Consider the following 115,343-nt stretch of genomic DNA (forward strand, 5'->3'; position numbering starts at 1 on the left):
TGGCGACGATGCGGCCTTCGCGGACGATGGCTACACGGTCGCAAAGGTGCACGAGTTCGGGCGTGTCGGAACTGAGCAGCACGACCGCCTTGCCGGCGGCGGCGAAATTGCGAAGCATCATGTAGATCTCACGTTTTGTTTCGACGTCGACGCCGCGCGTCGGATCGTTGAGCAGAAGCACCAGCGGGTCGTGCGGCATCCATTTCGCCAGCGCCACCTTCTGCTGGTTGCCGCCCGATAGAGCCTGCGCCGCCCGCCCGAGGTGACCCTTGATGCCGAGTTGGGCGGCAAGGCTTTTGGCCGTCTCGCGCTCTGCGCGGCGGCTGCGCAGCTTCAGCGCCGGCAGCCTGGCAAAGGCGGGCAGCATCATGTTGGTGATGATGGGATGGATCAGGTGCAGGCCCTCGCGCTTGCGATCCGCGGGCACATAGGCCAGCCCCAGCGCGTTGGCTTTCGGCACGCCGCCGGGCAGGCCGGAGGCGCCGTTGACGGTCGCCGACGCCGTCCGTGCCGGAATGGCGCCGTAGAGACCGAGCAGCAGATCTTCCTGCCCTTGCCCGACCAGGCCGCCAATGCCAAGCACTTCGCCCGTTTTGATATCCAGATCGACGTCGCGCATCAGGCCGGCCGAAAGATTTCGGACAGAGATAGCGTCGGCAGGCAAACTGGAAGGCTGCCATTGCGGAAAAAGATCACCGGGATCGCGGCCGACCATCAGCCGAACCAACCCGGCGGCGTCGGTGCCTTCCAGGGTGCGGTCGGCCGTGCAGGTGCCGTCCTTCAGAACGGTGACGTGCTGGCACAGCGCCATGACTTCGTTCAGTCGGTGCGAGATGTAGAGAATGGCGATGCCTTCGCCGCGCAACCGCTGCAGCAGATCGGTGAGGATTTTGGTTTCGGTTGCCGATAGCGACGATGTCGGTTCGTCGAGAATGAGCACGCGCGGCCGGCGGTAGAGCGCCTTGGCGATCTCCACCATTTGGCGGCGGCCGAGCGACAGATGCCCGACCGGCGTCGACAGCGGCTCGTGCAGCCCGACAAGTTCGCATGCGGTCCTCGCCCGCGCAGCGAGTTCGCGGTAGTCAATCAGGCCGAACCGTTTGGGATAGGCGCCGAGACCAATATTTTCGGCGATGGAAAGACTGGCCGTCAGGCTGAGTTCCTGCTGGACGACGGCGATGCCGGCCTGCCGCGCAACAGCCGGCGTCATGCGTGAGACCGCGCGTCCATCGACCTCGATCGTCCCGCCATCCGGTCTCAAGGCGCCGGACAAAAGGTTGATCAAGGTCGACTTTCCGGCGCCGTTCTCGCCGAGCAGCGCATGCACGCGGCCCGGCTGGAGAGCGATTGAAACGTCGCGCAGGACGGGGTTGCCGAAGAAGGACTTCGACACACCCCGCGCCGCGAGCAGCGGAGCCATGGTTGTCAACGCTACAACCCTTCAGGCTTATTTCTGAGCCAGCAGCTTCTTGAACAGCTCCTCATCGTAAGGAGAAAAGATGTAGCCGTCAGCCGGGAAGTCCTTGGCCCGGGCGAGGTATTCGTCGATGTTGGAATTGTCGATTACCGGCAGCGGAATCTTGACGAAAGCCGGCACATCCTTGCCTTCCAGCGCCTGGACGGCAGTGTAGGTGGCGAAGGCGCCGAGCCAGTTCGGCTGCATCGTCGCCCAGCTCTTCAAGCCCTTTTCTTTCCAGAGTTCCAAAAACTGCCGGGCGTTCTCACCGGTGATCGGCACCTGTTCACGGCCCTGCTTGTCGAGGGCCAGCACGGCGCCTGCCGACAGAGCGCCGCCGAGCGACAGGATGCCGTCGATCTCGGGGTTGGCGAAGAGGAGGCTGGTGACGGCTTCCTGTGCCGGCGCGACGTTGTAGGGCGTGTTGGTCTCGGCAAGCACCGTCACGTCGGGATGGGCCTTGAGCTCAGCGTCGGCGCCTTTGCGCCTGTCATCGCTGACCGAAACCCCGGCCGGGCCGTTGAGGATGAGAATCTTGCCCTTGCCGCCGATAGCGTCGATCAGGAACTTGGCCGCCTGGTCGCCCCACTGCGAAGAATCGGTATTGACCTTGGCGGTGACCTTGTCGGTATCGACGAGGCTGTCGAAGTTGATGATGGCGATGCCCTTGGCGCAGGCATCGGCCAGAACGCGTGCAGGTGCGGTCGACGAACCGGCGATCAGGATGATGGCGTCGACATCGGAATCGATCATCGACTGGATCTGCTGGATCTGGACGTTGGCATCGCCCTGAGCGTCGGTGACGACGAGCTTGTCGACCAGTCCCTGCTTCTTCAGGGTCTCGACTTCGGCTTCGATCGTGCCTTGGGTCTGCTTCATCCAGGTCGGCACGGAATAGATGTTGGCCCAGCCGATCGTGTACGGCGCCTTGCGGTCGCCCTTGATGCAGTTGGCGGCGGCATTGGCTGCCGAGCCGGCGCCAAAGCTCAGCACGAGACCGAGGCAAAGCGCGCTGGCGGATGCGAAAAACGGTGATTTCATCATGACTGTTCCCTTCAGAGGTTGTGGCCTCGACGTGCAGAACAAGGGCGAGGAAACCCGTCGGTCGCCGGATCTTGGAAACCGTGTGTCGCCTCGGGATTTGTCTGCGTCAGGCTCGTTAGTTTGTCTGGTATTTCAGACAATGTGTCTGTATATCGGACAAACTGGATGCTAGTCCGAGCCTTGACATCTTTCAAGCGCCCTGAGACGAGAACCGAAATGATTTTGGCGGAGGGTCATGAGCGAGGGCACTAACGATGCGATCGGGAAGGAAGCCGGCGCGGAGCCGCGCAACGGCGAACGACGACGCGGCATTGACCGCGTCATCATGCTGCTCGAGGCGTTGCTGCGGCACCGCGCGCCAATGCGCGTCGGCGACATCGCCAAAATGATCGGCGCGCCGCGTTCGACCACCTACGAGATCGTCAACAGCCTGCTCGACGCCGAAATGCTCGAAAACGTCGGCGGTGAAGGTTACGTCTATTTCGGACGCGCCATGCATCTGTTCGGCTGGGCCTACTCACATCACAATGCCCATTACCGTCGCATCATCGAGACCTTGGATAAGTTGGCCGCCGAGACAGGCGAGACGGTCCAGCTATGCGGCCTGCGTGGCAACAAATACGTCGTTCTTGACTGCCGAGATTCCCCAGGCCCGTTCCGGATCTCAAGCGATGTTGGGGTTGAGGTGCCGATCCCATGGACGGCATCCGGACGGCTGCTCCTCGGCCATATGAACGAGCAAGAGTTGAGGGATTTCATCCCATCTGGCGACTACAGGCTTCCCGACGGCCGCATCATTGCACCAGCCGAATTCTTTGCCGATGTTGCCTTGGCCCACCGGCAGGGTTTCAGCGAGACCACAGCCTTGGCCGACCGTTTCACCTGGTGCATGGCGGCCCCCATCCGTGACGGCCACGGCGCCATCAAAAGGACCTTGTGTTTGGTGTTACCCGTCGACACGCCGGAGCCACGGCGCGACGAACTGCTTGCGTTGCTGCGCGAGCGCGCCCGTGGACTGTCTCTGGCGGGAGGCTGACGATCAGCCGTCGTGCCCTCAGGTTGAAGCCTCTTAAAGGCACATGGATTCCGCTCTTCCCCATGGGTTCCATTTAGGTTCCGGACCTTAGTCCCACAGTCGGTGGATAAGGTCCGAACCAGGGAACACGCAACCGGAAGCCACATTAGGAGAAGACCGTCGATCAAAGTCCCTTCATCGCCGGTTGAGGATCCCGCCGCTCTTACTGTCGAGAGCGCGGCGGGATCCTTACGCGCGGAGCGAGCACATGAGATTTGTCGAAATTTTCACAGATGTGCTTACTGCCCTGCTTCTCGCTTTATTCGTGTGCGGGATATTCGCTGTTTTCGGAGGCCATCTGGTTCCTCCACGCTACGCAAAGATGGTGTTGCTGCCGGACCTCGATAAGATGACGACTGCATCATCTACACCCAGCTTGCCTGATTCCATCGACTTGCAAGTTCAAAAGCGCCCAGAGGTGCAAAGGTCTGCCGGCGTGACACAGCGCGCAGTCGGTCTGGAGCCGCCAGTGCCATCCAGCAAGCGGTAAGAATCAGCGGAGGTTTTGTGGCTCCCCAGCTATCAGAGAGCGCCGGCGATTATTGACAGACCCGGCTCTTGAAATTGGCTGAAATCGCCGCTCCACATTTCCGCATCTGTTTGAATTGTGTTTATCAACTAGTGCGAACGCTATGGCGAAGCAGGTTGAGTTGGCGGCGTTCCTGGCTGATCCCCGCCAGTGCTTGATCGCGGCGTGGGATCCTTGTCGAGCTTGGGATTTCGGTCCACCGGTTCGCCATTCACATCATCGGCCTTGGAGTTTGCAGGGTCCGTTTGGCCAGGATTTGGGCTGTAAGTATCTGGCGATGGAACCCGGCTGTTTTGTTGTGTCGCCGGTGTCTTAGCCTGCTCGCCATAGATTTCAGCGATCCCCCAAGCAACGAGCGCCAAGACAAGGCCTGCCAAGAGCACGCCAAGGACCGGTCGCCCCAAGCCACCCTGCCTGGCCCGCTTTTCCGGAATGTTTCTGCTCATGATCGCAACCTTGGGCTAAGAGGAGTGGCCCGCGCTCCAGGAGCGAAGACGCGGGCAGTCAAGAGCTCCGGATGTTGGCCATGCGGCGAACAGGGAACTCGCACATACCGAACTCGCTGGCGCTGTTGATGTTCCCACGGAATACAAACAGCGCGCCGCCGCGATCCGGACGGGCAATTTGGTTTGGAGTGGCTGGAACGAGCCAGTTCAAGGTCAACCAGCGGCGGTGTGCGTAAGCGAGCATTGCGAGCCAGACTGGAACTTTGCCGAATTTGCCGCGTCGCCGACCATGGCCGGCTACAACGAGACCACCAATCCGGTGCTGACCGGTTGCAAGGCCCGCGTTGCCACCAGGGACATCTGTTTGAAGGCTATCTGAATTTGCTCCTCGTTGTCGGCGATTCCGCCCGATGGAACATCCTGATCCGCTCGCGGTTGGGGAAGCCCGGGCCAGCGGCAGGAGCATCATCATGAACGTCGAACGTAACCCGGCCGAAGACAGAGGCGATATCCAGTCTGGGGTGACAGAGGACAAGACGCCGGGATTCGACCCGGCGGCGGCGCCTATGGAAACCGATGCCGAAGCAGCAGACACCTGCGCCGTGCCGGTTCCCGCAGCGACGGGCACGCCGGCTTTCGCTAATCAAGCAAGCTTCGCCAATGCGATGCGGCGGCCGGACGACGAGCGAGCCCCGGCCCCGAGTAAAAACGGCCCGGTGCTGGCCATTGTCGCGCTTGTCGTCGTTGCCGCCGTCGTGTTCGTTGTCGCCGCGATGCTGGCGCGATAGCAGATCCTGCGCTTGCGCCAAACCTCTGCCCTGCGAAGCGATCAGGGATGCGGTCGTGGCAGCAGGCGATCAGCGGCTGGAAAAACAAGCTGCAGGTTGCAGCGGCGCATGGCACGCCGGCCGGCACCCTGGCCGAGCAGCATTGCGGCATGGCCGAACCCGGCTCGGCCGCCAAGGGTTGAGGCCGGATGCTCGTTGGAAGCGGGAACATTTCACATCAAGCCAAGTTCGGGCTCGCAGGGCTTGTCGTCAAGGAACAGCACATGAAGGCCCTCACATGGCACGGCAAAGGCGACATACGTTGCGAACAGGTGGCCGATCCGACGATCCAGGATGAACGCGACATCGCTGCAGAAAGTTCAGAACGGCGATATCGACCCGTCATTCCATCGCGCTGGCCTCAAGGCCGGGCCCGAACTTACAAAACCTTCCGCGACAAGGAGGACGGCTGCATCAAAGTCGTGATGCGCCCGCACGGCTGACCGTTCTGTCCAATGGCCCGACTTTGTTGTCCGGCCGTCTGCATGCTGAAAAGGCGAGAGTTGAAAAATGGCCAAGGACAAACCCGTATCGACAAACCCGGCCGCGACACCTCCGGTCAGATCGCCTGAGGCCGCCGGTTTGCCACATCCCCGTCGCGATGCTGAAGACAGCGATTCCGGCGCCAAGCCGACGGCACCCAAGACCGCTGGCGCCCAGCAAGCGTCCAGATCGCCACTCGACAGCCGCATTGCAAATCGCAATGCCGGCCGTCCTCGTCAGGCAGGCACGACGCCTCGGCCGACCGACGAACCGCTGGAGTAAAATGAAACCTAAGCTGCGGCGCGGGTATCCGCACCGCGGTGTGTGTGCGCAGTCAGGGTCTTCCTGCCCTGCCGACAGGGCCATACAGGTCTTGATCTCTCGTGGATCGTCGGGATCGGCAATCAATACTTTAGCGGGAAATTCGATGGTACCGTTGGCTGGGATCGAACCAGCGACCTCCGGATCCACAATCCGGCGCTCTAACCATCTGAGCTACAACGGCACGTTCGCCTGAGCCAGATCGTGGTGAAAATTCATTCTCCGAGATCCGCTCTGTCGTTCGGCGATGCGTCCAATACGGTCTATCAGAGACTAATTCAAGGCCTTTGATAAGGCAAAGCCGGTTCTGCCAACAGGCGCCGGTTTTCTTCGGCAAAAGAAAAAGGCCGGCGGGAGGAGGTGCCGGCCTTTTCCTGTTACGAGCCAGCGGGAGGAGGTGCTGGCTGGTCACCCCGGAGAGCAGAGGGAGGAGGTTCCACTCGCCGGGTATTCATTTGGACAACTCTATCGCACACCTATTTGTCTGACGAAATGCGACGTTTTGATGCATCGCAGAGTTGTGCGCAATTATTAGGCGGCCTTGATGTCCTTCAGGGCCTTCTCGAAAGCGGTCTTGACCGGCTTGGAGACGTCTTCGGCAGCCTTCGAAGCAACAGCCTGGAAGTCCTTGGCCTGCTCGACGGTGGTCTCGACGCGCTTGCGCAGGAAGGCGGTCTGCAGTTCGACCACTTCCGACAGCGACTTGGCGCCGATGAGGGCCTCGAGATGCGAGAAGCCGGCTTCGGCATTGGCGCGCAGAGCGGCGATCGTCTTGAGCGACAGGTCGCTGGAAACGGTCTTGGCAGTCTCGAAGGTCGATTCCAGGACTTTCTGGGTCTCTTCGGCGCCGGTCTTCAGCTTGGAGTAGGCTTCCTTCGACTGCTCGACGCCCTTTTCGGCGAAAGCGCGGATCTGGTCGGTTGCCTTGGAAGCGTCGAAGCTCGGGAATTCAACGTTTTCGAAGGTCTCAGCGGTCTTGGCCTTGGTCATTTTCCATCCTTTCGGGGTAGCGGCTTTGACAAAAAGCCGTCTCGTTCATGTATGATGGCAATATAGCGGTTTTTTTGTGCGATGCAATATCTTTGTTGCAGTGCACCATAATTTCTTCCCATGCGTTACCCCAAGAGGTTACCCAACGGCATTCCGAGGGGCTGTTAACCAAGTGGCCAGAGATTCCACCTGCTTCCCGCCATGGCTTGTGGACCTTCGCCGCGCGGGCTTTTATTAACAAAGCGTTAACTGCAAATTGCCCGCCTTGTAGGTTCGCCAAGAGGGGTTCGCCAAGAGGTTTCACCGAAAGGGTCCGCCAAGCGCATGCCTTCCGAGAACTACTCTTTCCTCGATGTCGCCGTGCTTGATACGGTTCGCCAGCGCTTCGCCGCCGGCGACGCGATCGCGATTCTGTCGGCCGACCTCGAACAGGTGATCTGGGCCAACGGCCCGGGCGCTGCGGTGTTCGGCTATCCCGATATCGAGGCCATCATCGGCGCCTCGGCACAGCTGCCGCTGATCGCCAGGCGTCAGATCATGGCGACCGCGGGGTTCCCGCAGATCGGCAGCGACCGCGCCATTACGGTACGGCTGGCGACCGGCATCACCAGCCGCGCCGTCGGCTTCCTGGCCAGTGCGGTGACTATGCCGGACGGCGAAAGCGCCATTATGCTGGTGGTGCCGGCAGCGCAGGCCGGCTCGCGCAGTGCTGCCGACATTGCGGCCCGCGCGATCAGCGGCTTTACCGAAGACGGCCATTTCATCGCCTTTGTCGACGCCGCCGGCACTGTCGAGGCGGCTTCGGATGGCTTTGGCGCGCTCGCCATCCGACCTGAGACGCTGGCCGCGCTTGTCGCCGACGTGGCGAGCCAGGACGACCGCATCGTCAAGCGGCTGGTCCCCGGCGGCGCCACGTCCTATCCGGCCGGCTTCGCGCGCCTGACCGAGTCCAGGCATCTGCTGGTGGTCATCGACGAGGATCAGCTCGGTGAGGAAAATCCTGTCGGCGAGCTGGATGCCGAACCTGCTGCAGCGCAGGTCGACGATGGCCCGGCGCAAGCCGCCGCGGAGAACGCGGTAACGGTGGATGCGGTGGCTGACCACCCCACCGCAAGCGGGAATCAGGGCCCACTCGCGGCCGCACCTGATGTCGGGGAGACAGGTCCGGCTGCCACCGAGCATGATGCTTCGGCGTCCACCGATACAAAGGCGGACCATCGCGAGCAGACGACCGGCCGCGAGCAGGCGGCGAATGACAGCGCGCCGGCGCAACACGATCATTGGTACTTCCATGCCGGCGAAGAGCCGCAGGCGGGCGAGCCGGACAGCCCGGCGCAGGCCGAGCCGGACTCTGTTTCCCCGGCCGAGAGTGCGCAGTTGGACAGCAGTGCCGCTGCGCCCGCCCTGCCCTCTGACGCAGCCCCACCGGCTACGCCTCCCGCCAAACGTGAGGTCGACCGCTCGGCGCCGCCGCTGCGCTTCGTCTGGCGCACCGACGCCGACGGCAAGTTCAGCGCGCTGTCGCCGGAATTCGGCGACATTGTCGGCAAAGCCGCCGCCGACGTGATCGGCCGCCGCTTCAAGGACGTCGCGACAACTTTCGGCCTCGACGCCTCGGGCGAGATCGCGGGCCTGCTTGAACGGCGCGACACCTGGTCGGGCCGCTCGGTACTGTGGCCGATTGCCGGCTCCGACCTGAAGATGCCGGTCGATCTGGCAGCACTGCCTGTCTATGGCCGCAGCCGCGCCTTCGAAGGTTTTCGTGGTTTCGGCGTCGCCCGCGCCGGCGATGCGGTGGTCGATCCGGAAGCAATCGGCATGGCGCTGGTCCCCAATGGCGCGCCAGCAGCAGCAGCTGATCCGGCCCCGGAACAGCCCGTGGCGGAAGCTCCCAAGGCGGCCGATCCGTTCGAGGGCGAAGTGCCGGCGCTGACCATCGTGCCGAAGCAGGAACGTCGTTTTGCCGACAAGGTCATCCGGCTGGCCGAGCATCGGCAGCCCGCCAACGACAAGCAGCCGACAAGCGAGAGGGGCCTGTCGACGCTGGAGCGCAGCGCTTTCCGCGAAATCGGCGAGCGGCTGAAGAAGGACAATCCCCCGCCGGAGCAGCCGGAGACTGCCAAGCAGGCCGAACCGGCCAATCCGGATCAGGTAACGCCAGACCAGGCCAAGGCAGATGAGCTCAAGCCGGATCGTGTCGAGGCGAACCAGGCTGAAACAGCCGCGCCAGCCCGGCGGCCCGCCGAGGTCTCGAGTCCGGGCGAAGCCGGCCCGGCTGCCGTGGCTGAACCATCGGCAGCCGCACCCGAAAGCGAAACGGCTGAGGCCGAACCGCCGGAAAGCGATGCCGAGGACGAAAAGGACCTGACGCGGCTTGACGGCGAGCAGCCGGACGACGGCCTTGCGGACAGCGAAGCAGGCGAGGCGAAGGCGCCGACAGTGTCGCGCTCCCTGCTCGACTATGCCGATCCCGAACCAGGCTCCGTCACCGAAGACAGTACGGAAGCAACGTCGTCCAACGACGAACTTGCGCCGGCTTCCGAACCGGATGATACGCAAGCCCAAGAGATCGTCGAGGCCGCAGAGCCACAGCCGGTTGTTGCCGAGACGCCGGCCAATGCCGGTGAAGACGACAGCATGACGTCGGCCGACTTCCGCGATGCCGAGGACAATGAGGATTGGGCGCCGTCCGACGAGGCGACCGATTCCGCCGTGGAAGACGGGGACAAGGCCGGCGATGCGGACACAGTGCCGGCAGAACCACAGCGCCTGAAAGTGCCGCCGCTCAAGCTTGAGGGGTTCATGCCTTCGGCATTCTCGGCCGGAGATGAACACAAGGCCCCTGACACGTCGATCCTCGGCAAGCTGCCGGTGCCGCTGCTCATCCATTCGGGCGACGAGCTTCATTACGCCAATGAGGAATTCCTCGGCCTGACCGGCTATGACACGCTTGAGGACCTGAGCGACGCCGGCGGGCTCGACGCGCTGTTTGCCGATCCCTATTCAGAAATGGCCGGCGAAAGCGACCACACACTCAAACTGAAGACGCGCGAGGGCCAGGAATTTCCGATCGAAGCCATTTTGCGTTCGGTGCCGTGGCGCGCCGGCAAGGCGCTGATGCTGGTGGTGCGACGTACCGGCGACAACGAGCCGCCGATGGTTGCGCATCTCGCAGCCGACGAGCAGACGCAGCCCGATGTCTCCGAACTCAAAGCGCGCATTGCCGAGATGCGCACCATCATCGACACCGCGACCGATGGTGTGGTGTTGATCGGCCGCGACGGCGACATCCGCTCGATCAGCCGGCCGGCCGAGGCGCTGTTCGGCTTCGACAGCGACGACGTCACCGGTAAACCGTTCGCCTCGCTGTTTGCCATCGAAAGCCAGCGCGCGGCGCGCGACTATCTGAACGGCCTGTCCGAGCCCGGCGTGGCGAGTGTGATGAACGATGGCCGCGAGGTGATCGGGCGCGAGGCGCAAGGGCGCTTCATCCCGCTGTTCATGACCATCGGCAGGCTGCCCAATGACAGCGGCTTCTGCGCCGTGGTGCGCGACATCACGCAGTGGAAGCGGGCCGAAGAGGATCTGACCCAGGCGCGCGCGGTGGCCGAGCGCGCCTCCTCGCAGAAGACCGATTTCCTCGCCCGCATCAGCCACGAGATCCGCACGCCGCTCAACGCCATTATCGGCTTTTCCGAGCTGATGGTGGACGAGAAGTTCGGCCCGGTAGCCAATGACCGCTACCGCGACTATCTCAGAGACATCAACCGCTCGGGCAACCATGTGCTCGATCTCGTCAATGACCTCCTCGACATTTCGAAGATCGAGGCCGGCCAGCAGGAAATGGACTACGAGGCGGTGTCGCTCAACGATACGCTGGCCGAGACGGTGGCGATGATGCAGCCGCAGGCCAACCGCGAGCGTGTCATCATTCGCTCCAGCTTCGCCTCGCGACTGCCGGAAGTCGTCGCCGACCTCAGAAGCGTGCGCCAGATCGCGCTCAACATCCTGTCCAACGCCATTCGCTATACGCAAGCCGGCGGACAGGTGATCGTGTCGACCGCCTATGAAACCTCCGGCGACGTTGTCATGCGGGTGCGCGATACCGGCATTGGCATGAGCCATGCCGAGATCGAGCAGGCGCTGAAGCCATTCAAGCAGATCAATGCGCTGAAGCGCGGGCGTGGCGACGGCACCGGTCTCGGCCTGCCGCTGACCAAGGCGATGGTGGAAGCCAACCGCGCCCGCTTCACCATCACCTCAACGCCGGGCGAAGGGACGCTGGTCGAGGTCGCCTTCCCGTCGACGCGGGTGCTGGCCGAATAGGGCCGGCCATTCCCGGGCGAGAATCCCGGACAAAGAAAAGGCGTCCAACAGGACGCCTTAAATGGGATTTGCTGTCACAACGGGGGCTTGAGCGAATCTGATCCTCAGGGGACGAGGAACGGGATTTCTCCCTCAAGTTACGTGCGACTATCGACGCCGGGCCTTAACAACTCCTTACCGGCCGTCCAAAAAATTTACGAATGTGTACCACTCATGAAATCTAGGTAAATTCGACCGACATATCTGGTTAACCATCCCGGCCGCGTCACTCAGCCAGCTGCGGCAGGTTCCTGAACAGCTCCAGCGCCTCTGGATTGGCCAACGCTTCCTTGTTCTTGATGGCGCGGCCATGCACCACGTCGCGCACTGCAAGCTCGGTGATCTTGCCCGATTTGGTGCGCGGAATGTCGCTGACGGCGACGATCCTTGCCGGCACGTGGCGCGGGCTGGCGCCGCTGCGGATCTTGGAACGAATGCGCTTTTCCAGATCCTCGTCCAGCGTCACGCCGGCGGCCAGCCGCACGAACAGCACGACGCGCACGTCATTGTCGAAATCCTGGCCGATGCACAGCGCCTCAAGGATTTCCGGCATCTGTTCGACCTGATTGTAGATCTCCGCCGTGCCGATGCGCACACCGCCCGGATTGAGCGTCGCGTCGGAACGGCCGTGGATGATCATGCCGCCATGCGCGGTCCATTCGGCGAAGTCGCCGTGGCACCAGACATTGTCGAAGCGCTCGAAATAGGCCGCATGGTATTTCTTGCCCTCAGGATCGTTCCAGAAGCCGATCGGCATCGACGGAAACGCCTTGGTGCAAACCAGCTCACCCTTTTGCTCGCGGATCGGCTTGCCGTCATCGTCCCATACATCGACAGCAAGGCCGAGGCCGGGACCCTGGATCTCGCCGGTCCAGACCGGTTGCGTCGGTACGCCGAGCACGAAACAGGAGACGATGTCGGTGCCGCCGGAAACCGAGGCCAGATGTACGTCCTTCTTGATGCCGTCAAAGACGAAGCGGAAATCCTCCGGCGACAACGGTGAGCCGGTCGAGGAAATCGCCCGCACACTCGACAGATCATGGCTGCGGATAGGCTTGAGCCCGGCCTTGCGCACGGAATCGATGAATTTGGCCGAGGTGCCGAAAAAGGTCATCTTCTCGGCATCGGCGAAGCTGAACAGCACATTGCCGTCGGGGTGGAAGGGTGAGCCGTCATAGAGCAGCAGCGTGGCGCCCGAGGCCAGGCCCGACACCAGCCAGTTCCACATCATCCAGCCGCAGGTGGTGAAGTAGAAGAAGCGGTCGCCTTCGACGAGCCCGGCATGCAGCCGGTGTTCCTTGACGTGCTGGACCAGCGTGCCGCCGGCCGAATGGACGATGCATTTGGGAATGCCGGTGGTACCTGACGAAAACAGGATGTAGAGCGGATGCGCGAACGGCAGCCGCTCGAACGTGACCGCTTTGGCGGTAAAGGGTGACAGCGCCTCTTCGAGCGCCACGGCCTTGTCGATGATCGCTGCGATATCGCGCGAGGTACCGAGATAGTCGACGATCAGGACCTTGCGGACGGTTTCGAGCTTCGCCGCAACGGCAGCGATCTTGTCGGCTACCTCGATTGCCTTGCCATTGTACCAATAGCCGTCCGGCGCAATGAATATGACCGGCTCGATCTGGCCGAAACGGTCGAGCACGCCCTGCTCGCCGAAATCGGGGGAACAGGACGACCAGACCGCGCCTATGGAGGCGGCCGCCAGCATGGCGGCGACGGTTTCCGGCATGTTGGGCATCATCGCCGCGATGCGGTCGCCCTTTTTCACCTTGAGCGACAGGAAAAGCTGCTGAAAGCGCGAGGTCAGCTGGTGCAGTTCGCTCCACGACAGCCGCCGCTCGATCTTGTCCTCGCCGCGAAAGACAATCGCGTCGCCGGAACCGGTCTTCTTCAGCAGGTTCTCGGCGAAGTTCAGCGTCGCTTCGGGAAAGAACGATGCGCCGGGCATCTTGTCGCCATCGACGAGCACGGGCTCGCCCGCATCGGTCCCTTTGTCGCCGACAATGCCGCAAAAGTCCCACAGCAGGCTCCAGAAGCCCTCGCGATCCTCGACCGACCAGCGGTGCAGTTCGGCGTAGGAGGCGAAGGATGTGCCGCTTTTGGCCGCTGCTGCCTTCATGAACGCGGTCAGTGGTGCTGCGTCGATCTGGTCTTGCGTCGGAGTCCAGAGCGGTGCTTCGGCAGCCATGATCGATCCTCCTTGAAGCCCGTCGCGTCGCAAGATAGATATGCTTTTGTTTGATGCACGTCGTTGTCCCGGAACCGCTGCACTCTTCCGGGCGACATGCACTAGCCTCAGCTTTACAGGCGCCGCTGTCCCAAAAACGCCGCGCCTCGTAACAGGCTGAAGCTGCATCGCTTATGCCTACCACCGTGCGGCAGAGCAAGATTTTGTTCCGCTAAACTCGGCCATATGTGCGCAATTGCCATCGCCGGGCCATAAAGACTTGAAATGCCTCAGCCCTAAGTCGTAGTGACGGCTGGAAGGCGTGGTGACGACTGGCGGTTACACCCGTCAGGCGTTTATCGGAATGAAAGCAACCGGGGCAATATGCCATCACCTTTGATCCGGCGCGGAATATGGGCGATCGGCGTTGCCGTGCTCGTCATCGCGCTGGTCGTCGCCGCTCTGCCGCTGTTTGCCTCGACCCGGATCGTGCGCGATCGCATCGCCTGGGAGATGAGCGCGTGGAGCGGTTTCAGGGTCACCATCGCCGGTTCGCCGCGCATCGAGGTGTGGCCGAAGTTCCGCGCCATATTGAGCGACGTCACGCTGTCCCAGTGGACCGAGACCGACGCGCCGCCGGTGATCGAGGCCGAACGGGTCGAGGTCGACCTTTCGGCCATGGCGGCGCTGCAGGGCGATGTGGTGTTTTCGACGGCGCGGCTGGTGCGGCCGACGATCCGGGTCCAGCGCGCCGCAAACGGCATATTCCTGCCCGCCATACCAACGGGCGGACGCATCACCCGCTCCATCGACACGGCGCGCGGCGTGGTCAACGCCGATCCGACGAAGCCGGATCTGAGCAAGCTGCCCGCCGATCCGTTCGGCACCGTGGAATTCAGGGACGGCCGCATGGTCGCCTCCGTCGGCGGCAAGGACGTCGAATTGCTGACCAGCCTGTCCGGCCAGGCGAGCTGGGCAGCGATGAACAGCAACGCGACCTTGTCGGCGACCGGAATCTGGCGCGGCGAGAGCGTCACCGTCGATGCCGCCTCGCCCAAGCCGCTGGTGCTGTTTGCCGGCGGCGCCGCACCGGTCACGTTTTCGTTCAAGGCAGCGCCGGCCAGCTTCTCGTTCGACGGCACGGCCAGCATGTCGCAAAACGCCTATTTCGATGGCCAGGCGAAATTCGCCGCGCCGTCGCTGCGGCGCGTGCTGGAATGGTCGCAGGCCGGCATTGCTCCTGGTACGGCGATCGGTTCGGTCTCGATTTCGAGCAAGATCACGGCGACCGCCGGCCGCGTCAAATTCGAAAACACCGCGGTGACGCTCGACAACAACCCGGGAATGGGGGCGCTGGATTTTTCGTTCGGCGACGCCTTGCCGGTAATATCAGGCACACTCGCCTTCGATACGCTCGACCTCAGGTCGCTGTTTTCGGCCTTCACGCCGCTGGCGCCGACCGGCGAGACCGGTCCCGGCGAAATCGACACCAGCTTCGCCGACCGGATCAATCTCGATCTGAGGCTGTCAGCGGCGCATGCCTCGGCCGGCGCAATCCAGCTTGCCGACGTCGCCGCCACGGCGCAGGTGAAGAACGGGCTTGCCGTCTTCGATATCTCCGATGCGTCGGCCTTTGGCGGCAACGTGCAAAGCAGCCTGCGTTTCGACCGCAAACCGGAGGGCTCGCAGGTCGAGATCCGGCTGCTCGCCTCCGACATTGACGGCGCCGCTTTCGGCACCGCGGCCGGAATGACGCGGCTGGTGCCGGCCAGCACCGGCACTGTCTCGGTCATTCTCAAAGGGCCGGGCAAATCCTGGGACTCGATCTTCGAGAACGCGGACGGCTCGGTCTCTGCGACGTTCGGGCCTGGCGCGCTGAGCGGGCTCAATTTGCCGGCATTTCTGAAGCACACGGAACAGGGCGGCTTCTTCGCGCTCGACGACGTCTCGGACGGGACACTGCCGATGGACGGCGCCGAGCTCAAGGCCACCATCTCGAAGGGTGTGGCAAGGCTGGACAAGGCCGAGGCCAATTCGGCGAAATACAAGGTCTGGCTGTCCGGCATCGCCTCTTACGGCGGACGCGGGCTGGCGCTTTCGGGGGTGTCACCCAGGCCGACCCGGCAGCGGCACCGGTCAATGGCCAGCAGGGATCCAACCAGTCGTCATTCTTCGTCGGCGGCACCTGGAGCACGCCGTTCATCTCGCCGATCAGCCGCGGCGTCTCAGGCGAATAGGCGGACCCTTACCGGGATCGCCCTATCCCTCGTTTGACGCAATCAACCGCGCTGCGCGGCCTGTTCGTCGAGCTGGCGCTGCACCTCACGCCGCTTGTTGGCGACCGAAGCGATGATGACGCCTACCGCCACGACGGCGATCAGGATGGTGCAGGCGGCGTTGATTTCCGGCGTCACGCCGAGCCGCACCTGGCTGTAGATCTTCATCGGCAGCGTGGTGGCGCCAGGCCCGGAGGTGAAGGAGGCGATGACCAGATCGTCAAGCGACAGGGTGAAGGCCAGCATCCAGCCGGAGACGATGGCCGGCATGATGACCGGCAGCGTGATCTGAAAGAAGGTCTTTACCGGCGTTGCGCCGAGGTCCAAGGCAGCTTCTTCCAGCGAACGATCGAACGACACCAGGCGCGACTGCACGACGACAGCCACGAAGCACATGGTCAAGGTGATGTGAGCAAGCGTCACGGTCAGGAAGCCACGGTCGAGACCGACGGCAACGAACAGCAGCAACAGCGACAGGCCGGTGATGACTTCCGGCATGACCAGCGGCGCAAACACCATGCCGGAAAACAGGATGCGGCCCCTGAAGCGGGTGTAGCGGGTCAAGGTCAGCGCTGCCAGCGTGCCGAGCACGGTTGCCACCGTGGCGGAGATGACCCCCACACGCGCCGTCACCCAGGTGGCGTCCATCAGCCCCTGATTGTGGAACAGTGAGACATACCATTTGGTCGAGAAGCCGCCCCAGACGGTAACCAGCTTCGACTCGTTGAAGGAGAAGACGATGAGCAGCACGATCGGCAGATAGAGAAAGGCAAAGCCCAGCACGACCGAGGTGACGTTGAAGCGGCTCCAGGTGGCGTTCATTTGTCTTGCTCCTGGGCGCGTGCCTGAGCCTGCTGGAAGAGCATGATCGGCACGATCAGGAGCAGCAGCAGGATGACGGCGACGGCCGACGACACCGGCCAGTCACGGTTGGCGAAGAATTCATTCCACAAGGTCTTGCCGATCATCAGCGTCTGCGAGCCGCCGAGCAGATCGGGAATGACGAACTCGCCAACCGCTGGAATGAACACCAGCAGGCAGCCGGCGATGACCCCGGGCAGCGACAGCGGGAAGGTGATCTTCCAGAAGGCTGATGTCGGCGGGCAGCCGAGATCCTTTGCCGCCTCGATCAGCGAATAATCCATCTTTTCCAGCGAGGAATAGAGCGGCAGCACCATGAATGGCAGGTAGGAATAGACGATGCCGATGAAGATCGCCGTGTAAGTGTTGAGGATGATCAGTGGCTGATTGATGATGTGCAGCGACAACAGCAGCTGATTGAGCAGACCCTCGGGCTTGAGGATGCCGATCCAGGCATAGACGCGGATCAGGAACGACGTCCAGAACGGCAGGATCACCAGCATCAGCAAGGTCGGACGGATCGTCGCCGGCGCGCGGGCCATGCCGTAGGCGATCGGGAAGCCGACGAGCAAGGTCAGGATCGTCGAGACTGCAGCGATGATAACGCTGGTCACGTAGGCTTTGAAGTAGAGCGCGTCCTGCGTTAGCCAGACATAATTGTCGAAGCTGAGTTCGCGGAAGCGGACAAAGAACCCGGACATGCCGTCCCTGAAATCGAGCGCCGGCGTGTAGGGCGGCATGGCGATCGCCGACTGCGACAGCGAAATCTTGAAGACGATGATGAACGGGATGAAGAAGAAGAACAGCAGCCAGAGATAAGGCACGATGATGACGAGCCGGCTGACGAAGCCGGCGCCGAGCCGTGTCAGAAACGGTTTGGCCGCTGTCGATGGGCCGGTGCCGGTGATGGCGATGTTGGACATGGCCGCCCCCTACCGTGTCAGCACGACGCCGGCATCCGGCCGGAAGGAGACCCAGGCGCGGTCGTTCCAGGTCAGCGGGTCCTCGGTGACTCGCGCCGCGTTGAGCGCGCTTGCCCTGATGATCTGGCCGTCATCCAGCCGGATGTGGTAGACGGTCATGTCGCCGAGATAGGCAACGTCGTAGACCTCGCCCTCAAGCGCATTGACTGCGTCGGCCGGTTTCTTCGACGACACCTTGATCTTCTCCGGCCTGATGGCGAAGACGATGTCGGAACCGGCCTTTGTATCGGTGCTGTTTTCGACGACGATCTGGGCCCCTGTCGCGCCGGTAATGCGCGTGGTGTTTGCCGCACGCTCGGCGACCTTGCCTTCGAACATGTTCACATTGCCGACGAAGTGGGCAACGAAGCGTGAGCTCGGCGCCTCATAGACTTCCGCCGGCGTCGCCACCTGCATCACCTCGCCCTTGTCGATGATGGCGATGCGGTCGGCCATGGTCATCGCCTCTTCCTGGTCGTGGGTGACGACGACGAAGGTAAGGCCGAGATTTTGCTGCAGGTCCATCAGCTCGAACTGCGTTTCCTCGCGCAGCTTCTTGTCGAGCGCGCCGAGCGGCTCATCGAGCAGCAAGACTTTTGGCCGCTTGGCAACCGAGCGGGCGAGCGCGACGCGCTGGCGCTGGCCGCCCGACAATTGGTGCGGCTTGCGCTTGGCGAACTGCTCTAGCTTCACCAGCTTCAGCATCTCGGCGACGCGCTTTTCGATATCCGGTCCCGGCATGCCTTCCTGCTTGAGGCCGAAGGCAATGTTCTTTTCCACGCTCATATGCGGGAACAGCGCATAGGACTGGAACATCATGTTGACCGGGCGGCGGTAGGGCGGGATGCCGCGCAAGTCCTGGCCGTCGAGAAGGATACGGCCGGCGGTGGGCTCCTCGAAGCCGGCAAGCATCCGCAGCAACGTCGACTTTCCGCAGCCCGACGCGCCGAGCAGGGCGAAGAACTCGCGCTCGAAAATGGTCAGCGACAGATTGTTGACGGCGGTGAAGTCACCGAACTTCTTGGTGACGTTCTCGAATTGGATATATGGCTTGGCGTTCGGGTCGTTCCATGGCGCGAAATCCCTGCGGATGCTGCCAAGCGATTTCATGTCCCACTCCGTCCTATTTTTTTGCTTCTTGCCCCAGAGAAGAATGGTCCCGGCAGGTGGCTGCCGGGACCATGTCGCATTGCTTACTGGCCGGTGACGATCTTGGTCCAGCTGCGCGTGATCAGGCGCTGGGTCTTGGGATCGTAGGGCTGGACCGTATAGAGCTTTTTCAAGGTCTCGGCGTCCGGATAGACCGCCGGATCATCCAGCAGCGCCTTGTCGACGAACTGCTGCGAAGCCTTGTTGCCGTTGGCATACAGCACATAGTTGGACGACTTGGCGATCACTTCCGGCTTCATCATGTAGTTGAGAAATTCGAGTGCCTCAGCGGCATGCGGCGCATCGGCGGGAATCGCCATCTGGTCGAACCACATCTGGGCGCCTTCCTTGGGCACGGAATAGCCGATCTCGACGCCTTGCTTGGCCTCGACCCCGCGGTTGCGTGCCTGGAAGACGTCACCCGACCAGCCGACCGCCAGGCAGATGTCGCCGTTGGCGAGCGCGTTGATGTATTCGGACGAATGGAATTTGCGGATATACGGCCGCACCTTCAGCAACGTCTCCTCGGCCTTTGCGATGTCGTCAGGTGAGGTGCTGTTCGGATCGAGGCCGAGATATTTGAGCGCCGCTGGGATGATGTCGGCCGGCGAGTCCAGCACATAGACGCCGCAATCCTTCAGCTTGGCCAGGCTGTCGGGATTGAAGAAAATATCCCAGCTGTCGATCTTGTCGGTGCCGAGTGCAGCCTGCACCTTCTTGATGTTGTAGCCGATGCCGACCGTGCCCCACATGTAGTTGATCGAATATTCGTTGCCCGGATCGTATTTGGCGGTGCGCTCCGAAACCGTGTCCCACATGTTGGAAATGTTGGGCAGCTTCGACTTGTCGAGCTTCTGGAACACGCCGGCCTGGATCTGGCGGGCCAGGAAGTTGCCGCTGGGCACGACGACGTCATAGCCGCTGCCGCCGGCAAGCAGCTTGGTTTCGAGGATTTCATTGGAATCGAAGGTGTCGTAGACGACCTTGATGCCGGTCTCCTTAGTGAAGTCGTCGATGATCGAACTGTCGATGTAATCCGACCAGTTGAAGACGTTGACGACGCGATCCTCGGCATGGCCGCCAACGGCGAAAAGCGTCAGAAATGCCGAGGTTGCCGAAAGCCAGAGCGCTTTGCGGATCATGCTGTTCTCCTTTGATGAGTGTTCCTTCGCCAAGTCGTCGCTGTTCGAGCGCGATTGGGCATTTGCTTCAGAGTATTGAGCTTTCCGGGCAGCCACAAGCATGAACTGCCAGCGCCGTCCGGGCGGTTCGACGAGCGGCAGATGATGGCTCTGTGTGCCCGCATGGCGGGCGCGCTGACGCCGTCAGAGGCTTTCGCCGCGGCGCTGGCAGGGATACGACGCTGTGGTCCGGTCTTGGTCCGACCGGCGGGGACACTTGGCAAGATAAGCCTGTCTTGTTGTTGCCGTGCCCCAGCCTGCCCGTGCCGCAGCAAGGTTGTCAATGGCCCGCGCGGGGAAGCTCGGTCAATAGGGCGTGCGGCTTCGCTAATTGGGGAAAGACGGGCGTAATTAGGGAAGACGGGCTCAACCAAGGGAAAGGCGGGTCAATTAGGGGATGGCAGGCCAGTGGTCCCCGGCCGTGCAGGCCTCGCCTGGCGCTTGAATTCAAGCGCGATATGGACGAGCAGCGCGGCGACCACCACCGCGCCGCCGATGATGGTGCGCACCGAGGGCACCTCGCCATGAACGAGCCAGACCCAGATCGGTCCGAGGATCGGCTCGAACGTGCCGAGGAGTGCTGCGATCGCCGCCGGAACCAGCCTCGCGCCGGTGGCGAAGAAGGCAAGGCCCAGGCCGAGATTGATGACGCCGAAGGCAAACAGGAAAGCCATGTCGTGGGTCGACGTGGCAAACTGCGTGGCTTGCGATGCGGCGAAAGCCGCTGCCAGCATCGTGCCGAGGCACGTCGCCGGCGTCATGCGCACATGGGCGAAGCGCCGGGTGATGACGGTGGCGATCGAGAACATGACGGCGATCAGCAGCGACAGCCCGTCGCCGATGGGCGATACGGCGCCGTCGAGCGATTCCGACACCATGATGGCGACGCCGGCGATGACGGCGGCGATCGCCACCCAGGTCGCGACGGCGACGCGTTCGCGAAACAGCACCCAGGCAAGCAATGCCGCCAGCAGCGGCACACCGGCCTGCATCAACAGGATATTGGCAACGGTGGTGTAGGCGAGCGCGACAACGAAGCACGTCGACGCCGTGGCGAAACAGACGGCCACGGCAAGGCCGGGCAGGCCCATGTCGCGAAACAGCCGCAACATGCCGCGCCAGCCGTCGCGCCAGGCCATGAAGCAAATCAGGAACACAGCCGCCCACAGCGAGCGCCAGAACACCACCGTCCAACTGTCAGCGGTGTCGATGAAGCGGGCGATGGTGCCGCCAAAGCTCCACATCAGCGCCGACAGGAACACCAGCAGCAAGCCGACCCGCTCTTCGCGCGGCGAGACGATCGGCGGTGCGGCGATTGGAGAAGATGCGGTATCGGTCATGGGGTGCGACTGTCGGCTATCTCGGGGTGGCATGATGCACAATGGACGACAGAAACGTGCCGTATTCGCCTAGCGCATAGGCTACCGCCGGACGTGACCCAGCCCGGCATTCCCTTTGGCGCACCGCCAACCGGCAGCCATACGGGCAAACACCGCCGTTTCTAGGACATGCCCTTGTTGCCGCGGATAAAGCGCCAGAGACCGGCCAACGGTACCAGCAGCAGAATGCCGAACTTTTTCAGGGCGATGAGCGCGACTGCAATCAGGCCGGCCTTTGCCGCGAGTTTTCCGGCGATGAGGCCGCCAATGCCAACCGCGGCGACCGTGTCGGTGCCTGGCAGAAAATCGGTGTATTTCTTGCCGGTGTTGAAGTCCGCCACGCCCAGCACTTCGTCCAGGCTCTGCTTGATCTCCGGCAATTGTTCGACCGTAGCGATGTAGCTCATCACGAAGACGCCTTCCCGGCCGAGGAAACGGACGTCGTAATTGAGCGTGTGGACGGTATCGTCTCCGAACTGCAGTTCCTTGGCCCAGTGCAGCCGCTTGTGGACGAAATCATAGACCGGCGGCGAGGCCCAGCCGATCAGCTTGATCGGGGGAAAGCCGTCCTTCACCCGCTGATCGTTGGCCGACAATGTGTCCGCCTGCATGCTGCTCAGCAATTCGGTGTAGTCGATGGATGCGGCGTCGGCGTCATCGACATGGCCGATCTTTTCATAGCGCAATTCGATGCCCCAACCGTTGCCGGCGATGGGCTCGTACTTGGCCGGGAAGATCATGCCGATTGCTTCGGACGCGGTATCAGGCGGATTGCCCCAGGCCTCGGTCAGGACGGACGTCGCGTCCTTCTTGCCCAGAAAATAGAACTTGTCCTTGAGATCGAGATGGATGCCTTCGGGAAGGTCGACCGCGCCGGTCTTTGGATCGATTTTGTCCAGGAATGCCTTGCCGTCGTCACTATACTGTTGATAGTCCTTGAAGAATTCCGAGGATTTTTCTGCCAGAACAGGCCCCGCCAAAAGGGCAAGCGCCACGCCAAGCCACAAAGCTTTCCTGTTCATAAGCCGTCCCCCCTTGGCTGCCCTGCAGCTCACCTTCGATAGCGCAGCGCCGATGCTTAATCAATATTTGGTTCGGCGATGGTTCGGGCCGCGCTCTATTGCTTAGCGCAAACAGCTGCGGTCTTCCGCGACCTCCTGCCCGAGAAGCATCACTGGAAATCGAAGGCGCTCAGGCCCGTCGCCATCTCGTCCAGGCCCAGCGGACGGGTCACCGGCGGCTCGGCGCGGGCGAGGCAGCCGATGCGTTCGCACAGCCGGCAAGCGGGACCGACCGGCGTGGCGGCGCCCTGTCCGGCCTTTGCCAGCAGCCCGGCGCCATAGACGATCTCGTCGCGAAAGCCGATATCGCAGCCCAACAGCAGCGCGGTGCGGCGCGGACGCTCGGAGAACGAACCCTGCGGCCCTTCGAGCGTGCGTGCGATGCAGAGGAACTCGGCGCCGTCGGGCATTTCCACCGCCTCCACCAGGATTTGGCCAGGCGAAGCGAAAGCGGCATGGACCGGCAGTTTCGGGCAGCCGCCGCCAAAGCGGCTTTGCGGAAAGCCCTGGCCGCCGGCCTTGCGGAAGCGGTTGCCGGCATTGTCGACCTCGAGCATGAAGAACGGGACCCCGGACAAGCCAGGACGCTGCAGCATGGTCAGGCGGTTCGCCGCCTGTTCGAAGGAGACGCCGAAACGCGAGCGCAGCACATCGATATCGTAACGAGCCCGCACGGCGGCGGCATGAAAGGCCTGATAGGGCATCATCAAGGCATTGGCGGCGTAGCGGCCGAACTCGAAGCGGGCGAGCCGGCGGGCTTCGTCCGTACCGAGCTTCAGCGCCTGAATTTCGCCGGCGATCGCGACCGTCATGCGGATCAGGCAGGCCTCCATGGCGACTTCGCGCAACTGGTCGAACGGCGACAGCCGCTCCGATAGAAAAAGACGCTGCGAATGACGGTCATAACGGCGGCGCCAGTTCGGCATGGTGGCGACCGGCAGCACCTTGACGACGATGCCATACTCGCGCTTCAGCCACGCCTTCAGCGCGCCGAACAGATCGTCGCCGGGGTCGAGCACCGAGGTGAAGGCCTCGGCCTCTTCCTCCAGTGCTGCAAAATGGTTCGGCCGGCGCTCGAAAATCTCGTGCACTTCGTCGATCGGCAGCCGCGCACCGGACAGCGCCGTGGCGCGGCCCTCGCGCGCCAGAAGCTCGTTGAGATCGGACAGCCGCTCGGCCTGCTCGCGGTAAGCGCGAAACAGTTTTATCATCGCAGCCGATGCGTTGGGGGCTGCCTCGGCCAGTTCGATCAGTTCCTGGTCGCCCGGCAGCTCACCGGCAAGCAGCGGGTCGCCGAACACTTCCTTCAAGGCCGAGATCGACCCTCTCGCCTCACCCTGCAATTCATGCGGGTCGACCTTGTAGACAGAGGCCAGCTTCAGGATCAGTTGCACCGTCAGCGGCCGCTGGTTGCGCTCGATCAGGTTGAGATAGGACGGCGAGATGCCGAGCCCCTCGGCCATCGCCGTCTGGGTCAGGCCTCTGGCGATGCGGATGCGGCGGATGCGCGGCCCGGCGAATATCTTCTGGTCGGCCATCGGCTTTCCTTGACAGGAATTTACACGACTTGCGAGCGATGAACGGCGCACCATCTTTTACAATCATGACAGATTTACAGCGATAAGCAGTCAAACACAACACAGGTTTTCTCTTATTTTCTACCAGAAATAGCGGTTTCCCTCGCTCTCGTCGCGGCGCAATGTAAATGATGTCACACACAGACGACGCACACTATCCAGGGCGCGGCGTTTCAAGACACTGGCATCGGATTGATCTGGAGTGACCAATGACTGATTTTTACAATCTTGTCCCATCCGCACCCGAAGGCCGCTTCGACAGCATCGAACGAGCCTATTCGCCGGACGATGTGAAGCGGCTGCGCGGGTCGGTCCAGATACGCCAGAGTCTTGCCGAAATGGGCGCCAACCGGCTGTGGAAGCTCATCCACGAGGAAGACTTCGTCAATGCACTCGGCGCCATGTCGGGCAACCAGGCGATGCAGCAGGTGCGTGCCGGGCTGAAGGCAATCTATCTCTCGGGCTGGCAAGTCGCCGCCGACGCCAACACCGCGTCGGCCATGTATCCGGACCAGTCGCTCTATCCCGCCAATGCGGCGCCCGAACTGGTCAAGCGCATCAACCGCACGCTGCAGCGCGCCGATCAGATCGAGACCTCGGAAGGCAACGGCCTGTCGGTCGACACCTGGTTCGCGCCGATCGTCGCCGATGCCGAGGCCGGCTTCGGCGGACCGCTCAACGCCTTCGAGATCATGAAGGCGTTCATCGAGGCCGGCGCTGCCGGCGTCCACTATGAGGACCAGCTGGCCTCTGAGAAGAAGTGCGGCCATCTCGGCGGCAAAGTGCTGATCCCGACCGCCGCGCATATCCGCAACCTCAACGCGGCGCGTCTGGCGGCCGACGTGATGGGCACGCCGACGCTAGTCGTGGCACGCACCGATGCGGAAGCGGCAAAGCTTCTGACCTCCGACATTGACGAGCGCGACCAGCCTTTCGTCGACTACGATGCCGGCCGCACGGTTGAAGGCTTCTACCAGGTCAGGAACGGCATCGAACCGTGCATCGCGCGCGCCATTGCCTATGCGCCGCATGCCGACCTGATCTGGTGCGAAACATCCAAGCCCGATCTGGCGCAGGCCAAGAAATTCGCCGAAGGCGTGCGCAGGCATCATCCGGGCAAGCTGCTCGCCTATAATTGCTCGCCGTCGTTCAACTGGAAGAAGAACCTCGACGACGCGACGATCGCCAAGTTCCAGCGCGAGCTCGGCGCCATGGGCTACAAGTTCCAGTTCATCACATTGGCCGGGTTCCACCAGCTCAATTTCGGCATGTTCGAGCTGGCCCGCGGCTACAAGGCGCGGCAGATGGCCGCCTATTCCGAGTTGCAGGAAGCCGAGTTCGCGGCCGAAGTCCACGGCTACACCGCGACCAAGCACCAGCGCGAGGTCGGCACCGGCTATTTCGACGCCGTGTCGATGGCAATCAGCGGCGGCCAGTCGTCGACCACCGCCATGCATGAATCGACCGAGCACGTCCAGTTCAAGCCGGCAGCGGAATGAACCGATCGACATAACCAACAGAGGAAACGCCCGAAGGGCAAGGGAGAAGAAAATGGCATCCATAAGCCGCGTCAAGGAACGTGCAGAAGAGCAGTCCACAACGATGAGTGTCGACCAACAGGCGACCATCCGCATGCTGGCCAACGACCTGCACAGGCTCAATCAATCGGTGATGAAGGCAGTCGAGGCCGGCGTCTCGGTGGAACTGGTGCGCTCGGCCCGGCATCATGGCGGCGACGGCAATTGGGGCGACCTGCTGATCCCGGTGATCGTCACGCAGAAGAGTCACGGCTGATCTTCCCTTACGGAAGCTTTGTGCTTGTGGAACCTATGGGCCCCGCCGCTCACTGGCCGATTTCAACGTCACCCGCGAGTTTTCAGCGCGGGTGACTTTCGCTTTTGAGCGTGAACTTAACTACAGTTCGAAAACAGAACTTGTCTCCGGGGTTTAATATTTCCGGCTATATTTCGCAGGTCCGTCATTTCAGCTTGACATGGCGGGCGATCTCACGCCAATTGGCTCTCGGATTTCAACCCTGCATTGAAGCAGCGCCGAGTGCCCGCCCCGCCCATGTGCCCTGTGAACCGCGAGACCGACACCGCCAAACATCTGAATTCGTCAAGCAGGGACGCGAACTCCGAGATATCAACGGATTTCTCCCACGTGCTGGTCGTTGGAAAATCGCCGATCAACCGGGTGGTGGTGTCGAAGATCGTCGAGAAGTCCGGACTGAAGCCGATCTCCGAGTCGCCCGAGATGGCGGCCAAGACATTGCGAACCCTCATTCCGGGCGCCGTCGTTCTCGATGGCGGCCCCGACAACGAGGACTGCCGCGCGCTGATGGCGGCCATCGACGCCTTGCGGCGGACATCTGGGCGGTCGCTCCCCAAGGTGATCCTGCTTTCAACCAAGACCGGCACGCCCGACAGCCTGGGTCTGTCGAGCGTGGTCGATGTGGTGGTAACCAAGCCGATCACCACCGAAAGGCTGCAGCCGGTGGTCGACCGGCTGATCAGTCTCGGGCGCGGCTGATCGCAATCCGCCCGAACGCGTGTGGGGCGGTCAGCCTTCCTTGCCGATGCTCTCGATCAAAGCCGGCAGTTCGCCAAGATCGACAAGCTGACGAAAACGCGGTGCCTCGACCGGCGGCTCGACGTGTTCGAGCACCCAGGTCAGCTCGTGCGGCACATACACACCCCAGCTGCCGGCCTCGATGGCCGGCACCACGTCCGACTTGAGCGAATTGCCGACCATCATGCTGGTCTGCGGGCTGCCGTGACGGCCAAAGATCCTGGCATAGGTGGCGGCGCTCTTGTCGCTGACGATCTCGACGGCATCGAACAGGTCGCCAAGGCCGGACGCCGCCAGCTTGCGCTCCTGGTCGAACAGATCGCCCTTGGTGATCAGCACCAGATGGTAGGCGCCGGCGAGCTTTTCGACTGTCTCGCGCGCATGCGGCAGCGCCTCGACAGGATGGCCGAGCATGTAGCGGCCGGCGGCAAGGATTTCGGCGATCGTCGAGGCCGGCACACGGCCATCGGTCACTTCTATCGCCGTTTCGATCATCGACAAGGTAAAGCCCTTGATGCCGAAGCCGTAGACGGCAAGGTTGCGCTTCTCGGCCTCCAGCAGCCGTGCCGAAATGTGCTCGGCCTCGCCATGGTCGGCGAGCAGGGTTGCAAAATGCTTCTCGGTCAGGCGGAAGAACTGTTCGTTCTGCCATAGGGTATCGTCGGCGTCGAAGCCGATAGTGGTCAATTTGCCTGGCATACGGTGTCTTCTGCTGCTCGATCTGCGGGAGGTTGACCCTAATCTGCGTGGCGCGATTTTCAACCAGGAAGGCGAAGACAGGCAGCTCCCCTTCCCTTCCATCACCGGCAACGGCTATACTCCCAAATCCGCAACCCAAACTGGTGAATGATGCCGCCTGCGAAAAAGGAAGTCCGTCCGTCGACCCGCGGAGGACGCGTCCGAACGCCTGCCTTCGTGAAAAATCAACGCGGCGTGAAGAACTGGAAGGAAGTCAGCGCCTGGCTGGAATGGCGCGGCATCGAAGACATAGAATGCATCACGCCTGATCAGGCTGGCGTCGCGCGCGGCAAGATGATGCCGTCGAAGAAATTCACTTCCAACACCTCGCTGGCGCTGCCATCGGCAGTGTTCATGACGACGATTTCGGGCGGCTATCCCGAGGACGGCAACGGTTTCCACTATCCGGAGGATGATGGCGACCTGAAGCTGATGCCGGATCTGTCGACGTTGACCGTCGTGCCCTGGGAAGAAGACCCGACGGCCGCCGTCATCTGCGACCTCGTCCATCAGGATGGCCGTTCGGTCGAGTTCACGCCGCGCAACGTCCTGAAGCGCGTGGTAGCAGCCTATGACAAGCGCGGGCTGAAGCCGGTGGTGGCGCCCGAGATCGAATTCTATCTGGTGCGCAAGAACCCCGACCCGGATTATCCGCTGACCCCACCCGTCGGGCGTTCCGGACGGGCAATCGGCGGCGGCGCCGGCTATTCGATCGCCGGCGTCAACGAGTTCGACGAACTGATCGACGACATCTACCATTTCTCCGAAAGCCAGGGCCTGGAGATCGACACGCTGATCCACGAGGAAGGCGCCGGCCAGCTCGAGATCAATCTGCGTCACGGCGATCCGGTCGAGCTCGCCGATCAGGTGTTCATGTTCAAACGCACCATTCGCGAGGCAGCGCTGAAGCATGAGATCTATGCCACCTTCATGGCCAAGCCGATCCAGGGCCAGCCAGGTTCTGCCATGCACATCCACCAGTCGATCATCGACAAGAAGACCGGGCTGAATATCTTTTCGGCGAAGGACGGCTCGGAAACCGACGACTTCTTCCATTTCATCGGCGGCATGCAGAAGCATGTGCCGAACGCACTGGTGATGTTTGCTCCCTACGTCAATTCCTACCGCCGGCTGACGCAGTCGGCCTCGGCGCCGGTCAACAACAAATGGGGCTATGACAACCGCACCACGGCGTTCCGCGTGCCGCGCTCGGATCCGGCGGCGCGGCGTGTCGAAAACCGCATCCCGTCTTCCGACGCCAACCCCTATCTGGCGCTGGCGGCCTCACTTGCCTGCGGGCTGATCGGCATCACCAACAAGATCAAGGCCGAGCCTCCGGTGCTGACCACCGCAAACGCCGATGAGATCGACCTGCCACGCGGCCTGCTCGAAGCCGTCGACCTTTTCGAAGGCGACGAGGAACTATGCGCTCTTCTGGGCAAGTCCTTCGCCGCAACCTATGCAGCGATCAAGCGGGCGGAGTTCGAGACCTTCATGGAAGTGATCAGCCCGTGGGAGCGGGAGTATCTGTTGCTCAACGTGTGAGCGGCGACTTCGTCGTGTGAATGGTGAATAGTGAATGGTGAGTAGTTTCATATTGGATGGATGAGCGCAGACGTCGTGCGTCTCGCAGCCATTCACCATTCACCATTGGCTGGTGTCCCCATGCCTTACCAATCACCTATCTCCCCCGGTCGCTCCTGGTACGAAGACACAGCCGGACCACGCCCTGAGTACCCTGCCCTGGACGGCGACCGCAGCTGCGACGTCGTCGTCGTCGGCGGTGGCTTCACCGGGCTGTCGGCGGCCGCTCATTTGGCGAAGGCGGGAGCCGACGTCGTTCTGATCGAAGCGCATCGCTTCGGCGACGGCGCTTCAGGGCGCAATGGCGGCCAGCTCGGCACGGGCCAGCGCGCCTGGGCCGAAGAGATGGAGGCCGAATACGGCTTCTCCCGCGCCAAGGCGCTGTTCGACCTTGCCGAAGAGGCGAAAGCGCACCTGCTCGAATTCGCCGCCGTCAACCAGATCGACATCGACTATATGCCGGGCCAGTTGTCCGTGGCGCACAAGCCGCGTTATCTCGACGACTACAAGGCACATGCCGAGATCATGGCCGGCCGCTTCAATTATCCGCACATCGCCTTCATGGATGCCAGGGAAACGGCCGAACGGCTGGGCTCCACACGCTACTTCGGCGGCACCCGCGACACCGGCACCGGACACATCCACCCGATGAAGCTGGTGATCGGCACGGCAAAGGTCGCGGCAGCGGCCGGCGCGCACCTGTTCGAGCAGACACTATCGACCGGTGTTACCTCCAGCGGCGGTAAGGTCAGGGTGACGACTTCGAGAGGAATCATCACCGCCCAGAAATGCCTGATCGGTGTAAATGCCTATGGCGGCACGCTCGAGCCGGTGAGTGCCGCGCACATCATGCCCATCGGTTCGTTCATCGGCGCGACGGTGCCGCTGGGCGTCGATTCGAAAGTGCTGCCGGGCGGCGAGGCGGTCGACGATTCGCGTTTCGTCGTGCGTTATTTCCGCAAATCCAGGGATGGAAGGCTGCTGTTCGGCGGGCGCGAGGTCTATGGCGTCAACGATCCGAAGGACATCCATGTCCATATCCGCCGGCAGATAGCCGAGCTTTATCCGGAACTGAGCGATGTCGAGATCACCCATGGCTGGGGCGGCTATGTCGGCATCACCATGCCCAGGAAACCGTTCGTGCGCGAGGTGATGCCCAATGTGATCTCGGCCGGAGGCTATTCCGGCCACGGCGTGATGCTGTCGAACTTCTTCGGCAAGCTCTATGCCCAGACCGTCGCCGGCAACCGCGACAGACTGAAGCTGATCGAGGACCTGAACATCCCGGCTTTTCCCGGCGGCCGGCGATTTAGAACGCCATTATTGTTCTTGGCACTGAACTGGTTTGCCCTGAGGGACCGAATATAGAGAAAGTATCTCATATCGGCCGTGGCTGGTACTGAGCTGATTCTATTGAGCTGTTGGTTGCCGCAGCGAGACGTTGCAGAATCCTTAACAAGAGCGCACAATTCCCCTGAGGGCGCACTGATGCCACAATCAAGGGCAAAGGATGCCGGTTCTGGGCGATTGAACGGGGATTTCTGCGGGCCTGCCCGCTTTGTTGTTGGGACCGATGCCGATCGAATGCCGGGCTGCCGGCGCCGATCGAAAGAACACCGGCTCATCTTTTGGAGGTGGCAAGAGTGAACGAGCCCTTCAGTTTCGGCGCGCCGGAACGTCGGCGCTTCGCCATGCAATTCGGCTATGACATGCGGCCCTCCTTCTGGCAGGGGGTGCGCACGAATTCGCATCTGGTGATCGCCGCGGTCGGCACCGCAGCGCTGCTTGGCGTGGCGGGCATAGCGCTTTGGCTGGCGTTGCCGGCCAGCGACCGGCAAGCGATCGCCAGCACACAGCAGAACGTTCCGACTTTTCCGGTCAAGACGACCAAGATTGCCCCGGTCGCGGCCACGGCTGCCGCGGTAGCGGCGCCACAAGCCGCGCGCAAGGGCGATGCGGTTTCATCGACGGTCGCTGCCGGTGGGGCTGCCATGCCGCCGCTGTCGGCGAACGATCCGCGCTGGACTGCGGCGCAATCCAACAGCGACCCTGCCGCGACGCCATCCGATCAGGCGCCTGCCGAGCAGGCTGCCGCCAAACCGTCTGATGCCGCGGCATTCGAAGAACCGGCGGCGCAGAGCGACGCCACGACGCAGCTGTCAAAGGTCGCTGCTCCCGCCAATGACGACGACGCCGAGACCGCCGCCATACCGACGCCAAAACCGCAACTTCCAAACGAGCAATCTTCCGCCGCAACGGACGATACCCAGGCCAAGGCCAAGCCACAGAAGGTGGCTGCTGCCGCCGGCACCGGACGCATCCTCAGGGCGGTGACAATGCGCAGCGGTCCGCAGAAAAACGCCGCCGCCATGGGGACCGTGCCCGCCAAGTCGTCGGTGCAGGTGATGAGTTGCAAGAAATGGTGCCAGATCGTCTACAACGGCAAGCGCGGCTGGATCTACAAGAGCTACATCAAGACCGGGGATTGAGACGCAAGCCGCCAAATTCTGGTCAGCCGCCGAGCAGCCATCTGAAACGGTGTCTTCTGCGAGCAAGTTTGCGCTTCGCCAGGAAATCCCTCTGTTCCTCGAACGGCACCTCGTAGAGGCCGCACATTTGGCAGCTTTCCGACTTGCGGCATATCGGGACCCAGCATTTGACGTCGTGTGTCCAGGCGAGCGCGATCCTTTCCAGATGAAGGTTGGACGAACTTTTCAGCAGAATCAGTTCTCCTGGGACTGCCGTCCGTTTGATATGATCCGAAACTTCCTTGGCAGTGCGAAGCTCAATGAAACGGCCGCTGTCGCGGTCGGCCTGGCTGGCGCGCGAGCGATGCGCATTGTCGCCGGTATAAATGACCTCATCGGCGATTTCGCGCGCGATGTTGTAGGCGGCGCCGTATTTCCTCGACGAGCCGGCGTAGTCGGATATCTGCCCCAGCACAATGCGCTTGCGAGCACCCTTGGCCTTTGCAATCATCTCCAGAGCAATGTTGAGCGAATGCCAGGGCGCTTTGGCCGTATCGACCAGGAATTTCGGACCCGCGGATACCTCTTGCACCGTAGAGCGGTTGGGCAGTGGTGCAAACGATGCCGTTCTCGCTACGACTTGCTCTGGCGGGACGCCAAGTTCCAAGGCGGCGGCAACAGCCGCTGCAGTCGGTAGCCAGAATTGCTCGCCGGGAAAAGGCGCTTGAATATTCAGGCTGCCATCGCGCCAATGAAGGGTGAACCGCAGCAATTCCGGATACGCGGCATGCACGTCACTCACGCGGTAGTCTGCCTCGCCGGACTGGCCGAAGGTCGCAATCCGGCATTTCGCGCCAGACGCCATGCCGATCACCAGTGGGTCATCGCAATTGAGAACCGCAAGTCCATCAGGTTGGAGTGCCCCGACCAGCGCCCGCTTCTCTCCCGCCACAGCTTCCAGAGTCTTGAACTTGCCGAAATGCTCCAGACGGATCATCGTAACCACCGCCACACTCGGCTTCAGCATCTGCGCCATGGCGCTGATCGTGCCGAAGTCGGAAGCGCCGGCTTCGAAAACGACGTAATCGACTTTGCCGGCCTTCCTCAGGCGCTTGTAAAGCGTTCGGATGAGCGCAGGCATTGTATTGGCCTGGGCCTGTAGATGCACCTTGCCTTGGGCGGCCAGTATGTGTGCAAGCAGGCTGGTGGATGTGGATTTGCCGGAGCTGCCGGTGATGCCGATGAACGTCGCCTTGTTACGCGCCCGCACCCAGCGCGCCTGCAGCCGTCGCAGCGCCCAGCCCAAGTCCTTGCGAATTTTCAGCAATTCCAGTTTCACACCCCGCCAGCTTTTAGCCCAGCCTAATATGCGTCGTGCCAAGTTCCAGAGTCAAACGGGCGCTGGCGTGCTTCAGCCAAAGATTCTAGCGGCCGAGGAGCCGCAGCAGTCTGTGCTTGCGGCGCTTCGATTTTCTCTGCGCCACAAACTCACGGTGCTGCTCAAACGGCACTTCATAGAGGCCGCATTGCTCGCATCCCTCGGTCTTGCCGCATACCGAAACCCAGCACTGGACGTCGTGGGTCCAGGCAAGAGCGACACGCTCGAGGTGCAGATTGGACGAGCTCTTGAGCAGGATCAACTCGTCACGCTGCGCGGTTTGGGCGATGTAGTCCGACACTTCCCTGGCCGTGCGCAATTCGATGAAGCGGCCGCTGTCGCGATCTGCCTGGTTCGCCTTGGAGCGATGGGCATGATCGCCGGCATAAATCACCTGGTCTGCAATCTCGCGCGCGCTGCTGTAGGCTTGGGCATATCTGTTATTCGAGCCGGAAAAATCCGATAGCTGGCCAAGAACGATACGTTTTCGCCCGAATGTCGATCCGGCTACCATGTCGAAGGCAAGGCTCAGCGAATGCCAGGGCGCCTTTGCGGCATCCACGATGAAGTGGGGGCCGCCCGCGGGGACGAGCACCTGGCCGCGATTTTCCAGAGGCTGGAACGTCGCGGTTCTGTCCTTGACCATCTGCGCAGGCACGCCCAGTTCAAGAGCGGTTGCAACCGCCGCTGACGTCGGCAGCCAGAAATGCTGGCCGGGGAACGACGTCTCGATATCGAGCACACCGCCGCGCCAGTGGAGCGAGAACCGCAACGGCTTGGGATAGGCTGCCTCGATATCGCTGACGCGATAATCCGCCTGCTCCGATGTGCCGAATGTGACGGAACGGCAATAGCTCGCCGAGGCCATGCCCATCACAAGAGGGTCATCGGCATTGAGCATCGCGAAGCCGCCCGGCTCCAGCGCCGCGACTAGGGCGCTCTTTTCTCGAGCGACGTTTTCCACAGTCTTGAAACTGGCCCGATGCTCCAGCCGGACCATTGTGACAACAGCCACGTCGGGGCGAAGCAACTCGGCCATGGGCTTCATTGTATCCGGGCCGAATGCAGCAGCCTCGAAGACGACGTAGTCGGTTTTGCCGCCCTTTCCCATTCGCCTGGATAGGGTCGAGACCAACACCTTCATAGTGTTGGCCAGAACCTGTGTGTGGACCGAACCGTGGCCAGCCAGGATGTGTCCAAGCAGGCTTCCCGCCGTCGTCTTGCCGGAGCTTCCGGTAACGCCGATGAAAATTGCCTTGCTTCGCGCCCGCGCACGCGTGGCCAGGTAAAGCCGCAGCCGCCATCCCAGATCATAGCGACTTTTCTGCTGCCTGATCTTCATCACCCGCCAACACTATCCACGATCCCGTTATGCCTTTCGGGTGATCGAGAAGTCAAACTGGGGTCCGGCGTGACGACGTCAACTGTTCGTTCCTCGGCCGGCCGGCGCACCGATGCGAACTTTTGCCGACGTTGCTCTGTCTGCCGTGCATTGCGAACAGCGAGGTACTTCCCGAATTGCTCAAATGCAGCGGCCGCCGTCGACCTCCAGCGCCACGCCGGTGATGAAGGCGGCTTCGTCCGACGCAAGCCAAAGCGCAGCGTTGGCGATATCGAGCGGCGTCGACAGACGGCCGAGCGGTATCGAGGCACGGAATTTCTCGCGGATCTCGGGCGTGTCAGTGCCCATGAATTTCTCCAGCATGCCGGTCTCGCCGGCGACCGGGCAAAGGCAGTTCACGCGGATGTTCTTGGGCGCGAGTTCGACCGCCATCGACTTGGTCGCGGTGATCGCCCAGCCCTTCGAGGCATTGTACCAGGTGAGCCCCGGACGCGGCCGCAGACCGGCGGTCGAAGCCGTGGTCAGGATGACGCCGCCGCCCTGCCGCTCCATGATCGGCACCACGGCAAGTGCGGCGTGGTAGATCGCCTTCATGTTGACTGAAGTGATCAGGTCGAAGGTCGCCTCGTCGACGTCGAGCATGTCGCCATTGCGATGGGTGTAGCCGGCATTGTTGACCATGATATCGATGCGGCCGAAGGCGCTTTTTGCGGCATAGACCATCTCGTCGAATTCGGAACGCTGCGAAACGTCGGTCTGGGTCCAGATCGCGGCCTGGCCGATCTCTGCTGCAACGCGCTCCGCGCCCTTGGCGTTGAGGTCGGCGACGACGACCTTGGCGCCCTCTTCGGCAAAGCGCCTGGCCATGCCTTCGCCGAAACCTGACGCAGCACCCGTGATGACGGCAACCTTGTTTTCCAGACGCATGCTTTTTCCGCTCATTGAAGACCCACCTCGCAAGCGCATTTTTCCTTTTTGTTTGATGCGTGTCTGTCTCCCAGAACCGCTTCGCACTTCTGGGCGACACGCATTAGCTTTCGTCACATTCCCGCTTTATGTTGCAGGCGCGAAAGCCCCGGGACCATCGCTTGACGAAAAGCCTCCGGGTGGCAGCCAGTGTCAAGGCACATTTGGAGCGAATCAATATGCAGTGATTTGGCCTTGATGTGACACCATGGCACTGGATAGTTTAAATCGATTAGATTATATCCTGCCGCGTCACAGCGAGCGGCGTCAAAGCGGACAGACCATGACCAGCCAGATCATTCCCGTCGAGCCTTTCGACTTCGTCATTTTCGGCGGCACCGGCGACCTGTCGGAACGCAAGCTGCTGCCCTCGCTCTACCACCGCCAGCGCGACCACCAGTTTTCCGAGCCGACCCGCATCATCGGCACCTCGCGCTCCAAGATGAGCGACGAGGAATTCCAGGCTTTCGCCAAGCAGGCGATTTCCCAGCATGTGAAGCCGGCCGACATCGACGCCGAGGAACTCAAGACATTTCTTGCCCGGCTGTCCTACGTATCGGCCGACGCGACGACGGGTGCCGGCTTCGACAAGCTGAAAAAGGCGATCGGCGAAAGCGACCGCATCCGCGCTTTCTATCTGGCGGTGGCGCCGGCGCTGTTCGGCGACATCTCGCACCAGCTGAAAGCCCACAATCTCATCACGCCGAATTCACGCATCGTGCTGGAGAAGCCGATCGGCCGCGACCTCGATTCGGCGCGCAAGCTTAACGACGTGGTTGGAGACGACTTCCACGAAAGCCAGATCTTCCGCATCGACCACTATCTCGGAAAGGAGACGGTGCAGAATCTGATGGCGCTGCGCTTTGCCAACGCGCTCTATGAGCCGCTTTGGAATTCTGCCCATATCGACCATGTGCAGATCACGGTAGCCGAGACCGTCGGTCTTGAAGACCGCGTCACCTACTACGACAAGGCCGGCGCGCTGCGCGACATGGTGCAGAACCACATGCTGCAGCTGCTCTGTCTGGTTGCCATGGAAGCGCCATCGTCGATGGATGCCGATGCCGTGCGCGACGAGAAGCTGAAGGTGCTGCGGGCGCTGAAGCGCATCAACGGCAATGAGGCACCCAAGCACACCGTGCGCGGCCAATACCGCGCCGGCGCCTCTGCAGGCGGCGCGGTGAAAGGCTATGTCGAGGAACTTGGCAAAGACAGCTCCACCGAGACCTTCGTCGCCATCAAGGCCGAGATCGGCAATTGGCGCTGGGCCGGCGTGCCATTCTATCTCAGGACCGGCAAAAGGCTGGCGACCCGCGTTTCGGAAATCGTCATCGAGTTCAAGCCGATCCCGCATTCGATCTTCGGCGACAGCGCCGGGCCGATCTCAGCCAACCAACTGGTGATCCGGCTGCAGCCCGACGAAGGCGTCAAGCAGTTCATCATGATCAAGGATCCAGGCCCGGGCGGCATGCGGCTGCGCCAGATTCCGCTCGACATGAGCTTTGCAACATCTTTCGACGGCCGCGCGCCGGACGCCTATGAACGGCTAATCATGGATGTTATCCGCGGCAACCAGACGCTGTTCATGCGCCGCGACGAGGTCGAGGCGGCATGGAAGTGGATCGACCCGATCCAGAACGCCTGGGAAAGCGCCAGGCAGGAGGCGCAAGGCTATACGGCCGGCACATGGGGTCCCTCGGCCTCGATTGCGCTGATCGAACGCGACGGGCGGACATGGCACGAAAGCAGTTGAGCGAGCCCGTCTATAACTGGAACGGCTTTGCCGGGCGCCAGGACTTGGCGGCAGCCCTTGCCGGCAATGTCGCGGCGCGCCTGACCAAGGCCATCGACGAGCGCGGCACGGCCCTGCTTGCCGTTTCCGGCGGCACCACGCCGGCAAAGTTCTTTGCAGCACTTTCGGCCATTCCGATCGCCTGGAACAAGGTGACGGTGACGCTGGTCGACGAACGGTTCGTGCCGGCCTCCTCGCCGCGCTCGAATGCGGGGCTGGTGGCGGCCAACCTGCTCCAGAACAAGGCGGCTGCCGCGCACTTCGTGCCGCTCTACCATGAGGCGGCAAGCATCGAGACCGCCGCGGCGGCCGACGATGCGGCGCTGAAGGCTCTGCCCTGGCCCCTCGATGTCGTCGTGCTCGGCATGGGCGGCGACGGCCACACCGCCTCGTTCTTTCCCGACGCCGAGAATCTCGGCGATTTGCTCGACCCGGCCTCATCAAGGATCGTGCTGCCGGTTCACGCGGCAAGCGCCGGCGAACCCCGGTTGACGCTGCCGCTGGCGCGGATCGTCGGCGCCGGCTTCATCGCGCTGCATATAGAAGGCGAGGACAAGCGCACCGCCTTCGACGGTGCGATGGGACCGGGTGCGAAAAAGCCCATCCGCAAAGTGCTCGAAGCGGCACCCACCCCGGTAGAGGTGTTCTGGGCACCCTGATTTCACGCAAAGTAGTCCCGGCAGACGGTGGAGGACGTTCTTCCGGGGCTCGAAAGGACCGACCATGACAGCCAGACGCGACATCGAAGCCATCACGGAACGCATCCGCCAACGCTCGAAAGCCGGCCGCGAGCGCTATCTGGGCCGCATCGCCGAGGCGTCCAGCCGCACCGCCAACCGGGGCGTCCTGTCTTGCGGCAACCTCGCGCATGGCTTTGCCGTCTGCAGCCCGTCTGAAAAGCTGGCGCTCGGCGCCGACAAGGTGCCGAACCTCGGCATCATAACCTCCTACAATGACATGCTGTCGGCGCATCAGCCCTTCGAAACCTTCCCGGCGCTGATCAAGGAAGCCGCGAAGGAAGTTGGCGGCATCGCGCAAGTGGCCGGCGGCGTGCCCGCCATGTGCGACGGCGTGACCCAGGGACAGCCCGGCATGGAGCTGTCGCTGTTTTCGCGCGACGTGATCGCCATGTCGGCGGCGATCGGCCTGTCGCACAACATGTTCGACGCCGCCGTCTATCTCGGCGTCTGCGACAAGATCGTGCCGGGGCTGGTGATTGCAGCCCTCACCTTTGGCCATCTGCCGGCGGTGTTCGTGCCGGCAGGGCCGATGACGACGGGCCTCCCCAATGACGAGAAGGCCAAGGTCCGCCAGCTCTATGCCGAGGGCAAGGCCGGACGCGCAGAACTGCTCGAAGCGGAGTCCAAATCCTATCACGGGCCGGGCACCTGCACGTTCTATGGCACCGCCAATTCCAACCAGATGCTGATGGAGATCATGGGCCTGCATACGCCCGGCGCGTCCTTCGTCAATCCAGGCACGCCGCTGCGCGACGCGCTGACGCGCGAGGCGACCAGGCGAGCCCTGGCGATCACCGCGCTCGGCAACGCCTACACGCCGGTCGGCCGCATGATCGACGAGCGCTCTTTGGTCAATGGCGTCGTCGGCCTGCACGCCACCGGCGGCTCTACCAACCACACCATCCATCTCATCGCCATGGCCGCGGCGGCCGGCATCACGCTTACCTGGCAGGACATTTCCGACCTGTCGGAAGCGGTGCCGCTTCTCGCGCGCGTCTATCCGAACGGGCTTGCCGACGTGAACCATTTCCATGCCGCCGGCGGGCTCGGCTTCCTGATCCGCGAATTGCTCGACGAAGGCATCCTGCATGAGGATGTGCAGACGGTATGGGGCGAAGGCCTGAGGCCCTATGCGGTCGAGGCCCGGCTCGGCGAAGATGGCGGCGTCGTGCGTGAAGCCTCGCCGCTGCAGAGCGGTGACGAGAAGGTGCTGGCGCCGTTCAAGAAGGCCTTCCAGCCGACCGGCGGCCTGAAAGTGCTCGCCGGCAATCTCGGCCACGCCGTCATCAAGACGTCCGCCGTGAAGCCGGAACGCCGCGTCATCGAGGCGCCGGCCAAGGTGTTCGACAGCCAGCAGGGACTGAACGAAGCCTTCAAGGCCGGCACGCTGACCGGCGACTTCATTGCCGTCATCCGCTTCCAGGGCCCGAAGGCCAACGGCATGCCGGAACTGCACAAGCTGACAACCGTGCTCGGCATCCTGCAGGATCGCGGCCAGCGCGTCGCGCTGGTCACGGACGGGCGCATGTCTGGCGCTTCCGGCAAGGTGCCGGCGGCGATCCATGTAACGCCGGAAGCGGTCGAGGAAGGACCGATCGCCAGGATCCATGACGGCGACATCATCCGGCTCGACGCCGATGCCGGCACGCTGGAAGTGCTGGTGCCGGGGCCCGAGCTCGCGCTGCGCCGCACGGCCGACATCGATCTCATCGGCAACGAGTTCGGTTTCGGCCGCGAGCTGTTCGCCGGTTTCCGCCAGTTGGTCGGCCGCGCCGACCATGGCGCCAGTGCTTTCGGCACTGCCTGAGGCATCATTGCCTATTTTGTAAAAAGGGCGGCTCGAGCTCGGTTTGAGGCCGCCCTTTGGTGAGGGATGGATGGAGATTACGGCTGAACCGTAATCTCGCTCCGTTCGCCGGCCTTGACCGTCACCGGCATTTCCTTGTCATGGCCTTGATCGGACATGTGGCGGAGGACGACATAGTCGCCGGCCGGGATAGTCTGCTGCCAGGTGTCGCCATAGTTCAGGCCGAGCGCCTTGCGGTTGCCCTGGATATCCTTCTTCGACGACAGCACCTCGATCGAATAGGCGCCCGGCGCCGACATCACCAGCACGCCGGCATCGAGCGTCACCTTGACGTCCTTGACGTCGCCAACCTTGACGCTGAAAGGCTGCTCGACGGTTGCGAGCTCAAGCGAGGTGACCGCGACATAGTCGTCCGGCGGCAGCCAGAATTTGCTGTCGGGCCCATAGGAGTGGGCGACATCGTCACGCGAGCCGTCGATCTTTTTCTTGGCCTTGACGATCTGGACGCTGATGCCCGAGGAGTCGGCCTTGTCGCCGCCTGCAGTGTAGTAGGCGTTGACGGCGGCATGGCCGACGCCGACGACTATGTCTTTTTCCACAGTCTGCCCGGCGGCGAGCTGGATGTTCTCGGTCACCGAGCCGCTGCCGATCGCAACCGTCACCTTCTGCTCACCAGCCGGCACGATGATCCTGGTGTCGCCATAGTGGGTGGTGCTGCCGCCCGGGAAGGCGAAATCGACATGGGCTTCGTCACTGATCTCGGCGCCCTGGCTTGGCTTCGGATGGATGAGCATGGTGCCGGCGTTCAAGGTGAAGAGCGGCTTGTAGACCTGGCCCGCCTCGATCTTGACCTTCTGTTCCGCCCGAGCTTCGTCGGCGCGCGCGACGACGACATAGTCGCCCGGCTCGAGATTGGCCTCGTAGTTGTTGTACTGGGTGGTGACGGCCTCGCCGTGCGTGCCATCGGCCTTGGCCTTGTAGACCTCCCAGGCATTGCCGTCGGTGATCGGATCGCCGCCTTCGGCCATGACCACGCTCGGGATGAAATTGAATTCGGGCTTTGCCGGTTCAGGGGCTGGAGCTGGCGCTGGCGCCGGTGCGGGTTCAGGTGCCGGCGCGGCGACGGTTTCGATCAGTGCTTGCTGCAGCGCCTTCTCGTCCGAGGCCTGGATATATTTGCCGCCGGTGTTGTCGGCGAGGCAGGCGATCTGCTTGCCCTCGTCAGCGGTCAGGCCGAAGCCGACGACGTCGACGGTGAAATCGACGCCTGAGGCCTCCAGTTCCCCGCCCAGCGCGCACGGGTCACCTTCGCAGGTTTCAAGCCCATCGGTGATGAGAACCACGGTCGCCTTGTCCTCGGTGTATTTCAGAGCTTCGGCCGCCTGCTTGACGGCTGCGGTCAGCGGCGTCTTGCCGAGGAATTTCAGGCTGTCGGCAGCGGCCGAAATGGCGCTAGCCGAGCCGGCTTGCGGCGGCACGATCAGCTCGATGTCGTCGCAGCTGCCCTTTTCGCGGTGGCCATAGGCCATGAAGCCGATCTCGTCGTCGCCCGGGACCGACTGCAGTACGGTCCTCAGCGATTCGCGCGCGATCTCGAGCTTCGGCTTGCCGTCGATCTGGGCCCACATCGAGCCTGAAGCGTCAAGAATGATGATAACCTTGTTGGCGGCAAAGCCGAGCGAAGTCATCGACAAAAGGAGCAGCGCCGCAGCGACGCTCCGCAAAAGTCCCGCCATGGAAATCTCCTTGAGGCCGCCCTCTTATATGCGGCGGCAAGCTATTTGACGCCGCGTCCGGGCACAAGCCCCGGAGCGGGTCACGAACGGTTGCCGTGTAACAGGATCGGCGCCGGCCGAGGCCTGTTCCGAGGCCGGCTAAGCACCGCGTCAGTACGTGGTGCGCCGCTCTTCGGAAGGCGGACGGCCGAACTGCAGCCGGTAGCTCTGGGCAAAATAGGAGTGCGAGGTAAAGCCGGTGGCAATGGCCACGTCGAGGATCGGCATGTTGGTCTGGCGCAGCAGTTCGCGCGCCCGCTCAAGCCTGAGCCGCATGTAGTAACGACCGGGCGTGACGCTCAAATGGCGCAGGAACAAGCGCTCGACCTGGCGCACCGACAGGCCCGCCGATTTGGCAAGCTGCACGGCTGATAGCGGCTCGTCGAGATGGTCGGCCATCAGTTCGACGATGCGCCTTAGCTTCTCCGACTTGCCGGTCAGGTCGCGCTCCGGCCCGACGCGCTGGCGGTCGCCGGCGGAGCGGATGCGCTCATGCTGGAACTGGTTGGCAACGCCGTTGGCGAGGTTCGAGCCGAAGTCGCCACGCACGATCTCCAGCATCAGGTCGATCGAGGTCGTGCCACCGGCGCAGGTGTAGCGCTTGCGGTCGATCTCGAAGACGTTGCCGGTGCAGTTGATGTCGGGAAAGCGCTCGACGAAGCCGGCGCGGTTTTCCCAATGAATGGTGCAGCGATAACCTTCGAGCTGACCGGCTTCGGCCAGGAGGTAAGAGCCCACCGACAGCGCGCCGAGCGCATTGCCGCGCCGGCCCCAGCTGCGCAGCGCCGCCAGCACCTTGCTCTTGCCGGGGAACTCGACCGACAGGCCCACCGACACGAACAGGATATCGACGGGCGGCAAATCGGCGACGGCATAGTCGATCTTGAGCGGCAGGCCGTTGGAGGCCATGACGGGATCGCCGTCGGCCGAGACCGTCGTCCAGCCATAGAAATCGCGGCCGAGCAGGCGGTTGGCCGAGCGGAAGGTATCGATCGCCGCTGCCAGCGAAAACATCGAAAACTTGTCGACCAGCAGGAACGCGAATTGCCGGCCCCCTTGAACGGGATCATCCACGACCGGCCGTTCAGAGGGTACAGTAAGGTTCGGCAAAGAAGCTGCTTTCTGGGTCAGAAGGAAGGCCGCTTCAAGCCGGCCGCAAGGTAGGCTGAGGCTAACGTATTGGCCATCAGCATGGCAATGGTCATCGGTCCGACACCGCCGGGCACGGGGGTGATGGCGCCGGCGGCCTTGGCCGCTTCGGCATAGGCTACATCGCCCACGAGGCGGGTTTTGCCTTCGCCCTTCTCGGGTGCGGCAATGCGGTTGATCCCGACATCGATCACGGTGGCGCCGGGCTTGACCCAGTCGCCCTTGATCATTTCGGGCCGGCCGACGGCGGCAACCAGAATGTCGGCTGTGCGGGCCAGCGCCGGCAGATCCTTGGTGCGGCTGTGGGCAATGGTGACGGTGCAGTTGGCGGCAAGCAACAGATTTGCCATCGGCTTGCCGACGATGTTGGAGCGGCCGACGACGACCGCGTTGAGGCCGGAAAGATCCTTGCCGCGCACGCGTTCGATCAAAAGCATGGAGCCAGCCGGCGTGCAGGGCACGAAGGCTGTTTCGAGTTCGCCGGTGCCGAGCTTGCCGACATTGATGAAATGAAAGCCGTCGACATCCTTTTGTGGCGCGATGGCCTGGATGATCTTGCCGGCATCGATATGGGCGGGAAGCGGCAGCTGCACCAGAATGCCGTTGATGGCCGGATCGGCGTTGAGTTCGCCGATGATCTTCAGCAGTGCCGCTTCGGACGTGTCGGCCGGCAGTGTGTGCTGCAGCGAATGAAAGCCGCATTCCTTGGCGGTGCGCGACTTCGACGCGACATAGACCTGGCTTGCCGGATCCTCGCCGACGATGACCACCGCCAAGCCGGGCTGGGCCTTTCCCTTGGCGACCAGGTCCTCGGTCAAGGCCTTGACCTTCTGAACCACGTCTGCGGCGACGATCTTTCCGTCAATCACTTCGGCCATGAACCATCCTCGACATCATTCCAGCCAAGGCGCGGCGCGCGCCTTGAACGTTGCTTCGTGCATGTCGTTGTTCCAAACGTTCCGCCCATTCGGGTAAAGCCCGACGGCAGCGTTTTTTGGGCGCCATGCTGCGCGGCATTGTCACGAAATTTGGCCTAAGCAATCCCGTCAAAGCGCCGTCACATGCCGTAAACTCGAAACCGGCAGCTTTTATTCTGTGCTGACGGGCTCAGAGCGACTCATCCTTTCACGGAAAGGCTGAACCGCTCTATTTCTTGTTTTGACGCAATTCCCAAGGGAAAGCGCGCTACGCGCTTTTCCCGGGAAAACCGTTTCACACTTTTCCTGGAATTGCTCAGAAATAGCGGCGGTGCGAACGGCTTTCGGTGAGTTCGCGCACCGCTTCGCGAAATTCGCGCAGGCTGGCGCGGATATCGTCGATTTGCGCCTGCTGGTCTTCCGGCGCCGCCCCAGCGGGCTGCGGAGAAGACCACGGCCCGGACGCCGCGGGCATCGGCTGAGCCTGCGAATAGGCATAGTCAGCCGGCTGACGAGGCTGCGCGTAGCCAGGCTGCTGCGCAGGGGAATTGGCGTGCGGAACCTCGTTCCGGAAGTCCGGCTGGCGATAGCCCACAGGCTCCTGCACCGGCCTTGTATATTCGGCGGCTGGTTGGGCGCGGTAGGTCTCGACGGGTTCGCCTGACGTCCCGCTACCCGGCGCGGCTTTGCGCATCGCCGAGAACAGTCCGTCGAACAGACCTGGGCTCCGGGCGGGAGCGGCCGCGGTCGGCAACACCGGAGGTGCTGCCGGTGGCGGCGCCACAGGCAGCGGCGCGCGATAGACCTTGTCCTCGACCGGAGGGGGGCGCTCGTCCATTCTGCCGCGCGAACGCGAATTGGCAGCGCCGCGCAGGCTGGCAAAGGCGCCGCGCATGGCGCCGACACCGATGCCCGAAGCAAGCCCGAGCAGCAGGCCGGCCATCGCTATTACAGCCCGCGACGGTCCGTTGGGTTCGAGCGGCGGTTGCGCGGGGGTCATCAGATTGATGTTGGTGGTGTTGATGTTTTGCTGTTCGCCGGTCTCCTTGGCGCGCAGAAGGTACTGTTCGTAGACGGAGCGTTTGGCCGTGGCGTCACGCTCCAGTTCGCGCAGGCTGACCAGATCGCTGTTGACGTCGCCGCTCTGGACCTTTGCCTGAGCCAGGCGGGAAGCGAGATCCTGCTCAAGCTGAACCGAGCGCTTCAAATCGACCTGCAGCGACGAGGCGATGCGGCGCAGTTCGCCTGCGATGCGCTCGCGCGAGCCGTCGAGCTGGGCGTTGAGCGCCTGGTATTCGGGATGACGCGGTCCCAGACGCACGGCGGCGCGGTCGGCCTCCTGCTTCAAAACTGCATATTGCGCGCGCAGTTCGCTCATCGTGTTGGAATTGATTTCTTCCGGCAAGGTGCCGTTGATGACCGAATTGACGTCCAGCGAACGCGCCGACGCGGCCCGGGCATTGAGTTCCAGCGTACGGGCCCGGGTGACTGAGAGCTGCTCGTTGAGCTTCAGCATCTGGTCGTCGCTGATCAGATGGCCCTGCGCGTCGACGAGATCATGCGTGGCCCTGAAATCCTCGACCTTGCGCTCCGCTGTCTCGACATTCTTGCGCAGGTCATCGAGCTTGGCCGTCAGCTGGTCCGTCGCGCGCCCGGCCATCCCGAACTGGTATTGGGCCGCCTCCTGCTGGAAAACGTCCCTGGTCGTATTGGCTATCTTCGCCGATTTGTCGGCGCTTTGAGTGGTGGCGCTGATGGAAACGACAAAGCTCTTGCCGCTGCGCTCAACCGACAGGCTCTTGGCCAGATTGCCGACCGCCAGCGCCTGGCGGCGCACTTCACCGCCGCCGCCAGGGCCATCCTGGCGCGACAGTATCGAGCGAATGAGCGACAGGACGCCAAGGCCGCCAGAGCCCTGTCCGTTGAATTCCGGATCGTCGACGAGATTGAGATCGGCCACGACCTTGTCGAGGACCTTGCCGGATGTCACCATCTTGATGCGGGTTTCGACAACAGCCAGCGCCGCATCGGGCTGCCCGACCGGTTGGGTGAGATCGTTGTCGGAAAGCTTCAGGTCGCCTGGCTCGATGACCATCTGTGTGGTGGCTTCGTATTTCTTCGGTGTCGAAACGGCGACGGCGACGCCGAGCACCGTGCCCAATATCGTCGTCGAGACGATCAGCAACTTGGAACGACTAATGCCGCGGACGACCTGGAGCGGATCGATCAGCGGCTTCCATTCCTGCCCGTCATCGTCGTCGCGGTCCGGTCGCTGCTCGTGGAAAGAGCGGAGCTCATAGGCGGCGTGCTGCTGACGCCGGCCGGAAACAGGCTCCTCACGCGCGCTGGCGGCCGAAACGGGTTCGCCGTCGGCCTGGAACTGCGGCGGCTCGGGCGGTGACGTTGGCGCCGGATTCGACCGCGCCTCGCGTTGCGAGCGGGCTATGCGGTGACGCGTGGCGGCGTCCTCGCGCCATGACGGATCCACCCGGTCACCGATCGAGACCGCCGACGCATCCGCCGCCTCATCGCCGCGCACGGCTTTGCCGAGCGCCAGGAGGGAGCGCTCGCGCCTCCAGTCTTCACGGTTTTCCCTGTCGACCATTGTCTCGAAACTTTACCTTCGACGGCGCAGGAGCGGCGGTCGGCCAATCGTTAAGTCACGCTAAACAGGCATGGGAAACAAAAGGTTAATTTCCGAAGTCTGCAAGTGAAAGTTTCTCGCTTCGCCACGCATTGCCGGGATCTGTAAAATGGCGTCAGAACCGCACGTTAAGCTTTGCGGCTTACGGCTTTCCTCGATATGACGCAGGCCAGCGACATACCGCAAAGGCGGACACTCGCCCGCATCGGCACCTTCCTCGCCGAAAGACGGGGGCTGGTTCGCGACTATCTTTCAGCCATCAGCGGCGCCGGCGGGCGGCTGGTGTTCTCGCTTGCCTATTTCATCGCACTTGCCAACACGCTGTCGATTGCCGAGTTCGGCATGTTCGCCACCGCCTCGGCGGCCGGCGTCATGCTGTCGCGCATCCTCGCTTTCGGCTTCATCTCGGCGCTTTACCGCACAGCCACCATCCGCCCCAATCTGATCGGCACCTTCACCGCCGGCTTCCTTTTGCTTGGCGCCGTGTCCTTACCACTGCTGGCGGCGGCCTCCTGGGGCGTCTACCTGATCTTCTTCGCCAGCACCGTTCCGCTGGCCGTCTTTGCCGCAATCGTCTTTGCAGAGGCGCTTTTGTGGCGGCCGGTCGAGGTGGTGCTGATCGTCAACAACGGGCTCGGCAAATTCGGCCGCGCCGCCGTGCTGTCGATCGTGGCCACGGCGTTCCGCGCGCTGGGCGCCGTGCTGTTCATGCTATCGGGCCAGCACAGCGTCTGGATCTGGTCGTTGTTCTACATCGGCGCCAACGCCGCCTCGCTGCTGCTGGCCTTCGGCTTCTATTATCCACGCCAGCGGCTGAGGCTGCGCACCGAGCTCTATCTCAGGCGGCTTGCCGATTCGATCTATGTTGCAGGAGCCGAAGTGCTGTTCTACCTGCAGTCGGAATTCGACAAGCTGCTCGTGCTGGCGATCGGCGGGCCGCATCTGGCCGGCATCTATGCCATCATCATGCGGCTGGTCGACCTGACGGCAATCCCGATCCGCACCTTCTCGATGATGCTGGTGCAGAGGATGATGCGGGCGCCGGAGCTGTTGTCGCGACTGCGGGTCAAGAGCGGTATCGAAGCCGGCGTGTTCCTGGTGTCGACATTGGCACTGGCCGCACTCGGCATCGTGCTGCATTTCTTCCCCAATGCACTTGGCCGGAATGTCGCCGAGGCGGCGCCCTTGGTGGCGTTGGCAATCGGCGTGCCGGGACTGCGCAACCTGGTCGAATACCAGGCCGAGCTGCTGTTCGCGCGCGGCCAGACCGCGCTCAGGGCGCTCAACCTCGGCCTGCTGGCGGGGCTGAAGGCGGTGCTGTTGACCTATGTGCTGACCACGATTGCCGACACGCCCAGGCTTGTCGTATCGCTCAATGTCGTCTTCCTGCTGCTCTATCTCGCCTCGGCGCTGCTAACCTATTCGGCGCTGCGCAAGCCCGCCAAGGCAATCTAAGCCAATCCGATCAGGCGGCGGATGCGGCCGATATCGGTGCCGATGAAGGATTGCATGCCGATCGCCACCTGCCCCGGTGCCATAGCGGCGACGAAGCTGCGGAATTCGTCATCCGACAGCGCCTCCCCGGTCCAGTGCACGCGGCAGAATTCCTCCGAGCCGTGGAAATGGCCGGCGCCCCCCAGCACATCGTCGACATAGCGGCCATAGATCATGCATTCGGAGAACCGGCGCACTGAAGCGATGACCTCGACCCAGCCGCGCGCGTGCACCTTCTCGATCTCGGCGCACATCGCCGTCACGGTCTGACGGCGCCAGGCGATCAGCGTCGAAATATAGTCGTGGTTCGAAACCTCGGATGCATCGATACCAATCGCCGAGGCCGCATTGCGCGACCAGATGCGATGCTCGTCGTGACCGTCGCTCGACAGCACGCCGTCGCGCCGGAACAGCCGCACCTTGCCGTCGCGCCAGAAGGCGCTCAGATCGAATGGCTTGAGGAAGGCGACGTCGGAATCGCAGAAGACCAGCACGTCTTCTCCAGCATGCGCAGCGATGGCGATGCGGCGCAGCTGCTGCACATGCCAGCCGCGCAGCGGCTGGGTCTTGAGACTGAGCCAGATGCGACGGCGAAAGAGGCTCATCGGATCGTCGAACACACGCAGCCAGCGCGGCAGCAGGTCGCGCTCGTCGACAACGCTGCGGCGGTCGTTTTCCAACTGGCGAAACAGCGCCACGTCGCGGTGCTCGACCAGAATGTAATGATGCGCCAAGCCGGAGACATGGCGGTCGAGGGTCTCGCACAACAGGCGGCAGCGTTCGAAATCCGGCGCATAGCTGGCGGTCACCACCGCCGCCGTCGGCGTTTGCGGCAGGGCACCGGTCTCGGCTGCAGGGCTCGGCACGACGCGGCTGTTCACCGCAACTCTCCGGCGGGCTCGGGCCGACGCGAGAATTTCTGCCTGACGACACGCAGCAGGAACACCGGATTGCCGACGACGTAGCGGCGCCACAGCCGGCCGGGCTCGATGCACAGACGGAACAACCATTCGAGCCTCAGCTGGCGCATCCACAGAGGCGCCCGCGGCACCGTGCCGGAGAGAAAATCGAGCAGCGCGCCGACGGCGATCGGCAGCGTGCAGTGGCGGGCATCGATATGACGGGCGATCCACAATTCCTGGCGCGGCACGCCCATGGCCACAAGCAGCACGTCGGGCCGCAATGCCTCGATGCGATCGACGATCGCCTGCTCTTCGGCGGGGGAGAAATAGCCGTCATGGATGACGACGAATTCGTGCTGCACCGCCAGAGCGGCTAGCCTGACCGACGCCGCCTCGGCGTTGGCGCGGGTGGCGCCAAGCAACCCGACGGTCAGCGGCCTCGCCGATGCCTGCAGAAAGGCCGGAATGAGATCAGTGCCGTTGAGATTGTCCGGGAACGGCGCGCCGTAGAGCAGCTTTGCCGCCAGATCGACGCCAACGCCGTCAGGCAGGATGAGGAAATCGTCGAGCGCCTCGGCAAAGACCGGATCGGTAGAGGCGATGTTGGCGTTGTGAGCGTTGAGAAAACTGACCTTGGTGAAGCGCCGCTCGGCAATCAGACGAGCGAGCAGCGCGATCGCGTCATCCCAGCCGATGGCAAGGACCGAAATGCCAAGGATCGTCTTCAGCGTATCGAGCCCGAAGGCGGCGCGGGCGGTGTGCATGTTCATGCAAACACCTCCTCCCCCACCGACCCGAGCTTTTCCAGGCCGAGCCTGATGGCGGCATCCAGTGCCTTGATCTGCCGGCGGTGAAAGGCGCTGCCATCGACATCCTTGACATCGGCCGCCGCTGCCTCCAGCGCGCCGGCGAAGGCGGCCGGATCGTCGGTGACGAAGCAATTTGCCGGGCGATGATCGATGCCGCGCAGCGAACGGCTGGTGGCGACCGACGGCAGGCCGAGCTCGAAGGTTTCGATGGTCTTGAGCTGAACGCCGCTGCCCGCGGTGCTGATCAGTGGAATGACGGCGGCGCCGCGCACGAAATTCTGGGCGTCGGACACGCGGCCGACAAATTCGACACCGGGATGGGCAGAGGTGATATCCGACGGCATGTTGCCGGCGACCCTGATGCGAAAGCTCCGGCGAAGATGCGGCACGACTTTTTCCAGGAACCAGTCGAGGCCGATGCGGTTCGGCTGCCAGGTCCAAGTGCCGATCAGCGCCGCGTCGCAATCGATGCGGCGCGGCTTGACCGGCTTTGGGGCCGTGGCAGTGGTCACCAGCGGCAGCACCGCCGAGCGGTCGTCGCTGGCAACGCCGAGTGCGGCGCGGTCTTCCTCGGCCAGCGTGAAGACGAAGCGAGCCCGGCGGCAGAGCCGCTCCTCCATGGTCTTGAGCAGCCTGGCCTCGCGGGCAAACAGCAGGCGCTGGAAGCGACTGTTTGCTGCTGCCGCATTCTCTTTGGCCGAACCATGTTCGACATTGTGGGCGACGAAAATCGAGGGACGGTCGGCGAACAGTTTTTCAAAGGCGCCGGCGAACTGCACCGAATTCAGGACATAGCCGTCGAAGGGACCGGCGCGCTCGATCGCGGCACGGACTTCGCTGTCGGAAACCGCGCGCAGCTTCACGGAAGCGAAGGTGAGCCCTGACAGCACCGCCTTGCCAAGCCAGGCGAGCTTCTGCCGCGCCGAGGCGCTTTCCGTGCGCACGTCGACGGCGCCGAGCACGATGGTGTTTTCGGGGTCGCTGGGCGCCTTGCCCGGCCAGATGAAGCCGATGACGGTGACGCGCACGCCGGCGCGCCGCAAGGCGGCGATGATCGCAGCGTTGGCGATCTCATAGCCCGAAGCGAGAGCGCCGTCGGGCACGATCGATGTGGCGAACAGCAGATGCATCTCACCTATCCAAGCGTCAGCCACTAGCAAAGCTGGGTGAACCCTTGATTAAATCATGCGACGCAACGGCTGAAAGGCGCGGACCGGCAGGCGCCGCTGCGAAAGGTGATTAACGAAACGTTATCGTCGCGGTGTTATCAAAAAGCCAGATTTAAAACATGCGGCTGGAGCGGATGATCCCTTTGCCATCGGACGGTTCGGTATCGATTGCGGGACGCTCTCCGGGGCTCGCCGCAGAGACGATCGAAGCCGTCGTCACGCTGCCGACCTTCATGCGGCCACAACTGCTGCTGGAAACGCTGGCGTCGCTGAAGGCACAGCAAACTAGCCGGCGCTTCGCCGTCATCGTCATCGAAAACGAAGCCAAGGCGCGTGAGGGCGCCAAGGCGGCCGTGCCGCTGTTCGAACGCGACGATATGAAAGGCATGGTCATCATCGCGCACGAGCGGGGCAATTGCAGTGCCTACAATGCCGGCTGGCGGACGGCGATCCTGCATTTTCCGGATTTCCGCCACCTGCTGGTCATCGACGATGACGAGATCGCCGACGCGGACTGGCTGGAGCGCATGTGCAAGACGGCGGAGACGCTTGGCGCCGACATTGTCGGTGGCCCGCAAGTGCCAGTGTTTACCGATCCTGCTCACGCCAAATGGGCCGAGCACCCCGTGTTTGCGCCGCCCTATCGCCAGACTGGACGCGTGGCCGCACTCTATTCCTCTGGCAACCTTCTGGTCGGGCGCAATGTGCTCACCATCATGGGGCCACCCTTCCTCGACCTGCGGTTCAACTTCATGGGCGGCGGCGATTCCGACTTCCTCAGCCGCTCGGCGCAGAAAGGTTTCGTGCTTGGCTGGTGCGCCGAGGCAAAGGTGCGCGAAGGCGTTCCAGCCCGGCGCGTCGAGGCTGACTGGATCCGCGCCCGATCCTTACGCAACGGTGTAATCTCGACGCTGGTCGAAAAGAAGAAGCGCGCCGGCACGCCATTCGCCGGCGCCAAGGTGTTTGCAAAAAGCCTGGCGCTGCTGATAGCCTCGCCCGTGCGCGGCGCAATCAAATTGGCGCGGACAGGATCGCTGTCGACGGCGCTTTACCCCGTCTATGTCTCGCTCGGCCGCGTGCTTGCCGAATTTGGATACGCCAATGAGCAATACAGGCAGCCTGAGAAGAACTGACGAGCTGCTGCTGGGCGGCATCGTCACCCGCGACGGCGTGGCGACGGCGATTGCCGCGCTGTTGTTTGCCGTCGTCATCGTGTCGTTCCGGCCGTTTCAGCCGGCAGGCGCGGAACTGACCGGCGACGGCGGCGACATCGTCAACCAGCTCGGCTTCAGTTCGCTCGGCGCCATTTCGATCTTCTCACTGCTGACGTTCGCCGACCCCAAGGTGGTGCGCTCGCTGCTCAGCCCGTCCTGGATTCTGATGCTCGGCTTTTTCATGCTTTCGGTCATCAACGCGACCGACCCGTCCTCGGCCATGCGCGCGGCCTTCTTCACGCTGCTTGGCGTTTTGACGATAGCGACGGTCCTGGTGCTGCCGCGCGACGCCGACAGTTTTTCGAAAGTCATCATATTCTGCGCGATCGTCGTTATCGGCCTGTCCTATATCGGCCTCATCGTCTTTCCGCATGAGGCCCTGCATACGGCCGATTCGCAGGAGCCCGAACATGCCGGCCTGTGGCGTGGTGTGTTCGCCCACAAGAACATTGCCGGACCAATCATGGCCTGCTTCAGCTTCGCCGGCCTCTATCTCTTCCGGCGCAGCCAGAAATTCTGGGGCGTGGCGATCTTCGGCGCGGCGATGATCTTCATGCTGCACACCGGCTCCAAGACGACGGCCGGCCTGGTGCCGTTCTCGATCCTGATCGTCGTGCTGCCGAGCCTGATCGGCATGCGGTTCGGCACGCCGGTCCTGTTTGCACTGGCGATCATTGCGACGGCCATCGGCACCTTAGGCATCGTCTTCATCCCGCCGGTGAAGGAGCTGGCGGCCACCTATTTCCCCGACCTCACCTATACCGGGCGCGCGACGCTGTGGGAGTTCTCCGGCGAGATGCTGGCGAAGAAGCCCTGGACCGGCTACGGCTATGAAAGCTTCTGGGGCACGCCGCTGCTGCTGAGCCAGGACCAGCCTTTCGACCGGGCCTGGGACATCCGGACCATCGTGCATGGCCATGACGGCTATCTCGACATTGCGGTGCTGATGGGCATCCCGGCGCTGTGCGTTGCCGTCTACACTTTCCTGATCGCGCCGCTGCGCGACTACATGCGCATCCCGCCGCGCAAGGAGAACATCTATCTCGGTGACTTCTTCATGATGGTGGTGCTGTTCACGGCGCTGAACGCGTTCCTGGAAAGCTTCTTCTTCCATCGCGGCGACCCGGTGTGGCTGTTCTTCGTGCTCGGCGTGCTTGGCTTGCGGCAAGTGTCGCTGCGGCCGATCGCGGTACGCCGGCGACCTTGACCGGCTGGCCTGGATCCAGCACCCCTTGAGGGGCTTTCCCGTCTGCCCGCTAGCGTCTAAGGAGAACCCTTGTCTCGGAGGGCTCTCAATGACGATCAGGCTTGTTCTCGCCGGTTGCGGCAATATGGGTTACGCCATGCTTGCGGGCTGGCTGAAATCCGGCAAGCTTGCCCCGCAAGCCGTGTTCGTGGTCGAGCCCAATGCCGAATTGCGCAAGCGCGCCGAGCACCTCGGTTGCAGTGTCGCCGCGGACGCGAACGGCATCCCCGCCGACGCAGAGCCCGACCTCGTCGTCATCGCCGTCAAGCCGCAGGTGATCCGCGACGTCACCGCCGCCTACAAGCGCTTCGGCGACGGCAGGACCACCTTCGTCAGCATCGCCGCGGGCACGCCGGTCGCCACCTTCGAGCACATACTCGGCCATCTCGCGCCTGTCATCCGCTGCATGCCCAACACGCCGGCCGCGATCGGCAAGGGCATGATGGTGGTCTATTCCAACCCGCTGGTGACCGACGACATCAGGCGTTTCGTTGCCGAGCTGCTGTCGGCCAGCGGTGTGGTGACGACGATCGACGACGAAGGCCTGATGGACGCGGTGACGGCGGTTTCGGGGTCCGGTCCGGCCTACATCTTCCATTTCATCGAGGCGCTTACGGTTGCAGCCGAGAAGGCCGGGCTGCCGACCGAGACCGCCAGGCTGCTGGCCATGCAGACCGTCTATGGCGCTGCTGCACTCGCTGCCGAAAGCGGCGAGGAGCCCGGCGTCCTGCGCCAGCAGGTGACCAGCCCCAACGGAACCACGGCAGCCGCCCTTGCCGTGCTGATGGGCGAAGACCGGCTGACGAAGCTGCTGACCGAGGCGGTGGAAGCCGCGCGGCTGCGGTCGGTGGAATTGGGGAAGTAGCCGAGACGCTCGCGGGGCCGTATCAGCCCCACTTCATCTCACCCTTGGCGACCTTTGCGCCCAGTTCCAGGGACGAGACGTCAAGAAGATCGGGATAGCGCCGCTTCATCGCTGCAATCAGCTCGACGCTGGATTTCGCTTTTTCGGCTTCCTTATTGAAAGCTTCGAGGTAGGCGCGGGTGAATTCCACGGCCGCCAGACCGTCCGGTGCACCGGCTACCTGATGGGACGGCACCACGATGTTGGGTTTGCGGGACGCGATTTCGTTGAGCGCGGCAATCCATTTCTTGCGGTCGTCTACGGTTGGCTCGTCGGCAACCCAGACATGTACGCCGGACGAGATCAGCACGCCGCCGAACACCGCTTCAAGGCTGGGCACCCAGAGATACCGCCGGTCTTTCAGATCGGCGACGGTGACGATCTCGATCTTGTTTCCTTCGACTTCAAGTGAGGTGATATCGGATGCCTCGGGAATGACGACATCCGCCAGGACCTTCGGTCCATTGTCCTTGAGCTGCGGGCCCCAGACATCCAGCTTGGCTTGCACATTGGCTTTGATGGCCGCCACCGTCGCAGCGGCCGCGATGATCTTGGCGCCGGGGAAAGCATCCGCGACGGGATGCAGGCCAAAATAATAGTCAGGGTCGCTGCAACTGACATAGATCGTCGTCAGGGTCTTGCCCGTCGCCTTGATCGCATCCGCGACCGCACGGCCATCGGACAGGGTAAATCCGCCGTCGAGGAGGATGGCTTCTTTTTCCCCGGTCAGCAGCACCGGCGTGCGGCGGAAACCATTCTCGTCAGCCTGAAAATAGGTCCATTCCAGCTTGGCGGCGGCCCTGGCTGCAAAAGCCAGAGGCTGAAGCATGGCAACCATGCCCGTTGCCAGAAGGGTTTTCATCGTCTCGCGTCTTGTCCAAATGGTTTGCAAGATTTCAATCCTCAATGGGGGTTCAACTGATCGTTCGGAGATTGGCATCTCGGCATCGTTTGAAAAACCCGGATCAAAGAGACAGACTGTATGAATGGATCATACAATGGCAGCCGATGGGTCTGCGCCGTCAGCACGAGCGCAATGACCAGGCGTGTTGCGCGAGCAGGTCAAAAGCCCCATGGCGCGACCGCGGCAGCATTTGGCCTGCTGGGCGGGAGCGGCTGACGAAGCTGCTGGGGAGTAGGATCAGGCCAGATCGGTGTGGGAAAAGCCCTTCCCTTTGTAGAGCAAGGGCATCCCACGGCTTTTTGCCGAGGCATATGACAGGCAGTCAGCGAGATTGAGCTGAGCCGGGTGGCCGCGACCTTTGCCATAGTTCGAAAAAGCCTGGATCGCGAGCTTGGCATCACCGATTTCGATCGGAACCACCTCGATCTCGGCCTCACGCAGGAAGTCCTCTATCGCCTTTTCGGCGAAGAGCGGCTCCACCACCAACTTCGATGAAAGCCGCATCGCCGCTTCGAGCACGACCAGCGGAGATGTGATCCGTATCGAGGCCTGCCCGATCCGGCGGCTCCAATCGGCGGCGTCTTCCTCTCCGGCGAGGACAGCGATCACCACCGAGGTGTCGATGAACATCAGGAATGTCCCCACATCTCGTCGATCTCATCCTTAGTCAAATCCCTGCCGCCGCTTCCCGCCTTGGCCTTCAGATCGTTCGATATGGCGGCCAGCCGCTCAGCCAGCGGAACTCGTTCACGTTCGCGCTGAAGCTCGGATTCGAGCGCTTCGATCACCGCTTCGGTCAAGGAAATCTTTCGCTTTTCGGCAAGCTGCCGGGCGAGGTCACGGGCGCGCGGGTCTCTGATCTGGAGATTCATTCTGGAAGACTCCGTTCGCTGTCACTACAATATAGTGATCTTGTCATGACAAAGCCAGAGAGCTGGCCTGTTCATGCCATCTCAGCCCCGTAGAGCATATCATCCTGCAGCTTCCGCAAAGCGAACAGCCTCGTCGTGCGGTCGGGCGTAGCATTGTCGGCGGTGAGCAGTTCGCCCTTCCTCACCGGTTTCAGCACCTTGCCGCCTTCGAGCAGGCCGACCGGCACTGCGCGATTGGCGCGCGCCTCTTCGACGGTCATGGTCCATGAGCGGTAGCAAGTCTCGCCGATGGCATCGAAGGTCTCGCCCATGGCGAGATCGCGCTTGGCCACCGCGCAGACCTCGGCCACCGGCCTCGGCAGCGGCACCATGTCTGGCCGGCCATAGAGCATGATGCGCGCCGCGGTCAGCGGCACTTCCAGCGAGGTCAGGTGATACGGCCGGAAGAAGCTGTAGTAGGGGCCGTGGCCTATGTGCAGGTCGTCCATGCGCTCGACGATGCGCGGATGCGTCGCCTCGACGATGACGAACACGCCGGGCGCCACGCCCTTGCCGATGGTGTAGTCGACAACGCCCTTCTTCGACAGGATGCCGCCATCCGCCTTCGGGATGAGCACATTGGCCAGCTGATCGCGGTCGGCCTTTGGGCCGTGCATGCCGGGAACGTCTGGGACCAGCCCGGTGGCGTTGGCGATGGCGCCCATCTCGACCATGGTTTTGGAACCGTCGACGAATTCGACCAGCATGCGCGGGTTCATGTTGCGGCGGATCGCTTCCTCGCGATAGTCGTCCGGAACGGCATCGTGGTTGAGCGGGTTGTTCTTGCCCTTGCCAGCCGAGACGATGGTGTAGCCGAGCGCCGACGCAAATTCGATCAGCTCCATGCAGCTCGACGGCTCGTCGCCGGCGCCGACCGAATAGACGACGCCGAGCCGGTCTGCCTGCTGCTTGAGGTAGCAGCCGATGGTGACGTCGGCCTCGACATTCATCATCACCAGATGCTTGCCGTGCTCCATCGCCTTCAAGTCGAAATCGGCGGCGACACCAGGCTTGCCGGTGGCGTCTATGACGACGTCGATCAGCGGATTGGTGACCAGCATCTCGTTCGTGGTAATGGCGATTTTGCCCGCCTCGATCGCCGCGGTGACTTTCGAGCCCCTGTCCGCCTCGACCGCCATCGCCTCATCGCCATAGGCGATGCGGATGGCGTCACGGGCGGTGTGCGGGCGGCGTGTCGAGATGGCCGCGACCGAGATGCCGGGCATCAGCATGCCTTGCGTGACCAGGTCGGTGCCCATTTCGCCGGAGCCGATGACGCCGATGCGCACCGGGCGTCCCTCGGCGGCGCGCCTGGCGAGATCGCGGGCCAGTCCAGTCAGGGCGACATTGGTCATGCAAGCGTGTCCACGGCTTCTTGATTTGCAGGCGGGAATAGCAGGGAACGGCCCCGCTTTGCCAACGAAACCAGCGGACGGCGGCAATTTCTCCGGCAACAGGCCCGACAGGTGAGGCCAACCCCGGTAGAGGCTGATTGACCCGCCTCGGCGTCAAACCACCCTGATATAGCTCGTCATGCCGGTTTTCTGATGTTCGATGATGTGGCAGTGCAGCAGCCAGTCGCCGGGATTGTCCGCGACGAAACCAAGCTGAACCTTCTCGTTGGGCTGCATGAGATAGGTGTCGGAGATGACCGGCTGAACCTGGCGCGTCGAAGACGACAGCACCTTGAAGCTCATGCCGTGCAGATGCATGGGATGCGATTGCGGCGTCAGGTTTTCCAGGTCGATGACATAGCTTTGGCCGAGCTTCAGCTCGGCCAAAGGCGCGGTCGGGTCCGGCGTGTCGCCGGGCCACGGCACCTTGTTGATGGCCCAGAAGGAGTAGCCGAGCGTGCCACATATGCTGTCGCTCGGCACGTTTTCCGCGGTGGCGCTGAGCGAGAGCGCGATGTGTTTCGCGCTGGCGAGATCCACCTCCGGCACCGGGTTCGCTTCCAGCGGTGCGAGGTCGCGCAAATCGCGCTTGAGCGAGCTGCCGGTGGCGCGCAAGGTGGCGAGGACCTTGGGTTTGGTGCCTCTGATGTCGCCCAGGCTGACGATCGCGCCCTCCTGGTCAGGCATGCGGATGGCGAGCTCCATGCGCTGCCCCGGTCCGAGCAGCAAAGCATCGGGCGCAAAACGCTGCGGCACCGGATTGCCGTCCAGCGCGATGACCGCGGCCTGCCCACCCTCGACGCGAAAGGCGTAGATGCGGGTGACATCGGTGATGGCGACCCGCAGCCGCACCAACCCGCCGGCCGGCGCGTCGAATTGCGGCTGGTCGAGCCAGTTGGCGGTGCGCACCGTGCCATAGGTTCCGGTTTTTGCGGCATCGCGCGGCCGGAACTGCTGGATGAACTGGGCGTCGTCGCCTAGCCGCCAGTCGCGCAGATTGATGACCGCCTCCGCATCGAATTTCGGATCGCCCGGGTTCTCGACCACGATCACGCCGGTCAGGCCGTGGCCCATCTGCTCCAGCGTGTTGCAATGCGGGTGATACCAGAACGTGCCGGCGTCGGGCGGCGTGAAGGCATAGTCGAAATGATCGCCGGTGTAGACGTAAGGCTGAACCAGGAAAGGAACACCGTCCATCTTGTTTGGAACGCGAATGCCGTGCCAGTGGATGGTCGTCGGGTCGTCGATGGCGTTGACGAGACGCGCGGCAAAGGGCTCGCCTTTTTTCATCCGCAGTACAGGCGGCATGCCTGATTCACCATACGTCAGGACATCCCGGGTCTCGCCCGCATCCATGAACCTGGCCTGGATCTTTGCCGTCTTGAGCACCGCCGGCTCAGGTGTGACAGCTGCCCAACCGCTGAGCCTGGTCATTGCTGCCAGCCCGACGCCGCCAGCGCCGGCAACCGCAGCCGTTTTCAAAAGCCCGCGGCGGGTGAATAGGGTCATCTGGCGCTCCAACGGAATATGATACCTGTCGCCGTGAATGACGGGTGGCGACCGGCGCACAAGCCGATACTGCCACATCGCATCTCTGTCATGCCATGGCGAGCCGGTGACATCTGCTTGCGCAACAGCGTGAACGCTGGCGTGTCCACCATTCGCCCGCATCCGGGAGCGCGGGCTCGGATTAATGCAACTCGGCCAGCAACGCCTGTGCCTCGGCGAGGTTCTTTTCGGAACCGGCGGCGAGATCGTCCATCTTCTTGTCACGGAAGATGACGAGCGCGTCCTGGCATGCGGCGATCGCTTCCTGTGCCATCGCCTTGTCCTTGTGGGCGGCGCCCAGATCGACCAGCACGTCGCACAGGCTGTCCTGCGTGAAGGCGACAGCCGGCACCGAATTGATCTTCTTTTGCACCACGATCGCCTCGCGCAGGACCAGCACCGCCTCCTCGAAATGCGCGACATTGTTTTCGGCGCGGCCGGCCATGGTCAAGGCATAGCCCATCTCGTTGCGCGCATTGGCCCAACGTTCGGGATCGCGGTCGCGACCGAGCTGCTCGGCAAGCGCCCGGTTGACGACAATCGCCTCCTCGTACAATTCAGCCGAAGGCTCGCGGGCCGCGATCATGCTCAGCGTCTGCGCGAGACTGGTCTGGTTGTTGATCCAGAGATCGGGATCGCGGGAGATCGTTCGCACCGTGGCGAGGTCGCGGTAGATCTGAGCGGCTCGTTTCAGCTTGCCGACATCGTTCGCCCAGTAACCAAGACTCGACAGCCCGCCGGCGAGATTGTTCTGATTGTTCTCCCAGACAGCCAGCGCATTCTCGCGCGTTACTACGCTGAGCGCTGCGTCATAGGCGGCAATCGCGCGGGTGAGCAACTCGACGTCCTTGCCGTCCGCGGCCATCAGCAAGGCATTGCCGATATCGCCCTTGGTGCGCGCCCATTGCATGCGATCAGGAAAACCGTCGTAGATCCGCGCTGCCGTCTCGAAGCTCTCCACGGCCTTGGCGTAGAACGTGGCGTCGCCACCAATCCGGCCCTGGCTGTAGAGGGCAAAGCCGAGGTCGTAATTGATATTGGCCCACTCCTCCGGGTCGGCGTCCTTGGAGTAGGCGGGGAGCGCGGCTTCCAGCATGTCGGCTGCTTGCGCCAGCAAGTCCAGGTTGGATGTATTGTCGCCCAGGATCGACAGGGTCTGGCCGAGCACGCGCCGCGTCTGGCCGATCTCCGTGACATCACCGCCTTTCGTCTGCCCGTCGAGCGCCGCCCGCAGCGCGTCGACCGATTGCTGCAGCAGTTGATCGTCAGAGGCCAGCTTGCCTGACATCATCAACGCGCAGCCGAGGCGGAATTCCGTCTTGGCCCAATTGGCTGGGTCCTTGTCGCGGGTGCGAACCCTGAGCACCTGACCGTAGACATCGATCGCCTGCCGCAGGGTCGAGATGTCCCCCGCGCGTTCGCCCCAGTTCGATAGCGTGCCTGCAAGGCTGTAACCGATCGAAGCGAACTCGCGCGGCGCGGCGGTTGCGGTATAGACCTCCCATGCCTGACGATACGCGGTCACCGCCTGCATGTAGTAATCGGTTCCCGTATCGAGATCGCCGAGCGTGTCGTTGACCGATCCCAGATTCTGCTGCAGCGAAGCCCAGTCGAGCGGCAGTTTCTCACGCGGATATTCGGACAGAGCGGCCTGGTACGCGGTGGCTGCCTGCAGGAGCAGTTCCTTGTTCTTCTGCTTGGCGCCGAGGCGCTGCAAGGCGTTGCCGAGCGTCAGCTGGCCCTTGGCCCAGCTCGCCGCGGCGTGCTCGCGCGTCCAAACCGTAAGCGATGCAAGGGCGGCGTCGCGCGCCTGCTCAAGCGTGGCGACATCGCCGTTAATGGTTCCGATCGATTCCAGCGCCGTGCTCAGATTATTCTGGATTGTCGCCCATTGCGCCGGCGCGCGTTCCCTGGTCATTTCGCCGGTCGCCGCCTGATAGGCAGCAACCGCCTGCTGCATGGTCGCGATATCCTTTTCGCGCTCACCGAGGCGGTAGAGCGCTGCCCCCAGATTGACCTGGCTCAGCGCCCAGTCGAGCGGTACGCGCTCCCTGCTGTATTCGGTCAGCGCCGCACGATGCGCTTCGATTGCGGCGCGAAAACTGTCCGATGTGGTCTGGCGTTCGCCGATCTCGGACAGCACGATGCCGAGATTGTTCTGTGTCGCCGCCCATTCCAGCGGCAGTTTTTTCGACGACTGTACCTCGAGCGCCGAGCGGAAGGCCGCGACTGCCCGCTCAAGCAGTGCCGTCCCGTTCTCGCGCTGGCCGAGCCGCCAGTAGACCGTGCCCAGATTGCCATAGGTCGATGCCCAGTCGTCAGGGTAGGAGTCATGCGTATAGACGGTCAGCGCCTGCTCATAGGCGGCAGCTGCCTTGTCGAGGTTTTCGCGGCCGGCTTCCCGTTCGCCCAACGTAGCAAGCGTGGCGCCCATATTGTTCTGGGTGGCCGCCCAAAGCAGCGGCAACTTTTCGCGGGTCACATAGGTCAATGCCTGTTCATAGGCTGTCAGGGCCTGGGCGAGATACGCATTGTCGCCGGAGAAGTCCCCTTGTTCCGACAGAGCGTTGGCCTCTGCCGCCTTGTAGTAGAACGCGTCTTCGTCGCTCCATTTGGCAGCCTGCTCGAAGGCCTTGGCGTAATCCTGCGCCGCCTCCTTGAAGTTGAAGGAGATTTCATAAGTCCTGGCACTGCTGGCGAAGACCTTTGCGAATTCCAGCCGCTTTGCCTTCAGCTCGGCCTCGGCCTGGTCGACCGTAGACGAAAGTTCGCCGATGCGGGCCTTGGCCTGTTCGTTGAATTTCTGCGCCGCTTCGAGCGCGCCTTCCTGAACCGCCTGTTCGGCTAGTTTCGATAGCCTGGCAATTTGGGGGTCCGGGTTTTTCAAAGTCTCGCGTTCGGCCAACACGTGTTTCAGCCGTTCGGTCTGGCCACGCAGCAGCTTGTCGAGCTCAGCCGGATCCTTGGGTATGTCGACCCCGAGCGCCTTCAGCATGGCGTAGAGCCCATCCATCGGCACCTTGCCGTCACGCGATATGGTTTCGATCTGGCGGCGCTCCGGATCGGGTAGCGTCGAGATGGTCAGCAGGAGCTGGCGTCGCTCCCTGAGGATTTCGCCCTCATCGCCTTTCGGCGCCTCGGCGGGGGTGCCGAAATAGAGCAGCCGGCGCAGGCTCTCATTGACCCAGGGCCGCTGCTGGCCGTTGGTCTTGAGATAGACCTCCTCGCCGATCATGCGCAGAACGGTGCCGAATTCCTCGCCGCCCATCGTGTCGATGTGGCGCAGGATCGCTGCCGCATAAGGGCTGTTGCCGTCGGCCGGACCGTCCAGCGCAACCTTGCCGGGCTCGGCGGCAAAGGCTATGACCTGGCCGAGGCTGTCGTCGACCGAGCCCTTGGCCTCGGCGCCACCTTTCAGGGAAACCACGCCGCGCGTTTCGCCGAGACCGCCGGCGCCGATCGGCTTGCCTTCGTCGCCCGGCGCCAGCTTCAAGAGCGTGCCCGGCGGGAACGGATCGTTGCGGCAGGCGTCCAGCAGAACGATGGTGACCGGCACCTTGGCCTTCAGTTCGGCGACGATGGACGACAGCGGCACCAGCTTTTCGCCGGCATTGTCGAGCGCCGAGATATCGGCATCGACAGGGACTAGATAATTCTCGCCGGCGGCTTCGATGCCGTGGCCGGAATAGTAGATGATGGCGACATCGGCGCCCTCGGCATCGTCGACGAAGCCTTCGAGATCGCGCCGCAATTTGCGCGCGTCGCGGTTGGTGGCGACATTGGTCTCGAAGCCGAGCCTGTCGAACATCTCCTCGATGGCGCGGGCGTCGTTTTCCGGATTGGGCAGTTTGCCGACATGCTGGTAGTCGGACTGACCGATGATGAGCGCGACGCCTTTCAGCGCCTTCGGCTCTTCAGCCAAAGCGGGGCCAAACGCGCATAGGCACAGCGCCAGTGCCGCAGCAATTGCCGCGCACATGCGCCCTGTCGCACCTGCCGTTCGCCCGAAGAGCATTCTCTACCCCAAAACCCAACGCTATCTTCCGCAGGCGAGATGGCATCATGATGGCCGGCCGATGGCAAGTCCTTGGGCGAGCTGTGTTCTTGTGGTGGATATGCGTACGAGGCGGCTGGCTTTCAGCGTGCGAGCGGTAGTGTTCAGCATGCCGGATACGGCCAGTCCGGCCTGTTCATGAGTTGACAGGTCCGGACTTGTTGAGCAGTCGTCCGGCCCCGTAGAGCCTCTTTCTCTCAATGTTTCCGGGCGAGGGGGCCACGGTTGGATGCGCGGGATTGGCACTTTTGCGTCAGCCGGCTTTTTTGGTCCGCAACAAGACCCCGACTTCGCGACTGCATCTTTTAAATCAAAGGGAATGAACTGGTGCTGCGAGAGAGGATTGAACTCTCGACCTCTCCCTTACCAAGGGAGTGCTCTACCACTGAGCTACCGCAGCCGCTGATGGCGGGGCTTCTGCCATATAGAACCGGCAAGCGCAAGGCGTCTGTGAAAGGCTTTGCCAGACAAGTTTCGCTGACATGGCGGCGCCACAATGCTAGCTATCCCTTGAACGGCAGGCCCTGCCAGTCGCGGGCGGGACGGAACGATGGACGACAAGACAATTCCACCGAAAAAGGCTGATCCGGCAAAAAAGGACGGGACTAACCGCAAGGACCGTCTGGCCGAGCAGCTGCGCGCCAATCTCATGAAGCGCAAGACGCAAGCGCGCTCGCGGCGCACCGGTGATCCTGACCAGCGGCCCGAAGGACTGCCGGCTGCTGAAAAAATGCACAAGGACTGACCGATATCAGCCACACTGGCCGGTCACCTTGGCCAAAGGGGCTCAGAAATCCTATTTCTTGAACCAAGCCGGCCAATGGTCTAGACGGGCCGATACTCAAACTGACGAAAACCGGCCTATCGGGCCGAGGGGACATTCTCTCATGGATCGCATCAGAATTGTCGGCGGCAACAAGCTCGCCGGAAGCATTCCGATTTCGGGCGCGAAAAACGCTGCTTTGCCGCTGATGATCGCCTCGCTGCTCACCGACGACACGCTGACGCTGGAAAACGTGCCGCATCTGGCCGATGTCGAGCAGCTGATCCGCATTCTCGGCAATCACGGCGTCGACTATTCGGTCAACGGCCGCCGCGAGAAGCAGAATGAGGGCTATTCGCGCACCATCAATTTCTCGGCCCGCAACATCGTCGACACGACCGCGCCTTACGAGCTGGTGTCGAAGATGCGGGCGTCGTTCTGGGTGATCGGCCCGCTGCTGGCCCGCATGGGCGAGGCGAAAGTGTCGCTGCCGGGCGGTTGCGCCATCGGCACGCGCCCGGTCGACCTGTTCCTCGAGGGCTTGCAGGCGCTGGGCGCCGACATCGATGTCGACACCGGCTATGTGCTGGCAAAGACCACGAATGGCCGCCTTGTCGGCAATCGCTATGTGTTCCCGAAAGTCTCCGTCGGCGCCACCCATGTGCTGATGATGGCGGCGGCGCTCGCCAAGGGCGAGACGGTGCTGGAAAACGCCGCCTGCGAGCCCGAAATCGTCAACCTCGCCGAATGCCTCAACGCCATGGGCGCAAAAATTTCCGGCGCCGGCACTCCAACCATCACCATCGATGGCGTCGAATCGCTGTCGGGCGCGCGCGTGCGCGTCATCCCCGACCGCATCGAGACCGGCACCTATGCCATGGCGGTGGCCATGACCGGCGGTGATGTCGTGCTCGAAGGCGCCCGCCCCGAGCTGCTGCAGACCGCGTTGGATGTGATTGCCCAGACCGGTACCGAGATCACGCCGACCAACTCCGGCATTCGCGTTAAGCGCAACGGCGCCGGCATTTCGCCGGTCGACGTAACGACGGCGCCCTTTCCGGCCTTCCCGACCGATCTGCAGGCGCAGTTCATGGGCCTGATGACCATGGCCAAGGGCAAGTCGCGCATCACCGAGACCATCTTCGAAAACCGCTTCATGCATGTGCAGGAACTGGCCCGGCTCGGCGCCCACATCACGCTGTCCGGCCAAACGGCGATCGTCGCCGGCGTCGCCAAGCTGAAGGGCGCACCCGTCATGGCGACCGATCTGCGCGCCTCGGTGTCGCTGGTCATCGCCGGTCTGGCGGCCGAAGGCGAAACGACGGTCAACCGCGTCTACCACCTCGACCGCGGTTTTGAGCGGCTGGAAGAAAAGCTCTCCAATTGCGGCGCGGTGATCGAGCGGATTTCAGCTTAACCGCACGGCAGTTGCTTCAGACAGACAGGCGTCTGGTGCTGCCTTCATTCACCGCCAACACTTCAAACCCGAGGCCCTAGCCTCGGGTTGAGTTTGTGTCGCGGTTGCACGGACCGGAAAGACCGCCTAACAGAAGGCTGAAACCAACTTTCAGGTGTGCATTCGGCATGGCAGCCCTCAAACTCATTGCGCTCGACGATCAGGATCTGAGCATCGTCTCGGCTCACGTCCAGGACGCCGTGATGAAGGTCTCGGATCTCGAATACCTGCCTTCGGCCAAGCGTTTCATATTGACCATGAACCGCTTCGTCTGGGAGGCGAAATCCGGACTGTTCAGCAAGCACAATGAGCGGCGCCAGGCGGTGTTGCATTTCGACCGCGTGCTCGGCGCCAAGACCAGCGGCATTGCCCGCGATCGGCCGGCCGAGGTGCTGTCGCTGCTGGCAATCAGCTTTATCGAAATCAGCAAGCCGGCCGGCATCGTCGAATTGGTCTTTTCCGGCGGCGGCGCGATCATGCTCGACGTCGAATGCATCGAGGCGCGGCTTGCCGACATAGGCGGCGCCTGGGAAGCCACCTCGCGTCCGGTGCACAGGGTCTAGAGCATGATCCCAAAAAGTGGGTGCCGGTTTTTGTTGGACAAAACGGGAATTGTTTGTCCAGAGATCATGCTCCAACAAAGGGCTAGATCATGATGAGATTTCAAGCAAATCTCACCATGATCTAGACGCAGCCGATGGCCATTACGCTTATCCAATCCGCTGCCGGTTTCGCGCAGCGTTTCGCCGCCTTCCTGACCACCAAGCGGGAAGTATCGGAGGACGTCGACACTGCCGTGCGCGCCATCATTGCGCGGGTTCGTGCCGAGGGCGACGCTGCCCTGGTCGACTACACGCTGAAATTCGACAAGGCCGACCTCAATAGTCTCGGCATCGCCGTGTCGAAGGACGACATCGCGCAGGCCTACAAAGACGCCGATCCGCAGACGGTCGATGCGCTCAAGTTCGCGCGCGACCGCATCCGATCCCATCACGAGCGACAAATGCCCAAGGACGATCGCTATACCGATGCCGCCGGGGTCGAGTTGGGTTCGCGCTGGACGGCGATCGAGGCGGTCGGGCTCTATGTGCCGGGCGGCACGGCAAGCTATCCAAGCTCGGTGCTGATGAACGCCGTGCCGGCCAGGGTGGCGGGCGTCGAGCGCATCGTCATCGTCGTGCCGGCGCCGGGCGGCATCATCAATCCGCTGGTGCTGGTGGCAGCCGATATATCAGGCGTTTCGGAGATTTACCGCGTCGGCGGCGCGCAGGCGATTGCCGCCCTTGCCTATGGCACGCAGACGATCCGGCCGGTCGCCAAGATCGTCGGGCCCGGCAATGCCTATGTCGCCGCCGCCAAGCGCCAGGTGTTCGGCACGGTCGGCATCGACATGATCGCCGGACCGTCTGAAGTGCTGGTCGTGGCCGACGGCAGCAACGATCCCGACTGGATTGCCGCTGATCTTCTCGCTCAGGCCGAGCATGACGTGTCGGCGCAGTCGATCCTCATCACCGACGATCCCGCCTTCGGCAAGGCCGTCGAACAGGCGGTCGAGCGGCAGCTGCAGAGCCTGTCGCGCGCCGAGACGGCGGCTGCCAGCTGGCGCGATTTCGGCGCGGTGATCCTGGTGGAGACCATCGAGGCCGCGCTGCCGCTGGTCGACCGCATCGCCGCGGAACATGTCGAGCTTGCTATCGACGATGCCGAAGGCTTCCTGGCCAGGATGCGCAATGCGGGTGCTGTGTTTCTGGGACGCCATACGCCCGAAGTCATCGGCGACTATGTCGGCGGCTCCAACCACGTGCTGCCGACGGCGCGTTCGGCGCGCTTCTCTTCGGGCCTGTCGGTGCTCGATTTCGTCAAGCGCACCTCGATCCTGAAGCTCGGGCCGGAGCAGCTGAGAGCACTTGCGCCGGCGGCGATTGCGCTGGCCAAGGCGGAAGGCCTCGACGCGCATGGCCGCTCCGTCGCCATCCGGCTGAACATGTAGGCGGCGATGGCGGACGGCGATCAAACCCGCGCAAGGCTGATCGATGTCGAGCTCGACGAATCGATCGGCCGTTCGACGCCCGATGTCGAACATGAGCGCGCGGTGGCGATCTTCGACCTGATCGAAGAAAACAGCTTTCAGCCGGTCAATGATGACGGCGCCGGGCCTTATCGGCTGAAGCTCTCGCTGGCCGAATCCCGGCTGGTGTTTGCGGTCGCCCGCGAGGATGGTGCTGATGTCGTCACCCATATCCTGTCGCTGACGCCGCTCAGGCGCATCGTCAAGGACTACTACCTGATCTGCGAAAGCTATTACGACGCCATCCGCTCCTCGACACCGAGCCATATCGAGGCGATCGACATGGGCCGGCGCGGCCTGCACAATGAAGGCTCGCAGACGTTGATGGACCGGCTGGCCGGCAAGATCGACATCGACTTCGACACGGCGCGGCGGCTGTTCACGCTGGTCTGTGTGCTGCACTGGCGGGGTTAGACCTGACTGGGGCGCCCCGCTCGATCCTGTTCTTGTGCGGCATGAACGCCGTGCGCTCGCCGATGGCCGAGCAGCTGGCGCGGCGCATGCTGCCGCCGGCCACTTTCGTCGCCTCTGCCGGCGTGCACAGGGGCGAGCGCGATCCGTTCGTCGACGCGGTGCTGGCCGAAGAGGGCCTGACGCTGGGCGAGCGCCAGCCGCGCTCGATGGACGATCTCGAGGACGATTATTTCGACCTGATCGTCACCCTGGCGCCGGAAGCCCACCACGCCGCGCTCGAACTCACCCGCTCGCTTGCCGTCGACGTCGAATACTGGCCGATGCCGGATCCGACCGATGTCGGCGGCAGGCGCGAGCAGATCATGGCCAGCTATCGCGACGTGAGAGAACGGCTGAAAGCGCGCATTAGCCGACGTTTTCTGCTTCCGGAGGTAAAAAACGCGGCGGATTGATGCATGTCGCTCAAAAGCGGTCCCGGTTTTGAGACAACGACATGCATAAAACGAAAGCTTGGAGCGCGTCGCTTATGACGCGATCTAAGCGTGTTCACAAGCGCACGATTATCATATAGGTTCCGCCGAAATTCCGGCCTGGGCGCTCCAGGGCGCCGGAACTGCAATCCAAGCAAAGGTATCGAATGCCGAAGGAAGAAGTCCTCGAGTTTCCGGGTGTCGTGACGGAATTGTTGCCCAACGCGATGTTCCGGGTGAAGCTCGAAAACGAACACGAGATCATCGCCCATACGGCCGGCCGCATGCGCAAGAACCGCATCCGTGTGCTGACCGGCGACAAGGTCCTGGTCGAGATGACGCCCTATGACCTGACCAAGGGCCGCATCACCTACCGTTTCAAGTAACAGTCCGGCGCGAACCGCGATGAGCATCCTGCAGAAGCTCGTGCTTGCCTCTGGTTCGCCGCGCCGGATCGAACTGTTGCAACAGGCCGGCATCGAGCCGGGCCGCGTGCTGCCGGCCGATGTCGACGAAACGCCGCTGCGCGCCGAACATCCGCGCTCGCTGGCCAAGCGGCTGTCGAAGGAAAAGGCGGAGAAGGCGCTGGCGTCGCTGAAAAGCGAGGAAGATTATGCGCCAAGCTTCGTGCTGGCCGCCGATACGGTGGTCGCGGTCGGACGCCGCATCCTGCCCAAGGCCGAGACGCTGGACGACGCCGCCAATTGCCTCGGACTGCTTTCGGGCCGTTCGCACCGGGTCTATTCCGGCATCTGCCTGATTACGCCGGGCGGCAAGCTGCGCCAAAGGCTGGTTGAATCCAGGGTACGCTTCAAGCGGCTTCCGCGCGAGGAGATCGACGCCTATGTCGCCTCCGGCGAATGGCGCGGCAAGGCCGGGGGCTATGCCGTCCAGGGTCTCGCCGGTTCGTTCGTCGTCAAGCTGGTCGGCTCCTACACCAACATTGTCGGCCTGCCGCTCTACGAGACGGTGGCGCTGCTTTCGGGCGAAGGCTTCAAGGTCCACACCAGCTGGCATACCGCGCGGCCATGAGCCTGGACGATAAGGTCACACCACTGCGCCCGAAGCGCCCCTGCCCCGAATGCGGCAAGCCGTCGGCGCGCGAGACCTATCCGTTCTGCTCGAAGCGCTGCAAGGACATCGACCTCAACCGCTGGCTGAAGGGCGCCTATGTCATCACCGCGCGGGATGACGAGGACGAGAGCGACGAGCCGAAGTAGGGTTTGGGCGGTGCCGGCCGCGCAATTCCACTTCGCCGACCTTACGCAATTGCTGCTTTGCCGGCGTCGGTATTGTCTGCGACAATTGCCCCGGAAAATCAGCGCTTAGGCGCTGGACAGGCCGGATTCCCGTGCTATAACCCACGCGCTTTCAAGGGGTGCGCCACGGCGCTTTCCTGAAATCCGGTCAGGCGATGTCTCGTTTGCCGGCGAGGCCCAGATAGCTCAGTTGGTAGAGCAGCGGACTGAAAATCCGCGTGTCGGTGGTTCGAATCCGCCTCTGGGCACCATGCCCCCTTCTCCCGGCACTCCCTTTCACCGAACCTTCTACGCTGCAGCTTCTGCAACCGCTTGGAATTGTTGGTCTTTTGCAGTCGCATTTGCGCGGTTAAGCGGGACACGGAGCGCTTCAGGAGCATTTGGTCCAACGAGGCGGGGGGATGGTATTTCCGTTGGTATTCGACATCCTGATGGTATCGAAACAGCCAAGGGAGACCTGACGAATGCCCCTCTCCGACGTGAAATGTCGAAATGCCCGCCCTGCTTCCAAGCTCGTGAAATTATCTGATGGGGGCGGGCTTCAGCTATGGGTACAGCCCACGGGCTCTCGCCTCTGGCGGCTCGCCTACCGCTTTGACGGCAAGCAGAAACTGCTCGCGCTGGGCAGCTATCCCCTTATCTCTCTCGCCGAGGCACGGGAGGCGCGCGATGACGCTAAAAGGCTTCTGCTAGCTGGCGTCGACCCTGGAAAGGAACGCAGCTTGCGGAAGGCCGATTCGGCAAAGGACTCCTTTCGCTCAATAGCGGACGAATATGTTGACAAACTAAAGAAGGAGGGACGTGCCGACCGGACGATCAGCAAGGTCAAATGGCTGCTCGACTTTGCCTATCCGATAATCGGCGACAAGTGCATTCGGGAGATCGACCCGGCCACCATCCTTACCGCCCTCCGCCGCGTGGAGGTTCGCGGTCGATACGAGTCGGCCAGGCGACTGCGCTCCACGATCGGCAGCGTGTTTCGATACGCAATCGCGACCGCACGCGCCGAGACAGATCCGACCTTCGCCCTCAGAGGCGCACTCATCAGTCCGACGGTAACGTCTCGCGCCGCGATTACCGATCCGAAGGCCTTGGGCGGTTTGCTGAGGGCGATCGATGCATTTGACGGACAGCCTACAACCCGGGCCGGTCTGATGCTGATGGCGCTGCTGTTTCCCCGCCCCGGGGAGCTTCGCGTCGCTGAATGGGAAGAGTTCGATTTTGAAAGCTCGGTGTGGACCATCCCTGAAGCACGCATGAAAATGCGACGGCCGCACCGCATACCCCTATCAAAGCAGGCGATCAGCGTCCTGACTTCACTCAGGGAAATTTCTGGTGGTGGATCGCTGCTGTTTCCTAGTGTTCGATCGGCTTCACGTCCGATTTCCGACAATACGCTAAACGCCGCACTACGTCGTATGGGTTACGGCAAGGAAGAAGCTACCGCGCACGGCTTTCGAGCAACGGCATCAACTTTGCTGAACGAATGCGGCGAGTGGCATCCGGACGCGATAGAGCGGCAGCTGGCCCACATTGAGAACAACGACGTTCGGCGCGCCTATGCCCGGGCAGAGCACTGGGAGGAGCGCATCAACATGATGCAGTGGTGGGCCGATTATCTGGATGAACTCAAGAGCAAAAACCCGCGGGTGAACTCAACCGAGGGACGCCGCAAGCCTGCTGTCCATACAATAACGCGACCATCCACTTTGAACCAAACAGCGGCCGTTCATCAAAGGCCGATACAAATCTCCAACCGCCGGAAATCATACTGACCGTCGAAAAACGCCGAAACTCGTCGCCAAGTCGTAGGCCCGGAGGGGTCAACTTTCTTTCCAGGACACTATTAAGGTTAGCGGATGATGACGGTTGGTTTGGGGCCGAAAGCAGATAGCCTGTTCTCAGGATAATGCAATCAAGAAGCGGGCATTGCGTCGCACATAGTCGAGGCAGCTATGTCGCGCTCTGCAGGCAGAGCCGCCAAGGCCGCGAACTGGGCCTGCGCGGTTTCGACGAGCGCTGCCTACCTGAGCCGCCGGCTAGGCTGGGTGCGTTTCTGCACATGGTCATGTTGGCTAGCAAGCTCTCTGTCTTATGATTTGCGAGGATCGACCTGGGAAGAGTCTCGGCGATGATCTTCCTCTTCGGATAGTGGAGTTTCTACGAAGGCTATCGGGCCGCGATCTTCAGTTCCCCGGTGGCGACCCTGCCGACAAGATTGCGCATCACGTCGAACGTCAGAAGGTTGACACTGCCATCGGTAACCATGCCTACCGCAACGTCCGAGAAGTGCTCGGCGACGAAGCGCACGACCGCAGCTTCCTTCTTGGGTAGCGCCGAGATCAGGCATGAAGCGTTGCTGACGATCCAGGTGTCGCCGGACTTGTCAAACCGGAAGGCGACATGATCGGTGCCGTCGGGATACTTAATACTGCCCATGGCGCAAGAAGCGATCTTGCCGGCTGATTTCGTGGGAGCGTTCAGGAACATCTCAAGGCTATCGATGTTCCCAGGGTTATAGGAATGAACTACGACAGCCAGGCCGAAATTCGGCGTTCCGCTGGATTTGTCGATCTTGACGTCGAGGTCGGTGACATAGGTCGAGTCGCTGCCTCCTTTTTGCGTCTGTCCCTCGTACGCGTGTACCTTGAACACGGGCACAAGCAGACCTGCCTGTGCCGCGGCATCGTTCGGTACGTTCGAGACGACCGCCACCTCGGTTGGCGGCTCGATGAATGTTCCCCTCTGCAAACCAGCGGTTGTCGGGTCCGAGTAGAGCGCGAGGAAGGACCGCACTGTCGCAACGCTTAGGTCCCGAGGTGCGACGGCTGCCGGCAATGTGCGGCAACTCAGCGCCATTTCGCGGGTGCGCTCGCTGGGACGCCCGTCCGGCTTGCCGACGTCACAGCCCAAAGCATTGAGGGTCACCTGCAGCGATTTGAGCGCGACGGCGTCGCCTAGCGTGTAGAGACCATCGCGAGTTGCGGCCCGTCTGACCGCCGCGAAGTATAGCGACGCGTCTCTGACCCGAGCGACCGCTTGGGTGCAACAAAGATAGATGCCAAACTTGGCGTAATTGGTGCTCTCAAGTCCGGGGGTGAAGGTCGGTCCACGCCACTCGGTCACTAATTTGCCATTGAGGTACACCTTAACCCGACCGGAGCTGTCCTTCGCCCACTTAATAAATAGCTCGAAGCGGCTCCACTTGCCGACAAGGTTCTTGAAATCGGCGACCTTGAGGCGCGGACCGGGCGTGCAGTTGTAGTTTCTGAGCGCGTTACTGAATGCAAGGTAGAGAGAGTCATCTTTGCCCGCGAAATTTGCGAGTGAAATGTGCTGGCATTGTTTGTTGTGAAAGTAGAATAGTTGCATGTAACCGTCAGCTTGCTTTATGCCGTATGGGAAGTCGTCAGGTAAGTAGACAGCGAACCCATACCAGCCCTGTTTCGGCTGCCCATTGCCGTTCTTTTTGGTCGCAAAGACGTTTTCACGAACTTGCGACCGTACCGACTGCTCGTCGCAGTCGTTAGCTGGAGCATGCGGCTCATAGCGCCGTGGATTGCAATAACCTGAGGGGATCCGAAAAGAATAAACCTTGGAGGTCGGCGCCTCGCCGGTTGGGTCATCGATGATCGCAACGGACTTGGGAGCACTCAACTCGTCGATTACGAGAGGATCGAAACCGGTTTCTTCGGCGGCCTCCAGCCGGCCCGTGGCATAACTCACAACCGCAGTCACAGCCAAGGCTATAATAACGTTGAAACGCGGATGGAGCATCGCACCCTCCTCTCGATTTTCCAGCGCGTCCGCGCTTGACATTCAATTAGACATCGGCTGATGACGCCCTTCGTTCGCCTGATACTGTGCCCTTGTGCAGAAATCGACGAGCTCGGATCATCGTTAGCGCACTTACAGTCCACCAAACCAAGGCCTTGCAGTTTACCTGATGCCTGGCGATGGCGACTCTGAGAATGGCGCCGCTACGCCGTTAGCCAGTCGCTCCATCATTCGCGGCGCGGCTGCTAGCCAATAACTCATTGCTGTTTTGTCACAAGCTGATGCACCAAGGCCAACGCTTGACGTTTGCAACCGCTGCTTACCATCCATCCAAGAACTTCCAGCGGATTTTCAAGAACGTTCTTTGGAAACATTTTAATTTCGATCGACGCCGATGTCTTGTTGGTCTCGACGACAACAGATTTCACCTCGGGAGGAATACGGTCTGGAAGAGAGTAAGTGAGCTTGCCTGCGCTCCAGACTATGCCGTTGAACGGCTCACCGTCGCCGATGCGGATTGAAAAAACCGCGCTCTGACCTATGCCCTCGCGCGCAAGAACCATAACACCATCGCGGATGCAGCCCGGGGCGGATTCTTCGATGGACACTGCCCAGGGGTCGTCGAGCCCGCTCGGCGTGGAATAGTCGCTAGTGGTGCGCGAACCGCCGATGGACTCCGTTCTCTTGCGCTCGTTCGCCAAGAGGACGGCTATCAGGTCAAGCTTTGAAGGGCCTTCCTGCGCTTTGGCAGTCCCCTGTAAACTGCCGGACGTCAATGCATCCTCAGTTACCACGAAGGAATCTGGACCCGAAAGCGCGTTCACGCTGCCGTCCTCGCCGAGCAAAGTGACGACCGTACCGGCTGGCACGTTGATGACGTCGCTTGGCATAAAGAGCTTGCCTGGCGGCAGTTCATCCACCGCCGGCTCAGCTGACAGGACCACATACTGGCTGCCGGCGACCGCGCGTTGCGCCGTCACAAGAACGGCCGCGGTGAGGGTCAGAGAGGCGATTTGCGAGATCGGACGCATGAGGCTCATGTCATTGATGACCCTATTTGTCGGCAAGATGAATGTCTGCTCGGAAGCGTCCGCTTGCAAGACGGCTATGATGAAAAGCGATCAGGGCGTCTTGTGGATAGTTTGTGACCAACAGCTCAAATGCCGCTGTCGCGAGCTTATCGTCGGTGCCAAGCAGGGCGTACGCCTTTGCATATTCCTCGCAAAGTATCGTATTTTCTGACGTTCGGCTCATTGCCTCGAAAGCCTCGATGCCTTGGTTCTTGCCCTTAAGGTGCAGAACTCCCGCAGGCCGCAGCAAGAAGCGCGTTGCTTGTTTCGCGACTTCCGCGCTTATGCAATTTTTCGTGCCGATGTACTTGTTTGCGCCCTCCAGTCGGGCCGCAGTGTTTACCGTGTCTCCAATAGCTGTGTAGTTGAAGAACCGATTTCCCCCGAAGTTGCCGACGATTGCAGGCCCGCCATGAATACCTATGCGGGTGGATCCGAGTGAATGGCCCCGTCGTGCCGATTTCTCGCGCAGCCGCTGCGCGTGGTCCTGCACAGCAAGTGCCAGAGACACCGCCCGCTCCGCTTGGTCATTTTGTGCTGCCGGAGCCCCGAAGAAGCCGACCACCGCATCGCCGATGACCTTGTCGATGGTTGCACCATGCTCGACAAATAACTCGCAGAGCCCGTTCAGATATTCGTTCAATACATCTGCGAGCACCTCTGGCGCGAGTTGCTCGCTGAATGACGTAAATCCCTCGACATCCGTGAATACACAGGTGAGCTCACGCTTCTCGCCACCGAGATGGAGAGCGTTGGGTTCCTTGACAATCGCTGCAACAACGGCCGGACTGACATATTTCGAGAACGCGTTCAGAATGAACTGGCGAGCCTTGGCGTCCCGTCTCCAAGCCAGGAAGCCAACGAACGCCGACAGGCCGACCACAAGCAATGCAGGGGCGACCATCGGAACGAGGATTGCGAACCGCGCGAACGCCCACGCCTCACTGATCCATACCAGCAGCACCGTACAAGCGACCGCGACAGGTTTGAGGACCACCGGGATCGGCCGCGAAACGATCCATAAGCAGAACAGCCCGACAAGAAGCATTGGCGCATAGCCCACTGCAGGCCAAGGGGTCGTTATCCGATTCCCGGACACGAGCCTGGCTAACGAATGGGCGTGGATCGCGACGCCAGGGAGGACACCGATTTTCGCCCCGCTCAACAACGCGAACGGTGTCGGATGACGGTCTATTTGCTGTAGGTCTACACCGATAAGAACATATTTCCCCTCGAACCAGCTGAGCGGTGCCAGCGGAACGGCCTGTGCCGGATAGGTTGGAAAGCTGAAGGGCAGGCTGTTCCCCGTGCGGTAGTAGACCATCTCCTCCGGCGAGTGGCCGCCACCAACGCCGGTGGATGCTGCGATCACTGCAACAAAACTTGGCATCCAAGCGCCGCCGCCTTCTCGACCGGGGAAGGCCCCACGGACCACGCCGTCGAGATTGTCATGCAACAATGCTGCAAGGCCCCGCTTTGCCGACGGAGCGAACGCGTTTAGATAGTCGGATTGTCTTTGGGTAAGGCCGTCAGTCCGCGAAGCCGAGGCGATCACCACAGGCACACGGGCGGTTTCAATGGCAGTTTGGAGGCGGGCATCCTTTTCCGGCTCTGTTGCCTGGTCGAACAGTAGGTCGATGCCGATGGCGAGAGGGCGGGCGGACTCGATCCGGGCCACCATGTCGGCCAAGAAGCCACGGTCCAGTGGTGAGCGGTATGGAAAATTCGCCAGGGTCTGTTCTGTTATTGAGACCACGACGATGTTGGGTGGAGCATGGGTGAACGGCGAGATCGAGACCATCATCACGTCGCGCAGGATGTTCTCCAACGGCGGTGACACGAGAGCGGTCCAGAGGCCCAGCAGAACCAGATAGGCGAGCGATGCGGCGATGCCCCCTCGCCGCAGGCTGACGATCCGGCCAAGTGTCCGCACGCCGAAATACACCCCTAAGTGGAAGCGCTACTCGCTGCCAGCATACCCGTTCAGGCGCATCAAGCAAATTGTCGCCCGTTTGCATTGGAATGCACGACCCCAGCACCGAAACGGTGTCCGCCAATCCATCTCAGAGTCGCAGGCCACTCGTCCGCAGCCCGGGGCATAGCTCTTTTCGGTTGCATTAGCCTCTGCTACAAGTTCCCTTGGGGAGCCGTTTCGCCATGCGCAGCGCTTTCATTCTCTTGGTTTTATTGTTTGCCGCTGTTTCGGGACAGGCAGTCGCCGAGAAACGCGTTGCGTTGGTCATTGGCAATTCTGCCTATCAGCATGCCGTCCAACTAGCCAATCCGAAGAACGACTCCTCCGACATAGCTGCCAAACTTGAAAGCCTTGGGTTTCAGGTCGTGAGCGACCAGGACCTCGACTTGGCGGGAATGCGACGCACAGTACGCAACTTCTTGGAGAGGCTCGACGGTGCCGACATGGCGCTTTTTTTCTATGCCGGACACGGCCTGCAGGTGAATGGCAGCAACTATATGGTGCCGGTGGATGCACAGTTGTCCAGCTACAACGACCTCGACTTTGAGGCCCTGCCGATAGACCTCGTACTTTCGGCGATGGAACGCAGCACGAAGGTTAACCTCATCTTCCTCGATGCCTGCCGGGATAATCCGTTTGCGGAGAAGCTTTCCCGCTCCATGGGGACGCGCTCCGGTTCCCTAGGGCGTGGTCTTGCCAGACTTGGCAGCGGAGTCGGGTCGCTAATCGCGTTCGCAACGCAACCAGGTAACGTCGCGATAGACGGGGCGGGCCGGAACTCTCCGTTCACAACTGCACTGCTCTCGCACCTCGGCACGCCTGGGCAGGATATCATGCGCGACCTCGTCGATGTGCGCCGCGATGTGCTGGCCGCCACGGATGGGAAGCAGGTGCCGTGGGAAAATTCGTCGCTTACGGGAGAAGTCGTTTTGAAGCCTCTCGCGGCAACGGCCGAGCCGAAACAGGCGTCTGCTTCGCTTCCGCAGACTGCGTCGCCAGACAACGCGGTCGAGCTAGCCTATTGGGCGACCATCAAGGACTCAACCGACAAGAGCTTCTTCGAGGCGTATCTACAGCAGTTTCCGACGGGCGTCTTTGCGGCCCTTGCCAGGCTAAAGATCGACGGTATCGCCAAGCGTTTTGAAGCGGAACGGCAGGCTTCCACCAAACAGGTGGCGGGACAGCCAACGACGGAGCGCATCGCTAAGGCAACCGACAATACCAAGGCGATGGAAGTCGCCAGCCTTGAACAACCCAATCCGCTGCCGCAGTCACCGGCAGGCAACATAGACGCTGGCGAACTTACACGGGCCACTCAAGTGGAACTGGTTCGCCTGGGGTGCCTGGCCGGCCATGCCGACGGCAAATGGGGCTTGGGCAGCCGCAAAGCACTTCAAGACTATGCCGGCAGGCAAGGTGTCAAGCTTGCATCATTGGAACCGACAGCGGAACTTCTGGAAAGACTAAGGGCGGTCGGAGCTCGTATCTGCCCGCTTATTTGTGAAGACGGAATGAGGGTGCAGGGCGATCATTGTGTGCCCCAGACGAGCGGGCTAAGCGCCTTTAATGGCACATGGAAATTAGTCAGACGAGCCACAACGGACTGCGGCGATTGGCGAGAACTCTCAACACGCGTTTTCATAAGAGATGGCAGAGTATCGTCTGACTCCGGATTTACAGGAAACATTTCCAGCAGCGGCGCCGTCAATATGAAAAGCACCTTTGTATATAAAGGAAGAACGGGCGGGAACACCCTGAGCGGGGTCATAAAGGGTGACAACGGAACCGGCAGATTTAAAGGGACCGGAGCTGGCAGCGGGTGTTCAGGAAAAGTTATTATGGAAAGAATGTAGAAAGGGCGGAGTCGGCCGTCGGCCGCACTTCTGTTGAAAGGCCGATGCTACGAGGCCAGCAACTGCAAGAGCTACATAGGAGTCAAGAGCCGATCTTAAACATGAACGGCGGTCGTATCGTCAAGCTCATGGAGTTCGCCAGCGGCGTCAATGTCGGCAACTGGTGCAAACGTGCGGCTGCGGATGTTCGCTCGGATGTCCGCTTTTGGGATGCGGTTAGGGTCTGCTCAACGACGGATATTGGGCGCATTGCGGACTGGCAGGTTTGGGGCCGGAACCCGTCGGTCCGCTATCGGGGCGAGCTCGGCGGATAGCCGCCATTCGGCAGACGACGTCTGAGCGGACGTTGAGGCGGGTTGCATGCATACGGATGACCCGGGGCTGCAGGGCAGACATGCCCTGCACGAAGTCCTTGTCGAACCGTGGCAGTGCAGGTCCGCGATCTCGAGCATCCGCTAGGCCAGATGCTGCTCCAGTGCCCCATGCGGGTAAGCTCTGCCTCGCTATCACCCCTTCACTGAGCCCCAGAGTGACGGCCGGATTCGCGCGCGCAATGGACGCGTGCGAGACGCTGTTCGATGCTGGCTCTTATGGCGCTGAGGAGGCTGCAACGTGGCGAGCGGATGCTTGCCACTTATTGCGATGCGCTCCGGCAGGCACATGATGCCATGATCGGCACCTCTGCATGCGCCAGAGCCTGATTCAACTGCTGTCGGACCTCGATGGTTTCTACCGCGCCACCACGTCGGCTAAGGCATTCAAGCAGGCCGTGTAGGCTCCAGACGTTGCGTGGGTGTTGGCAAGGACGCGGCAACGTCGCATCAAGCCCAAGGTCCGCGCGATAGACAGCCTCAGCTTCGCCATATAGTCCGGCATCCATCAGCAATGCGCCAAGCGCGTGTCTCGTCGGCTGCATCCAACCCCATGGCTCATCATAGAGCAAATTGTCGTCGAGATCGACCGCACGCCGCAGGAAGTCCAGGCCTTCATGGACGCGACCGGACTTGTAGTGCAACTCCCCCAGCATCATCGCTTCGGCAACCTCGAGGATATCGGCGCATGGGTTGTTGAACAGCATGCGCTCGGGTTGCACTGCATCGCGCGCGGCCGCGAAAAGGCTAGCGCTTTCCTCTGCCTGGGGGATTTTACCGAGATTGGCCAGAGCTACGGTGCGGGCATAATGCAACAGGACGGTGCTGAACGAGTAGAGCTCAGCATCGTCAGGGAAGGCCTCTTCCAGGATGCAGGACCAGCGGCCAAAGCGGATAAGTACGTGCAACTTCATCGGCGCGAAGGCTTCAAACATCTCTGGCATGTAACGCACCACCGGCTCCGGCAGGTTTTCTGCCAGTGCCCTCGCGGCCTCGAAGGCATCCGAAGGGCGACCAAGAAACATGGCCCCGTAGATTTGAAAGTGAAGGTTGTGGATGCGGTAGACAGTGTAAAAGTTCTCACCGCCTGCATGAGCGAAATATGAACGATCCACCTGAGCCGCCTGCCGATTGCGCACCACGACTTTGTGGTAGTCGCCGCAAAGCACGTCAATATGCGTCGCCATATGCACAAGATGCCCAGAGTCTGGCACTAGGCGCACCAGCCGATCTGCATGCGGCAAGGCTTTTTCTGGCGTCGACGACATCTCCATCAGATGAATATAGAAATGCAACAACCCCGGATGTCCCCAGGCTGCTGGCTGGGTCGTGAAGGCGCGGTCCAAAGCCGCGCGCGCTTCCACCGTCGAGGTGCCAGCCGAAGGCTGCCCGGTCCGAGTATCCCACAGCGCCCAAGGCGTGCGGTTGATCAGTGCCTCGACGAAGATGGCGGTCACATCCAGATCGTCAGGGAACCTCTCGTACACTGTGCGCATCGCATCAGCGAAATCGTCATTCCAAGGGCCATAATCCGCAATCTCTGGATCAGTAGGGAAGCGCGATGTCAGCGCATCAAGCAAGGCGCGCTCGACTTCGATTGCAGACAGATCGCACGCTTCCGCCAGCAATACATGCGCCCGCGTCAAAGCGACAATACGCTCTTCAGGCCCGAAGGAGGTCCATAGCTTGTTGTAGTTTGGACCCAGACAGTGGGCAATTCCCCACCGCGCCATGACGTTCGAAGGCGCCACCTCGAGCGCGCGCTCGTAACAGGCAATGGCCTCTTCGTGGTTAAATCCGTATTGCCAGATCAGTCCCCGGTCGAACCACATCTGCGCCTCGGAAAGCGTGTTGTCCAGCCGGCGGGAGAAGGTGCCTAGATCGAAGTACGTCATCGTATCCAACTCCATGGCTGTCGGCGACTAGCCGCCCAAACTACATCAAACCCCCGAAGGAAGGGAGTTCGACTTCAGGATGCCGCCCGATGTCACCGTGCGATCTTCATCAAGAGCCGCGATAGGTGCGCCCATCCCCGCCCCGACGCCGTTTTCGGACCGGACCGACAACGATTTCCCCTCAACGAGGAGCGATGTGGATGGACATCTCTGCATTGGCTTTGGGCGATAAGCCGGACTGAGACAGTTTACCCGATCAGCCTCAAGGGCTGACGCTTATCAATATGCGATGTGAAACACGGATCGTAGTCTGAACTGGGGCCGGAAGCGGGCCGTCAGCTTTCGGGGCAATCGCGTCGGCAAGCCGCCGTTCCACTGCCGACCCTTTTCAGACGTTCGTGAGCTAAGCAGAACGAGCCGGAGACTGAGGTTCTCGTTCCAGCGACGCTATGCGAACGGATCCACGTTCCCTGGAAAGCTTGCGAAGCCTTCCATCCAACTGGAAGGCAAATGGGTTTGCCCCAGGATCATCGACCCACTTAGGATCCGCGATCTGATCAAATTGTCCAGGGAGCTCGGTATGGTCCACCGGCTCCGCTTTGGCCAACATATCGGCGACAAACACTTCCAGTTGGACGCGAAGGCGGCGTACAAGAGCTTCCACGAATGTGCTGCGGGCAGCCCGGCTTGATGCGCTTGATGTCGATGTCCAGGCGCAGCCACCAGACCGACAGCCTACTGAGGTTGAACAGCGCGTTGGGGCTTGCGAAGGGAACGCCATTGTCGGTGCGGATCGCGCTGGGCAGGCCGAATTCTTTGAGAAGGCTTTCGAACACTGTGAAGGCATAGGCTTCCTTGGTGGTCGACAGCGCCTCGCTGGCGATGAGATAGCGGCTGGCGAAGTCGGTGATCGTCAGCGGATAGCAATAGCGCCGGTCGGCGAGCATGAACTCGCCCTTGTAGTCGGCGCAACACAGCGCGTTGGGGCGACAGCCGCTTGAAAGCGCTGTCCCGGTCGCCCTGTTGCGCCGCCGCTTGCGGTGCTCGACCATGCCGTGCCGATCCAGAACCGCATGCACCGTCGAGATCGCGGGCCTGTGCACATCGGGGTACAGCCGCGCCAGCCGCTCGCGTATCTTCGGCGCAACCCATGTCGGCTTGTCTTGCTTGAGGCGCACAATCAGCTTCTCGATTTGAAACGAAAGCTGATTGGCCTGGCGATAGGGCCGGCGCGATCGATCCGTCAGCCCCTCCAGGCCACTATCGTTGTAGCGCGCGAGGATCTTGTAACCGGTCTTGCGCGAGATATCGAACTCCCGGCAAAGCACCGCCATCTTCTCGCCGTCCAGCAGCCGGGCGACGAACTTCAGCCGCTCTTCCATGACGTTACACTCCTTCCAAGGCACCTTGTCTCCTTGCAAAGGGCCAAAAGTGTAACCCATGTCTCCGGAATGAACCGTCACCCATCTCTCGGGAAGGCACAATAAAATCAATATATTACGGAGATAGATTGCATGCGCCATTCCCAAGGTGGCGAGGATTGCAACCATATTGCCACCATTCGGGGACGACTGTAGCGTCCATCCTCGGACAAACGGCGATAGGCCTTTCCTAAGATGCCAACAGGTGATCCGCTTTTGGCGGTCGGTGGCGGTTTTGGACGCCGCGCCCTTTGCTGTCTCCCTAAGAAGGACTACTCCTATTCATTCTGGTCCCTTTGATTGGGAGTGTTGATGATAGGGGTGTGGTACCGACTATGGCGGTGGCTTCTGGATTTGGTCGGGGTTCAGCCTTCGAACGGCATTGAGACGCAGATGAAGATCGCTTGCTTGGGTTGGGGGTCGTTGGTTTGGGATCCAAGAAACTTGCCATTGTCTGGCGAGTGGGAAAAGGACGGCCCGATACTACCAATTGAGTTTGCGCGTGAATCAGGCCGAAAGCGCATAACTCTCGTGATCGCCAACGTTCCGGAGACGGTGACATCCTTGTGGGCGCTGATGAAGGTCGATAGTCAGGCCGCCGCAATAGATGCTCTGGCCACGCGCGAGGACATAAAAGAAGAGAACATTCAGTATTCAATTGGTTGGTGGCGGAAAGCAGATGGAGCGTCAAATGGGCGAGGTGCACAAACCATTGCGGCATGGGCCCTGGCCCACAACCTTGATGCAGTGGTGTGGACGAACCTGAAACCCGGACTGAAAGGTAGTCCCAACGTCGTGCCGCAATACACTGCTGTGCTCAGGCACTTCAGAGACCTGATTGAAAGTGGTGATCACGCTGACGCCGAAGCATATGTACGCAAGACACCTTCACAGGTTATGACGCCGTACCGGCGCCGGCTGCAGGACGATCTTCGCTGGACACCCATTCCAACATAAACTCTTAGATGGGACATCCAAATGTATCAACGTCGCGCGATGCACCCATTAAGCAGATCCCTGAAGCCGCTCGCACGGGAAACAATAGAGACATTGTGGACGATTTTCGTCGCGATCGGTGAGCATTGGTCCCTTGAGGACCAGCCCACCGGCTATCGACTTCGTTTTGAAACGTTCCTTGAGAACAGGACAAACTTGAATCCCGTGTATGAGGGTTACTACGTCGACGGTGCGGCATATTTTGAAAGCTTGACCGCAGACATTGGACCGGCGGCAGCTCTCGAACGCCTCTTTGCCCAGAAGCCGCGAGTGGTCCAATCGGGGATCCCAGCCACGCGACTTGAGGCGGTACAGCGGTTCGTGGTGAATGAATTCATCTCTCTCCGACTGGCTCTCGGAGGATTCAAGTCCTTCGGCGCGATCAATTATCGGGGCTATTTTGGCGGCGCGAATACCGATGGGGAGCCAACCCCATATCGGGAGCGATAAACGATGAAAGTCGGTACTGTCATCGTCGGCTCCGGTGTGGCTGCAACCGCCGTCGCTCAGAGGCTTCTTGCAGATAACCCGCAAGCGTCGGTGCTCATTCTTGAGGCCGGCGTCCGGGTCAAGACCAAGGATTTTGGCTTGTGGGAGCAATACATGCTGACCCGCCAGACGCCGTACGAGCAGTACACTGATCTGCCATATCCACAGCGCGATTTTCCAGGTGAAAACACTAGTGCGGGTGGCACGGACATGCCGCTCAATGGTGCCAGAGTCTTCGCGTACGGAGGATCGACCCTGCATTGGGGTGGCTGGGCGTTCCGGCTGAAGCCTGAAGACTTCCATTTGAGGTCGAATACCGGCGAAGGCATCGACTGGCCCTTCGACTACGATGAGCTTGAACCATTCTACTGCCGTGCCGAACACCATTTGGCAGTATCGGGGGATTCTCGCGATCCTCTGCTCAAGCGCAGTCGCGACTACCCGTTTCGCGAGTTTCCTTTCACGTTGATGGATCGCCCGATCGCGGATGGACTCAAGAAGCTTGATTTCGATTTTGGCCATTTGCCGATAGCCAGGCGCGGCGTATCGGGTGAACCGTCGAGGCATGCTCCGTGCCAAACAACCGGAACCTGCAAATATTGTCCTTTCGGTGCGCGCTACGCTGCTTGCAACTACCTCGATGATTTCATCGAGTGGAACGATTGGCCTGGCCTGTCGGTGCGGCTCGGCGCCATCGTCGATCGCATCATCACAGACGGAAAGCGTAGGGTCAAAGGTGTAACATTTTGGGATCGCGAGACCGGAGCCTCTCAAGATGTTGAGGCCGATCGGGTGATTGTCGCCGCCGGCACCATCGAGTCTGCCAAGCTGCTCCAGCGCTCTGTTTCAGATGATTGGCGAAATGGGCTTGGCAATAACCATGATCTGGTGGGTCGGTATCTCGTTACGCATCCTTACTTTACTTTCGAAGGGCTGTTGCCTGCCAATCCGCTTCGTCTCCAGGCCGAGATGGATTTTCCAACCCTCGTGTCGCGGCACTTTGACAGCGAACCCCAGCAAGCTGCCGGAAAATACGTGCTCGTCTCACCCCCAGACGCCGTCGGATTTCGACTTGCCGATAGCCTTCAGAAGGGTCAATCTCGCGCCGAGATCGACGCGGCGCTCACAGGTCGAAATGGCGTTCAAATCCACGGAATGATCGAGGTCTTTGGACGCCACTATAATCGGGTAACTGTCGCCAAGGAAGCGAACGGCAAGGTCAAGTACAACCGGGTCGGGATACCAATGACCCAAGTAGAGTACACCAAAGACCCTGACTTTGACCAACGAATGAAGGATGTCGAAGCGCAGGTCGGCGAAATACTAAAAGCTATGGATGCACCCCCACGGGGACGAAATCATTGTCATGGCGCGCAGATCACGCTGCCTCCGTCTGTAGGATGAGTTCGAGGGAGCAAGATGGCGTGGTCGATGCCGATCTGAGAGTTCATGGGATCGACAATCTATATGTGATCTCGAATGCTGTATTCCCAAACATCGGCGCAATAAATCCGACCCTGACGCTCACGGCTCTGGCTATCAGGCTCGGGGATCATTTGAACGCGGGAGGCGGCGTCTAGTGAACGAAGCTGAAAGAGAGGAGAAGCACCGAACGCTGCTGGCTCGACTGCAACTGGCCTTGGAACTGGAGTGGGCAACCCTGCCCCCATACCTCGTGGCCCTTCTCAGCATTAAACGAAGTTCTAACCGGGTAGCGGCGGACCTCATCCGTGGTGTCGCGATGGAAGAGATGCTTCATTTGGCCCTGGTCGCAAATGTCATGAATGCTGTCGGCGGTCGTCCGTTCGTCGGAAAGTCGAACTGTCCGAGATACCCTCTAACGATGACGTTTGAGGGCCGACCCTTCGCTGACCGGACGTTTCCAATCAACCTGGAGCGATTTTCCAAGGCATCGATGGTTACTTTCATGAAGATCGAGCAGCCACAGCAACCTGTTACCAAGACGGCATGGTTGCACGACGTGATAGATGTCCCCGCACCCACCATTGGGGAGTTCTATGGTGAGATCGTCTCTCTGTTGGAGGAACTCGATGCCGCGCTTCCAGGCAAGCTGTTTAGCGGCGATCCCAGCCACCAACTCGAGAGCGATTTTTTCTGGGGAGGTGGTGGAACAATAAGGATTGTGACCGACCTTGAAAGCGCAAAGGCCGCCCTGAGGACGGTGGTGGACCAAGGTGAAGGCGCGTGGCCTTGGACCCAGGATAGGCTCGCGGCTAGCGTCGACCACCCGCTCGATATGGGTCACTACTACCGCTTCAGCGAAATCTTCTTCGAACGGCACTTTTCAAAGACTGACAACCCCGGCAAACCGCCGACAGGCATCGCGATGCCTGTCGACTATACTGCGGTGTATCCGATAAAACAGAATGCCCGGACAACGGATTATCCCAAGGGTTCCAGAATAGCGGCGCTGAACGACGCCTTCAACAACCGATACACCATGATGCTGCGGCAACTCGGCGAAGCGATCAACGGCACGCCCAATGCGCTCTACACCGCGATCATGAACGGTATGCACGAAATGACGTCGATCGCACGCGATCTCATGGAGGCTCCGATCGCCGACTCGACTAGTGGGGAGACGGCCTGCCCGACGTTCGAGTGGATTGACTAAAACTGAGCCGCGAAGAAAAAGACAGAGATTGGGATACAGGACCGCTACGTTTGCAAGGCGGACGCTCGGAGACCCTAGCCGGACCGAAGAGCCCCTTATTCAATAAACGGCCTGAAATTTCAGTTCTCCCCTCGTCCCCACTTTAAGGCTGTAACCCGTCCTTGATCGCCTGAGGAATGTTGCGCTGGCCCGCAAGCGCTGGATAATAGCCGGGATCGCCCGTGACGGTCAGTTCATCGAGTTCCAGCGGCTTCAAAACCGCTGGCGCCTTTGTGGCCGTCGGCATCGCGGACATCCGGATCGTTCCGGGCAGCGGCGCCTCGCTGTCGAAGCGTGGGCGCAAGTTCTCGTCCGGCGGCTCGTCTTGGTCCAGAACGAGAGTCCAGTCGGCCCGCGGGGTCGGACCCTGTCCGAACACCCTCCGTCGCGCGCCGTCCATTGCCATCGTCATCAGTGGCGACGGTGGCAACTTGGCCTGCTTCTTTGCCAACGTCGGCAAGTTCTTCATCGCATTACTCAACGTCTTGGTGGCGACCTTCAGCGACAGTCCCGCGACGATCTCGTCGGCGTTGGCATCGTCGAGATTGAGATAACGCGTCTCACCCGCAAAACTGATCACCTCCCCTGTTCCTGAAAACCCCGCCGTCAGTTTCTTGATCGCATAGCGAGGCAAGCCGTCGATCACGACGAGGTCGATTCTGGTCTCGTCCGCCTTCAGCAGATGCTCATAGGCATCGCCGGCCTTGCCCCTAACCAACACCAGATCGGCATATTTCCCGGCTTCGATCGAGCCGAGATAGCGGTCCCACCGCAATAGGCCCGCCGCCACAATGGTCGCCATCGCGACGATATCGCGATCGGAAAACCCGAGCGCCTGTACCGAGTTAACCACCCGTACCACCTTCAACTCGTGTAGCAAATTCTTGCTACCGCTCGGCGACCAATCCGAGCCAAGCCCGATCCGCACGCCCGCCGCGCGCGCTGACTTAATGTCGGCCGTCTGGCCATAGAGCATGAAGTTTGACAGCGGCGACCACACCATACCTGCGCGCACTGCGGCCAACCGGTCGAAATCCTTCCGCGTCAGCGCGTTGCAATGAATTCCGGTCAGCGACGCCGCGATCGCCCACACATTGGGACTAATCTCTAGGTCGAGGAAATGCTTGCGCGCGCTCGCATCGATCCCTTCGCTGAGATGCATCAAGAGGCATGGAAAATCCTTCAGGTAGCCGAGGAAATTGTCTTTGTCTTTGGCGGCATAGTCCGGGATGCGCGCCTTGGCATCGGGCAGTGTGCTGTCGAGACTCTCCTCGACGTTCCGAACTATTCCTCTGTACTGTCGCATCAGTCCCGGCGCGCTGAACAGGGTGATGCCCTGTGACGTAGTCGTCCCGCCCATTAGGCATTTGGCCTCCGTGTAGCGGGCAATCGCCGGTGCCACGCCAGGCGTCTTGCCCAGCACGCCCATTGGTCCGCTCACGCCGGCCTGGTAGGGAGGCGAGCCTTGCCACTGGCCGCGATTGCAATAGAGCTTAGGGACATCCCAAAGCTTCAATATGTCGTAGCCCAGGTGGTTGTGGAGCTCGATCAGCCCCGGATAGAATGTTCCGCCGGTGTTGATGGGCGTCATGTGCTCGAACCCCTGCGGTGGCGTCGCCGCGGCGTCGAGCACCGCCTTGATCCGGTTGCCTTCGATCCAGATCACCGCGTCCTTGAGCACACTGAACGCCGCGTCCATCTGCACCACACGCCCGCGATAGGCCCGCTTGCTCGCCTGCATTGTCGCCCCTCCTTTGGTTCAGACCGTCTTCGGCGCCGTCCAGATCAATGTATGCCGGTCGTCCGGCCGCGGCCTGCTGACGCTCGCAAACTTTGCCGGAGTCTGCGCCCTGAGCCACGCATCGTCGCCGACGAATGCCGGCAAACCATAGGGGAGGTCGCGCTTCGGGATGGGCCGGTAGTCGGCTTCCGCCACCTGCGCCTCGTAATTGGGAAGGGTAGTATCCCCATCGGCGTCCGGCGTGACCAGTGCGCGCAATTGCGTGATCGCCACGCGCCAGCCATCGGCCAGTGCCGCCGGGTCACGGCTGCTCGGATGCGGCAGCTTGAACACCGGAGTCGTGCCTTTGCCCGGCCATTTGGTTACCGCCTGCTGCGCCTGCACTCCAAACCCGATGATCGCCTGCACCCTGGCCGTCTTCGCCATGTCGTAGAGCGCGTTCCGCCATGCCTTGTGGTCAGGCGCATCGAGCACATCGTCGCCGCCAGCGGCTTGGCTCGGTATCAGCGCCAGCGCATAGGCATTGAGACAGAGATAGGATCTAGTGAGACCGAGTTTGGCGAGGAATCCCTGAACGCGCTGTCCGGCGTCGCCGACCAGCGTCCGTCCGACCAGCCTCTCGGTCGCACCCGGATCAGACGCGATGCACAGCACCCGTGCCGACCCATCGAGCCGGCCGCGGTAGAACACCGGCCCCCAATCGTACCAGAAGAATTGCTTGAAGGGCGCGTAGTCCGGCATCGCTGCAAAGTGTTGCGCAAATGGATCAGGTGGTCCGTGATCGAATTCTACACTCAAGCGACGCCTCGCATAGTTGGATACTGCGCAATAGAAATAGTGCCATCTGGTCCACAGGCGCAAGCTCAGATCAGGCTCCCTAATGCGCCAGAGCACGTCCGCGGAAATCGTCCGCCACCTATATGCTCTCATCTGTCCCGATCGCGACAGCCAACTGGCAGGCGGACTGCAAGAATATCGGCAATGTACCGAATAAAGACAACCCTGAGCCACTGCTGGGAATCGCGGACCATTGCCCGTTGATCGTAACATTTGGCATCTAAGACGCGATCTCGGAACAGCCGAGCGGCGTGCCCTTCCGCTCGGGCTGGTTCACAGCAGCAGGGCTACCAGAGACGTTATTCGGAACGACTCCACCGAAGCGGACGTTGCCCCATGGCCACATCTTACCCGAGGTGGATGCCCCCTTTGGCGGTGTTTATCCTCCCATGCGTCTCCACGACAGCAGACGCCAATTATGTAAAATACAGTTTAACCATCTATACTTAACAAGGCTATTGCAAATCCTTGTAAGTCGTGCAAAATAACGCAGGAGGGATTGTTTGTATTTCTTTTAATTGAGAGGCGACCGTGATGCGTGAGGTTCGCACCACGGCTGCGTTTGCGGCTTTGATTTGGCTTTGTGCCTCATGCGTTGCTAGCGCAAGTGGCCCTGGAGGGCAATATCCAGCAATCGGCAGCCTAGAAGCCTGTCCTGCGGAATCCAATGCTGCCAAAATCGACAAGGCAGTTGCATCGGACAGTGTCAATCCGCGGGCTGGCCGCTTGATTGTGAGTTCTAAAATGGGGGATGCACTATGCCGGACAGTGAGGACAAAGTTGTCGACAATCCAACTTTCCTGGAACACATCAAATTTTTCTTTGAAGCCATAGATGTGGATCATATGGCGCCGCGTGGCGTCGATCTCGCTACCTACGACGGGGTAAAGGCAAACGCCACCTCAATCTACTCCCAGACCAAATCCGGATCGATGCCTCCGGAACCGGAAAGGCGTTGGTCGCAGAACCGCGTTAAAACGTTCAAGAACTGGATCAGTGGCGGATTTCCGATGGGAAACGCGCCAGCGAAGGTCCTGAAGACAATGTCCAGTTTGGCGGCAACCGCCCGCGGGGCGTTCCGACGCGATGCCGAGAACATGTCGAAGGAAGAAGTTGAAAGACTCGCACTAGCCTTTCGGACGATCATGGAGCGTTCGCCAGACCATCCGCAGAGCTATTTTGCGCTCGCTGATATTCATTGGTTTCCGACACCGGTAAACTGCCTTCATCATGAAGAGCGATACAATCCCTGGCACCGCATTTTCATCGACCGCTTCGAGGCGGGTCTCCAGTCGGTTCCAAAGTGCGAGGATATCAAGCTGCCCTATTGGAACGTCGTCCGTCAGCCGCCAGCGTGGATGTTTCAGCCGCCGTTCGACAGCTACACTTTGCAACGCGACGCTGCGCCACAGTACCCCGCCGGCACGGCGACAAAACGGCACTCCGCCAAGAAAATCCATGCCGAGATGGTCGATCGCGATGTCGAGGGGACCATAAAGGGCGCGCTAGATTCCCCGACGTTTGAAAGCTTTACCCAGCAGATCGAGCAAGCGCACGACGACGGGCACGTGTCGTGCGGTCCTGCGATGCAAACACCCGATATTGCGGCCTTCGATCCGATTTTCTGGCTCTTCCATTGCAACTGGGAGCGCATGTGGTGGGCATGGCAGCAGCGCCACCAAGCCGTGTCGCTTGAAGACTTTCGCAAGACGCTCAGCATCCCGGACATGGATTGGCTGGATGTAGCTCCCTTTAACGAACTGAAACCGTTCACGGAAACAGCCGCTCAGGCGATCGACGCGTCGCAGTACGCCTATGAGGATCCGGCGGCGTCGCTGTTCAGCGCCTTGGCCAGGGTTGCGCGAGGCAATATCTCGGCCGATCAGTCGTTCAGCATCCCGCGCAAGGCCAGGCTCTCCATTCGCGTGAAAAACATAGCACGCCTGGCCATATCCGGCAGTTTTGAAGTCCAACTCCTTGCGGACGGCAAGAGAGTTGCGCGGCACGCCTTTTTTCAAGGGACCGAACCCAAAAAATGCCCAAGCTGTGTGAAACGCGAGACCGTTAACGTCGATCTGAGGGCCAATCGTTCGGACGTGGCCGGCAAGAAGCTCGAGGTACGCATCGAGGTGCTTGGCGCGAAAGGCAAGGACCGTGTGCTGGCCCTAAGCGAAGTCGGAAATCCAACGATCAATATCCGGGAATTGCTCGTCGCCGAGTAGGAAGGGCCTCCAACGAAACTTGGAATTCCTGATTATGAAGGCGTCAATCTTTTGGACATTGCCGGCCCGTTCGAAATGTTGGGGCGACCGAGCGCGATTGTGCGGTCGGCCATCGCGTCGGACCATACCCGACGTGTGGCTATGGGTTTGGGGCTTTCATGCCGCCGTCTCCGTGCTGACAGGCCACGCCGGCCTTTGCTCGGCGCGGCTTCGGCAGCCTCCGGCGCGGGCACGATGATTGCCGGCGCGTTGGACGTCACAATCGATCGGCGACGGGACCGGGTCGTCTTCGTTGTGGATGTAGCGCATGAACATCGCGACGGTCTTATCGGCGGTCGGAGCCATGCCGACCTTCAACGGCACACCGGAATTGGCGATGTCCGTCGCCGCGGGTGACTAGGCTGGAGCAGATTGAGGGGAAATCCGGAGTGGGTGGCGCCCAAGGCAAAGCCATGCCGTAAGCCCTTGGGCTCGCTGATCCCTCGATGCTCTCCTGTGCCACTGCCCGTTTGACATTGCGCCACGCCGTCGTTCGGCTGAGCGGACAAGCTGAGCTTGGCCTGAAAGGCCACCCAAGGCCCGCTTTGGGCCAAACCCGGAGATCATGTCGCCCAAGCCGAACGTCTCCTTTGAGGAAACGGCGAGCCTGATCTTAACGGCCGACGTTGGGCGCATTGCTGACCTTCAAAGCGTTGGTGCAGGCCTCTGCGCCTAGCAATAAACGACATGAACCGGGAATCTTCCTGGGAGGAGCGGGGAACTCGATGCGTGACTCTTGGGGAGATGCTCGGGATGGACCTCGAGAAGCGTGATTTTGATCTGCGGCTTACACCTGTTGCAGTCGAAATTGAGCTTCAAGGGATCCACGCCGCCGCCATTAGACCATCATCAGGTCCGCGGACCGGCAGTAGCGGACGTTGCCGCAGCTGCACTCGGCTTTCACAAGCATGTTGTGCCGGGTCGCCTTCCCAGAGTGTCGATCGGATCGTGCGCCATAGTGAACAAAAATGAGGAACATATTCCTGTCCAGTCAAGAGGGATTGACTACCGTGTTCCTATTTTGTTCACTGCGGGCAAATTGGAGACAAACCATGAAACCGACGATTGCGACTGAATCCGAACAGCCCGAAATCTACGCCACGATAAGGCGCGAGCTGCCGGCCATACATCGCGCTGTCAGCAAGATGGGAAAGCAGATGCGCGGCCTCTCACCTCTCAGCCAAAAGGCGGCCATCGCTGAATTAACCGCCATATGGTGCCTGGCGAACTATCCCGCATGACCTTGATCGTGCATTGTCTTTGGCAGAGGCCATACATGACAGGGCCACTCCGCGACGACGACGCGTCGACAATCATGCATGTGAACATGCCGGCTGCGGCAAGGATGGAGGCTTCGGATTTGCAAAGCCGCGCATGGCATCGCACTGGTTCTGCATGGAAGACCGGAAATCAATGACGGTTTCCTCTATCTGTGAGGCCGAGGAAGCGCTCCTGGGGCAGTGGCCAAATAAAGAAGCGGCGGCCTATAGGAATGCGTGCCGATTAATTGCGGAGGCCAAGGATGGAAGCTGCAGTCCGGCCGTAGCATTTGCGGCGTTCACCGTTCCTCCCTATGATGCGAACAACCCACTCGCCCAACGAATGGCGGATCTCTAGGAAGAGGGAAGACGAAGACGGCGGCCGGTACGTGACGCTGTCCAATGCCCTCGGGAGGCTTGTCCCGCCAAATCGGCTCCATCATCGGAGGAATGAACTTCACGCATGCACTGACTCCCGAGACCGCGAGTCAATTAGCGCGTGCTTAATTAGTTCCGGAGCGTTTTAACGAATCGTTGACCGCGCTGTCCCAGAATAGGACGGCGCGGTCAAACCCCAACCTTGGCTGCGCAGGCGGCTTCGGCATTGAGTTCCACCCCGAACTGTCGGAGCCGCCACCCACCCCACACTTATACCAGCAATGGTTGAATCAACCGTTACTGCACGTGCTTTCCATGGCGCTTCCCTGAGGTTTATCGACTTCTGGGTACGGAAATAGCAGATGGCGCCCGTCGCCCCGTCCTCGACGCGCTCGACCAGGCCCAACGCTTCCATGTCCTTGAGCCGCCTCGACAAGAGGGCGGACGAGACGTTGCCCACCCCCTTGCGAATGTCATTGAAGCGGGTCGAGCCGTTCCAGAGTTCGGTCAGGATTTGGATCGTCCAGCGGGGCTCCAGGAACTCGCAGGCGTGCGAGATCGGGCAGACCAGTCCGTAAGGCCGTCGCGTCATGGCTGACCGCTCCTTTGCCGCAGGTTAGGCCTTGCGGAGCTCTAAGGCCAGTTCACAATCTGAAGCGGAGTGCTTCCGAAGGTGCGCTGGCCCCTTCCCGTCCTCTGCCATGATGGTGGTCGTCATTCGTGCATCCCCCAACGGAGGCTACCATGACCTGGCGTAACATTACGCAAACGACACTAGGCGAGACCGCACTGCGCGTGCCGCGCACTTTTTTTGATCCTCCGCTCGAACGGCTGCTGGCCCTTGTCTGTGAGTGGCGGACCCGCCGCAACATAAAGCGTGGGCTTGGTCACCTGTCCAACTTCCTTCTGCGCGACGTTGGCTTAACCAAAGCAGACGTCGAGGCGGCCTGCGCCGACAGTTTCGATACATCCGCCTCTCTCGCGCTTAAGAGTGCAGCGCAGAACCAGACGGGAAATTGGTGAGAAGGGAAAGCCCCGCGGGCTGAGCCCGCTTGAGGGCGGCAATTGATCAGCCGAATTAGGGGCCATTCTTTAACAACGATTTTGAGGCGCAACCGCGGCGTCCGGCGTGGTCGCCGGCGATGTCTCCATTCGGGCCGCTGCAAAATTGAACTCTCTGGTCGAGTTAAGGCGCATTGCTGACCGGTAGATTTTTTGAGCCGGTAGCTGACCGGCAGCTTCGGTCTGCGAATCTTCAAGGCCGGACATTCAGGGTTGGCGTGGGCGCGTCGTGACTTGACCTGAGGGGGAGCTTAGCGCACTCGACAAAGGGTTCCAGCTTTCAAGTGGTCGGCCTAGTCAGGATCCGATCATCGCCAGAATGGCTTTGCAAGTTCAGACTCCACTTCGTCCTCCGTCAATCCAATATCGTCGATCATGTGCGGCGCTACCCCCGATAGTCGCGCTAGGTCACGGCGGTAGAAATGCCGTTGCCGCCATCTTGAGACATAGCGAGCTATTCTGATTGCTCGAACCTCATGGGACAAGTCCTGAAACGTCGATGCAAGAAGATTGTTGCTCACCGTCAGGCCTCCGTGCCAACCTCGCGCTTGCAGATGACAGCGTAGGCAGACAGCGTACCGGCTACAAACCAGTCTTTCTCTGGGATAGGCTCAGAATTCCTGAGGTAGTGACAGTCGATGCGTCTCCCTTCACTCAATGCGCTTCGGGCCTTTGAAGCAGCCGCGCGCCACGAAAGCTTTGCGCGCGCGGCTGAGGAGCTATGCGTGACCGAAGGAGCGATCAGCAGGCACGTCAAGCTGTTGGAAACAGCATTGCAAGTGGAATTGTTTCGACGATTGCCGCGCCGGTTGGTTTTGACCGATGCGGGGCGCAATTTTCAACCGATCCTGGCGGCCGCGTTCGAAAGCATTGCCGCGGGAGCTCAAGACGTGCAACGCCAGCCTCGGCATCTGAAGGTTATCTGCCCGCCCACCTTCTCCATTCGGTGGCTGCTCCCGCGGCTTGACCGTTTCAAGCAGCAATGGCCTGCAATCGGTATTCGGGTAACGACCGCTCCTTTTGACTGGGAAATTTTCTTCGGAGGTGAGTTCGATCTCGCCTTTGACTGCGGTTATCCAAATCGGCCGAAAGATATCGAGGCGGTGTTGGTGTTGCAATCGTTCGGCACCCCAGTTTGCTCTCCAAAGCTACTGGAGAGGGGCGTGCCAATAACGTTTCCTGCCGACCTGGTTCACCATAACCTGCTGCACGAGACGCCTGATCGGCACGATTGGAAAGTTTGGGCTGGGCGATTTGCGCCGAACCTTCTTGACGTGAACTCGGGTGAGGTTTTTCCCAGTGCCGATATGGCCTATCGTGCCGCGGCCATGGGCCAGGGCGTCGCGATCGGAGACCTCTCTGTGCTTCACGACGAGATTGCCAAGGGAGAACTGGTGCTGCCGTTCAAAGATATGCAGATCTCTGACGACACGGAGGCCTATCATTTGTGTTGCAGAAAAGATTGCTGGACCGACCCTCGTATCGCCGCGTTCCATAAGTGGGTTTCGGACGAGGCCACGTGGTCCTGAAGCCCGGGACGGTCAGGCCGCTGCCCGCCTCGTTGCGGTCGTTAGCCCTTCCGGCAAGGAAAGCTCCGGTCCCAAAGCTACCGCTCGAAACAATCAAGGCCGCATCGGGGCCTCCGATCCTGACTACATTCAGGATGGCCAAAGCGGCTTCACCCGCTCAATCCGATACCTCTTCTCGAACTCACGGAGCACCATTTCGAGCGTTGCCTCAAAAGCACTCTGATCGAACATCATCGATTTCTTTGCCTCGTGAAGATAGCGCCAGTCGGTGAAGGCATCTTGGTGTTGATACAGAATGTGACGAATGCTGTACTCGATGTAGAAACCATTGGGATGATACGGGACCACTGACCTTTTGAACTCCGCGTCGAGTTTCTCTTGGCTTTCGGGCTTTAGGCGATCAAACAGCCTTATCAGGTTGTGCGATTTGACGACTTTTGGATTTTCGTGGTCGAAGACGAACCACGCTTTGAGTGCCAGCTCCATAGAAAGCGCCAAAAGCATCGGTTCAACACCGACGTGTTCGCGTTCGCTCAGGTCTGCATGCTTTCCGAATTCTCGGCTTGGAAAGCTCTGAGTTTTTCGGAAGATCGCCTTTGCGGCTTCCCCGATCCTAATGGCCGTCGATAAGCGCGCACTCATTAGGGGTCCATTAGATTGATCTAAATTAACGCCGGAGCTGAGCTGAGATATTGCAAGAACGCAATCGCTTAGGCCAGGAGGCACGGAACACAACTTACTGACGACAAGTTAGAGTTGAGTTCACCGCCGGCGACCCGTTTTCGGAAGGTGGGCGAACGACCGGAATGAGGCGGCGGGTTCAACCGGTCGTCGCAACCCGCTTTAATCTGAGAGGATGAAGAGGTGTTGCATGGTGACGTCACGGATCTGGTTTACGTCAGCGCAGAAGGTCGAGCTTTGGGAGCGATGGAACCGAGGTCAGAGCACTTGACCGCCGGAACAAGACCGGCGTTCAGCGGATCGTATCCTTACGCAGCGGCATTGCTCCGTCAGCTAGGCGTAGAGGGGCCTTGGCGCTCGGGCTGGCGGAACGCGAAGAGATCTCTCGCGGGATCGCGGCGGGTCTTGCGATCCGCGCTATTGCACGAAGTCTCGGGCGATCCCCATCGACAATATGTCGCGTTATCTCGCGCAATGGCGGTGCACAAGCGTATCGTGCAACCCGGGCCGACAAGCATGCTTGGGTGCGAGCGCTGCGCCCGAAGCAGTGTCGCCTGGCAAGCTCTGGGCGGCTACGATGGCAGGTGGCGCAAAAGCTAGCGCTGCAATGGTCCCCGGAGCAGATAGCGGGCTGGCTGAGGCGAGAGTACCCAGGCGATCCAAGCATGCGGATATCTCATGAAGCGATCTATCGCAGTCGATTCATCCAGTCGCGAGGGGCGCTCAAGAAGGAACTATCAGCGCACCTGTGTACCAAACGACAGATGCGGCTCGCAAAAGGCGCACAGAGCCGGACGGGGCAAGGACAAATACTCGATATGATCTCCATCCGCGAGCGCCCCGCCGAGGCTGAGGATCGCGCCATCCCAGGCCATTGGGAGGGTGATCTGCTCACCGGCGCGAACGACACGCACATCGCCACCCTTGTCGAGCGACACAGCCGGTTCACGATGCTTGTAAAGGTGGCGAGGAGGGACTCGGCCACCGTCGTGGCGGCCCTTGCCCAGACGATCGGCACATTGCCCGAAGAGTTACGACGCTCGCTAACGTGGGACCAGGGCAAGGAGATGGCTCGGCACATGAGCTTCACCGTTGCAACCGATCTACAGGTCTACTTCTGCGATCCGCGAAGTCCCTGTCAGCGCGGCAGCAATGAAAATACCAACGGTCTGCTCAGGCAGTACTTCCCGAGAGAAACCAACCTCTCCCATGTCTCGCAGGCCCAACTCAACGCCGTCGCCCTGCAGCTCAATCAGCGACCCCGAAAACCCTGGACTTCGAAACGCCGGCCGATAGGCTACAGAAGGTGTTACGATGACCGGTTGAACCCACCGGCGCAAATTGGTCACGGCTCCACTCGTGAAGTGGAGCCGCACCTGATCAAACCTCAGTTGCCTCGGAAAGTTCGAGAGCATCCTCAACATCGACTCCCAGATAGCGGACCGTGTTCTCGATCTTAGTATGACCGAGCAAAATCTGGATGGCTCGCAGATTTTCCGTCGCTTTGTAGATAATCGAGGCCTTGGTGCGACGCAGGGAATGGGTTCCGTATTCCTCTGGTCTAAGCCCGATCGCCTCGACCCATTCGTCGACGAGGCGTGCATACTGCCTTGTACTCATGTGAGCCCTTGGATTGATCCTGCTCGGAACGCGTAATCATCGACTGTTCCGCCGCGTCGCTCCAGGCCATGCGAGAAGGCTGGAGCGTACGTCGCTCATCAACTCGAACTGAACAGGTCGGCCAGTTTTCTGTTGGATGACCATCGCGCGAGTTCGGACTTCCGGTCCTACCACGAGGTTGCCGATTTTGATCTTGACGAGATCGCAGCCGCGCAACTTGCTGTCGATCGCCAAATCGAAGAGCGCTCTGTCTCGCAGACGCAGCTCTCGATCGAGAAAGAAGCGTATCGCCCATATCTGTCGAGGTTTCAGAGGTCGTTTCGTCCCGACCTTCTTCCCGGCATTCCATGCCCGGCGGTCGGAGTCGGTGAGGTCGTAGCACGAGTGTCCCATTTCGCTTCTCCTGCAGCCATGATTGGCCACCAGAGAAACGCCGCTAGACTGTTGCGGGGCCGGCAGCTGACTGGCAGCTTTTGGGCTGAAGTCGTGAATAGGCGGACGTTTCGCTGCCGTCCCATTGACGACGTTCGTGTCTGGTCATGGGAGCGGGCGAGCTCCTCCCGTCGTCGGCCATCACTTCAGATCATCAATTTGCGCGTTGCGGTTCCACTCTGTCGTCCGGGATGCCTAGCAGGTGACATTGCGACGAAAGCTGACATACCGAGTCGCAAGCAATCGAGGCCTGCTTTCCCCTGATCTCTAAGGTAATCTTAACTGGTATGCGTTGAACGATGTGGGTGAAATTGCCGGCCGAGTTGTCTGCCGGTAGGAGTGCAAACTGTGCCCCGCTGGCTGGCGACAAGCTCTCAATGCGTCCCTCCCGGGGACGGCTCGACTGATACTGCAATCCTGCCGCCAATGCACAACGCGGCAATCTGTGTCTCCTTGAAAATTGGCCACGACCTACGCTCCGAGGAACGACGGCGACCAACAGAGTGCCTGCGCGCACATGCTGCCCGACTCTTGCCTGACGTTCGCCGACCCAGCCGTCACGCGGCGAGGTTATGATGCGCATCGAGCATTTGGCGACGATCTTGCAAAGAACGAGGGTTAAAAACACTCGGTCATGTATCGGTTGAACGACGCCATGAATGAATGCCATATGGCATTGGCTTTGTGGGGAGCGAACTATGAAATATCTTGGGGCAACCGCATTGGTTTTCTACGGTGTCGTTGCGGTCAGCGGAGCGCAGGCCGCCTGCTACGACATCTCAAAAGGGCAGCCATCGCAGCTGAGCGGCCAACTCGATCGTCGGATACTTCCCGGGCCGCCGAACTACAAAGACGTGCAGGCAGGAGATCAGCCCGAGCCGACTTACCTACTGGAACTGGATGCCGACATCTGCCTTGAGGGCGCGGACTTTGCTGATCCCGCATCCAGTTTCCGCGAGGTTCACGTCGTGCCGGTGGGCGGTATGGAAAGCGCCATGGCATCGTTGATCGGACGCCGCGTGACTGTCGGCGTCGTTGATCGATGGGCTGCAAATAACGCAAATCACCGAGCCCCGCTCATGGCCGTTGTCGGGAGCATCGCGCCTGAAGAGGACATCACTGAACAATATGGCACTGCCGCGACTGTCGTGCGGGCGTTTTATCTGGCCCTCGGCACTGGGGACGGCAAGGAGGCGGCGCGGTTTGTAGTTCCAGAAAAGAGCACCAAGGGTCCTCTCTCAGCAGCCGCCCTGAGTGGCTTCTACGGAGGGATGCAGGCGCCCCTTAAGCTTCTCGGCATACAAGCGAAGGCAGAAGACTTGTTCTTCGTCAGCTATGCGTTCAGGAAGGGTGCGACGACATGCACTGGCCGCGCCGAAGTGAGGACAGTGAATGAGGGCGGCAAGGACTACATCGAAGGCATAAAGGCACTCGATGGCTGCTGATAGGATCGAGCCGTTGAAGTGTCCATTCGGTGGGGCTTACCTTCGCATATTAGCGTCGAAGGGTCTTGGGACATCCCGATCACGATTTTTTCGGTTATCCCAACGGCATCGGTTCGGATTTCGCCGCGCTGCCGGTCCCGCAGTGAAGCCGAGGCATTCACTCGTGACTAAGCCATATATCGATGCGGTAGCGGTCAGAACCTTGCATGGGCAATAGACCGTCCGCGCGCGTTCCCACTCCTGCAGCACGAAGGATCGGACGCATCTCCTCCAGCACCGCTCCAATTCTCCATTCCTCGGCGCTCGGCGAGGCATAGCCAACGGCCTTGGGCACCAGCGCACATTGCGGTGTGGTGTTCCTGTCAAACTGTTCAATTCTGCCCGGAATGACGCGCAACGATTCAAAAACATATCCGTTGATCGAACTGCGAATTGAGGCCGCATCGACCGGGGCTCCGCTGCAGACATTGATATAGACCCAGCCTATCGGCCTCGGGTCGCCAGGAATCGATCGATAACTCACCTTGCGGCCACTGATGTCTGGCGGCTCCGAGCGCACAACTGCGGGTTTCGGCTGGACGGCGGAAGGCGCCTCGGGTGGATTTGAGGGAGGACGATAGCCGGCGACCAGGTTCCGCGTGGCTGCCGTCGAAAGCCGATTTTGGCTGGCGGAGCCTACGCTCGCCAAAAGCCGACAAACGCCGCCCTCGGTCGAGTGGTCAAACCCAACGCAGCCCGAACGCGAGGTGCAAAGGGAACGACACGCCTCCAAGGGTGCGATGACCTGCGCGCTGACGAACCCGTTCAGTGAGGTCCCGGGATAGTCGAAGAACACTGCCGTGGTTTGCGCGCCGATCGGTTGAATGCCGACTAGAAGGACGAGAGTTGCCAGAGACGACCCGGCGACTCCGAGCACGAACTCTTGGAATCCGCAGCGAAAAAGATGCGCAAACATGTTTCCCCCGGCCGCTGTTATTCTGTTTCAAGTGGACTTGATCGCCAAGTCAGCGAAGTTCGCCGGCTTGATGTCATGACTGGCGACGTGGAGGGTCGAACTAGACGGCCAGCCAGGATTCTCATGACAGGTCGCGATCTTTCCTGTTGCCTCATTTTTCTTTGCCGTAGGCAATGCCCCTTTAGGGCTCGGCAATACCAGCCCGGCGCCACCGTAATTCTCCAGAATTTGCATTTCCAGCTATAAATGGGGGATGAGCACCGCGAAATTGGGTTCAAGATAGAAACGGTCGCCAAGACGTGAAATAGGCTGCGAGCCCGCTACAGGTTAAGCATCTGAGTCGAATCTACTTGAGGGCTCGTTGACACTGCGTTTTTTACGTCGAAATATGAGGCCGGGGACGCCGCATGGTCAACGATTTATTGCGGCAAGGGGAAGGTGCCTAATGGCTCGGGGGGGCAATGTCCACTTCGTTCGTTCAACGTCCGCGCGTGCCGTGGACGTGTTGGCTGTCGCAGGGAAACCGCTGTGGCGCGACTGCGAAACGGCATTCGCCCGCATAGATGAACTGTGCGGGGACAACACCTCGCGGCTGTTCGCGGAACCGAACGCCAAGGAGCAGGAGGGCGGCCGCCTGGTCGTGGCGTGGTTCAGCAGCTTCGACGAGGAGCCGAAGCAACTGGGCGAACTCGATCGGGGAAAACGGTCGCGGATCGAGTCGAACTTGGCCGCGCGGATCGAGGCGCTTCGACCAGCCCTGGCGGACCGGGAAATCGGCGGGACCGTTGGGGCGATGCTCAATGTCGCGGACGAAGCCTCTATCGTCGCCGTCGGCGAGAACGCCGTCCTCACGAATTGGGGAGTGCTGCCGGAGGAAGCCCGCTCCTCCCGCGCCGCATTCGTGCGGCACAGCGAGCAGACAATTGGCCCCTACCTTCCAAGCGGCATGTCCCCCCGGGTGCCTGGTCAGGCGTGGGCTGCCCTGGGAGGTTTCGCCACTGCCGGACTGTCTCCCCCGCGGCGCGTGATTGCACCCGAGGCCACCGCAGCATCCACGCAAGAGGCTCAATCAACGGCGCCAGCTCGACACAAACAGTCTTGGCTTTGGCCCATAGCTGCCCTTTCGTTGGTGTTCGCCGCCTGCCTGATCTACGCGGCCTCGCCGGGCAACCTCGTTTATCCGGAAGCGCTCCCGCCGCCACCGACAGCTCCACTCGTGAACAACGGGGAGGTCAACCGGAGCCTTGAAGAGCGAATCGGCAAAATGAAAAGGGAGCTCGCAAAGGCTGCATGCGAGGCAGATTCATCTGTTCTCGGTCCGCCGCTCCATGAGTCCGGCGGTGGAACAGAAAACGGCGCGTCAGGAGCCGCCCGCGGGCAGGCGCCTGCCCCCGGCTCACCGCATTCGCTTCTCGCCGCCCTGGACTCGGCGACGGTCCTCGTGCTCGCACCCTCGGCGGACTCCCTCAGCACTGGAAGCGGGTTCTTTGTGAGCCAGAGGGAAATCCTCACCAACAACCACGTTGTCGAGGGCGCCGGGGGGACGGTATTCGTCGCCAGCAAGGCACTCGGGCGTGCGGTTCCCGCCCGTGTCGTTGCAAGATCCGCAAGCAGCGAGACTGGAAATCCGGACTTTGCCCTCCTTCGGGTGGATGATGCCCCCAGCACTGTGAGGCCCCTGCACCTTTCTACGGAAATCGCCAGGCTGGACAGCGTCATCGCGGGGGGCTTTCCGTCATTCGTGATGTCGATGGACAGCACTTATCGAGCGATCCTCAATGGCGACACCACGGGGCTTGCCAATCTTGAGATGGTCGTCACGCAGGGCAACGTCATGGCCATGCCTCAGGGCGGGGCGGCAAAGGTCATTACCCATTCCGCGAACATTTCCCCCGGCAACAGCGGAGGTCCCCTTTCGGACGCCTGCGGCCGGGCCGTCGGAGTCAACACCTTCATAGTCCTCGACGGGGGGAACGTTCAGAAGCTGAACTTCTCCCTCGGCGCGAGCGACGCCATCCGGTTCCTGTCAGCCAACGGCGTGACGGTGGCCGGCGCCGATCAGCCGTGTAATCCGGCCACGGGAATAGCCGCGGCCGCAGGGCCAACGGAAGGCCCTGTCAAATGAGCCAGTTCGTCGCGACCACGACCCTCAGCCTGATGCGTTCCCTCGGGTCGACCGCGGAGCGCTCGGTCCATAGGCTTCAAGCCGTGCTCGGACGGGAATTCCCCGGGGGCATAGGGCTCGAGCTGGCCGAACCGGTGCCGCGAAAGGACGGCTCTGGGATCGACTGGTATACCGAGCGCGACGAGCCTCTTGTCCGGCTGACGGACCTCCCGCCCGAAACGGCGTCCGTCTACAAGGCGCGGCTCGACCAATCCGTCCGCGCAGTTCTTCGTGCGGCCGCCGCGCATGAGGCTCGCACCGACCCGGCAGCCCGCTCGACGGCTACTGCGCTGCGCAACGCGGTGACATTCCCCGACGACGAGAACGTATGGGTTTCCGGCGGCTCCGACGGGAGCGACGGAGTGCTCGTGCTTACGGCATGGGGTTACGAAAAACATGACGCGGAAACCAGCGGCAAGGGACAGATTGCTGAAGCCGCCCGGGACCGCCCGCCGACGGCTTCTGTTGCGGACACAGCAACGGAGCGGCCCGTGCGATCTGCTGGACCTGCCTGGTGGCAGTCGGTCGCCCGCAGGCTTCTTTGGCTTGTTCCCGTAGCACTCGCGGGGGCGACCGCGTGGCTGCTGCTCCCGGCTTGCGGCTTGGTCCTTCCGTTCGGAGTCACCGCATTTGGAAAGGGCGGAGGCGCTTACTGCGCCCTTGCGGCGCCGCAGCCGACTGTCGACCATAGTAGCTTGCGCACGCGGGAACTCATCTCGGAAGAAGCTGTCATCGAGGAGCAGCTGCGGCGGCACCTGAACTCGTGCCAGCCCCCCGCTCCGGCGCCAAGGGCCGAGCAGACTGACCCAGCGCAGGAAGCAGACAATCGCGTCGAAAGCGCAGGCGGTGCGGAAGGCCAGACGCAGGTGACGCTCATCTGGAACAACCGGACCGACCTGGACCTCTTCGTGAAGTGCCCGGACGGCGGAATGGTGCTTCTGGACGGACAGCCGAAATGCGGGGGCGTGCACGACATCGACATGAATCTCAATGGAGAGAGCACCAAGCCGGTCGAACACATAACGTGGGCGAGCAAGCCACCGCCCGGACACTACGAGGTCTACCTGAGAATGTTCAACAAGCGCGGAGATCCTGCCCGGCGGACGGATTTCAACGTCATCCTCAAGAAGGGTGACGCCACTCAAAGCTACCCGGGCAGCGTGACTGAAGAGTCTCACGACGCGACGCAGATGAAAGTCATGGAGTTCAATGTTCCATGACTGCAGCAAGCCGCCACCAGCCTGACAGGACGAATCGATGCTGACCAACCTCGCCGATTTCAGCGACGGCTTCACGCTGGTGCCGGACAGCGGCCTCCAGTTCGTCGAGTTCGGGTTTGACTTCGACGCTTCGCCGCGTCTTACGAGGTCGTTCATCGAGCGTGTGTCGCCGGGCGAAACGGGGTCGGATGGAAAGACGCTGATCCGCCTGCTTCCGAACTGGAACGATGACGACCCCGACTCTGACCAGCCGCCGTATCCCCCGAGTGGCGACGACGTGGTATACGACATCGCGAAGTCGAGGGCGCTCGAGACCTTCCTCGACCGCTGGGTTCCGGTGCCGTTCTTCAAGATCGAACCCGGAAAGGACTCGCTGGGCAACGAAATTTACGCACAGGGCCCGACCGACTGGGTCCGGGTAAGGGTTACGGAAACCAGGAACGCCCATGGCGACCGGAAGGGAACGCACAGGGCAATCTTCGCATTCGACAGCTCGCTTGCGCCCCGCAAGACGAACCGTCCCTATCTCGCGCCCTGTCCGGAAGACGCGATGCGGACAGAATCGTTCCGGTTCGTCAGCCAGCTTCCAGACGTCATCTCGTTCCTTTCCCATAAGGTCGACGTTCCCGGACAAGGGCCCGTGGACGCCCAGAAATGGCTGGACGATTGGCTGAGGGACATCCTCCACTCCTTCAAGAAGCTTCAGAGGAAGGGCAAGGAGCTGAGGCCCGATGACTTTCCTTTCCAGTTCGAGCACCTCGCCCGCTACATAACCTTCGTCCAGTTTCTCGCCAGCGTGATCAAGCCCGTTCGCGTCACCCTCATCGACACGGTCAGCGACAACAGGAACGTCCATCCAGTCGACGTCGACCTGGTGCTCGACATCGGGAACTCGCGGTCGTGCGGACTTCTGATCCAGTCGTTCCCGGACGACGTGAACGTCGACCTCAACAACTCCGTCGTGCTGGAATTGCGCGACCTTTCCAAGCCCGAACTCGTCTATCGCGATCCGTTCGAAAGCCAGTGCGAACTGGTGGCCGGGGAATTCGGAGCGGAAGACATCGCCAGGCGGTCAGGCCGACCGCGGGCATTCTTTTGGCCAAGCCTGCTCCGCATCGGCCCCGAGGCCTCCCGCCTGCGCGGGGAGTCGGAAGGCACCGAGGCGGCCACGGGGCTTTCTTCGCCGAAGCGGTACCTGTGGAGTTCCGATCCGGTTCTCCAGGAGTGGAAGTTCCGCTCGGCCTCGGCGGGCCATGCGGGAACCGAGCCGCTGATCGAGCGCTCCATGTACCGCTTCATAAACGACCGCGGCGACGTCCTCGAACAGCTCGAGAGCGACAGGCGCCAGTTCAGGTTGAAAGTCAAAGAGAGCGAACTGCAGACGGCGAGCCGCTTCTGCTTCTCGAGGTCGTCCTTCTTCACGTTCATGCTTGTCGAAATCATTGCGCAGGCGATGTCGATGATGAACAACCCCGGCACCCGCCGGGAGAGAAGACTCAAAGATTCTCCGCGACGCCTGCGCAGGATCATCCTGACGATCCCGTCAGCGACCCCGATCCAGGAGCAGCGCATCCTGCGGTCGCGCGCAGAAGCCGCGGTCAAGCTTCTCTGGTCCCTGTCGGGATGGGGCGACAGCGACAGCGGCATAAACAGCCAGCGTCCGGAAATCCACTGCTCCTGGGACGAGGCGAGTTCAGTTCATCTGGTCTATCTCTACGGCGAGGCCGTGCACAAGCTGGGCGGGTCGATCAGGACGCTGTTCGACATGCTCGGCAAGGACAGGGAGAGGCCGAAGGCGCTCCCGGCGTCCAAGGCCAAGGAGAAGCTCGAACGGTCCCTGCGCGTCGCCAGCGTCGACGTGGGCGGCGGCACCACCGACCTCATGGTTACGACCTATTTTCAAACCGACAATGTCGCCCTTTTCCCCGACCAGAACTTTCGGGAGGGATTCCGTATCGCGGGGGACGACCTCCTCAAGGTGGTTATCGAGCGGCTTGTCATACCCAGGCTCGAGGAAGGCCTGGCTCAAGCGGGCCTCCCGAACGCGCGGAACTATCTCAAGGACCGCTTCGCAGGCGACAACCCGAACATGTCCGAGCAGGAAAAGCACCTGCGACGCCAGTTCGTTCTGCAGGTTCTGCAGCCAATCGCCATCGCGGTTCTGTCCGAATGCGAAGCGATGCCTGCGACGAGCCGCAAGACGGAAATCCGGAAGGCAGGCAGTTTCTTCGAGACCGGGGGACGAACGACGGCCGGAGGCGACATTCCGGTTGACGCGCGCATCCTCGGATATCTCAAGGACAGCATAGGGGCTCTGGGAGCCGGAGAGTTCACGGTCTCCGACTGCGACATAGCAGTCGACCCGCTGGCGGTCGAAGAGTGCGTCCTGTCGATCTTCGACGGCGTGTTCGACAACATCGCGGAAGCGATCAACCATCTGGACGCTGACGTGGTGCTGCTGACCGGGCGGCCGATGCGCCTGCCACAGATGATAAGCCTGTTCATGAACAAGATGTCGGTCCGGCCTGACCGCGTCATTCCGATCAAGGACTATCGCGTCGGCACGTGGTATCCCTTCCGGGGCGTCAGCAACACGCACATCGACGATCCAAAGACGACCGCGGTCGTGGGCGCAATGCTGTGCGCGCTCGCGGAACGGCAGATCACCAACTTCACCCTCTATTCCCAGTACCTCAGGATGAAGTCGACGGCCCGGTACATCGGTCGGCTTCAGGGCAGCTCCGTGCTGCCGGACGAAACCCTGCTTTTCTCGGACATCGACCTCGATGCCGCAACGGCGGAAGCCGAGGCGGAATTCGACTACCACAGCCCGCTTCGCATTGGCTTCAGGCAGCTTCCACTGGAGCGCTGGGTGGCGACTCCGCTCTACAAGCTGACCACCGCGCAGACGCGATCGGCGCGGAGCGTGCGAAAGCCGGTCCGCGTCACGATCGCGCGCAATGTGCAGGTGCCGGAAGACGACGAGGCGAACGAGATCGCGCTTCTTACGAGCGAGGCGACCCGCGAGGAGTTCGTGGTTCAGGACGCGGAGGACGCCGACGGCTCTCCGGTCAAGCGCATCATGGAGCTGAAGCTGGACACGCTCGCGGTCGAGGCGGGCGACGGCTACTGGCTCGATACCGGAATTATCTCCATCCAGTGAAAGCTGAAGGCATGCGTAAAGAGTTGAAGAAGACCTGCGACACGGCGCTGAAATCGGCGCAGGAGGGCCTTGTCTGGATCGGAGCCTCAGCAAACGCGGAGCGGGTCGGCAGCACGCGCTCGGGCGCCGAGCAGCAGCTCAAGAAGTCGATCGTTGCCACCCGGAAGGCGATGCTGGCCATAGACCGCCCCATGTGCGTCGGGGTGTTCGGCCCCAGCCAGGCTGGCAAGTCTTATCTTGTGTCCGTCCTGGCCCGCAATGGAAGCGCGCCCTTGATGGCTCGCTTCGGCGATCTCGGGCGGGAGGTCGATTTCATCCGGGAGATCAACCCCGGTGGCGATCGGGAGTCGACCGGGCTTGTCACCCGCTTTTCGGTTCGAGAAGAGCCAAGTCCGCCCGGCGCGCCCGTTGTGCTGAGGATGCTGAGCGAAACGGACGTGGCCAAGGTCCTGGGCAACAGCTTCTTCCTTGACGGAGACGCGAAGAAACGCGCGCCGCTGACTTCCGACAGCGTCCTGTCCACCCTGGAAAGGGCGAAGAGCCGGGCTATGCCGCAGGCAGCGACGGATGGCCTGGCCGAGGAGGACGTGTGGGACCTCCAGGAGTATTTCGAGAAGCAGTTCGCCGGGTTGCCGAACATCGAAACGCTAGGGGCCTACTGGGAGGAAGCGGCCTTCCTTGGCTCCCGGCTTTCCATTGCCGACCGCGGCGACCTTTTTTCCGTGCTATGGGGCGGTCTGCAGAAATTTACCGATCTCTTCGTCGAACTCGTCACCGCCCTTGAGAGCCTGGGGTTCGCCAAGGATGCCTACTGCCCTGTCGAGGCGCTGGTTCCCCGGGAAAGCAGCATCATAGACGTCGAGACGCTGCGGGGGCTCGGAAAATCCGGCCAGGACGAGTTGCTGATCCGGCCAATGAAAGGATCGACGGTTTCGTTGCCGAGACCCGTTATCGCCGCATTGGTGGCTGAACTCCGGATTGCGATATCGGAACAGCCATGGCCGTTCTTCGAGCACACAGACCTCCTGGACTTCCCGGGCGCTCGCAGCAGGCAGAAGGTGGACCTTCAGGCCTTCATCGAGGGCAACCCCGACGCGCTCAAGGAACTCTTCGTCCGGGGCAAGGTTGCCTACCTCTTCGACCGCTACGTTGCAGAGCAGGAGCTTTCGAGCATGCTGCTGTGCATCAAGCCCTCGAACCAGGACGTCGCGACCCTTCCCGACATGATCGACGACTGGATCAGAACCTCGCACGGGGAAAGCCCGCTCGATCGGGCCCGGACCGAGACTGCGCTGTTCCTGGTGCTGACGATGTTCGACATGCACTTCAGCGAAAAGGCGGGCGAGGAAGGACAGAGCCTGGCGGATCGTTTCAGCGCGCGCCTGGGCGCCTCGCTAACGCGCTTTTTCGGCAAGGCCCACAAGTGGCCGTTCGAATGGATGCCGGACAGGCCTTTCAACAACTCTTACTGGCTGCGCAACCCGAACTTCAAGGCAGAGTCCCTGATCAAGTACAAAGGCGGCGTGGAGACCGAGATATTGCCCGACAAGGTCGCGAAGGTCGCCGCGCTGCGCGAGGCGTATCTTCAGGTCAGTGAAGTTCAGCAGCACTTCCGCGAGCCGGCCAAGGCCTTCGACGAGGCCCTCAGGCTGAACGATGGCGGCGTAAGCTATCTGGCGGAGAACCTCGCGGCCATCTGTCGTCCCGACATCAAGTATTCACAGATACGAGGCCGCGTCGGGGACATAGCCCACGATATCCGCCGTGTGCTCGCTCCGTATTTCATCGAAAGCGACATCAACAAGCGGATAGCCGAGCGTCGGGAAGTCTCGGACCAGATTCTCGCAAACTTCACCGAGGTTTGGGAGCGGGACCAGTTCGGGACCGCCATGAAGATGCTGCAGATATCGCAGAACGGAATCTCCGAACACCTTCACATCGAGTACGGCAACCGCCTCAAGCGGCAGAACGCGCCGGAGGAAGGTTCCGAAGGACGGACAGACGCCGCGGCGAAGAAGCGACCGGCGCCTCCGCGGCCCGGCGCCCCTCCATTGCCCGGCAGCAAGAAGAAGGTGGCCGCGGCCGTGGTTTCCTCCGGGGAGTCGGTTTCGCAGAAAGCGCTGCCGCGCGAAGCCTATCTCGCCCGGTCAGCCATCAGGCATTGGACGGACGGCCTTTTCGCACTCGCGAGAAACGACAATGCGTTGCAGGCCATTGGCCTCGGGCAAGAGTCCGCAAGCGAGTTGGTCGCCGAGCTTACATCTGCCGCGCGGCGATCGGGGCTCGAAGAGCGCATAGCCAGGGACCTTGCCAAGCTCTCGGGAAGTTCAGTCGAAAGGTCCGACATCCTGCTCGAGAAGGCTGGCTTTCTTGCCACGAGCCACATCAACCGTTTCGTCAGCACGCTTGGCTTCGACGCGATGCCCGAGAACAAGCGGCCTCTGGCTCCTGACGGCACTGAGAACGGTGAAGTTAGGGTTTTTGCCCGCCGTCCGAGCGTTTCAGACTGCGACGGGCTTGGGGTGGAGCGGCGGAACTTCTCCTACCTCGCGCTCTCGGAGTGGATGTACGCCTTCCACCAAGTGGTTACTGACAACGTCCTCTCGGGCGAAGGGATCATTATAAACGTCGAGGAGAACGAGCGCCTGAGGGCCATACTGGACGCGCTCGATGAGTCCGCGCCGCTGCTTGGTGCGCCCGTTGGGACTGCTCGATGAACAAGGTTGCGGTCAAAGTCAGCGAGGACGAGACGCGCCTGTTCGGGCATGCCCTGATCACGTTCCCGCAGGAACTAGGCAGCTCTCCGGGGTTGCGACTGTCGATCATGCGCAAGTCCAAGGACGCTCCCTATCTTGGCGCCGCCGGATGGCAGGCGCGTCCCGCAACCGTAGAGGCAGCGGTCGTCAGCCGCGGCGCGAATTCGGCCACGCTGGTCGTCGGACCCGAGGTCTGCGACCAGATCCCGGTCGACCTGCAGGTGAAGATCGAAGTCGAAGGCCATGACATTGAGGGGAGCGCCTTCTGGCCGCCGATCCCACCTAGCCCGGGAGCTTGGTCCCAGGAACTGACCCCTTTCAAGATGTCCATTCCTCAGGCTATAGAACGGGAGCTTGAAGAGGCCCTCGAACAGGTTGTTGAGCTGCCACGGGTGGTGGAGCCGAAACCCCAGCCTTTGGCCCAGCCGCCAAAGAAGAGGCGGTTCTTGTACCTACTGATCCCGTTGGCGCTGCTTCTGGCAGGGGGAGGATACTACATTGCCGACAGCAGGGGTTGGTTCAACAACCCCGAGCCTTTGCTCGCGCGTTTCGAGAGGCTGAAGCTGACGGACACTAACGGCGTTGAGCTGTTCGCCCTAAGCGGCGAGGCATACCGGGAAGGCGCCCGCGGAATCGGCTTGCAGGCGATCAATCTTGCGATGGAGCGGGGCAACAAGGACGCGAAACTCGAGATTGCGCGCTGGTACGATCCAAGCTCCTTCGAGCCCAGCAGAGCAGATCGACCGGATGCGAACAGGGCGGCGAGGGCCTATTTCGAACTGTCGGTAGAAGGCGAGACAGCGGCCAGGGAAATGCTCCGCTCCCTCTGCGCGAAGAGCGCGAGTTCTCCTCAAGACCTTGGGTTCAATGGGTTCCTGAAGGACACTTATTGCGAGGGGACGCTGGAATAATGATTGAAAATCACAAGGTCCGGCAATTCGCCGCCTATGGAACCGTCAGAGGGACAATGGCATGCTGAAGAGCAGCTTCGACAAGTATTTCCTCCACTTCAGGGGGTACATGGCGGCCATGGCTGCTGCAATCTTGCTGGGCATGACCCTGTCAGCGGGAGCACAGGAAAATTCCGCGGCGAACGAGCTTTTCAACTACCCGGACACTCTGCTGAACGGGATCGTCAGCGCCCAGTTTTCCAAGCCGATAGAAGAATGCCGGAAACTCTGCGAGGCGCGTTCGGGATGTCAGGGGTTTGACCATTCTCAAAAGGACGAGTGCCGCCTGTTCGCGAGCGTGGGCGCCGGACGCGTGAACGTGGGTTCGACCGCTGCGACGCGCAGCCTGCTTTCGAATTACACCGACCCGACAAATCCTCCGCTTGCAGCCAGGCTGGCGAAGCTCAAGGAAACCGACACTGACGGCCATGAACTCTTCGCGCTAAGCGAGGAGGCTTTCAAGCGCGGAGACCGGAGCGTCGGGCTGCAGGCGATCAATCTCGCAATGCAGAGAGGCAACCAGGACGCGAAGCTCGAAATGGCGAAATGGTATGATCCAAGGACCTTCGCGCCGGACCGCGTGGACGCGATCGACTCCAATAAGGCGGCGCGTTCGTATTTCGAACTCGCGCTAGAGGGCAATGCGCAAGCCAACAACCTGCTGAGCTCGCTTTGCGTCGACGCTAGCGACACGGGCTCGAACCACGCCAACGCATACGAGAATTTCCTTCGCACCACCTACTGCGAAGGGTCGATCAGTCCTTGACCCAACCGCTCTTACATATCGGTTTCATGGGTTGGGCCAAGGGAAGCGGAATGCAGCGGAGGCGGCATTGGTTGCGCGTGGTCGGAACAGCGTCGGCGGCGTTTCTGCTGACATTTTCGCTTGCGATGCCTGGAATTGCTACGCAGGCATTGGCGCAGGCGTCAGGAGGCGAACTTCTCGAATATCCAGAGACCGCATTGAGGGGAACCCCCAGTGCCGAGTTCCGGCGACCTTTGGACGACTGCCGGAAAATCTGCCTGGAGCGTTCGGGCTGCGCCGGGTTCGATCACTCCTCTTCAACCAACCTCTGCCGTTTGTTTCCAGCGGTCGCCTCAGCACAACCTGACCCGCTCTCGACCGGCGGCACCCGCCAGCGGATTCCAGGCTATCACGATCCCGCCAATGCCGAGTCCTGGTACTATGCGTCCTTCAGCGGGGTTGACCTTTGGGGGGGCGATCTCGTGTCAAAAGGCATCGATGCGCCCAACGCCGAAAGCTGCTCGGCTCTGTGTGACAGCCGAACCTCCTGCCGGGCGTTCACCTACAATCAGGAGGTGAATCGATGCTTTTTAAAATCGGGCTTCGATTTCGTGCAATCCTACCCTTTGGGACGGTCCGGCCTCTATTTCAAGGCTAAACCATCGGCCCCTCCTCCGACCTTGACTGCCGACTGGGAGCTTTTCACCCTGAGCGGCTTCATTGGAAACGGCATGGAATCGCCTGCGATCTCCTATCAGGAATGCATGGGGCAATGTCACTCGGACGGTGGATGCGGTGGGTTTACGTGGGTGACCGTGAGACCCAACCGATGTTTCCTGGTCCAGGGAACCAACCTGTACCCGGTGCGGCGAAAAGGCATGACGTCGGCGCGAAAAAACAGCCGGACGGTCACTCCCGACTTTGTACATCCCGTCGCTCCGAGGGATTAAAACATGCCGCCGCGGATCGCATTTCTCACCGCTGTTGCCTGCGCCTTTTTTGGCCTTTCCTCACCGCTGAAGGCTGACCCCCCAGTGCCGAGAGCCCGCATCCCAAACGTCGACCTGCATCGCATAATCGAAGACGCCAGGCTGCGTCAGATGATCGGGCAGATGGTGCTGGTTGGCTTTGTCGGCAGCCAGCCCGGTGCCGAGGGATACGCGAGAGTCGTCAGGCAAGCGGAGGAAGGAAAGATCACGGGCGTCATTTATCTGGGGCGCAATATCGACGGCCTGAAGCAAGTGCGGCAACTGAACGAGGGCCTGCAGCGTTTCGCGGCAAGCCCGCTGCTCATCGCTGTCGACCAGGAGGGCGGCCGTATCCAGAGGTTCACTGGAGCCATGGGGTTCAACGAGACGCCGAGCGAGGCGACTGTGGCTAAGTCCATGAGTCCAGACGAGGCCAGCGTGATTTACCAGGACCTCGCTTCCGCTCTCTCGGATCTGGGATTCAACCTCAACTTGGCTCCCGTCGTCGATGTCAACGTCAACCCGGCAAATCCCATCATTGGCAAGCTTGGCAGGAGCTTTTCCGCCGATCCGCAGACGGTCGAGGCATACGCGAAGGCTTTCGTCGAAGCGCATCGGGCGAAGGGAGTGCTAACGGTCTTGAAACACTTCCCTGGGCACGGTTCCAGCACCAAGGACAGCCACAAGGGCATGGCCGACGTTTCCAAGACATGGAGCGATAAGGAACTTCTCCCCTACAAGAACCTGATCGCGTCGGGAGATGTCGACATGGTCATGTCCGCCCATGTGATAAATAACAAGCTTTCCTTTTCGGCCCAAATCCCCTCCTCGCTTTCCCGCGCGACGTTAACCGGGCTGCTGCGGGACAAGATGCACTTCAAGGGCGTGGTTATCAGCGACGACATGCAGATGCAGGCCATTACCGACACCATCACCTTTGAGGACTCGGTGCGCCGAGCCGTTTTGGCAGGGAACGACATCCTGATATTTGCCAACGACAAACATCCAGACCCCCTGGTCCCGGAAAAAGTTGCCGCCCTCCTGTCCGAGGAAGCGCGCAAGGACCCGGAAATGCTTGAGCGGATACAGAAATCCTACGAGAACATCATGCGCCTGAAAAGGAAGCTCGCACCGGCCGTTTCCGAGGACACGACCATTTTACAGGAACGGTAGCGCGAGGCTGAGCAGGCGAGGAGGAAACATGCTGGCAGGTGGTCTTCGTCGCGGGATGGCGGGACTTCTTTTGGGACTTGCGGGCGCGCTTGCTGCTGTCGTGCCGCCAACGGGGATTCTGCCAGCGAACGCGCAGTCGACAGGAGAGTTCTTCAATTATCCACAAACCCTCCTGAATGGTACCGTCAGCGCGACGGTCAGCGTGCCGCTGAAGTCGTGCAGAAACCTCTGCTTCGCGCGTTCGGGATGCATCGGCTTCGACTACTCGTCGTCCGACGGTTTCTGTCGGCTGTTCGCGAACGTGGCTGGCGCGGGTGAGAGCCCGCCACACATCGCCGGAACACGCAGTCTCGTCATGGGCTACCGTCCGCCAGCCAATCCGCCAGTCGCAGCTCAACCGACATCGCAGCCGAGCCAGGGTGCGTCGGAAGCGGAAGCGACGAAGCAGAAAAGCGCCACATCGCAAAAGACTGGCAAGCCTGCGGCGATCGTCCGAGCGAAACCAAGACGTAAAAAACAACGAGAGGCGACAAGTCAGCGGCCGGCAGCAAAGTCAAAAGCGGCCTCACCAGATCCGACCTCCTCGGCGTCGAGGGCACGTCCGTCTAAGTTCCGCATCTGCAACAACCATTTTGGGACCTTCTCGGTTCTCGCATCCCGGAAATGTCCGCTGAGCGGTCCCGGAAGCTTTTGAGGCTCTCTTCGGAAAGCGGCGGAGAAAGGCAACCAATGTCACAGATGAACAATCCGCAGGTGCTCCAAGTGTCCGAGCCACCATCGGACATGCATCCTGCGTGCCCGCGGAGGTTTGCTGATCGCATTCGGCAATTGAGCGGCAGAACCGTTGGACTACTGATAGGGTTTGTGGTCGCATTTGCGGCTGCTGTTGTTCCGCCGGCCGGAGGTCGGCCCGCAAACGCGCAATCGGCCCAGGAGCTCTTCCGCTACCCGCAGACCTTCCTGAACGGGGCGGTCAGCGCCACGGTCAGCGTGCCGCTTGAGGCCTGCAGCAAGCTTTGTTCCGCGCGCTCGGGGTGCGCGGGCTTTGATCATTCGTCGCATGGCGGCGTCTGCAGGCTGTTCTCGAGCGTAGCAGGCGCGCAGGAAAGCCAAGGACACACGGCCGGCACTCGCAGTCTGGTCACTGGCTATCATCCACCAGTCAATCCACCTGCCTCTCCACAGGCAGAACCGCCGCCGGAGCCTGGCGAGTTGGAAGAGGAGGCGGTGGCCGTCGCGCCACCATCCGGATCTTTCAGGCGTTTCCTCAACAGGGATATAAAGAGTAAGGCCGCAGAGACCCGTCAAGCTGACAACGTGGAACAGTGTGAATCCATGTGCCGAGCTTCGGAGAGCTGGTGCAGGGCTTTCACTTACGACGCGTGGAACAGAAAGTGCTTTCTCAAGGAGCGACAAGGCCAACTTTTGATGAACGCCCGCGCTACTAGCGGCGTTATCTCGGGAGATGACATGCCGCCGGCGTCGAGTGCGGCTCCCTATTTCGAGTATTTCAACGGCAAGGCTTTTTCAGGCAACGGGTTCCGGGTGCTGAGCGCCCGCTCTCGCAACGAGTGCGAACGGGGCTGCTCGGCACTGGACCAATGCATCGCCTTCGGATTCACCCAATCTCAGCAGCGCTGCGTCCTTTTCGACCAACCGGGCGAATATTCAAGCAGTCGGGGAACTGACAGCGGAGCAATACGCCAAGACTAATCAGAATGTGAGCTAGGGATCCATGGCCAAGTCGGCGAACGGCAGCTCCCGGAATCGAGATCCGGCGATCGAATGACTGAGATTGGGCGCATTGCGGTCCGGCAGCCTTGGGGCCGCATGCGGTCTGACCGCTTATAGAATTTTTGGGGATAGATGCCGTTTCGACGACGCTCAAAATTATGCTTCGTTCGATCACGTTGCGCATTGACCCCTTTCGACACCGCGAGTTGTCAACAACGTGCGACGCGAAGCTGCTGCTGTCTCCGAGGTCGCGAACCGCAACTTTTCTGGATCATGTTCGCCGTTCGAGGGGTGCGGCGGCTATTTTGAGGCGGGCACGGCCCCTCCTGCACTGTCCTCCGTCTTTTCCGTTGCGGGCGGCGCGATAAGGTTTCGTCTGAGCACGTCACCGAGTTTGAACGCTTCGGCGTTCGCGTCGAGCAACTCGCCCGCACGCGCCAACACGTGCGAGTCGAAACTCGCAAAGCCCAAAGGGACCGGCAAGCCCGATTGTTGGCCGATCGGCGCGTGGACCGTTGCGGCGACGAAGGCACCCGGGACGAGCAGCATTTCGAACCCGCCGGGAAATACACGGGCGTTCGACTCGTACCCGCGGGTGAAGGCTTCCTTCACCCAGCGCTCGGCGCGCTGTGCGGTCAACGAAATCGTCTCTACGTTCTGCCGCACACCGAGATCCTCGTTCAAGCGATTGATCTGTTCGCGGAACTGTTCGACGATTTCGGCCATGATCGAGGTGCTTCC

88 protein-coding genes, 3 tRNA genes and 7 pseudogenes (2 of these 98 cut by a window edge) are annotated in these 115,343 nt (G+C 61.4%); 55 read left to right on the forward strand and 43 right to left on the reverse strand.

What is annotated here, in order from left to right:
• Together NL532_RS28530 and NL532_RS28535 are read right to left on the reverse strand one after the other, a co-directional pair.
• Positions 1-1,420, reverse strand: partial view of a sugar ABC transporter ATP-binding protein gene (locus NL532_RS28530; protein WP_196813807.1) — the 5' portion only. It extends 80 nt beyond the left edge of the window; the window shows 1,420 of its 1,500 coding nt (coding positions 1-1,420); its start codon is at positions 1,418-1,420; its stop codon lies off the left edge, out of view.
• 27 nt (positions 1,421-1,447) lie between these two features.
• Positions 1,448-2,500 carry an ABC transporter substrate-binding protein gene (locus NL532_RS28535; protein ID WP_023723360.1) on the reverse strand — a complete coding sequence of 351 codons (1,053 nt, stop codon included), beginning with the start codon at positions 2,498-2,500 and terminating at the stop codon, positions 1,448-1,450.
• Positions 2,501-2,735: 235 nt separating this feature from the next.
• Here NL532_RS28535 and NL532_RS28540 point away from each other — a divergent pair, with 235 nt between their 5' ends.
• On the forward strand, positions 2,736-3,536 hold the full coding sequence (locus NL532_RS28540) for an IclR family transcriptional regulator (RefSeq protein ID WP_023753895.1): 801 nt from the start codon (positions 2,736-2,738) through the stop codon (positions 3,534-3,536).
• A gap of 247 nt (positions 3,537-3,783) precedes the next feature.
• Entirely contained in the window at positions 3,784-4,065 is a 282-nt protein-coding gene (locus NL532_RS28545) for a hypothetical protein (RefSeq protein WP_023686798.1), read from the forward strand.
• A 140-nt stretch (positions 4,066-4,205) separates the two neighbouring features.
• Here the strand turns inward: NL532_RS28545 and NL532_RS28550 are convergent, their stop codons facing one another.
• Positions 4,206-4,550 carry a hypothetical protein gene (locus NL532_RS28550; RefSeq protein WP_081726829.1) on the reverse strand — a complete coding sequence of 115 codons (345 nt, stop codon included), beginning with the start codon at positions 4,548-4,550 and terminating at the stop codon, positions 4,206-4,208.
• Between the two features lie 470 nt (positions 4,551-5,020).
• On the opposite strand from NL532_RS28550, the gene NL532_RS28555 reads away from it, so the two are divergent.
• The 4 genes and pseudogenes from NL532_RS28555 to NL532_RS32460 form a co-directional block, all read left to right on the forward strand.
• Positions 5,021-5,338 carry a hypothetical protein gene (locus NL532_RS28555; protein ID WP_031196696.1) on the forward strand — a complete coding sequence of 106 codons (318 nt, stop codon included), beginning with the start codon at positions 5,021-5,023 and terminating at the stop codon, positions 5,336-5,338.
• A 68-nt stretch (positions 5,339-5,406) separates the two neighbouring features.
• Positions 5,407-5,520: pseudogene (locus tag NL532_RS28560) on the forward strand (SDR family NAD(P)-dependent oxidoreductase); the annotation flags it as partial.
• An 81-nt stretch (positions 5,521-5,601) separates the two neighbouring features.
• Positions 5,602-5,682, forward strand: a pseudogene (locus NL532_RS28565) (alcohol dehydrogenase catalytic domain-containing protein); the annotation flags it as partial.
• 4 nt (positions 5,683-5,686) lie between these two features.
• Positions 5,687-5,820 (forward strand): annotated as a pseudogene (locus NL532_RS32460) (glutathione-dependent formaldehyde dehydrogenase); the annotation flags it as partial.
• Between the two features lie 468 nt (positions 5,821-6,288).
• Here NL532_RS32460 and NL532_RS28570 read toward each other — a convergent pair.
• Both NL532_RS28570 and NL532_RS28575 read right to left on the reverse strand, forming a co-directional pair.
• A tRNA-His gene (locus NL532_RS28570) sits at positions 6,289-6,365 on the reverse strand.
• 347 nt (positions 6,366-6,712) lie between these two features.
• Entirely contained in the window at positions 6,713-7,171 is a 459-nt protein-coding gene (locus tag NL532_RS28575) for a phasin (RefSeq protein WP_023715623.1), read from the reverse strand.
• A gap of 324 nt (positions 7,172-7,495) precedes the next feature.
• Here NL532_RS28575 and NL532_RS28580 point away from each other — a divergent pair, with 324 nt between their 5' ends.
• Positions 7,496-11,497 carry a PAS domain S-box protein gene (locus NL532_RS28580; RefSeq protein ID WP_023827906.1) on the forward strand — a complete coding sequence of 1,334 codons (4,002 nt, stop codon included), beginning with the start codon at positions 7,496-7,498 and terminating at the stop codon, positions 11,495-11,497.
• A gap of 265 nt (positions 11,498-11,762) precedes the next feature.
• On the opposite strand, the gene NL532_RS28585 is transcribed toward NL532_RS28580, so the two are convergent.
• Positions 11,763-13,733, reverse strand: a complete 1,971-nt coding sequence (locus NL532_RS28585; protein ID WP_023827905.1) for an acetoacetate--CoA ligase — start codon at positions 13,731-13,733, stop codon at positions 11,763-11,765.
• 363 nt (positions 13,734-14,096) lie between these two features.
• Here NL532_RS28585 and NL532_RS28590 point away from each other — a divergent pair.
• Positions 14,097-15,949 (forward strand): annotated as a pseudogene (locus NL532_RS28590) (AsmA family protein).
• Positions 15,950-15,991: 42 nt separating this feature from the next.
• Here NL532_RS28590 and NL532_RS28595 read toward each other — a convergent pair.
• From NL532_RS28595 to NL532_RS28625, 7 genes are all read right to left on the reverse strand, one after another.
• Positions 15,992-16,810, reverse strand: a complete 819-nt coding sequence (locus NL532_RS28595) for an ABC transporter permease (RefSeq protein ID WP_023681869.1) — start codon at positions 16,808-16,810, stop codon at positions 15,992-15,994.
• Positions 16,807-17,772 (reverse strand): ABC transporter permease subunit, encoded by a 966-nt coding sequence (locus NL532_RS28600; protein WP_031196135.1) that lies wholly within the window; start codon positions 17,770-17,772, stop codon positions 16,807-16,809. The genes NL532_RS28595 and NL532_RS28600 overlap by 4 nt, the downstream gene beginning before the upstream one ends.
• 9 nt (positions 17,773-17,781) lie before the next feature.
• Complete coding sequence (locus NL532_RS28605; protein ID WP_023697298.1) at positions 17,782-18,921, reverse strand: ABC transporter ATP-binding protein; 1,140 nt, start codon at positions 18,919-18,921, stop codon at positions 17,782-17,784.
• An 83-nt stretch (positions 18,922-19,004) separates the two neighbouring features.
• A complete protein-coding gene (locus NL532_RS28610; protein ID WP_023753889.1) occupies positions 19,005-20,102 on the reverse strand; it encodes a polyamine ABC transporter substrate-binding protein in 1,098 nt (365 codons plus the stop codon).
• A 425-nt stretch (positions 20,103-20,527) separates the two neighbouring features.
• Positions 20,528-21,481 (reverse strand): DMT family transporter, encoded by a 954-nt coding sequence (locus tag NL532_RS28615; protein ID WP_023729069.1) that lies wholly within the window; start codon positions 21,479-21,481, stop codon positions 20,528-20,530.
• 161 nt (positions 21,482-21,642) lie between these two features.
• Positions 21,643-22,542, reverse strand: coding sequence for a DUF2167 domain-containing protein (locus NL532_RS28620; RefSeq protein ID WP_031244436.1), 900 nt, complete (start codon positions 22,540-22,542; stop codon positions 21,643-21,645).
• Between the two features lie 149 nt (positions 22,543-22,691).
• Entirely contained in the window at positions 22,692-24,119 is a 1,428-nt protein-coding gene (locus NL532_RS28625) for a helix-turn-helix domain-containing protein (RefSeq protein WP_023753888.1), read from the reverse strand.
• 248 nt (positions 24,120-24,367) lie between these two features.
• On the opposite strand from NL532_RS28625, the gene aceA reads away from it, so the two are divergent.
• The 3 genes from aceA (at position 24,368) to NL532_RS28640 (ending at position 26,690) form a co-directional block, all read left to right on the forward strand.
• Positions 24,368-25,657, forward strand: coding sequence for an isocitrate lyase (gene aceA / locus NL532_RS28630; RefSeq protein WP_023753887.1), 1,290 nt, complete (start codon positions 24,368-24,370; stop codon positions 25,655-25,657).
• A gap of 52 nt (positions 25,658-25,709) precedes the next feature.
• Complete coding sequence (locus NL532_RS28635; RefSeq protein WP_023669318.1) at positions 25,710-25,952, forward strand: SMc00767 family acetate metabolism repressor; 243 nt, start codon at positions 25,710-25,712, stop codon at positions 25,950-25,952.
• 276 nt (positions 25,953-26,228) lie between these two features.
• Positions 26,229-26,690 carry a response regulator gene (locus tag NL532_RS28640; protein WP_023669317.1) on the forward strand — a complete coding sequence of 154 codons (462 nt, stop codon included), beginning with the start codon at positions 26,229-26,231 and terminating at the stop codon, positions 26,688-26,690.
• A 30-nt stretch (positions 26,691-26,720) separates the two neighbouring features.
• Here NL532_RS28640 and NL532_RS28645 read toward each other — a convergent pair whose 3' ends face one another.
• Positions 26,721-27,428 (reverse strand): HAD family hydrolase, encoded by a 708-nt coding sequence (locus tag NL532_RS28645; protein WP_023753886.1) that lies wholly within the window; start codon positions 27,426-27,428, stop codon positions 26,721-26,723.
• A 147-nt stretch (positions 27,429-27,575) separates the two neighbouring features.
• Between NL532_RS28645 and NL532_RS28650 the strand changes: the two genes are divergently transcribed.
• The 3 genes from NL532_RS28650 to NL532_RS28660 all read left to right on the forward strand — a co-directional run bounded on the left by NL532_RS28650 (position 27,576) and on the right by NL532_RS28660 (position 31,540).
• The gene (locus tag NL532_RS28650) at positions 27,576-29,012 is read left to right on the forward strand and encodes a glutamine synthetase family protein (protein ID WP_023669313.1); all 1,437 of its coding nucleotides are present in this window, start codon (positions 27,576-27,578) and stop codon (positions 29,010-29,012) included.
• Between the two features lie 120 nt (positions 29,013-29,132).
• Positions 29,133-30,419: an NAD(P)/FAD-dependent oxidoreductase gene (locus tag NL532_RS28655; protein ID WP_023701812.1), complete on the forward strand. Its 1,287-nt coding sequence runs from the start codon at positions 29,133-29,135 to the stop codon at positions 30,417-30,419.
• Positions 30,420-30,694: 275 nt separating this feature from the next.
• The gene (locus NL532_RS28660; protein ID WP_023697306.1) at positions 30,695-31,540 is read left to right on the forward strand and encodes an SH3 domain-containing protein; all 846 of its coding nucleotides are present in this window, start codon (positions 30,695-30,697) and stop codon (positions 31,538-31,540) included.
• A 22-nt stretch (positions 31,541-31,562) separates the two neighbouring features.
• Here the strand turns inward: NL532_RS28660 and NL532_RS28665 are convergent, their stop codons facing one another.
• The 3 genes from NL532_RS28665 to NL532_RS28675 form a co-directional block, all read right to left on the reverse strand.
• Positions 31,563-32,858 carry a Mur ligase family protein gene (locus NL532_RS28665; RefSeq protein WP_023701813.1) on the reverse strand — a complete coding sequence of 432 codons (1,296 nt, stop codon included), beginning with the start codon at positions 32,856-32,858 and terminating at the stop codon, positions 31,563-31,565.
• Positions 32,859-32,943: 85 nt separating this feature from the next.
• A complete protein-coding gene (locus NL532_RS28670) occupies positions 32,944-34,239 on the reverse strand; it encodes a Mur ligase family protein (RefSeq protein ID WP_023825872.1) in 1,296 nt (431 codons plus the stop codon).
• A gap of 180 nt (positions 34,240-34,419) precedes the next feature.
• Positions 34,420-35,166: an SDR family oxidoreductase gene (locus NL532_RS28675; RefSeq protein WP_027049416.1), complete on the reverse strand. Its 747-nt coding sequence runs from the start codon at positions 35,164-35,166 to the stop codon at positions 34,420-34,422.
• A 322-nt stretch (positions 35,167-35,488) separates the two neighbouring features.
• Between NL532_RS28675 and zwf the strand changes: the two genes are divergently transcribed.
• The 3 genes from zwf to edd all read left to right on the forward strand — a co-directional run bounded on the left by zwf (position 35,489) and on the right by edd (position 39,544).
• Positions 35,489-36,958 carry a glucose-6-phosphate dehydrogenase gene (gene zwf / locus NL532_RS28680; protein WP_023827903.1) on the forward strand — a complete coding sequence of 490 codons (1,470 nt, stop codon included), beginning with the start codon at positions 35,489-35,491 and terminating at the stop codon, positions 36,956-36,958.
• Positions 36,940-37,656 carry a 6-phosphogluconolactonase gene (pgl, locus tag NL532_RS28685; protein ID WP_023692386.1) on the forward strand — a complete coding sequence of 239 codons (717 nt, stop codon included), beginning with the start codon at positions 36,940-36,942 and terminating at the stop codon, positions 37,654-37,656. Before zwf ends, pgl begins: the two co-directional genes overlap by 19 nt.
• A 64-nt stretch (positions 37,657-37,720) precedes the next feature.
• Entirely contained in the window at positions 37,721-39,544 is a 1,824-nt protein-coding gene (edd, locus tag NL532_RS28690; protein WP_023692387.1) for a phosphogluconate dehydratase, read from the forward strand.
• A gap of 77 nt (positions 39,545-39,621) precedes the next feature.
• On the opposite strand, the gene NL532_RS28695 is transcribed toward edd, so the two are convergent.
• The 4 genes from NL532_RS28695 to NL532_RS28710 all read right to left on the reverse strand — a co-directional run bounded on the left by NL532_RS28695 (position 39,622) and on the right by NL532_RS28710 (position 45,990).
• Complete coding sequence (locus NL532_RS28695; RefSeq protein ID WP_023827902.1) at positions 39,622-41,280, reverse strand: vWA domain-containing protein; 1,659 nt, start codon at positions 41,278-41,280, stop codon at positions 39,622-39,624.
• 150 nt (positions 41,281-41,430) lie between these two features.
• Positions 41,431-42,429, reverse strand: a complete 999-nt coding sequence (locus NL532_RS28700) for a GlxA family transcriptional regulator (RefSeq protein ID WP_032891834.1) — start codon at positions 42,427-42,429, stop codon at positions 41,431-41,433.
• Positions 42,430-42,446: 17 nt separating this feature from the next.
• Entirely contained in the window at positions 42,447-43,346 is a 900-nt protein-coding gene (folD, locus tag NL532_RS28705; RefSeq protein WP_023669302.1) for a bifunctional methylenetetrahydrofolate dehydrogenase/methenyltetrahydrofolate cyclohydrolase FolD, read from the reverse strand.
• 355 nt (positions 43,347-43,701) lie between these two features.
• Positions 43,702-45,990: a GumC family protein gene (locus NL532_RS28710; RefSeq protein WP_023692390.1), complete on the reverse strand. Its 2,289-nt coding sequence runs from the start codon at positions 45,988-45,990 to the stop codon at positions 43,702-43,704.
• A 198-nt stretch (positions 45,991-46,188) separates the two neighbouring features.
• Here NL532_RS28710 and NL532_RS28715 point away from each other — a divergent pair, with 198 nt between their 5' ends.
• On the forward strand, positions 46,189-47,484 hold the full coding sequence (locus tag NL532_RS28715) for a lipopolysaccharide biosynthesis protein (RefSeq protein WP_023669300.1): 1,296 nt from the start codon (positions 46,189-46,191) through the stop codon (positions 47,482-47,484).
• Here the strand turns inward: NL532_RS28715 and NL532_RS28720 are convergent.
• From NL532_RS28720 to NL532_RS28730, 3 genes are read right to left on the reverse strand one after another with little or no spacing between them, the layout of a single operon-like run.
• Positions 47,481-48,404 carry a DUF6492 family protein gene (locus tag NL532_RS28720; protein WP_023669299.1) on the reverse strand — a complete coding sequence of 308 codons (924 nt, stop codon included), beginning with the start codon at positions 48,402-48,404 and terminating at the stop codon, positions 47,481-47,483. The two genes, NL532_RS28715 and NL532_RS28720, sit on opposite strands and share 4 nt — an antisense overlap.
• Complete coding sequence (locus NL532_RS28725; protein WP_023669298.1) at positions 48,401-49,195, reverse strand: WecB/TagA/CpsF family glycosyltransferase; 795 nt, start codon at positions 49,193-49,195, stop codon at positions 48,401-48,403. Before NL532_RS28725 ends, NL532_RS28720 begins: the two co-directional genes overlap by 4 nt.
• Positions 49,192-50,364, reverse strand: a complete 1,173-nt coding sequence (locus tag NL532_RS28730) for a glycosyltransferase (RefSeq protein WP_023669297.1) — start codon at positions 50,362-50,364, stop codon at positions 49,192-49,194. The genes NL532_RS28725 and NL532_RS28730 overlap by 4 nt, the downstream gene beginning before the upstream one ends.
• Before the next feature lie 173 nt (positions 50,365-50,537).
• On the opposite strand from NL532_RS28730, the gene NL532_RS28735 reads away from it, so the two are divergent.
• The 3 genes from NL532_RS28735 (at position 50,538) to proC (ending at position 53,728) form a co-directional block, all read left to right on the forward strand.
• Entirely contained in the window at positions 50,538-51,536 is a 999-nt protein-coding gene (locus NL532_RS28735; protein WP_023827901.1) for a glycosyltransferase family 2 protein, read from the forward strand.
• Positions 51,505-52,824, forward strand: a complete 1,320-nt coding sequence (locus tag NL532_RS28740; protein WP_023827900.1) for an O-antigen ligase family protein — start codon at positions 51,505-51,507, stop codon at positions 52,822-52,824. Before NL532_RS28735 ends, NL532_RS28740 begins: the two co-directional genes overlap by 32 nt.
• Before the next feature lie 88 nt (positions 52,825-52,912).
• Positions 52,913-53,728 (forward strand): pyrroline-5-carboxylate reductase, encoded by an 816-nt coding sequence (proC, locus tag NL532_RS28745; protein WP_023669294.1) that lies wholly within the window; start codon positions 52,913-52,915, stop codon positions 53,726-53,728.
• A 22-nt stretch (positions 53,729-53,750) separates the two neighbouring features.
• On the opposite strand, the gene NL532_RS28750 is transcribed toward proC, so the two are convergent.
• The 7 genes from NL532_RS28750 to NL532_RS28780 all read right to left on the reverse strand — a co-directional run bounded on the left by NL532_RS28750 (position 53,751) and on the right by NL532_RS28780 (position 62,978).
• Positions 53,751-54,650: an MBL fold metallo-hydrolase gene (locus NL532_RS28750; RefSeq protein ID WP_023827899.1), complete on the reverse strand. Its 900-nt coding sequence runs from the start codon at positions 54,648-54,650 to the stop codon at positions 53,751-53,753.
• 258 nt (positions 54,651-54,908) lie between these two features.
• The gene (locus NL532_RS28755; RefSeq protein WP_023751972.1) at positions 54,909-55,301 is read right to left on the reverse strand and encodes a type II toxin-antitoxin system VapC family toxin; all 393 of its coding nucleotides are present in this window, start codon (positions 55,299-55,301) and stop codon (positions 54,909-54,911) included.
• Entirely contained in the window at positions 55,301-55,543 is a 243-nt protein-coding gene (locus tag NL532_RS28760) for a type II toxin-antitoxin system VapB family antitoxin (RefSeq protein WP_023689347.1), read from the reverse strand. Before NL532_RS28760 ends, NL532_RS28755 begins: the two co-directional genes overlap by 1 nt.
• A 71-nt stretch (positions 55,544-55,614) precedes the next feature.
• A complete protein-coding gene (locus NL532_RS28765; RefSeq protein ID WP_023751971.1) occupies positions 55,615-56,937 on the reverse strand; it encodes an NAD(P)H-dependent oxidoreductase in 1,323 nt (440 codons plus the stop codon).
• 153 nt (positions 56,938-57,090) lie between these two features.
• On the reverse strand, positions 57,091-58,485 hold the full coding sequence (locus tag NL532_RS28770; RefSeq protein ID WP_023827898.1) for a multicopper oxidase family protein: 1,395 nt from the start codon (positions 58,483-58,485) through the stop codon (positions 57,091-57,093).
• A 181-nt stretch (positions 58,486-58,666) separates the two neighbouring features.
• On the reverse strand, positions 58,667-62,539 hold the full coding sequence (locus tag NL532_RS28775; protein ID WP_081730875.1) for a caspase family protein: 3,873 nt from the start codon (positions 62,537-62,539) through the stop codon (positions 58,667-58,669).
• Between the two features lie 364 nt (positions 62,540-62,903).
• Positions 62,904-62,978 (reverse strand) — tRNA-Thr (locus tag NL532_RS28780).
• Positions 62,979-63,128: 150 nt separating this feature from the next.
• Here NL532_RS28780 and NL532_RS28785 point away from each other — a divergent pair.
• From NL532_RS28785 to NL532_RS28835, 11 genes are all read left to right on the forward strand, one after another.
• Positions 63,129-63,323, forward strand: a complete 195-nt coding sequence (locus NL532_RS28785) for a hypothetical protein (RefSeq protein WP_023827896.1) — start codon at positions 63,129-63,131, stop codon at positions 63,321-63,323.
• Between the two features lie 142 nt (positions 63,324-63,465).
• Positions 63,466-64,758: a UDP-N-acetylglucosamine 1-carboxyvinyltransferase gene (gene murA, locus NL532_RS28790; protein ID WP_023827895.1), complete on the forward strand. Its 1,293-nt coding sequence runs from the start codon at positions 63,466-63,468 to the stop codon at positions 64,756-64,758.
• Positions 64,759-64,925: 167 nt separating this feature from the next.
• Positions 64,926-65,360 carry a DUF2948 family protein gene (locus NL532_RS28795; RefSeq protein ID WP_023681909.1) on the forward strand — a complete coding sequence of 145 codons (435 nt, stop codon included), beginning with the start codon at positions 64,926-64,928 and terminating at the stop codon, positions 65,358-65,360.
• Positions 65,361-65,494: 134 nt separating this feature from the next.
• The gene (gene hisD, locus NL532_RS28800; protein ID WP_023827894.1) at positions 65,495-66,787 is read left to right on the forward strand and encodes a histidinol dehydrogenase; all 1,293 of its coding nucleotides are present in this window, start codon (positions 65,495-65,497) and stop codon (positions 66,785-66,787) included.
• A 6-nt stretch (positions 66,788-66,793) separates the two neighbouring features.
• Entirely contained in the window at positions 66,794-67,279 is a 486-nt protein-coding gene (locus NL532_RS28805; protein ID WP_023669283.1) for a UPF0262 family protein, read from the forward strand.
• Positions 67,267-67,731 carry an arsenate-mycothiol transferase ArsC gene (locus NL532_RS28810; RefSeq protein ID WP_081725519.1) on the forward strand — a complete coding sequence of 155 codons (465 nt, stop codon included), beginning with the start codon at positions 67,267-67,269 and terminating at the stop codon, positions 67,729-67,731. The genes NL532_RS28805 and NL532_RS28810 overlap by 13 nt, the downstream gene beginning before the upstream one ends.
• 185 nt (positions 67,732-67,916) lie before the next feature.
• The gene (infA, locus tag NL532_RS28815) at positions 67,917-68,135 is read left to right on the forward strand and encodes a translation initiation factor IF-1 (protein ID WP_006200926.1); all 219 of its coding nucleotides are present in this window, start codon (positions 67,917-67,919) and stop codon (positions 68,133-68,135) included.
• 19 nt (positions 68,136-68,154) lie between these two features.
• Entirely contained in the window at positions 68,155-68,781 is a 627-nt protein-coding gene (locus tag NL532_RS28820) for a Maf-like protein (protein ID WP_023753867.1), read from the forward strand.
• Entirely contained in the window at positions 68,778-68,969 is a 192-nt protein-coding gene (yacG, locus tag NL532_RS28825) for a DNA gyrase inhibitor YacG (protein ID WP_023669280.1), read from the forward strand. The genes NL532_RS28820 and yacG overlap by 4 nt, the downstream gene beginning before the upstream one ends.
• Positions 68,970-69,183: 214 nt before the next feature.
• Positions 69,184-69,259, forward strand: a tRNA-Phe gene (locus tag NL532_RS28830).
• A 213-nt stretch (positions 69,260-69,472) separates the two neighbouring features.
• The gene (locus NL532_RS28835) at positions 69,473-70,783 is read left to right on the forward strand and encodes a tyrosine-type recombinase/integrase (protein WP_023692407.1); all 1,311 of its coding nucleotides are present in this window, start codon (positions 69,473-69,475) and stop codon (positions 70,781-70,783) included.
• Positions 70,784-71,177: 394 nt separating this feature from the next.
• Here the strand turns inward: NL532_RS28835 and NL532_RS28840 are convergent, their stop codons facing one another.
• The 3 genes from NL532_RS28840 to NL532_RS28850 all read right to left on the reverse strand — a co-directional run bounded on the left by NL532_RS28840 (position 71,178) and on the right by NL532_RS28850 (position 75,788).
• Positions 71,178-72,785 (reverse strand): heparin lyase I family protein, encoded by a 1,608-nt coding sequence (locus tag NL532_RS28840; RefSeq protein ID WP_031202526.1) that lies wholly within the window; start codon positions 72,783-72,785, stop codon positions 71,178-71,180.
• A 257-nt stretch (positions 72,786-73,042) separates the two neighbouring features.
• On the reverse strand, positions 73,043-73,825 hold the full coding sequence (locus NL532_RS28845) for a hypothetical protein (RefSeq protein WP_023692409.1): 783 nt from the start codon (positions 73,823-73,825) through the stop codon (positions 73,043-73,045).
• Positions 73,826-73,838: 13 nt separating this feature from the next.
• Complete coding sequence (locus NL532_RS28850; RefSeq protein WP_023713199.1) at positions 73,839-75,788, reverse strand: CHASE2 domain-containing protein; 1,950 nt, start codon at positions 75,786-75,788, stop codon at positions 73,839-73,841.
• 224 nt (positions 75,789-76,012) lie between these two features.
• Between NL532_RS28850 and NL532_RS28855 the strand changes: the two genes are divergently transcribed.
• Positions 76,013-77,683 (forward strand): caspase family protein, encoded by a 1,671-nt coding sequence (locus tag NL532_RS28855; protein ID WP_050590905.1) that lies wholly within the window; start codon positions 76,013-76,015, stop codon positions 77,681-77,683.
• A gap of 634 nt (positions 77,684-78,317) precedes the next feature.
• Here the strand turns inward: NL532_RS28855 and NL532_RS28860 are convergent.
• Both NL532_RS28860 and NL532_RS28865 read right to left on the reverse strand, forming a co-directional pair.
• Entirely contained in the window at positions 78,318-79,949 is a 1,632-nt protein-coding gene (locus NL532_RS28860; protein ID WP_023827892.1) for a tetratricopeptide repeat protein, read from the reverse strand.
• 671 nt (positions 79,950-80,620) lie between these two features.
• Positions 80,621-81,355 (reverse strand): annotated as a pseudogene (locus NL532_RS28865) (helix-turn-helix domain-containing protein); the annotation flags it as partial.
• A gap of 408 nt (positions 81,356-81,763) precedes the next feature.
• On the opposite strand from NL532_RS28865, the gene NL532_RS28870 reads away from it, so the two are divergent.
• From NL532_RS28870 to NL532_RS28890, 5 genes are read left to right on the forward strand one after another with little or no spacing between them, the layout of a single operon-like run.
• Complete coding sequence (locus tag NL532_RS28870; RefSeq protein WP_023692414.1) at positions 81,764-82,327, forward strand: hypothetical protein; 564 nt, start codon at positions 81,764-81,766, stop codon at positions 82,325-82,327.
• Positions 82,328-82,348: 21 nt separating this feature from the next.
• Positions 82,349-82,816, forward strand: a complete 468-nt coding sequence (locus tag NL532_RS28875) for a hypothetical protein (RefSeq protein ID WP_023827891.1) — start codon at positions 82,349-82,351, stop codon at positions 82,814-82,816.
• A gap of 3 nt (positions 82,817-82,819) precedes the next feature.
• Positions 82,820-84,259, forward strand: a complete 1,440-nt coding sequence (locus NL532_RS28880; RefSeq protein WP_286487820.1) for a GMC family oxidoreductase N-terminal domain-containing protein — start codon at positions 82,820-82,822, stop codon at positions 84,257-84,259.
• On the forward strand, positions 84,256-84,435 hold the full coding sequence (locus NL532_RS28885; protein ID WP_286487822.1) for a GMC oxidoreductase: 180 nt from the start codon (positions 84,256-84,258) through the stop codon (positions 84,433-84,435). Before NL532_RS28880 ends, NL532_RS28885 begins: the two co-directional genes overlap by 4 nt.
• Positions 84,435-85,490, forward strand: coding sequence for a ferritin-like domain-containing protein (locus NL532_RS28890; RefSeq protein ID WP_031196685.1), 1,056 nt, complete (start codon positions 84,435-84,437; stop codon positions 85,488-85,490). Before NL532_RS28885 ends, NL532_RS28890 begins: the two co-directional genes overlap by 1 nt.
• A gap of 142 nt (positions 85,491-85,632) precedes the next feature.
• Here NL532_RS28890 and NL532_RS28895 read toward each other — a convergent pair whose 3' ends face one another.
• Positions 85,633-87,270 carry an amidohydrolase family protein gene (locus NL532_RS28895; RefSeq protein ID WP_023692418.1) on the reverse strand — a complete coding sequence of 546 codons (1,638 nt, stop codon included), beginning with the start codon at positions 87,268-87,270 and terminating at the stop codon, positions 85,633-85,635.
• An 18-nt stretch (positions 87,271-87,288) separates the two neighbouring features.
• Positions 87,289-88,068, reverse strand: coding sequence for a uracil-DNA glycosylase family protein (locus tag NL532_RS28900; protein WP_196813806.1), 780 nt, complete (start codon positions 88,066-88,068; stop codon positions 87,289-87,291).
• A 797-nt stretch (positions 88,069-88,865) separates the two neighbouring features.
• On the opposite strand from NL532_RS28900, the gene NL532_RS28905 reads away from it, so the two are divergent.
• The 3 genes from NL532_RS28905 to NL532_RS28915 all read left to right on the forward strand — a co-directional run bounded on the left by NL532_RS28905 (position 88,866) and on the right by NL532_RS28915 (position 91,985).
• Complete coding sequence (locus NL532_RS28905; protein ID WP_023692420.1) at positions 88,866-90,329, forward strand: tyrosinase family protein; 1,464 nt, start codon at positions 88,866-88,868, stop codon at positions 90,327-90,329.
• 1,091 nt (positions 90,330-91,420) lie between these two features.
• Complete coding sequence (locus NL532_RS28910) at positions 91,421-91,609, forward strand: hypothetical protein (protein WP_023692422.1); 189 nt, start codon at positions 91,421-91,423, stop codon at positions 91,607-91,609.
• Positions 91,610-91,763: 154 nt separating this feature from the next.
• Positions 91,764-91,985, forward strand: a complete 222-nt coding sequence (locus tag NL532_RS28915; protein ID WP_280799659.1) for a DUF982 domain-containing protein — start codon at positions 91,764-91,766, stop codon at positions 91,983-91,985.
• 165 nt (positions 91,986-92,150) lie between these two features.
• On the opposite strand, the gene NL532_RS28920 is transcribed toward NL532_RS28915, so the two are convergent.
• Positions 92,151-92,597 carry a winged helix-turn-helix transcriptional regulator gene (locus NL532_RS28920; RefSeq protein WP_081730871.1) on the reverse strand — a complete coding sequence of 149 codons (447 nt, stop codon included), beginning with the start codon at positions 92,595-92,597 and terminating at the stop codon, positions 92,151-92,153.
• A gap of 152 nt (positions 92,598-92,749) precedes the next feature.
• On the opposite strand from NL532_RS28920, the gene NL532_RS28925 reads away from it, so the two are divergent.
• Positions 92,750-93,028 (forward strand): DUF1127 domain-containing protein, encoded by a 279-nt coding sequence (locus tag NL532_RS28925; RefSeq protein ID WP_023697496.1) that lies wholly within the window; start codon positions 92,750-92,752, stop codon positions 93,026-93,028.
• A 677-nt stretch (positions 93,029-93,705) separates the two neighbouring features.
• A complete protein-coding gene (locus tag NL532_RS28930) occupies positions 93,706-94,596 on the forward strand; it encodes a LysR substrate-binding domain-containing protein (protein WP_023692425.1) in 891 nt (296 codons plus the stop codon).
• A gap of 129 nt (positions 94,597-94,725) precedes the next feature.
• Here NL532_RS28930 and NL532_RS28935 read toward each other — a convergent pair whose 3' ends face one another.
• Positions 94,726-95,238: a hypothetical protein gene (locus NL532_RS28935; protein WP_023829574.1), complete on the reverse strand. Its 513-nt coding sequence runs from the start codon at positions 95,236-95,238 to the stop codon at positions 94,726-94,728.
• Between the two features lie 229 nt (positions 95,239-95,467).
• Between NL532_RS28935 and NL532_RS28940 the strand changes: the two are divergent.
• Positions 95,468-96,595, forward strand: a pseudogene (locus NL532_RS28940) (IS30 family transposase).
• A 62-nt stretch (positions 96,596-96,657) separates the two neighbouring features.
• On the opposite strand, the pseudogene NL532_RS32295 reads toward NL532_RS28940, so the two are convergent.
• Positions 96,658-97,290: pseudogene (locus NL532_RS32295) on the reverse strand (tyrosine-type recombinase/integrase).
• Positions 97,291-98,027: 737 nt separating this feature from the next.
• Between NL532_RS32295 and NL532_RS28950 the strand changes: the two are divergent.
• Positions 98,028-98,774 carry a hypothetical protein gene (locus NL532_RS28950; protein ID WP_023692428.1) on the forward strand — a complete coding sequence of 249 codons (747 nt, stop codon included), beginning with the start codon at positions 98,028-98,030 and terminating at the stop codon, positions 98,772-98,774.
• Positions 98,775-98,931: 157 nt separating this feature from the next.
• Here the strand turns inward: NL532_RS28950 and NL532_RS28955 are convergent, their stop codons facing one another.
• Positions 98,932-99,729: a PAN domain-containing protein gene (locus NL532_RS28955; RefSeq protein WP_023692429.1), complete on the reverse strand. Its 798-nt coding sequence runs from the start codon at positions 99,727-99,729 to the stop codon at positions 98,932-98,934.
• A gap of 496 nt (positions 99,730-100,225) precedes the next feature.
• Here NL532_RS28955 and NL532_RS28960 point away from each other — a divergent pair, with 496 nt between their 5' ends.
• From NL532_RS28960 to NL532_RS29005, 10 genes are all read left to right on the forward strand, one after another.
• Positions 100,226-101,854 (forward strand): S1C family serine protease, encoded by a 1,629-nt coding sequence (locus NL532_RS28960; protein ID WP_245270342.1) that lies wholly within the window; start codon positions 100,226-100,228, stop codon positions 101,852-101,854.
• Entirely contained in the window at positions 101,851-103,113 is a 1,263-nt protein-coding gene (locus NL532_RS28965; protein ID WP_023829578.1) for a hypothetical protein, read from the forward strand. The genes NL532_RS28960 and NL532_RS28965 overlap by 4 nt, the downstream gene beginning before the upstream one ends.
• Before the next feature lie 37 nt (positions 103,114-103,150).
• A complete protein-coding gene (locus NL532_RS28970) occupies positions 103,151-106,276 on the forward strand; it encodes a virulence factor SrfB (protein WP_023829579.1) in 3,126 nt (1,041 codons plus the stop codon).
• Positions 106,277-106,287: 11 nt separating this feature from the next.
• Positions 106,288-108,993, forward strand: a complete 2,706-nt coding sequence (locus tag NL532_RS28975) for a virulence factor SrfC family protein (RefSeq protein WP_023711804.1) — start codon at positions 106,288-106,290, stop codon at positions 108,991-108,993.
• Positions 108,990-109,943 carry a hypothetical protein gene (locus NL532_RS28980; RefSeq protein ID WP_023692435.1) on the forward strand — a complete coding sequence of 318 codons (954 nt, stop codon included), beginning with the start codon at positions 108,990-108,992 and terminating at the stop codon, positions 109,941-109,943. Before NL532_RS28975 ends, NL532_RS28980 begins: the two co-directional genes overlap by 4 nt.
• 61 nt (positions 109,944-110,004) lie before the next feature.
• Complete coding sequence (locus NL532_RS28985) at positions 110,005-110,748, forward strand: PAN domain-containing protein (RefSeq protein ID WP_023692436.1); 744 nt, start codon at positions 110,005-110,007, stop codon at positions 110,746-110,748.
• Complete coding sequence (locus NL532_RS28990; protein WP_023692437.1) at positions 110,745-111,677, forward strand: PAN domain-containing protein; 933 nt, start codon at positions 110,745-110,747, stop codon at positions 111,675-111,677. The genes NL532_RS28985 and NL532_RS28990 overlap by 4 nt, the downstream gene beginning before the upstream one ends.
• Before the next feature lie 3 nt (positions 111,678-111,680).
• Positions 111,681-112,868, forward strand: a complete 1,188-nt coding sequence (locus NL532_RS28995; protein WP_023711805.1) for a glycoside hydrolase family 3 protein — start codon at positions 111,681-111,683, stop codon at positions 112,866-112,868.
• A 28-nt stretch (positions 112,869-112,896) separates the two neighbouring features.
• Positions 112,897-113,562: a PAN domain-containing protein gene (locus NL532_RS29000; RefSeq protein ID WP_245266087.1), complete on the forward strand. Its 666-nt coding sequence runs from the start codon at positions 112,897-112,899 to the stop codon at positions 113,560-113,562.
• A gap of 35 nt (positions 113,563-113,597) precedes the next feature.
• Entirely contained in the window at positions 113,598-114,581 is a 984-nt protein-coding gene (locus tag NL532_RS29005; protein ID WP_023711806.1) for a PAN domain-containing protein, read from the forward strand.
• Positions 114,582-114,902: 321 nt separating this feature from the next.
• Here the strand turns inward: NL532_RS29005 and NL532_RS29010 are convergent, their stop codons facing one another.
• A protein-coding gene (locus tag NL532_RS29010; protein ID WP_023692440.1) for a hypothetical protein crosses the window boundary here: on the reverse strand, positions 114,903-115,343 show its final stretch. Its footprint extends 1,074 nt past the window's final position; only the last 441 of its 1,515 coding nucleotides appear in the window; its start codon lies beyond the right edge, outside the window — the gene reads right to left on this strand; the stop codon is at positions 114,903-114,905.

It is taken from the genome of Mesorhizobium sp. C120A (assembly GCF_030323105.1).
In the GTDB taxonomy this organism is placed as follows: Bacteria; Pseudomonadota; Alphaproteobacteria; order Rhizobiales; family Rhizobiaceae; genus Mesorhizobium.

Bases quoted from the DNA above. Each gene is read 5' to 3' on its own strand.
- NL532_RS28600 (WP_031196135.1), bottom strand. From the start codon at position 17,772: ATGTCCAACATCGCCATCACCGGCACCGGCCCATCGACAGCGGCCAAA.
- edd (WP_023692387.1), top strand. From the start codon at position 37,721: ATGACAGCCAGACGCGACATCGAAGCCATCACGGAACGCATCCGCCAA.
- NL532_RS28610 (WP_023753889.1), bottom strand. From the start codon at position 20,102: ATGATCCGCAAAGCGCTCTGGCTTTCGGCAACCTCGGCATTTCTGACG.
- proC (WP_023669294.1), top strand. From the start codon at position 52,913: ATGACGATCAGGCTTGTTCTCGCCGGTTGCGGCAATATGGGTTACGCC.
- infA (WP_006200926.1), top strand. From the start codon at position 67,917: ATGCCGAAGGAAGAAGTCCTCGAGTTTCCGGGTGTCGTGACGGAATTG.
- NL532_RS28845 (WP_023692409.1), bottom strand. From the start codon at position 73,825: ATGAGCCTCATGCGTCCGATCTCGCAAATCGCCTCTCTGACCCTCACC.
- NL532_RS28860 (WP_023827892.1), bottom strand. From the start codon at position 79,949: ATGACGTACTTCGATCTAGGCACCTTCTCCCGCCGGCTGGACAACACG.
- NL532_RS28955 (WP_023692429.1), bottom strand. From the start codon at position 99,729: ATGTTTGCGCATCTTTTTCGCTGCGGATTCCAAGAGTTCGTGCTCGGA.
- NL532_RS28715 (WP_023669300.1), top strand. From the start codon at position 46,189: ATGACGCAGGCCAGCGACATACCGCAAAGGCGGACACTCGCCCGCATC.
- NL532_RS28795 (WP_023681909.1), top strand. From the start codon at position 64,926: ATGGCAGCCCTCAAACTCATTGCGCTCGACGATCAGGATCTGAGCATC.
- NL532_RS28760 (WP_023689347.1), bottom strand. From the start codon at position 55,543: ATGAATCTCCAGATCAGAGACCCGCGCGCCCGTGACCTCGCCCGGCAG.
- NL532_RS28875 (WP_023827891.1), top strand. From the start codon at position 82,349: ATGTATCAACGTCGCGCGATGCACCCATTAAGCAGATCCCTGAAGCCG.
- NL532_RS28770 (WP_023827898.1), bottom strand. From the start codon at position 58,485: ATGACCCTATTCACCCGCCGCGGGCTTTTGAAAACGGCTGCGGTTGCC.
- NL532_RS28645 (WP_023753886.1), bottom strand. From the start codon at position 27,428: ATGCCAGGCAAATTGACCACTATCGGCTTCGACGCCGACGATACCCTA.
- NL532_RS28675 (WP_027049416.1), bottom strand. From the start codon at position 35,166: ATGCGTCTGGAAAACAAGGTTGCCGTCATCACGGGTGCTGCGTCAGGT.
- NL532_RS28535 (WP_023723360.1), bottom strand. From the start codon at position 2,500: ATGATGAAATCACCGTTTTTCGCATCCGCCAGCGCGCTTTGCCTCGGT.
- NL532_RS28835 (WP_023692407.1), top strand. From the start codon at position 69,473: ATGCCCCTCTCCGACGTGAAATGTCGAAATGCCCGCCCTGCTTCCAAG.
- NL532_RS28915 (WP_280799659.1), top strand. From the start codon at position 91,764: ATGGAAGACCGGAAATCAATGACGGTTTCCTCTATCTGTGAGGCCGAG.
- NL532_RS28635 (WP_023669318.1), top strand. From the start codon at position 25,710: ATGGCATCCATAAGCCGCGTCAAGGAACGTGCAGAAGAGCAGTCCACA.
- NL532_RS28950 (WP_023692428.1), top strand. From the start codon at position 98,028: ATGAAATATCTTGGGGCAACCGCATTGGTTTTCTACGGTGTCGTTGCG.
- NL532_RS28765 (WP_023751971.1), bottom strand. From the start codon at position 56,937: ATGACCAATGTCGCCCTGACTGGACTGGCCCGCGATCTCGCCAGGCGC.
- NL532_RS28920 (WP_081730871.1), bottom strand. From the start codon at position 92,597: ATGACGCGACGGCCTTACGGACTGGTCTGCCCGATCTCGCACGCCTGC.
- NL532_RS28885 (WP_286487822.1), top strand. From the start codon at position 84,256: ATGAGTTCGAGGGAGCAAGATGGCGTGGTCGATGCCGATCTGAGAGTT.
- NL532_RS28695 (WP_023827902.1), bottom strand. From the start codon at position 41,280: ATGGCGGGACTTTTGCGGAGCGTCGCTGCGGCGCTGCTCCTTTTGTCG.
- NL532_RS28625 (WP_023753888.1), bottom strand. From the start codon at position 24,119: ATGGCCGACCAGAAGATATTCGCCGGGCCGCGCATCCGCCGCATCCGC.
- NL532_RS28545 (WP_023686798.1), top strand. From the start codon at position 3,784: ATGAGATTTGTCGAAATTTTCACAGATGTGCTTACTGCCCTGCTTCTC.
- NL532_RS29000 (WP_245266087.1), top strand. From the start codon at position 112,897: ATGCTGGCAGGTGGTCTTCGTCGCGGGATGGCGGGACTTCTTTTGGGA.
- NL532_RS28995 (WP_023711805.1), top strand. From the start codon at position 111,681: ATGCCGCCGCGGATCGCATTTCTCACCGCTGTTGCCTGCGCCTTTTTT.
- aceA (WP_023753887.1), top strand. From the start codon at position 24,368: ATGACTGATTTTTACAATCTTGTCCCATCCGCACCCGAAGGCCGCTTC.
- NL532_RS28775 (WP_081730875.1), bottom strand. From the start codon at position 62,539: ATGCTCTTCGGGCGAACGGCAGGTGCGACAGGGCGCATGTGCGCGGCA.
- NL532_RS28895 (WP_023692418.1), bottom strand. From the start codon at position 87,270: ATGCAGGCGAGCAAGCGGGCCTATCGCGGGCGTGTGGTGCAGATGGAC.
- NL532_RS28740 (WP_023827900.1), top strand. From the start codon at position 51,505: ATGAGCAATACAGGCAGCCTGAGAAGAACTGACGAGCTGCTGCTGGGC.
- NL532_RS28655 (WP_023701812.1), top strand. From the start codon at position 29,133: ATGCCTTACCAATCACCTATCTCCCCCGGTCGCTCCTGGTACGAAGAC.
- NL532_RS28615 (WP_023729069.1), bottom strand. From the start codon at position 21,481: ATGACCGATACCGCATCTTCTCCAATCGCCGCACCGCCGATCGTCTCG.
- NL532_RS28970 (WP_023829579.1), top strand. From the start codon at position 103,151: ATGCTGACCAACCTCGCCGATTTCAGCGACGGCTTCACGCTGGTGCCG.
- NL532_RS28985 (WP_023692436.1), top strand. From the start codon at position 110,005: ATGCTGAAGAGCAGCTTCGACAAGTATTTCCTCCACTTCAGGGGGTAC.
- pgl (WP_023692386.1), top strand. From the start codon at position 36,940: ATGGCACGAAAGCAGTTGAGCGAGCCCGTCTATAACTGGAACGGCTTT.
- NL532_RS28575 (WP_023715623.1), bottom strand. From the start codon at position 7,171: ATGACCAAGGCCAAGACCGCTGAGACCTTCGAAAACGTTGAATTCCCG.
- NL532_RS28870 (WP_023692414.1), top strand. From the start codon at position 81,764: ATGAAGATCGCTTGCTTGGGTTGGGGGTCGTTGGTTTGGGATCCAAGA.
- NL532_RS28730 (WP_023669297.1), bottom strand. From the start codon at position 50,364: ATGCATCTGCTGTTCGCCACATCGATCGTGCCCGACGGCGCTCTCGCT.
- NL532_RS29005 (WP_023711806.1), top strand. From the start codon at position 113,598: ATGTCACAGATGAACAATCCGCAGGTGCTCCAAGTGTCCGAGCCACCA.
- NL532_RS28905 (WP_023692420.1), top strand. From the start codon at position 88,866: ATGCCGGACAGTGAGGACAAAGTTGTCGACAATCCAACTTTCCTGGAA.
- NL532_RS28975 (WP_023711804.1), top strand. From the start codon at position 106,288: ATGCGTAAAGAGTTGAAGAAGACCTGCGACACGGCGCTGAAATCGGCG.
- NL532_RS28550 (WP_081726829.1), bottom strand. From the start codon at position 4,550: ATGAGCAGAAACATTCCGGAAAAGCGGGCCAGGCAGGGTGGCTTGGGG.
- NL532_RS28925 (WP_023697496.1), top strand. From the start codon at position 92,750: ATGACCTGGCGTAACATTACGCAAACGACACTAGGCGAGACCGCACTG.
- murA (WP_023827895.1), top strand. From the start codon at position 63,466: ATGGATCGCATCAGAATTGTCGGCGGCAACAAGCTCGCCGGAAGCATT.
- NL532_RS28965 (WP_023829578.1), top strand. From the start codon at position 101,851: ATGAGCCAGTTCGTCGCGACCACGACCCTCAGCCTGATGCGTTCCCTC.
- yacG (WP_023669280.1), top strand. From the start codon at position 68,778: ATGAGCCTGGACGATAAGGTCACACCACTGCGCCCGAAGCGCCCCTGC.
- NL532_RS28980 (WP_023692435.1), top strand. From the start codon at position 108,990: ATGAACAAGGTTGCGGTCAAAGTCAGCGAGGACGAGACGCGCCTGTTC.
- folD (WP_023669302.1), bottom strand. From the start codon at position 43,346: ATGGCCGAAGTGATTGACGGAAAGATCGTCGCCGCAGACGTGGTTCAG.
- NL532_RS28595 (WP_023681869.1), bottom strand. From the start codon at position 16,810: ATGAACGCCACCTGGAGCCGCTTCAACGTCACCTCGGTCGTGCTGGGC.
- NL532_RS28620 (WP_031244436.1), bottom strand. From the start codon at position 22,542: ATGAACAGGAAAGCTTTGTGGCTTGGCGTGGCGCTTGCCCTTTTGGCG.
- NL532_RS28735 (WP_023827901.1), top strand. From the start codon at position 50,538: ATGATCCCTTTGCCATCGGACGGTTCGGTATCGATTGCGGGACGCTCT.
- NL532_RS28785 (WP_023827896.1), top strand. From the start codon at position 63,129: ATGGACGACAAGACAATTCCACCGAAAAAGGCTGATCCGGCAAAAAAG.
- NL532_RS28540 (WP_023753895.1), top strand. From the start codon at position 2,736: ATGAGCGAGGGCACTAACGATGCGATCGGGAAGGAAGCCGGCGCGGAG.
- NL532_RS28710 (WP_023692390.1), bottom strand. From the start codon at position 45,990: ATGGTCGACAGGGAAAACCGTGAAGACTGGAGGCGCGAGCGCTCCCTC.
- NL532_RS28880 (WP_286487820.1), top strand. From the start codon at position 82,820: ATGAAAGTCGGTACTGTCATCGTCGGCTCCGGTGTGGCTGCAACCGCC.
- NL532_RS28755 (WP_023751972.1), bottom strand. From the start codon at position 55,301: ATGTTCATCGACACCTCGGTGGTGATCGCTGTCCTCGCCGGAGAGGAA.
- NL532_RS28725 (WP_023669298.1), bottom strand. From the start codon at position 49,195: ATGAACATGCACACCGCCCGCGCCGCCTTCGGGCTCGATACGCTGAAG.
- NL532_RS28585 (WP_023827905.1), bottom strand. From the start codon at position 13,733: ATGGCTGCCGAAGCACCGCTCTGGACTCCGACGCAAGACCAGATCGAC.
- NL532_RS28935 (WP_023829574.1), bottom strand. From the start codon at position 95,238: ATGAGTGCGCGCTTATCGACGGCCATTAGGATCGGGGAAGCCGCAAAG.
- NL532_RS28805 (WP_023669283.1), top strand. From the start codon at position 66,794: ATGGCGGACGGCGATCAAACCCGCGCAAGGCTGATCGATGTCGAGCTC.
- NL532_RS28605 (WP_023697298.1), bottom strand. From the start codon at position 18,921: ATGAAATCGCTTGGCAGCATCCGCAGGGATTTCGCGCCATGGAACGAC.
- NL532_RS28820 (WP_023753867.1), top strand. From the start codon at position 68,155: ATGAGCATCCTGCAGAAGCTCGTGCTTGCCTCTGGTTCGCCGCGCCGG.
- NL532_RS28580 (WP_023827906.1), top strand. From the start codon at position 7,496: ATGCCTTCCGAGAACTACTCTTTCCTCGATGTCGCCGTGCTTGATACG.
- NL532_RS28670 (WP_023825872.1), bottom strand. From the start codon at position 34,239: ATGAAGATCAGGCAGCAGAAAAGTCGCTATGATCTGGGATGGCGGCTG.
- NL532_RS28555 (WP_031196696.1), top strand. From the start codon at position 5,021: ATGAACGTCGAACGTAACCCGGCCGAAGACAGAGGCGATATCCAGTCT.
- NL532_RS28640 (WP_023669317.1), top strand. From the start codon at position 26,229: ATGTGCCCTGTGAACCGCGAGACCGACACCGCCAAACATCTGAATTCG.
- NL532_RS28650 (WP_023669313.1), top strand. From the start codon at position 27,576: ATGATGCCGCCTGCGAAAAAGGAAGTCCGTCCGTCGACCCGCGGAGGA.
- NL532_RS28855 (WP_050590905.1), top strand. From the start codon at position 76,013: ATGCGCAGCGCTTTCATTCTCTTGGTTTTATTGTTTGCCGCTGTTTCG.
- NL532_RS28840 (WP_031202526.1), bottom strand. From the start codon at position 72,785: ATGCTCCATCCGCGTTTCAACGTTATTATAGCCTTGGCTGTGACTGCG.
- NL532_RS28930 (WP_023692425.1), top strand. From the start codon at position 93,706: ATGCGTCTCCCTTCACTCAATGCGCTTCGGGCCTTTGAAGCAGCCGCG.
- NL532_RS28910 (WP_023692422.1), top strand. From the start codon at position 91,421: ATGAAACCGACGATTGCGACTGAATCCGAACAGCCCGAAATCTACGCC.
- hisD (WP_023827894.1), top strand. From the start codon at position 65,495: ATGGCCATTACGCTTATCCAATCCGCTGCCGGTTTCGCGCAGCGTTTC.
- zwf (WP_023827903.1), top strand. From the start codon at position 35,489: ATGACCAGCCAGATCATTCCCGTCGAGCCTTTCGACTTCGTCATTTTC.